The organism is Ekhidna sp., assembly GCF_039960695.1.
Classification (GTDB): Bacteria; Bacteroidota; Bacteroidia; order Cytophagales; family Cyclobacteriaceae; genus Ekhidna.
On sequence record NZ_JBDVKP010000010.1, the window covers coordinates 57,672 to 173,014 of the forward strand.

The window sequence follows — 115,343 nt, forward strand, 5'->3', positions numbered from 1 at the left end:
CCTGCCTACTTCGCCTTTCGCATTTGTGTGATGGTGAATCGGACAATGACACAAGAAGAGTGGAACGAGTTTGTTGGATCAGATATTCCTTATGAGGTAATATGTGAGTAGTATACATCTGAGAAATTTATAGCCTTATCGAAGTTTAGTTTAAAGTTTCATCAGAAGGGGCTTTCTTGGTAGTTCAAAACCTAATCATTAGAACTCATGCTAAAGCAATTTTCACACTCACTACTCACTTCAGAAGAATTAGTTGTCATCGCTGAAAGACTCATACAGGCTGTAAATGCAACTTCACTGAAGGATACCTTGGAAAATAGGATCAAAAAAACCACAGATGCATCTAACGTTTTATCTGAATCGCTCAATGAAAGCCTCTCAAACGTATATGCCTCTCGTGTACAACAAGCAGATTTGGTAAGAGATGATGCCTTTCAAGCATTTAAATATGGAGTTTTATCAGCATCCTATCGGACCGAACCATCCATCAAAAAGGCAGGCGAGAAGTTAGTAGAAATAGTTAGGAAAAGAGGGTTTAGCCTCTATAATCTGGGATACATCGCCCAAAGTGAAGCCATGAGAAGTTTGGTTGAAGATCTAGATAGATGTGCACCTGAAATATCCCGTGCTGGTGTGGCAGACCTATTGGAAGAGATGCTGAATGCTCATGAACAATTCAACCAGGTATATCACGAGAAAATCAATGACGGAACTACTAGTGAGACTCCTCAAGTGGTTGTTTGGAAAACTGAGCTATCGAAGCAAATCACTTTATTTCTAAATCATGTTGAGCTACTCGAAGAGGACAAAGAAGAAGGAATAGAGAAATTAGTAGGCAACCTAAACAATATCATCACGGACATGATGGAAGAGGCTAGAGAAAGACAAAAAGCTGCCTAATTGTATAATTGCAGTCTCAGAGACAAATCCTTTCCATGTGTCTTACGTATGGAAATGAAATGAAAAAATTCATCGTACTTATTTTATTCGCCTGGTCGTGCAAGAGTTCCGTGCCAACTGTCCAGGAAGTGGTTGATGAAGCCATTGTTATTTCTGGCACTCAGAAAATGAGTAATGCCTCTGCATCATTTACTTTCCGAAAGATAAAATATGAATATGCAGCTGAGAATGGCCGATATGCTTACACCCGGATCCAAACAGATAGCGCCAAAAATGAAATCAAAGACGTGCTTACCAATGATGGGTTGGAGCGCTATATTAACAATGAAAAAATTCAAATTACTGACGAAAAAAGAACAGCTTATACCAGCTCAGTAAACTCCGTCATTTATTTTGCATTTCTACCCTCCTCACTCAACGATCCAGCCGTAAATAAAACACTGCTAGGAACCGTTGAGATAGATGGCAAAAGCTACTTCAAAATCATGGTCACGTTTGATGTTGAAGGTGGTGGAGAAGATTATGAAGATGTATTCTACTATTGGTTTGATACCGAAGACTATAGTATGGATTACCTCGCCTATAGCTACAACGAAGACGATGGGCAAGGCATCCGCTTCAGGGTGGCTTACAACGCGAGAAAAGTCAACGGTGTAGTCATGCAAGATTATCGTAATTTGAAGCCAACATTAAAAAATAGCGTTCCACTCGAAGAAATTGATCAAGCTTACCAAGATGGCAAGCTTGAAGAACTATCGCTCATTGAGTTGGAAGATGTTGTTATTTCATTTTAGCAGAGACACGATTCAATTCGAAGGAGAACATCTACTCATCAGTCTTCTATAGACACTATTCGTATCTCAGTGAATCCACCGGATTGGAATAGGTAATTTTCATCACGGCAGAAAAGACACTTACCAGCGAAACTCCAAATAATATAAGGATGGCAAACACAAAAGGCACAATACCAAATGGAGCCTGGTAAGAAAACTCCTGTATCCAGCTTTGCATCAAAAGGTAGGAAATTGGCAAGCCTATGATCAAAGCTACAAGTATCAGTCTAGCAAACTGTCCAAGGATCATGCGCATAATTTGTCCTGATGAAGCGCCGAGTATTTTACGCATCCCCACCTCTTTTATGCGTTGATTGAGCATTGCAATGGCCATTCCCAATAATCCAAGACTTGCAAGAACCATCGCTATAACCGAAAAAATGGAGAAAATAGAGAGGGTTCGTTCCTCTTGCGCATACAAATCAGCAAGATCCTGATCCAAAAAATGGTATTCAAATGGGAGTTCACTTTCAATATTAGCGTTATAGATTTCTTCAATTCTAGCGATTGTTTCAGCAAACTGCTGTCCTTCTAGTTTCACCAACATATTTCCTGCTCCCAACGGCTGAACAGCCATCATCAGAGGCTGAATTTCCTGATGCAGGGATTGGAAGTGAAAATCCTTAATGATCCCTATGATCTGCATTTCATATTCTCGTCCACTCGCATCTTGCACCAGGGTCATACCAATTGGATTTTCGACAGTCAATTGTCGTGCAAATGTTTCATTTATAATGACCCCTCCTACCGAATCCTTGGTGAAGGATCTATCAAACATCCGTCCTTTAACTAATTGAAGCCCTAGCACCTTTTCAATTCCATAATCAACCATAATCTGAGATACATCCACCCGATTATCGGGTGCATCTCTTAGAAAATATGGATGTTGATTGAATTGACCACCAGGAACACTTGAAGATAACGCAGAAGCTTTAATACCACTGATGGTAGCTAATTGCGCTTGTGTGCTTCTAAGCGCGGTAAGATCTACATTTCCCTTTGCAATACTAATGGGAACATTCAGCGAGATTATTGCCTCCTGATCGAATCCAAGATCTTTATCCTTCATGTATAGAATCTGATTGTAGATAATTAAACTTCCACTAATCAAAATAGCAGAAATAGTGAATTGAACAATTACTAACACACTTCTTAATCTTACACCTTTTGCAGATGTCGTAAGTTTCCCTTTAAGAACATCTGTTGGCTTAAAGGATGATAATGCCAACGCAGGGTAAAAACCTGCCAATAAGCCTACACCAATGCCAATCAAGAGCGCTTTCATGATGAATGAAATGTTGAATAGGTTATTAATTTGGAATTGCTTTCCACTGATGTCATTAAACCCATCTAGGAGAAGAGAAACTATGAAAAAGGAAAGACATAGAGCAAAAAGTGAAAATATGATTGACTCAAGATAGAACTGACCGGAAAGGTTTTTTGAAATAGCGCCTAATGTTTTTCGTACCCCAATTTCCTTTGCCCGCTCAATTGATTTTGCAGTGGTAAGGTTCGTATAATTGATAGCTGCAATCATTAACAAAAAACCAAGTACTACTAGTAGAATATAGACATACAGGACATTGCCGTTGTTCTCCAATTCCCATCTAAGATGAGAGTTTAAGTGAATGCTTGCAATTGGTTGAAGTTCAAATTTTTCATCTGCGGCAAGAAGGGTTTCTTTTCTACTTTCATCTATATCTAGATAACCCAAAACCCATTCGGGAATCTTGGATTCAAGTTCCTGATAAGATGCCCCTTCCTTCAATCTAATGTAATTGAAGTGGCCAAAATCTGCCCATGTCATCCAATTGCTACCTGGATTGATTTGTTTGAGCGTCACATAAGATATCAGTCCATTAAAATGAAAATGGGAGTGCTCCGGCATATCTTCGACTACTGCAGACACCGCATTGGGCATATCGTTAATTTCAAGTTCTTGTCCAATTGCACTGGAATCACCAAAGTATTTATTGGCCATCGATTCGGAAATCACAAAGGAGAATGGCTTTTTCAGCGCATCTTTATCCCCCTCCAGTACTTTCAATTGAAAGACCTCTAAAAATGTGGAATCAACAAAAAAGAAGTCGGGTTCTTCGAAGATGATGTTGGATTTCACATTCTTTACCCGAATCTCATCTCTGCTCAACCCTGGCCCATACCATGGAGAAATACTCACAGCTTGTTCTACTTCAGGAAAATCGGCTACCATCGCTTGTGCCATTGGATGTGGTGTCCGTGTTTGCGGATTGTCAGACATCCATGCAATCCGGTATATTCGGTCTGAATCAGGAAGCGATTTATCATAAGATAATTCATCTTGAATGTACAGATATATCAATATCCCACACGTAAACCCTACGGTCAACCCAAGTATATTCAGAAAGGAAAAAAGTCCATTCCGCTTGATATTCCTACTAAATACTTTGAAGAAATGCTGAATCATGTCGTTTGTTATTTTGAGGTTAAAAACATGATTCAAACTAAGCGTGCCCTGACCTGATGATGGTACGTTCCGTTCGGATAGACGTTCTTCCCCATAAGTCCGTACGTCCTTTGCTTCCCTATAATCAGACGGTGTTAGGCCCGTGCGTTTCTTAAAAGCGGTATTAAACGCTGATTTAGAATTGTAACCTACCATCGTAGCGATGTTCTCAATTTTAACCTGTGCATACTTCTCCTGACGCAGCATACCGCAGGCTTCACGTACCCGATAGCGGGCCAATAGATCCTGAAAACTGAGCTTTAGTGATTCATTCAGTACTTGAGAAAGGTGATGTGTGGTGGCGCCTAGTTCTTCCGCAAGCTTAGTCAATGATGCATCGTCACGTTGATAAAACTTCTGATCAACCATGATAGACTCCAGCTTATCCACAATGGCCGACTTAATTACAGGAGTCAGCGTTGACTTCTTGTATTTATTGCCCACCGGCATTGGAGTCAAAAAAGAAGATTCTTTCACTATCTGATTCAGAATCTGAGCAATGAAAATCAAAAATAGTACACCAAATACCATCTCGCTGAAAGTTGAGATCGAACCGATAATTAGCATCAAATTGAATGCGACAAAGTTTCTAAACCAGGCAATCCGTGATCCCGGATTTCGGAAATAGGAAAAGCCTCTCGATTGGCTTTCGAAATACATAAGGCGCAAGGAAAACAAAACATATACTACGCTTAGTATACTGCTAATCATCCAGACAAATCGTTCTTGAAGAAAGATCGTTGACGCTAACAAAATCAAGGCAGGTATTAGATGCGCCCAACTACCTCTTTGTTTTTGGTAGAAAAAAGCTCTGACATAAAGTAAGAAAATGATGGAGGTAATTCCATGAACCAATGGAATGATCTGTGCTTCAAACTGTTTAGCGACAAAAACGCTGAGATAGGCAAGCACCAACAAACCAAGCCATCGTCCCGCTGGATATTTACCCAATAGAAGCAAGATTCCCGATAGCCCTCCTATCAGAAGAATGCTCATCATGAAAGTTTCCATCCACGGAAATGATAGCCATTGATCCATTAACCAAAAATGGTGAAATATTTGGATTTGATCTTCTTTTTCTAATAGCTCCGATTAATCAAATCCCGTTACCCTTTCGGATTTACTTATGGTTAATCCAACACGAAAGAGCAAGGGAACCTCTCCAATGAGGCACTCGCTTTTAAGTGAGTGGGACAACATTACAATGGAACACATTTTTTAAATATCAACAGCAATAGATGAATACTCCAATCAAGGGTAACTACCTACGGGCAGGTCATGAAGGACTCAACAAACGAGATAACATCAAACTTATGAGCTCAGAGTAGATTGTGAAAGTAGATTCATCCAGTTTGATAGACATTATACACCAAGAGTACACCTGTTACACGAATGCAACATCAAGAAATTCTCGCAATTTCGCTCCAGAATAAAAACTAAAATGAAACACCAAAGAAAAACACCCATTGAAATAAGCAAAGATGAATTTAAAAAGATCGGAACCCAATTAGTGGATAACATAGCTGGTTTTATGGAAGAAATTGGGAATAGACCCGTCACAACAAACAAATCAAACGAGGAGCTAAAAAACCTCGTAGGCACTACATCTTTACCAGAACATGGTACCCCAGCTGGTCGGTTGCTTTCGCAGACAGCCAATATTTTAATTGACAACTCTTTACACAATGGTCATCCCAAGTTTATGGGATATATCACTTCGTCCGCAGCACCGATTGGTATGCTTGCAGATCTTCTTGCCGCTGCTGTGAATCCCAATGTCGGTGCAAACATTCTGAGTCCGGTTGCTACTGAGATCGAAAAACAAACCATTCAATGGCTTGCAGAAATGATAGGAGTATCTTCCACTTATAGTGGCATCTTAGTAAGCGGAGGAAATATGGCAAATTTCACTGCATTCCTTGCTGCTCGCACTGCAAAGTCTACTAAAAACTTTAAAGAAGATGGCTTTTCAAATCATGTAGAAAAGATGACAATTTATTGCTCACAATCTACGCACACATGGATAGATAAAGCAGCCGTTCTCTTCGGGTTGGGAACTAAATCTATCAAGTGGATATCCATCAATGATCACAACCAAATGGATATCAAAGAATTGGAAACCAGCATATTGACAGACATAGAAAATGGATACAAACCAATGATGGTGATCGGAACTGCTGGCGATGTGAGCATGGGTGTAGTAGATAATCTAAAACAAATAGCAGTGATCTGTAAAGCGTACAACATGTGGTTTCATATTGACGGTGCATATGGTGCGCCAGCAGCGGTAGTCCCCCGATTCAAAAAAATGTTTGAAGGTATAGAAGAAGCAGATTCCATTGCACTTGACCCACATAAATGGCTATATAGTCCGCTCGAAGCTGGCTGTACTCTTGTGAAAGATGCCAAGCACCTTATAGATGCGTACAGTGCTCATCCAGAGTATTACAATTTTCACAGTGAGTCCTCACACAATTATTACGAATATGGTCTGCAAAACTCCAGAGGTTTTAGAGCTTTGAAAGTTTGGCTAGCCTTGAAGCAGGTCGGCAAAAAAGGGTATCAGAAAATGATAAATGAGGATATTGAACTATCAGAATACATGTTTGAGCAAGCCAATGCTCATAAGGAATTAGAAGCGGGCACTCAAAGTTTGAGTATAGCAACTTTAAGATACATTCCTGTAAATGGAGCTGAAGAACATTTAAAACCGGAATACCTCAACAAACTCAATGAAGAAATTCTAAATGAAATACAGTCTGGTGGAGAAGCATTTATCTCCAACGCAATGATGAATGAAAACTACTACCTTAGAGCATGTATAGTAAACTACCGGACAAGTAAGAAAGATATCGAAGAAGTAATAGACACCGTTGTTAAGATTGGAAGAGAGGTCCATGGAAAATTAAAATAAAAACTGCACGGCCAGCATTGACTCTTTTTTTGTGCCTATAGCCATCAAAATCATTGGGCGTTTACAAAAGTATAACTGTGCATTAGCTACACCAATTTTTATTCAGCTTTACTTTATAACAAACGTACCAGACTAAATTTTAGATACACCAGCAATAACTTCTTTAATCAAAAAAGTGCCTATCTGAAAATGTTTCACACTATAAATATAAGCGTCACGTTCAGAGCCAAATGAATCTGCTACCTGCTCGTTATGAATGACAATAAATTGTCCTTTGTACTTTTCGAGCAACGCTTGCTCATTGTGAAGATAGAATTTGTGTTGCTTGTTCAAAAGCTCGCCCATATACCATCGATTATCTCATTGTCCCATTATCATATACGTAAAGTAGCTTGGATTAGGCACGTTCTTTTGTGGAAAAGAATAATTGTATCTGGTTAAGTAACAATAGACATCAACTTTTTTTGATGAAATCGACTATCAGGCAAGCTGAACTACCCAAATCCCGTCAAAAAAATGACAATAAAATTGACTTCATCTGGACTATCCGATCAATGAATGCCAGGCTCGCTTGGATTGCTTTTGCTTTTTAAAAACAATAACTTAACAGTAAAATCCTCTTACCGTGAACCGACTACTTTTTACCTCTGTGATATTGCTCATTACGCACAATCTTTCCGCTCAATACGCCATTAAAAATATCGAAGGCTACACCCCACAAATGGGTGCGCTCATTAGTATGCTGGATGATCTTAAAGCTAGAGTCACCTACCATGCCAAGGGGTTAGATCAAGCAGGTACGGACTTTTTACTAGACGCCGAGGCAAACCGTATCGGTGCTTTAATTCTTCACTTAGCAGCTACCGAAGTGTATTACCAAAAAACTACCTTTTACGATGAAAAGCTTGACGAAGAGACAGATGCTGAATGGCTGACTGCCTTAAATTTGGGTGACAAAGCACGAGAAGAGCTACGGGGTAAACCTATCTCCTATTACCTCGACAAATGGGACGAAGTACGAGCCAAAACCAAGGAGGTATTGAAAACAAAGGATGATTCATGGCTTACTGAGATTAGAGAAATTCCAAATTTTGATGCCGAATACAATTACTATTGGGCGTGGTATCATGTGATGGAGCATCAAGCCAATCACATGGGACAAATAGTTTTGATTAAAAAACGGATGGAAAAAGATTGAGATATGAATCCCAAAGTCAACTGGTTTTTTGAAAAGGATACAAAGTGGAAGAAAGAATATGCCCAACTTCGTCAAATCGTGCTTGATTGCGAGCTAATCGAAGAGTTGAAATGGGGATGTCCCTGCTATACCTACAAAGGAGCCAATATAATCCTCATACATGGGTTTAAGGACTATTGTGCTTTTCTCTTTCACAAAGGGGCCTTGCTGAATGATTCGGAAAACATCCTTATCCAACAAACCGAAAATGTGCAGTCTGCCCGACAAGCACGGTTTGCTAACGACGCGGAAATTATTGCTTTGGAAGCTACGCTCAAAGCTTATATCTACGAGGCAATTGAAGTAGAAAAAGCGGGACTAAAGGTGGAGATGAAAGAGACCAAAGAATTTCATTTTCCCAAAGAGTTGGAGGCTAAATTTGAAGAAGACCCTGATTTTAAATCAGCTTTTGAAGCGCTGACACCCGGAAGGCAAAGAGGCTATCTCCTCCACTTCTCTGATGCCAAACAAGCCAAGACACGGATAGCAAGAATAGAAAAATCTCAGCCAAAAATCCTTGAAGGCAAAGGCTGGAATGAACGGTAGCTAACGCTAAACATCAATTTTTCAGATTATATTTAGTTTCATGAAAAAAGTCATATTATCTATCTCTGCGCTGATTATATGCACACAGTTATTCGCTCAGAACACGTTTCGAGACTCAACCAAATACTACTCATTTCAGGTCAACTATTGGTTTAACCTCCACCACTTTCTGCATCTGGAAGCATTTATAAATGTAAATGAAGACAGTACGATCATCGCAAGAAAGCTTCCTTCAAATGCGCAATCAAAGCTAGATGTCGCCATCTCCTATTATAAAGAAAATCTTGCTGATCAGGATTTACGAACCAGCGATTACCTAACAGAATTCAAGCAGTGGATCACCAAACAAGAAAAGACTCTGGACGATATACCAAGCCAATTTCAATCGCACATTGAAGTGCTGCAAGCAGTGAGTGATGTTTACCAAAAAGAATTCTGGCCTGTGCATGAAAAGGCCTGCAAAAAGGTTCTTGAGGAGAATATTGAGCTGATCAGGAAAACAGAAGAAAAATTTGTAGATAGAATTACCACTTTGACCAGGCAATTTTGGCAAAGGGAAAAACTTAATGTAGATATCTCTTACGTGGGTAAAGTGACCAAGTGGAATCTACGAAATCGACCTTATACATCCATTTTTCCCACACATGTAGTGATGAATGCCATTGGAGAAAATGAAATCAAAGGGAATTGGATTGAACTACTCTATCATGAGTCAGCGCATCACCTGATTTTATCTAACTCATACTTTATTGGCGGTACCATTAAAGATCTCACTGAAACAATGAATGTGAAATCACCCAGACAGCTTGGGCATTCGTACCTTTTCTACTTTACCGGGCAGCTCACTAAGCAACTGCTAGCGGAATTGGGGGTTTTCTATGAGAGCATTTACATGGAGCGCAACGGGGTTTTTTCCAGCTACTATCCGTTTCTGGATATCCATTTGAGAGATTACATGGATCGAAAGATTACACTAGTGGAGGCCACGCAAAGAATGATTAAAGAGCTGCAATAAATGAGAGCACTTGTTTATGAAAAATTTCAAGGCCCACTTTCCATTCAACAAGTGGCTGACCCTGCTCCTAAAAATCATGGAGTAATTGTAAAAGTTACAGCTACAGGACTTTGCCGCAGCGATTGGCACGGGTGGATGGGGCATGATTCGGGCATTGAGCTTCCCCACATCCCCGGACATGAACTTGCAGGTATCATTGAAGAAGTAGGTAAAGACGTGAGGAATTTTAAGGCAGGAGATCGTGTCACGGTTCCCTTTGTATGTGGATGCGGTACTTGTTCTGAATGCGATTCAGGGAATCATCAAGTCTGCGATTATCAAACTCAACCTGGTTTTACCCATTGGGGCTCCTTTGCAGAATATGTCGCTTTAGAACATGCAGATATCAATCTGGTCAAGATCCCGGAAAAAATCAAAGATGAAACGGCAGCCATACTTGGCTGTCGATTTATAACCTCTTTTCGAGCGGTTGTACACCAGGGAAAGGTAACTGCGGGACAGTATGTAGCCGTTCACGGTTGTGGTGGTGTTGGCCTGTCAGCTATCATGATTGCTCGTGCAATGGGCGCCCACGTCATTGCTGTAGATATCGATGAAGAAACCTTAAATCTTTCAAGATCACTAGGTGCAACACAAACGATCAACGCCTCTAAAGCTGGTCATGTTGCTGATCATATTAAATCCATAACCAATGGAGGTGCACACGTTTCAATAGACGCACTCGGCAGCCAGGTTACTTGTTTCAACTCTATTGCAAATCTCAGAAAAAGAGGGAAACACATTCAGATAGGATTGATGACTGGCGATCATCAGCACCCCAAAGTACCAATGGATATGGTATTGGCCAACGAGTTGGAAGTTATCGGAAGTCATGGAATGCAAGCACATCGATACCCGCAAATGCTTGACATGATCAAAAAAGGCAGCCTCCAGCCTGAAAAACTGATAGAACGTACCATTTCGCTAGATGAAGCCGCCTCAGCCTTGCCCATTATGAATAAGTTTGAAAACAAAGGTGTGCTGGTTATCAATTCATTTCAATAGCCAATCAGTAACCTGTCCAAATTCACTCATTGCATTCGATCATAGTATATGAATCATTACACAACATCATTGGAAATTAATCGATCAGCGGCAGATGTATTCAAAGCAATAAGCTCACAATTGGACGGTTGGTGGGGACATCAGGATCATCCTGTGACGGAATTGGGAACAGTTTTTAAAGTATCATGGGGAGAGCCGTGGTATCAATTTAAGGCTGTCAAGTACTTGCCAAACGAAGAAATGATCTGGGAATGCATTGATGCCAATCAGATTATAAATGGACTGGAAGGTGTTCAAAAAGAATGGGTAGGTACAAATGTTCACTGGAGATTGAAGTCATTGGGAGATGCACGAACACAATTAAATTTTAAACATGAAGGACTCGTTCCAACATTCATCTGTTTCAATGTTTGCTCGCGCGCCTGGACTGACTTTCTTCAACAACACCTGGTATCATATTTAGAGGGTCATCCTTAATCATACAGTTTCTATATTTAGAACCTGGAGCTTCCAAAAGCGTATCTTCAGTGAAAACAAATTGTCACTTTCATGAAAAGAAAACCTAGCCTTTTGATTATAATAATTGCGCTTGCAATTTGCTCCTGTCAGCAACCCAAAGAAGCAACACCTCCTCTTGTAGACGGAAACATTGATGATTTCCTGCAATTGGGTATTGAGCCAATTGCTCTTGCAGAAGGGACCAAACTGTATTTCTATCAAAATGATCACTACGTTTGGATCGCCTATGACTATCCAGAAGGAAGTTATGGCACCTTAGACCTGAAACTTCTCACGCCCAATCTCACAGACACCATCAATTTGCATGTATCTGCGCAGCTTGGTGAATGGCTCTTAAAAGAGGGGGCGCCAAAACCTGATAATTCAGTAAGCGAATTGTGGTGGAACCACGAAGGCTGGTATGCCAATGAAGTTTGGATGAATGGCCTGGACCGATCAGAAGATGAAGTAAATCCAAATTGGCGGAATGGAAAAGCACGTGAAATACAAATTAGCAAAGTACGATTTGGGAAAGGTGAATGGAAACTTCAATTGAATATTCGTGCCATTCAAACGCCCGATGGGTTTACAGGTATTACCTTTCCCGAGGAAGGCATGCACTTACTAAATGCCTTTTGATTCAAATGGCATTCTCAAATAGCATCTCGAAGCTCAGCGCAAAGCGACTTTTCCTCATTGATGGAATAGGTGCGACTGCATCCGCCATCTTTCTTGGAATAATCCTTGTTAGATTCAATGAATGGATTGGCATGCCCGTGAATGTGCTTTACATCCTCGCCGCTTTAGCAGTAGTTTTTGGATGTTATTCACTCAGCTGCCACTTTCTTTCTATTTTAAATTGGCGCTCATGGCTCAGGCTTATTGCCATAGTTAACCTTCTTTATTGTCTTACTACCTTGATCTTACTCATTTGGTATATCGACCTTCTTACTCCATTGGGCATCAGCTATTTTACACTTGAAATTGCCATTATCATTATTTTGGTGTCACTAGAGTTCAAATGCATCGCTAATGCGGATTAGATTCAGCAAATCCAAATTACCTCAAAACCTTACGCCAGATGTTTGGTTAACCTTACATGGCAAAAAATTATATCATTGTTGGAGGTAGTTCCGGTATCGGCTTTGAAATAACTAAGCAACTTTCAGAAGCGGGAAACAACGTCACAGTTTTAGCGAGGAGCAAAGGCGCACTTGGTTCACTTTCCAATGTGGAGCATATCGAGTATGATGCAACTTCAGATTCAAAACCCGAAATAAATCTCGATTCAATAGATGGATACGCCTATTGTCCTGGAACGATAAATTTAAAACCGTTTCATGGTTTGAAATCACAAGATTTTAAGGAAGATTTCGAGATCAATGTAATGGGTGCAATAAAATCACTTCAACCTATTGTCAAGCAGCTCAAGAAGAATAATAATGCATCCATCGTTTTCTTTAGTACTGTTGCAGTACATCAGGGAATGCCTTTCCATTCTTCAGTTGCGGCAAGCAAAGGAGCACTGGAAGGCATCACACGATCATTGGCAGCCGAGCTTGCTCCGGCAGTACGTGTCAATTGCATTGCTCCATCGATAACAGACACGCCACTAGCTAGCAGAATTCTTTCCTCTGCTGAGAAAAAAGAACAATCAGGCAAACGGCATCCACTGAATCGTGTAGGAACAGCAGAAGAGGTTGCCAAATTGGCTACCTTTCTTTTATCGAGTGAATCCAGCTGGATAACAGGTCAAATAATTGGGATAGATGGCGGCATGTCAGCAATTAGACCGTTATAAAATGAAAATATTACTTACAGGATCCACAGGTTACATAGGTAGGAGGTTATTGCCAGAACTTGTAAAGTCTGGCCATGAAGTTGTATGTCCAGTTCGCGATAAGAGAAGGTTTGATTTCGAAGACTTTGATGATGAATTTTTGCAGTCAGTTCAAGTTATTGAATGTGACTTTCTAGATAGTAAAAGTCTCGAAAGGCTGCCAAAAGACATTGATACGGCCTATTATCTTATTCACTCATTGACCTCCAATAGCAAAGAATTCAGTAAGCTTGAGGCAACCACTGCAAAGAATTTCGTCACATATATAGCTGAGACAAGGGTGGACCAAATAATCTATCTTGGAGGAATCGCCAATGACCAGGAACTGTCAGATCACCTTTCTTCCAGACAAAATGTAGAAGAAATACTCAAGCAATCGAAGGCCAAGCTAACCGTACTAAGATCCGCAATTATCATTGGTTCAGGTGGCGCTTCCTTCGAAATCATTCGTGATCTGGTAGAAAAACTACCCGTCATGCTAGCACCCAAGTGGCTCAATAGTAGGTGCCAACCCATTGGAATTTATAATGTGATTGAATATCTAATGGGTGTACTCGCGCACGATCAATCGTATGATCGAACCTTTGATATCGGTGGTAAAGACATCCTCACATACAAGCAAATGCTTTTGCAGTTTGCTGAAGTTCGAGGTTTAAAACGGTACATCATCACAGTGCCAGTATTAACGATAAAGCTATCTTCATTGTGGCTGTATTTAGTCACTTCCACTTCCTATAGACTCGCTCGCAATCTGGTTGACAGCATGAAAAATGAGGTAATCGTAGGTGATGACAGTATTGATGCTATTGTTCCCATTGAAAAATTGAGTTACAAACAATCACTGGAACGCACATTTATGCGCATCAATCAAAAGCAAGTGGTGTCTAGCTGGAAAGACTCATTTTCAAATCCTGACTTCAGTTATACATTTCTTCAGCAATTAGAAGCACCAAAACATGGATGCTTTATAGATGTACGAACCTATCCTTTCGATCGAACGCCGGATGAAGTGATAGAAAATATTTGGGCTATTGGTGGAGAGAGAGGTTGGTACTATGGAAACGTTCTTTGGAGAATAAGGGGCTTTCTCGATAAGCTGGTTGGAGGTGTGGGCTTGCGACGGGGAAGAAGAAGCCCAAATGACCTGAAAGGAGGCGATGCACTCGACTTTTGGCGGGTGCTTTATGCAAGCAAGGAAGAATATAGACTTTTGTTGTTTGCAGAAATGAAATTACCAGGAGATGCCTGGCTCGAATTCAGGATAAAGCCTCAGGCAGGAAAAAACTGCTTAATCCAAACAGCAACGTTCCGACCGCTGGGACTGTGGGGTAGGCTCTATTGGTTTCTTGTGCTCCCACTGCACGGGCCAATCTTCAGAAATATGGCAAGGAATCTAATCTCGTATCAAGCTAAATAATTCAATGAGCAAACCACAAGTCACCCTTTTTTGGTTTAGAAGAGACTTCCGCTTGGAAGACAACAGAGGCCTCTATCATGCGCATCAAGAAGAGTCTCCTGTGCGACCTGTCTTCATTTTTGATAGCAATATTTTGGAAGAGCTGCCAAAGAAAGATGCGCGAGTTCAATTTATTCATCAAGAGCTTACTCGCCTGGAAAATGAGATTAATCAACACGGCGGCTCCATAGACATCCGAGTAGGAAAGCCTCTTGAAGTATGGAAAAAATTAATAGAAGATTACGAAATAAAATCGGTTTGGACCAATCGTGACTATGAGCCTTATGCCAGAGAACGTGACAAAGAAATTTATGATTTTTTAGAGGACAAGGGCATTAATTTCAAAGCCAAAAAAGATCATGTCATTTTTGAAAAGGATGAAGTCGTTAAAGACAATGGTGACCCATATGTAGTTTATACACCCTACAGTAAACTTTGGAAAAAGACATTGACCGGAGGTCATTTAAGTTCTTTCAAATCGGAAGAAGAAACCCACTGGCACAAGACTGAAAAAAATAAAATTCCTTCGCTGAAAGCGCTTGGTTTTGAGTCGTCCGATATTGAATTTCCCGCACGTGAATTGGATGAAAATGTGGTGTCCAATTATGATGAAACTCGAGACATTCCTGGCATAAAAGGAACCAGCAGAATGAGCCTTCATTTACGGTTCGGAACTGTCAGTATCCGCGAGCTTGTCAAACATGCAAAAACCTTAAATGAGAAGTATCTAAATGAGTTGATTTGGAGAGATTTTTATCAAGCTATTTTATGGCACTTTCCTCAGGTAGTAGACACCAATTTCAATCGCAAATATGACGAAGTGCAATGGCGAAATAATGATGAGGAATTTGAAAAATGGACGAAGGGTAAAACCGGATATCCCATCGTAGATGCAGGCATGAGAGAGCTCAACAAAACAGGCTTCATGCACAACCGCGTTCGCATGATTGTGGCCAGCTTTCTGACCAAGCATCTACTCATTGATTGGCGCTGGGGCGAAGCATATTTTGCGGAAAAATTATTGGATTATGAGTTGGCGAGTAACAACGGTGGATGGCAATGGGCGGCAGGAACAGGCGTTGATGCTCAACCGTATTTTCGCATTTTCAATCCTTATTCACAAACTGAAAAGTTTGACAAAGATCGGAAGTACATCAATAAATGGATTCCAGAATTGAATACCCAAGAATATCCTGACCCAATCATAGAACATAAAGCTGCTAGAGAGAGATGCCTGGCGACGTATAAGCGCGCATTAAGTTAAAATACTAAATATATTAGTACTCAGGATTTTAAATGTATAAAAGCTTATTTATCAGATAGTTACATATTTTTAATAAACTAGATACTTATATCTGATTTCTTTAATTAAACACTTTAATTACCAAATTTACGTTCACAGTTTACAGTCATCGAAATATGCTCCTTTAGTTAGAATTAATTAGCTTCACTTACAAATAATCCACCATGTCAAAGCAAAGTCTCACCTCCTCCATTGCTCTCTCCATTGCCATCATTGTTTCTGGTTACTTCATTGGACAAACCTATGTAGCAGGTAAAAAACTTGATCGCACAGTCACTGTAAAAGGTTTGGCAGAGCGAGAGGTTGAAGCCGACATTGCGACCTGGCCATTGGAGTTGACCATCTCGGGGAATGAACTCGGACAACTGCAACGTACACTGGAGAGGCAAACTAAAATCCTACAAGACTTCTTTTCTAAGTTAGAATTTACCGACGAAGAATTGACTGTTGGAGCTCCGACGATTCAGGACAATCGCGCGCTACTTTACGGCGGCCAAAATGCAAACAATCAAGATCGCTACATAGCTAAAGTTGACTTCAATTTGCGAACAACAAAACTTGATAAAATGAGTCAGGCAATGTTCCAAATTCCAAGCATCATAGGACAAGGCCTGGTCATCGGTTCTAAGAACACCTGGCAGCCGGTTCAATACCTCTACACCAAGCTTAACGACATCAAGCCTGAGATGATAGAAGAGGCCACTAAAAATGCCCGTGAAGCAGCCGAAAAATTTGCTCGGGATTCAGGCTCAAAAGTTGGAAAAATCAAGTCCGCCAATCAAGGCCTGTTTTCAATCAGTGACCTGGATCCAAATTCAGGTGTGATGAAGAAAGTAAGAATTGTTTCTACCCTCCAATTTTACATTGAAGACTAACCTCCAGGACTTGACCCAAGTCAGTTTCTGAACTGTCATTCATCATTCAAAATGCAACATTAAACGCCAATCTTTATCCGATTAAAATATCGGAATATGGGAGATCTTCTAGTTAAATCTGCATCAGAGGATTTGATGAAAACACAGTTTATTCGTCACTTACTAAATGATGTGAAATGCCTCGAGTTGATGCTCGAACGAAACCTTATTGAGTCAGGCATCAGTCGGATTGGTGCCGAGCAAGAATTCTGTCTCATTTCGAAAAACTGGCGGCCAGAAAAAAATGCAGATGAAATTCTGAAAGCTATTAATGACCCTCACTTTACCAACGAACTTGCCAGGTTTAATCTGGAAATAAATCTTGACCCAGTGGAGCTTGGTCCCGATAGTTTGGATCAAATGGAACGGCAGCTTCGAGCGCTTTTGAAAAAAGCTGAGATTCATGCAAGTGAAAGGGATACCCAAATTCTACTGACTGGCATACTTCCTACCATAAGCAAAACAGAACTCTCGCTGGAATACATGACACCCAAGCCACGCTATTGGTCTTTGAATGAAATGGTAAAAGGAATAAGAGGTGCTGATTTCCAACTGCACATAAAAGGAGTGGATGAATTATTTATCACTCATGACTCTGTTTTGATGGAAGCCTGCAATACTAGCTTTCAGCTCCATTTGCAGGTAGATCCCAATGACTTTGTCTCTAGCTATAATTGGGCGCAGGCCATTTCCGGACCTGTCTTGGGTATCTGCGCCAATTCACCTCTCCTACTTGGACGCGAGCTTTGGAGTGAAACAAGAATTGCTCTGTTTCAACAAAGTATAGACACCAGGCATTCCACTTATGCATTGAAAGACCAAATCTCAAGAGTGAGCTTTGGCGAAGACTGGGAATACGGAACGGCAGCAGATATTTACAAAAACGACATTGCACAACATAAAATTATCCTTTCCAAATCCATCAAACGTGATTCACTTGAGGATCTTGAAAATGGTAAAATTCCAAAGCTGGAAGCCTTAAACACACACAATGGCACCATTTATAGATGGAATCGTGCGTGCTACGGCGCAACCGACACAGCAGCACATCTTAGGATAGAAAACAGATACATCCCATCTGGACCCACAATCCTTGATCAGATGGCCAACTTTGCCTTTTGGATAGGCCTAATGAAAGGTAGGTCTCCATTATACAGCGACATCACGAATCATATGGACTTTCAGGATGTGAAAGCCAACTTTATTAAAGCGGCCAGAACCGGCAAACAGTCAGTACTCAAGTGGAAGGATCGTTTTGTGTCAGTGAAAGATCTTATTACAAGAGAATTACTCCCGCTGGCTTATGAAGGATTAGCTAAATCCAACGTGGACTCCGAAACCGCCACAAGACTACTTGAAGTAATTGACCAGCGATCAATTAAGCAAACAGGAGCTCAATGGAGCATCTCCAACTATAGGCGACTCAAAAGAATTACACGCAAGGATGACGCATTGCTGGCGCTCACCAAAAATATGTACGAAAACCAGCAAAAAGATCTTCCCATCCATGAATGGCCGGACGTTCCAGATGTCTCCAATACGCATGAGCACGCCTATCAAGTTGGTCACATCATGTCTACAAAGCTCTTCACTGTCAAAACAGATGATATAGCAGCTCTTGCTACGCAACTGATGCAATGGAAAAACATTCACCACATTCCCGTAGAATGTGACAATGGGAAAATATGTGGAATCCTTACCTGGACACACATGCAACGTTTTCAGGAAAAAACCCCGTATGACGATAGCCTGACTGTTGGAGATATCATGAAAGAGGATGTCATACTTGCACATTCAGAAATGCAAATACCTGAAGCAATAAAAATAATGAAGCAAAATGAAATTGGGTGTTTGCCAGTAGTTCATAACCAACATTTAATCGGTATTGTCACCATCAAAGACATCAAACCTTATGATAAAAGTGAAGGTGCACAGTAAGGCACTCGATAGCACCGTGGAGATTAGCCGAGTCATTGGTCATGTCAAAGGATCCAAAAATGGCCCCACACTCATCTTCATGGGCGGAATTCATGGAAATGAACCCGCCGGTGTTTTTGCGTTAAAGCGCGTTTTTGAGCAGATAGGATCTGGAAAAGTACGTGGGTCAGTCTACGGAATTGCTGGCAACCTTTGGGCGCTGAAGTACGGAGAACGCTATCATAAAGAAGACCTTAATCGATTGTGGACAGTAAACAACATGGCCAACCTGCCAGAAAAAGGCCAACCTACCATTCATCAAGACCAAACGGAACAGGTTGAAATCAATGCGTTAATTCAGCAAATTATTGACCAGGAAGAAGGTCCCTTCTACTTCTTCGATATGCATACTACTTCAAGCGAAACACTCCCCTTTCTGACTGTAAATGACAGTTTACTAAACAGAAATTTCACGATACAATATCCATTACCCATTATTCTTGGCATTGAAGAGTACCTGAACGGACCTATACTGAGCTATATCAATGAACTAGGCTATGTAGCCTTCGGATTTGAAGCTGGCCAGCACGACGATATGGCTTCCATAGAAAACTGTATTTCTTTCATTTATCTGTCAATGGTTTATAGTGGCTGTATAAATAAAGATCATTGTGAATACCAACATCATCATGACATACTTGCAAAAACGACAGGAGATGTAAGACACATCTATGAGATATACTTCCGCTACGCAATCCAGGAAGGCGAAGATTTCCACATGATTCCGGGTTTTTACAACTTTCAACGATTAAAGCGTCACCAACATGTTGCTGAAAGCAATGGAAATCCTATTAGAGCTGAGAATGATGGTCGCATTTTCATGCCACTCTATCAGCCAAAAGGTGAGGATGGTTTTTTCACAATCAAAAAAATTTGGAGCCCGTTCTTGAAAATATCAGAGGTCATCCGAAAATATCGGCTCGATCGACTACTCGTATATCTTCCCGGCGTAAAATGGATAGATCATAACAAATCCGGACTGCTTGTAAACAAGCAAATTGCCCGATTTATGGCAAAAGACTTTTTTCATCTATTTGGCTATCGCTACGCTTATGTAGACCAAAATCACTTCAAAATGTTTAACCGTGAAGCATTTGCTCGCCATGAAGAGTATCAAAATGAACCTTGGTTTAGCTAACCATACGTGAAGCCTATTTTTTGGGTAAATCAATTTACTTGCCTATCTTAAGAGTGCATGCACAGCATGTATTTCACTCACCACCAATGTTTTAACCAACTCAACAACCTCAATGAGTGAGCAGGGCCGCCTGAAAGAGCTTCTATCCTACCAAATTCTGGATACATCACCAGAGAAGCAGCTGGATGAAATAGCAGAGATTGCTTCCATCGCATTTGATGTCCCGATGGTGCTGATATCCTTCTTAGACGATTCACGGCAATGGTTTAAAGCCAAAGTCGGTGTAGTGTCAGATTCCTTCCCAACAGAGGCGTCACTTTGCAAATTGACTATCCAAAAACCTGACAATGTTTTCATTATCGAAGATGCAACCAAAGACGAAAGGACAAGGAATCATTTTCTGGTTGTAGAAGGTCCAAAACTCAGGTTCTATGCCGGCATACCATTAATTACACCTCGTGGGCATGCCATCGGTACGCTCTGCCTGATGGACGTCAAAGCACGGAAGTTCACTGATAAGCAAATTAGACTCCTGCATATCTTAGCCGAAGGAATCATGAGCTATCTGAATGGGCGGAAGACCATTTTAAAACAAAAAAGGAACATTGAATTAAACGCTGAAAAACTTAAGCAGCTAACAGATCAGGCACCGGGCATCATTTTTCAGCTAGAGGTATCTCCTAAAGGCAAAGTTTCCTTTCCATTTCTAAGTAAAGGAGTGCACACTATAGATCCAGGCATGAATGTCAGAATACTTAAAAAAGACATTGGTGGTTTGAAAAAATTAATCTATAAAAAAGACTTTCCACTATTGGTAAATAGCCTCAAAGAATCTGCGGAGAACATGCAGGATCTTAATATTGAATTCAGAATTAATGTAAAAGGCAAAATAACCTGGCATCTATGTATGGCCAAACCCGAAAAAAAAGAGGATGGCACCATTACCTGGTTTGGTACATTTCAGGATATTACCAGCCGTGTGGAGTATGAAAATACCATCGAACAAATATCATTTGATATCTCTCACATGCTTAGGCGGCCAGTTACCACACTTCTGGGTTTATCATCCATAATCGAAAACGACGAAAATCTGGATGCTAAGAAGCTGAAAGAATACAGTGGCTATATTCATTCTGTTTCCGACGAACTGGACAAATTCACCAGAAAGCTCAATGAAACTTACATCAAAAAATCAGAGATGATTAAGAAAATCAAAGGTTAATAATCAGCTGACCAGCTCAATCCTCAGACCTACACCAAGCATTTTCTCTCCATTCACCCATTTGGCAGTCACATGAATTTCAGCTTCATTTTTCAAGGCAGGCAAAATAGTCTCCGCCATTTCCTTATTCAAATACCCAATTTGATTTCCCTCTTTTGAGAGAACTTTGATCGCATTGGCATCATAGGGATTGTCCGGTTCGGCTTCCAGGCTCAATTTATCATCCTCTCTTACCTCTTGTTTAATAATCTCCTGTCTGGATGAACCATCTTGGTTATCTTTAGACACACCTACCACTTTGGTGTCATATACAAAAACGGAAGGTATTCTAATGATTTTAGCCACTTCTCAAATTTAAAACCCATGCGCATCATTTTTGCACTTTTCAGCCTGCTATCTTTCACTGTCTTCTCACAAGACATCAACCAGCTTGCAGAAAAACACATTCAGGAAAACAGCATCCAAATTCTTCAGGATTTCAAAACGCTGCTATCCATTCCCAACGTAGCCTTTGACCTACCAAACATTAATAAAAATGCGGACCACATCATTGCTGAGCTAAACAAGCGTGGAGTAGAAACCAAACTACTCCGAATGGTGGGGACACCTCCAATTATTTATGGCTATTATCCTGTGAAGGGTGCCAAAAGAACATTGGCCTTTTATGTACACTATGATGGTCAACCGGCCGACAAGACGAATTGGACACACGATCCCTGGGAGCCTACCTATTATTCGAAAGCCATGTCTCAAGGGGGTGAACCTATAGACTTCCCAACCAACCACAGCCAAATAGCAGAAGAACATCGCATCTATGCGCGCTCAGCCGGCGATGACAAAGCGCCCGTTATCACCATTCTCACGGCATTGGATTTGATTCAAGCCAATAAGATGAAAGCCACCTCTAACTTAGTTTTCTTCTTTGAAGGACAAGAAGAAGCGGGCTCCCGGCAGTTGCAGCAATATTTGAATGATAATCGCGCCTTAGTGGATGAAATTGATCTTTGGCTCTTCTGTGACGGACCCGTCCATCAATCCCGAAAGCCTCAATTGGTTTTTGGCGTGCGCGGCGTTACCGGCATGGAAATCACCACGTATGGCCCTAACCGACCGCTGCACAGCGGGCACTATGGAAACTGGGCACCTGTTCCGGGTCAGCTACTTTCCGAGCTCATTGCCAGCATGAAAGATGATGAAGGCAATGTCATCATTGAAGGCTACTACGATGATGTAGAACCCTTGAGTGACCTGGAGAAAAGAGCCATGTCAAGTATCCCGTTAATTGATGAAGGCTTGAAGAAAGAACTTGCCATCAATGATCCTGAGGGAACGGAATCATACAATGAGCGCCTCCTTCTGCCATCGCTAACCATCAAAGGTTTGAGCAGCGGAAACACGGGCAAACTAGCCAGAAACGTAGTTCCTGCCACAGCAACTGGCTCTATAGGCATGCGTTTGGTAAAAGGATGCGATCCCGAAAAGCAAAAAGACCTGGTGGAAGCACACATTCGCAAACAAGGCTTTCACATTGTGAGAGAAGATCCGGATCAGGAAACCCGAATGAAATACCCTAAGATTGCCAAAGTAACACGTGAAAGCGGTTATCCAGCTGCACGTACATCCATGGACCTTCCCATCACCCAGGATGTAATCGCCAGAACCAAGGATATCGCAGGTGAAGAGTTGATACTACTCCCAACACTGGGTGGCTCACTCCCACTTTATCTATTTACGGACGAACTGAAAAAACCAGCCATCATCCTGCCCATTGCCAATCACGACAACAACCAGCATGCTGCAGATGAAAACCTGCGCATTGAGAACTTGTGGTATGGAATCAAGCTGATGAGCGCCTTGATGACAATGGATAAATAAAATTGCGAGGTAATGAGTAGACCCGATTGATTCTCTGAATTAAAAATTCCTGAAATCACACTGTGTGCTCCCGTATCAATAATAGACAGGCTATCAGGCATGATGTTTTATATAATAATGTAGAATCGTCATTCCGGTTTTCGAAGGATGAGAAATACCGGAATCTCCAAGAGAAGTGTCGCGGATAGTTCAAATTGATTAAGATCGTGAAATAAATTCCGTATGACCAATAGCTCAGTGGTCGCTGTCTTATCAACTCCGATTATATTTGACAAAAATTTCTCACCATGCACAATTTCCTACTTCAATTACACTCAGGCCTAAGATGGCTCATACTCGCTGCTGTCATTATCGCAGTGCTCAAATCCCTCATTGGACTCTTTGCCGGTAGCAGTTACTCCAAGTTTGATAAAATCGTGGCTGTCGCCTTTGTAGGAATGATGCACCTTCAGCTACTAACGGGCTTGATTTTGTACTTCTTCTACAGCCCATTTGTCACGTACAACATGAGCGATCCGGTGCAGCGATTCTGGTCGGTAGAACATTTGGCTTTGATGCTTTTTGCGGTAGTTGCAGCCCAAGTTGGACGATCCATCAGCAAGAAGACACAAGATGCACAAGTGAAATTCCGCTTCCAATCCATCTTCTTCGGTATGTCGCTGATTTTGATGCTGCTAGGTATTCCTTGGGATCGGATTTAGTGACTGGTAGATGAGTGATTAGTGGAGAAGTGATTAGTGGAGAAGTGATTAGTAGAGGAGTGACTAGTGGATGAGTGATTAGTGCCTTAGAATCAGACCCTACTGCTCGATAAGAAATTCATAAATCTCCCTCCAACTCGTTGGTTTCAACTCCGCCTCCGTTTCATTATCTGAATACGCAGACGTAAGGTATATGGCCTTGCAGCCAAGATTCCGAGCAAGCTGAACGTCTGTGGCACGATCACCGAGTACGTAGGAATTCTCCATGTCATAATCTCCCTTCATGTAATGACTAAGCATGCCTGTTCCGGGCTTGCGATTGGGATGATTGTCCTTCTCGAAATGCTCATCGATGTGTACTGCATCAAAGTGGATGCCTTCGGTCTCGAGCAGACGCATGATGAAGTTGTGCACCGGCCAAAATTCATGATCCGGGAAAGCATCTGTACCCAATCCATCCTGGTTGGTGACCATCACAAAGAGGTAGTTCGTTTCCTCTTTGAGCTTCTTCAGATAATAGAGAGCTTCAGGCAGAAAGTCCAGCTTTTCGATGGTCTCGATCTTCTCATTCTCCGTCTCCTGGATGATAGTGCCGTCACGGTCAATGAATAGAATGGGTCGCATAGCTGCGAAGATAAGTGGTGAGGAGCTTTTTAGACAAAGAGGTATATTTGAATTAGTAATCTCGTGTATTTACAGTATTGTTTTATATTCGATTAGTAAACATCTACAAACGTTTAGCAATTGGATTTGACATTGAAAATCAGCGAGTTACAAAACATAAGTATTAAAAATACATAAGAGAAATAAACAACATTATGTTGTTTATACAAATGTTGGGCTCCATTAGAGAATATTATCGATGTACATAGAATTATTGGATAGGTTTAAAAGTAGCATTGAGGGATTAAGAGATTTTGTTGACTTAATCCAGCCAATGCTAAATGAATATCATAAAAAAGAACTTAAGAAGCATACTAAAGCCTTCGAACCACTAGCCCTTGCTGAACAAATCCAAAGAGAAGATGACGAATTGAAGAAAACTCAACTTCAAGAGAAACTAAAGGAAATTTTTGAAGGAGAAATAGAAGTAGTAACCCATGAAGAGGGCATTGAAGAAAACAACAAAACTGCTGACGGTGAATTGGATAAAAAATTTGCCTTTAGAGTCAAAGGCGATACTTCCAAAATTGATGCTGCGTTCGAGTTTAATGTAACGTCAAGCGACCAAAAGAATCTTCTTTATGTAAATTCCTTAATTAGTTTATTGAGTTCAGCAGAATGGTTTTATTCACAACTTCTTCATTTTTTTTATGACAAAAATCCGCATGCGGCGGGGATAAAGAAAAAGACTCTTACTCTTGAAGAGTTGAAATCTTTTGGCTCAATTGATGACGCTGAAAAGTATCTAATTGATTCCAAAATAGAGGGGCTTTTGAGATCTAGTTTTTCAGATTGGATTGAGACCCTAAAGTCAGAGCTTGGCCTTGGTCTTGGATATTTGACGGACTTTAAAAACGAACTTATTGAAATTTACCAAAGGCGAAATCTATTTATTCATAATGGTGGGATGGTAAATTCAATATACCTGTCAAAAGTGTCAGGTAGTGATCAAGCCATCGGTGATAAACTCACGGCTGATGAAGAGTACCTTGATCATGCCATTGATAAAATACATGTATTGTTTAGTCTAATTGCTTGCGAATTGTGGAAAAATGATCTTCCTGAGGATGAAGCAAGAGCAGATTTTTTGATGGATTTAAATTATGGCTACCTAAAACAAGGAAAGTGGGCAGTTGCGAAACTACCAAACATATTTCTAGCTAAAGATGCCAAACAGCCCATCATTCCTAAGACATATTCTCAGCTAAATTGTTGGTTATGTGATAAAAGGGAGAAAGGTTTAGATCAAATTAAGGCTGAATTAGAGAACCAAGATTTTTCAGATAAATCTATTGTAATTCAACTTGCCTTAGCAGCTTTGATCGAAAACGAAAAAGAATTTTTTGATTTACTTCCTCGTGCAATTAATTCGGAAGAACTACCGGTCAAATATCTTTTCGACTTTCCTATCTTAGAAGAAATGAGAGCAACTAGTTCTTTTGAAGAGTTTGTTAAAAACAATGAAAAGGTCAAGGAATACAAGGAACAAACAGAGCCCAACAAACACTAAATTGAATATGCGAACTGAGCTATTTGATATGACAATGCAAACAGGAATCCTTGGTTCTTCAAGCATCTGGAGTCCATACTCACCCACCTAGGCGTAGGTTGCACCTACGCCCCCATATAAATCAATTTCCAATTGACTGCCGCTAAGCTGTAACTTAACACTCCTCCCATCCAATTTTTTTCCGCAAACCAGCTCAACCAAAAGTGCGGCAGCTATCTTTAAGCAAACGATAGCTAGAACCACACGAATCATGTCTTCAGACAAAAACCCACCAATAAAAACACGGCTGCATGCGCGCAACAAAAACCGTGAAAGATATGATCTAGGTGCTTTGATCACAGCTGTCCCCGAGCTGAAAAATCACCTGGCACCGAATAAGCTTGGGGAAGAGTCCGTCGACTTTTCCAACCCGCAAGCGGTTAAACTGCTCAACAAAGCATTACTCAATCACTACTACGGAATAAAACACTGGGAATTCCCGGATGAAAACCTATGCCCGCCCATACCCGGCCGAGCGGACTACCTTCATTACATGGCTGATTTATTGGGCGAAAGCAATTTCGGCACACTCCCATCCGAAGATAAGATCACTTGTCTGGATGTTGGTGTTGGAGCCAGCTGCATTTACCCAATTATTGGAGTGACAGAATACGGCTGGAATTTTATAGGATCTGATATCAATCCAAAATCGATTGAATCAGCACAGCATATCGTCAGTTCCAATCCATCATTAGCAGATAAGATTGAATGTCGATTGCAGAACAATCCAACAGACATGTTTCATGGGATCATTGGTCCGGAAGATCGAATTGATCTAACGATATGCAATCCTCCTTTTCATGCTTCGATTGAAGGTGCGCAAAAAGGCACGCGAAGGAAAATCAAGAATCTCTCAGGCAAAAGAGTGATAACGCCTACGCTCAATTTTGCAGGAATCAGCAATGAGCTCGTATGTGAAGGCGGAGAAAATAAATTCATTCAGCACATGATCAGAGATAGCGAAAGGTTCTCTACCAACTGCTATTGGTTTTCAACCTTGGTATCGAAGCAATCCAACCTGAAAGGAATTTACAATGCTTTGCAGGCAATCAATGCTCAGAAGGTCAAAACCATTCCCATGGGCACAGGGAATAAATCCAGCCGTATTGTGGCCTGGACATTCCTTTCCAGAGCCGATCAACGAGCGTGGAGAGAAACCAGATGGAAGACATCTGCTAGTGCAAGCTCGTAGCTCGTACCAATTTGGAATTAATATGTACTTGATGTGATTTTTGATCGGATTTACCCCTCTCTTTAGTTTCTTCGCCCCATGAAGTTGATCACACAATCAAAAGCTTCCAAAGTCATCCAAATCCTGACCCAATCTTTCCAGACCAATCCAAGCGCGCTCTGGGTAATCAAGCAGGATGAGAAAGTACAGAAACGATTACAGGTGCTCATTGAATATGCAGTAGCAACCGGATTGGAAAATGAAGGCCTCTTCCTTTCGGATGATGAATCTGCTGCTGCTATTTGTTTTGAAGAACCAGCGAAATCCAGTTTGAGCAGCTATTGGCATCAACTTCAGCTGATCCGCAAAGCAATCGGAATTACCAGACTCCCTCAGGTACTCAAACGAGAAGGCTATCTTAAAAAGCATCGGCCGGATGAACCACATCTTAACTTCTGGTTCTTGGGTGTAGATCCTCATCGCAAAGGAAGTGGTGGTGTTCTTGACATTAAGCATAGGATCTTTGAGCTGTCAAAGGAAAAGCAACTTCCCATCCTGCTGGAAACTTCCGTGGAGCGAAACAAAAACGTATATGAACGTTATGGATTCCATACTTACCATACCTGGAAGGAGTCCGACGATTACACACTTTGGTTTATGCGGAGGGGTTAGGTAAGATCAACAACTCTAAAGATTTACATCTACATCGATAAAACCCTAAAAACTTGATGTTGCGGCGATTGGGTAGTTTCACTAGCTTAGTAAGCTTAACAACAAGTGGACTTCTACGTGTTAGTTGAACTAAAGATGGCGAGTAAACTCATAGAAAATATTCGAGAACTTGTTCCTCTTTCTGAGAAAGAAGTGGAGGTGGTTTGCGATGCGTTTAAACGCCGACATCTCAAGAAGAAAGAGCTCCTATTTCAAAAGGGTGATCCATCCAGCCATATGCGATTTATTTCAGATGGATGCATGAAACTGTACTCAGTTGACGGTGACGGACAAGAGCATATTCTTCAATTTGGTATCTCAGGATGGTGGATCAATGACTTGTACGCTTTTCTTACTGAAACGCCTGCCACGCTTTTTATGCAAGCCATCACAGAAAGTACCGTTTTTCAGGTACATAGGGATCGACTCAACCAACTCTATGATGAGGTACCCATGATGGATCGCTTCTTTCGAATCAAAACCCAGAACGGGTACGTTGCCCTTCAGGAACGTACCATTCGTACCATGAGTGATCCTGCGGAACAACGCTACCGGGAGTTTGTCAATCGCTACCGCGAAATGGAACAGCAAATTCCCCAATATATGATCGCATCTTACCTGGGAATCACCCCAGAGCACCTAAGTACCATTCGCAAAAAGATGAGTACCTCAAACCTTTCTTAAGATACCTTAAGGCAATCGCCTCCGCTGGCTTGAAACTTTGTAAAAAAAAAAGTTAAAAGCTATGAAAGCAACATTCTTTTCTATGTTATTGATCCTCATCGTAGCTGTCCAGGCACAGCACAAAGAGGAAGTTGGTGTAAGTCCGTGGGGACCTGATGATGAAATCGGTCGCCTAAACTTAATGACTGAAGCCTCGCGGCTTCAGGTACTTTCACAGATCAATTCGGGCAAAACTTACGATCTCAGCGTCGATTACTTTGTAGGCATGCCTAGCTTCCATGCATTGGGAGATCCCGGCTATCAGTATTGGCTAACACATACTCCTCACGGGACGATCGTTGACAATCCTAATGGAATGGGTGATGCCATGAACCGCAAGGTTAGCTACACCGGAGATGCCATCTCCATGTACACGCACATGGGCACACACATCGATGCACTCAACCATTTTGGTTTGAATGGCAAAATCTGGAATGGTTTTACTCCGGAAGAGCATTTGGGAGACAAGGGCTGGAAAAAGACCGGAGCGGAGACCATCCCTCCCATCATCGCTCGGGGGGTAATGATTGACGTGAAATCAGCGAAAGGAACACTACCCGATAACTATCGGATTACCGCTATCGATCTTCAGGATGCGCTTAAAAAACAGCAAGTTGGGCTGGAGCCAGGCGATGTTGTGCTCATCCGCACGGGTCAGGCTGAGTTTTATCAGGATGCCGATCACTATCTCGACAACTATCCGGGCATCAGCCTTGATGCCGTAAAATGGCTCGTTGAAGACCAGGGCATCATGTTCCTTGGTGCTGACAATCTCAGCTTTGAAGCATTCCCTCCGGAACAGGAAGATAATTGGGTGCCGGTGCACACCTACCTGCTGGCGGAAAAAGGGGTAATGTTCATCGAGCAGATGTACCTGGAAGAACTGGCTCAGGATCAGATCTATGAATTTGCCTTCGTGGCAGCCTCTCTGAAGCTAAAAGGAGCCAGTGGCTCTCCCATGCGACCATTGGCCATCCCTATCAAAAACAAATAACAGACGATGAACAATTCAACATTGCTTCTTCTATCCTTTTCAGTGGGGATTATGGTGGTGATCCAGGGCGGTATAAATTCCCGGCTCGGCATTCTGCTAAACAACTCCTTATTAGCCACTTCCACGGCATTGACCATGGGTGCAAGTTTCACGCTGATTGCTGTGCTGATTACGGTGAAACAATTCCCAAGCATGCATCAGTTGAGGGAGATCCCCATCTACATGTGGGTGACGGGCGGACTGCTAAGTTTTTTGGCAGTGACGCTTTTCTACTACATCATTCCAAAAATAGGCATCTCTACGGCTGTCACCTTTGGATTGGCCGGACAGCTCATTTTCGCTGCAATTGCCGGGCATTTTGGATGGTTCAACATGCCGCTGGAGCCCATCACAATGAAGAAGGTGGCCGGGTTGTTCGTGATGATCGCTGGTGTCATATTAATCAAAGCATAAAATGGACTTAATCAAAGCAAACACAAATAACCTGACTGCTCTCTGGAAGACCGGAGGTCAGCTTGCAGGACAATACATTGAAGAATCAGGCTATCACCTCAGCATTGCTGAAAGTGGTGAATGGCCAAATAAACTGTGGTTTACTCAGCAAATGGACATGCAAACCCTTGTGGATATTCAGCTCAAATGGAACATGGACCAACTATCACTTCCTATTTGGGGCAAGGACATTGAACAACAGGCATTGATGCTTAAAGCCAGTGGGTTTGAAGAAAAGCTCATGCAAGTAGCCATGTCAATGCACCTGGAAGATGTGCCTCATTATGTGGAGCGGGTAGTCATTGAGAAAGTGACGAGTACATCAATGGCCGAAACCTGGTCACAACTCTTTCAAGAAGCATTTGGCTATAAAATAAGTGCCAACGCAGTGTCCGGCACGATGGATTTTATTGAGTATTTCATAGGAAAACATAACGGAACTCCTATAGGTACCGCTGTGCTATTTATGGATAACCCGACGGTTGCCGGCATTCACTCCATGGGGGTTATTCCTTCACAGCGTAGAAAGGGCTATGCAGAGGAATTACTGATTCACGTGCTGAATATTGCACGAATGAAAGGTGCAGCACATGCCACCCTACAAGCTTCCGACATGGGAAAAGGGCTCTATCTCAAAACCGGATTTCAGCAAGATTTTATTATCAAAACATTCACTAAACACAAAAAATAAAGAACAAATGAACTTACTAGACAAACTCAATTGGCGCTATGCCACCAAAGTCTTTGATCCTTCCAGGAGGGTATCGACGAATGATTTAAACTTTCTAAAGGAGGCCATCCGGCTTTCAGTGTCTTCTTACGGACTACAGATGTATAAAGTGTTGATCATCGAAAATCCGGAGATACGAAAAGAGCTGCGAAAAGCTGCATGGGATCAGGCGCAAATTACTGATGCCTCGCACCTGTTTATCTTTTGCAACTATACGGTAAACCACGATCAGCATGTGGATGATTACATCCAATTGATCATCAATACCCAAGGGACCGCCGACACCAATGGGCTGAAAAAATACGGTGAGTTTATCAAATCGGATATAGCCAATAAGACATCTGCAGAACGAAAAAGTTGGGCGGAAAAGCAAACCTACCTTGCGCTAAACAGTCTGATCATTGCATGCGCAGACCGACAGATAGATGCCTGCCCGATGGAAGGATTTGACAAGCATGCGTACAATCGTATCCTGGGTCTGGACGAGCTTGGAATGAACGCTTCTGTGATTGCACCCATTGGCTATCGTTCAGCGAATGATGAGACCCAGCGTCGCAAGAAAGTACGTAAACCGATGGATCAGCTTTTTGAATTGGCATAAGTCAATTGTTGTGTAAATTTCTTATTAAGCGTAGGCGATACCTGCGCTTAGTAAGGGTTCGGTACAATTTTGATCTCTATGTCCTTAATTGCTTAAAAATGGAAAATGTTAAAATTTTTGTGTTCTTATTTGATGGCTTTTCCGATTGGGAAATAGCCTATCTGACACCCGAAATTAATCGAAGTGAATTGGGAGATTTAATCTACTTTTCAAAAGATGGTGAACTTGTTAAAAGCATTGGCGGACTTACGGTGGTTCCCGATGAGACAATCAGTGGTATAAATCCCGAAGATGTTGACCTAATGGTTCTTCCTGGGGGAACATACTGGGAAAATGGAGGGGATAAACAAATAGCATTCCTGATAAAAGAACTAGTCGCATTGAATAAACCGGTTGCCGCTATTTGTGCCGCTACCACATTCCTGGGTCAGCTGGGACTATTAAACGAAGTTGCCCATACAAGTAATGACCTGAATTATTTGAAAAGCATAGCTCCCAGTTATACTGGTGAAACACACTATAGGGATGCACTGGCAATCTCAGATAATAACGTAGTGACTGCCAATGGAATCGCACCCATAGAATTTGCACAAGAAGTTTTCAAAATGATGGGATTTTTCAATGAGGAAGATCTGCACAAGTGGTATCAATTGTATAAAGATGGCATTTGGACGGATTAGATGCCATTAACACCGGTACTAATTCGGAAGTTACTTCCGTTTCTAATCAATACTACATAACCAGTTACGTTTTATGGGAGGATTGGAGGTATACAATGGGTTTACAATGAAAGGCTTTAAAAAGGTTTTCTATTCCTACTTTTTTCATTGCCGGGCCGACGTTTCGGTAAAAAAGTAGCAAAAACTCAAGGCTGGAATCTGTTCGCCAAAAATGAAAAGCCCAGCGGCTTGAGCGCCCCACCCCCCCCATTAATAGCCCTCATCTCTACATTATTTTCACAGACCTTCAAACTTTTTTTCATCCATCTGTAACAATCCTCGCCAAACCGGAACAAAGGGGAAACTTTAAACAAAACAGATCATGAAAAAGATATTATTCATACTTAGCACTTTATTGCTCGTACAACCAATCCTCAGCCAATCGCCCATTCAGGTGATTAAAAGTGGTGAAGGAAATCCAATTGTCTTCCTCCCGGGTTTTACCACTCCCGGATCCGTTTGGGATGAAACCATTGAAAACCTAAATGGAACATTTGAAACCCATGTGGTCTCTTATGCAGGCTTCAACGGGCTGGAATCCATCGGCACGCCCTGGTATGCGCCAATCAAACAAGCACTTATTGATTATATCAAAGAAGAAAAGTTGACAAACCTGACATTGATCGGTCACAGCATGGGTGGCAACCTGGCCACAGAAATAGCGGCTGAGCTGGATGTGCAAGGGCTCATTATTGTTGATGCTCTTTCATGTATGCGTGAGCTGATGATGCCAGGAGTGCCTGCTAGTTCCTTGCAATACGACAGCCCCTACAATAACCAGATGCTAAACATGCCGGCAGATGGTTTCAAAAACACAGCCTTGATGATGGCTCGCAACTTGACCAACAAAGAAGATAAGGTTGAATTAATTGCCAGCTGGTCAATAGCAGCTGATCGTAAGACGTATGTCTATGGATACACCGACCTGCTCAAGTTGGACTTGCGTCCTCAGCTTGAAAACATTACCACCGATGTATTGATCTTAGGTGCCGCCTTTCCAAGCAAGGAAATGGTCCTTCCTAACTTTGAAAAGCAATATGCTAACTTGAAAAACAAAACCATTAACATCGCGGATGATAGCAAACATTTCATCATGTATGATCAGCCAGAGTGGCTTTACAATCAGATTAATAGCTACTTAACAAAAAATGCCCAATAACACCCAGCTATTTGAATCCCTGCACGCTGATTACTACTCAATGGTACATCAGATGTGTATGGGATTTATGAAAGGTGATGTTGACCTGGCCAATGACCTAACACAAGAGTCATTTATCAACACCTGGCGTTCGTTGGAGAAATTCAAGGGAGCATCGAGCTACAAAACCTGGATCTATCGAATCACTGTAAATACCTGTTTGAAGTACATCCGCGACAACAAACAAAAAAAAGCAGTCTCAATAGACCCCGAAACAGACCTCTCTTCAGCGACAGATTTCAACCCATCAAATGAAGAACCACATCAGGAACTTTATCGAGCCATCGGTCAACTCAATGAGTTGGACAGACTGATTATTATGATGGTATTAGATGAGCTTGAATATGAGGAAATCGCCAATGTAATGGGAATAAACGAAGGAAACCTCCGGGTAAAAATTCACAGAATTAAAAAGAACCTTAAAAAGATATTAGAAAATGAGTGATCCACTAGACAGCCTAAAAGACAAATGGCAAGAGGCGAAAGATGAAACAAAAAAGCCACTTCCAGACTCGAAGGAGCTAATTCAATTAGCTCGCAATAAGATGAAAAGTGCAGTCAATATGCACCTTGGCAACATTGCCGTTTTAGCATTGACCTTAATCGGTCTCAGTGCTTTTTTCCTGTTTGTAGCTCCGTTGCAGAATGCCCTGAGTCAATTAGGTATTTTTCTAATGCTTGGTGGACTGGCCCTTCGAATTATCATTGAATTATATAGTATAAATCAATCCAAACGCATCGATTTCAGCGAGTCCGCAGCAACCACGCAAGAAGCATCCGTGAAATTTTATCAATATCGTAAGCGAATTCATGGACCAGTTACCATAAGCATTCTGATTGCTTACACGGTTGGATTCTACCTACTCACTCCGGAGTTCAGCAATTACTTCACGACCAATCAGGTCATACTTTTGGATATATCTTACTTAGGAGCGGCAGCTATCTTCATTTATTCCATTCGCACTGCGATTAAGAAAGAAATGCGGCTACTGAATGAGCTTAATGAACTTAGCGATCAGTTTGGGTAACTAAAAAAGCGGCTTGCGCCGCTTTTATCACTTATTCTCCTTTTCCTTTCTCGCACAATTGCTTGATGGTCCGTTCGGTTGTATTTTTTCCCCAATTAGGAGCAAACGGATTTTCGGATTTTTCCACTTCATCAAACATCACAAGCGCTTTGAATAGGCTTCCACATGCTTCATCTGTACCTCCACCCATAAACTGAGCGGTACCATATTGCATACGTCCCATCAAAAAATGTGCGCGTGGATTGTCTGGATTCAATGCGATCGCTTTTTGAAAAGAGGCGAAAGCAAGCCCACTGTATGTCATACCTCTGGAGGCTGGATCTACTGTCAACTTGATCATATTCACATAGCCACGCATAGACTCCAATTCAGAATCGTTTGGCTTTATGGTAGCTCCCTGATCTACGGCTTTCATCGCCAGATCCAAATACTTGTCTTTGTCTTCTACTTTTTCGTACATCTCGCTCATTCGTATGTAACCAAAAGCCACATAGTAATAAGGCTCCCATCGATCACCTTCTGCCTCGCCTACTCGGTTGAGGTTGTTGATCACTGCCTGTAGATCCTCCGGATTTTCTGCAGAAAACATTGCCGGTATATTTTTTCCCATGGCTTTTTCAAACTGTCCGTTGGCGAATGTGAGGGAGGCACAAAGTACACTTAGTAATAGTATTAGATTCTTTTTCATAATTGATAATTGTATTTGATTTTAAAGATTTGGTAACTGATTAATTCCTTTATTTTTCGAGAGCGTGATAAACACTCCCAGGAAAATGAATCGCTTAGCTGGAGGTGTAATCGCCCGACTGGCATAAAACCCTTCATTATTGGGTTGGTCCGCGAATTCATATCCGTAGATATTATTGAAGCCGAATACATTATTCACCATTGCATGTATTATTATTTGATTGCTGTAGAGGTAGCTGACATTAAAGCTCAAGTCATGGTAAGCAGGCGTCCTTCCTCCTAAAAATTGCTCGCTATTTAAATCATTGTAGGGTCGGCCACTACCGAATGAATATGTAGCTCCAATTTGAGTTCTTATCTCCTCTATGAATTTCTTCATCACAAAAGAAAAGTTGTGAGCCGACGCAAAGGCTGGAGTAAATGAGCCCGGAAAGTCTTTATGTTCACGTTCTGTTTGTAGAAATGAATAGCTCACCCAGTAATCCATATTTTTGAAAGTCTTGCTGTCTCTCCAAAACAGATCTATTCCCCTGGCGTATCCATTTCCATCAAATTGGAAAGTACTGGGGTCATAGACATTGGCATATTTGACTAAATCATCGTAGCGTTTTTCATAGGCTTCAATTCTAAAGCTGTGACCACCTTTAATCCATTGATAATTGGCTATGTAATGCTGCGCCTGCTCTGGTTTTGCCACTGGATTAGTGAGGATGATTTGATTTTGAGGTGCTTGATAAAACCGGCCGTAAGCCAATGAAATCTGACTGCTTGTTCCTGTTTTATAAGCTGCAGACAAGCGCGGCGCCAATGTCACTTCATCATTCAGGCTGTTATGTTCCATTCTCATCCCGCCTTTAAAAGCAAGTGCGGATGAAGTGAAGACTTCAGTCTCAATAAAAGAGGCCGACAGCGTTTCTTCAAAGTCCTGAGCAAATGGCTCGATCCCATCATTCAATGTTTGATCAAGTTTTCGCTTGAGTACCTCGCTTCCAAAAAGTATAGCCAAACGATCTGAATGCTGATAATCTGCAACTACCTTCAAATGTCCACCTTGCAATTCCTGATTTCTGCTAATATCAGATATAGATGCAAAGTCTTTGCTTTGCGTCATAGAAACGCCTCCTCTAATTCCCCATTTCTCACTTAGCAACTCGCGGTAAGAGGCATTGAAGTGTCCATAGTCATTAGCCACATTAACCGGGAGCTCAACTTCCGGATTTCCAATTTCCGATTCAAACAGCTCCATTCTAGAAGTGCTGAGGTTGGTATAAAACTTAAGAAGTCCGGTCTTGCTGGTCTTAAGTCGATAAGCAAAGTTTCCATCCAGACCAGTTGGAGCTTTGTCCCAATTCAGGTTTTGTGGAGCAAGTTCAAAATAAGGGGTCAGATTGGTATACTGTACTTTCCCTGCAATGGAGCTATTGGAAAAGGCTCTGGTAACTGAGATATCTGCACCTACCGACATCAATGAGATATCTGTCCGGTTATTATCGGCTACATCTTTTGATTGCAGAATTAAAGCTGATGAAAGCGCTTGGCCATACTCTGCCGAGTATCCACCTGTGGAGAAACTCATGCCTTTAAACATGAATGGTGAAAACCTACTTCTACTTGGCGTATTTGGTGCAGAAGGTCCATATTCACTGTGTACCAGCATTCCGTCTATGAATGTCTTGGTTTCCCGACCATCGCCGCCACGAACAAAAAGTCGCCCCGTCTCTCCAACGGTCTGTGTCCCAGGGAGTGTATTTAAGGCACCCGGAATATCGGCCGTTGCACCAGCAGTCGTCACAATATCGAGCGGCTTCATCACCTCACGTTTGTTCTCATCCGAAGCGTTGAATGAGCCAGCAGTAATAACTACTGCATTCAGTACACTCACCTCTTCTTTTAGTTCGATCTTGAGTTTTTGACTTATGGATTCAAGTGGAAGTACCGCCTCATGAAAGCCAATGAATGAGGCAATGAGCACAAGGCTATCTGTTTCGGAAGTAGAAAATGAAAACGACCCTTCTATATCGGTAGTGGCTCCATCATAGGTGCCTTTTAGATAAACATTCACGCCGAGCAAAGGGTCACCCGATTTCTCTGTGATAGTACCAGAAATGGTAACCTGTCCACTAGCGCTGAATATTGTAAGCCCAAGGATTAGGATAAAAAGTGTCTTCATGTGTCTGACTTTTAGCATAGGCCAAAAGTGAACCGGATGACACTCGTCAACTAATATGCTTTACCGAACTGTAGAAATAAAAGGATGAGTTGTAACTTATGGTTTTAAAACCAAAGATATCATGAAGAAAACCTATCTAACCTTATGTTCAATGCTGATTACTTCAGTCTTATTCGCTCAAAAGTTTGATAAGCAAATCGAGAAGATGGTTGCTCAAACAGAGAAAGATGTAATAGAATGGCGGCATTGGTTTCACCAAAACGCTGAACTCAGCAATCGTGAGTTTGAAACAGCGAAACGAATCACAGAAATATTAACAGAAATAGGATATGAACCACAAACAGGAGTAGCCAAAACTGGAGTTGTTGCTATTCTCAAAGGCGGAAAGCCGGGTCCAGTTGTTGGCTTACGTGCCGATATTGATGGACTGCCAGTAAAAGAGCGGGTAGAACTTCCATGGGCTTCCAAGCAAATGGCCGAATACAATGGTGACCAAGTGCCCGTGATGCATGCCTGCGGACACGATACACATATCGGTATCCTTTTGGGTGTAGCCAAGATGCTGTGGGAAATGAAAGATCAGGTTCCAGGTACTGTGAAGTTTATCTTTCAGCCTGCAGAAGAAGGAGCACCGAAAGGTGAAGAAGGTGGAGCTCAGTTGATGGTAAAGGAAGGTGTGCTTAAAAATCCCGATGTAGACGCCATTTTTGGTTTGCACATTAATGCGCAAACACCTGTAGGAACATTGAAAGTAAGACCAGAAGGAATTATGGCCGCAGTTAATTCCATGCGTATAGATATCAAAGGAAAGCAAGCACACGGTTCAGCGCCGTGGGACGGTATCGATCCGGTGGTAACAGCCGCTCAGATTATCAATAACCTGCAAACGATTATTAGCAGAAACATGCAGCTGACAGAAGCGCCTGCAGTCATTACAATTGGCGCCATTCATGGTGGAGTGAGGTATAACATCATTCCAGAAGATCTGTATATGCTTGGCACTATACGCACATTGGATGCAGAAATGCGAACTCAGATTTTACAGCGTATTCGTGAAGTAGCTACCAAAACTGCTGAATCCAATAATGCGGAGATCGAAGTATGGATAGATGAAGGATATCCCGTGACTTACAATGAAGTTTCTTTATATGAGAAGATGTTACCTACATTGAAACGTGCAGCTGGTACAGATAATGTAGAGATCATTAAGCCAATTACTGGAGCTGAAGACTTTTCATTTTTCCAGGAGCAAATTCCAGGACTGTACTTCTTTGTAGGCGGCTGTCCACCAGACAGAAATCCTAAGAAAGTATCGGGACACCATACTCCGGATTTCTACGTAGATGATAGTGGAATGAAACTTGGCATGAAAGCGATGATGGGCTTAACGCTTGATTACCTAAGCAAAAAGTAGATTAATCTAAGTATAATTCAATTTCATAGTTAAATAATCACAATTCGTAGTAAAAATGCTTACTATTATATATGGTACAATACCAATATATAATAGTAGTATTTAAATACACCTTTGAGTTGAAATTATAAAACATTTAAAAAGCTATGGGATATCTATTCAATCTATTTGCAAAGAAAGATGCGTTGAAACTTGCCAAAACAAACTCGGGCGAGTGGGTGGTCAAAAAGAATTTGAAAATCCTTTATATCGGACCGAAAGAAAAGTGTCAAATCTATATGAACCAGCTAAATGTGGCTTAGCGGTGAGCCACGTGTGTTCTAATATGATTAGGTGTGTGAACCCTGCTGAAAGGCAGGGTTTATTTTTTTAATCTCGATCTGCCCAGAAGCCAAAAAGCCAATTGCCTGGTGATTTTTCGTCGCTCGACCTGAAGAACTCATCTACAGCATGCATCAATTCTTTTTTAGTGATGAAATCATCGCCATCACGATCTAGTTTCACGAAGGCCTTTGCAGAGTGCTTAATAGGAATGTGATAGCACATGAACATATCAGAGTATTCATTCACTGATATCACTCCATCATTATTAACATCAAATGCGTCGAAGATTGAGCTGATCATGTGAACCACCCAACTTTTGTAGATATGCTCATTTCCTTTGCTTAGCATGTTATCAAAAAATTCAATGAAATGCTCTTCGTTGGCCACTCCACCCTGGAGTTCAAAGTATTTCTGAAACATCTTCCAGCTCTTCACGCTTCGTTCAATCACCTTCGTATAATCGACGGTATCAGGTTTGTACATCCAAAGAAGACACAACGATTCACCAATCTCCATAAAGTCATTGGCTTCCAGGACTCCATTTCTGTCCTGATCCAGAACCACATGAAAATAATGAGTTATTTTTTGTTTCTGCAGTGGTGTAAGCATTCTATCAGCGTTTAATTTTTAAAAAGATAATTGATATATCTTAATACACAAGGATATGTAAAGGTGACCAATGTGGAAAAATTGATCGAATCAGTTCACACGCTGTATACCTTGAAAGGTGTCGACTTTTAATTTAGTCAGGTTTCTTACTAAACCTTACCCCTAATTTAAACACCAACGGACGAGCGTTTAAGTCATTACTTTGATAATTGAAATCGTACAGGATAAGAGACATCATTTGCACGATTCCAATTTTAAACTCCCTCCCCACTCCTACCAAATAGGCAGATTGCCACTTCGGGTTTACGGGGCTTTCCGAACTAAAGAAAGATTTATTGATCTGTCTTTCTACTTCTGCCCAGGCAAAAAAGCCTTTAGGTATCTCATAACGTGTGAAAAAACTGTACCCATAGCCATCTCCTGTCAGCGCACTTGTAGAGTCATTCGCAAATTGTTCTCTCAGAATTATGCCTACTCCTCCCAGCCACTTCTTATTGATCCAATATCCAAGTTGGAGGTTTGTATTGATAATCACAGGATCCGTAGATTGAAGACTAAGGTTGCCACCAAAATAAATCCTTTTTTTGAAGGGAATATCTTCCAATGAGTTGCGCTTGGTACCTTCTTCCGGATACCGGGTATCTGGCAACTTGCTATACTTTTTTTTCAGTTTCTGAATATCAGCCTGTGCTTCCTGAAATTGCTCAGGATCTATCTTTTCAAACAGTTTTCTGGCTTGATCAGGCTTTACCAAATTTGGATTTGGTTTGGATGGTTTCTGAAGTGTTGCCAACGAACCGGCCGGGTTGGTGAATTGGCTCAGGGGATCTTCCTGAGCTCCTAAGTCATCAGGTAAAAACTTGCGGGCTTCTGCTTCCAGCACTTTCGTAGCTTCTAACAATGCCAGGCTGTCTGCATCGGCTGGATCTATGACTGGTTCCAGTACAATTGGATTTCGAATGAGTTCGCTGTATTCAGGTGGAAAACCGGCGCTCTCTAAAATTTCCCTTGAAACCTCCAATGAATCTTCTTTTGAAAATTCTTCCATTTGTATGGAATCCAACTGAACCGCTTTAAGGCTGTCGAATTTCTGGGAATAGAGCTCTCGTGCTTTCACCTGCTGTTCGAGCTTTTCTAATTGCTCTTTGCGTTGCTTCGCTGTTTGTTTAGTTTGTTTAGCTCGGTTAATTGCATTGGCATGCTTACCCGTAGCCTTCCCATCTACTTTGACTTGCGAATAAGCCATGGAAGAAATTCCTATAAACACAAGTATGAAAACAAGACGCTGCATGAGTGTGCAAAAATATTCAATTCAGCGATAGAATCTAAGTCAACACCAAGTTCGTAGGCAAATGTTTTATTTTAATGAATTCAAAATAAAAAAGCGTAGCTGATGCGTACGCCTAGTGTCTACTGCTTGTTGTGAAAAGTGACATTCCGATACGTGACCCTTAGCTTACCTAAGCTGGCGAAAGTTCACAACTTGTGGTAAGCTCCAATTTAGTTTTAAGAGTGTCTGAACAAGTGCTATTGATCCGGGGGCGTTATTTGATATCCAACAGCTTGCCAGATTGGAACTCTGTCATAGTAGGAGTACATCCTGCTTATCTTTCCGTTAGTTAATTGGAGGTTTAAGAAATAAGGAATAACCAATGAAGTATCCGCGTCTACCAAGGTAGCACTATAGTTACCCCAATATTGTACCCAGTCACCGATGTAATCTCCTTCATTTACTTTCAAAGATGAAGCTGCTAATCGGTCATTTTGCTGGTTGCTCCGTGAAGTCTGGAAAGAAATCCAATCCTTGATAAAGTCCTCCCTACTGGCTGTATCCATTGGATTGGTTACATAGATACTAAGGAAGTCATCAGTGGTCAAATCAATTAATGCGGTGCTGTCGCCATATAGCATCGCGTCTACCAACTGCTGAACAGACTCTATGTAAGAAGTAGAGTTAGGGTTGTAAATAACAGGCCCTTCAGCAGCGTCATCATCTGCGCCTTCGGAAGTGTTTTGGCATCCTTGAATCATCACAAAGACCGATAAAAGGATTGATAAAATTGCTAGATTTTTCATAATAGGTTGGTTTTCAGTGAGTTTAAACTATATAAGATAGCCAGTATTTCAAACAAAATCAACCATCTACCCACTTCTCTTAAACCAAAAACCTCTACGATGAAGCAGGATGGGATTTGATACAATACCTATTCTAATTATAATAGATTGGAATCAATATATAGTCCCCAATATTCATTTATGGGTTCATAATATATATCCCTACTTTCAAATAAATCTCCAGCTCCACATCTCTCATATAAGTAGTATATAACTGGATACTCTCCAGCTTTTGTCATTTGAAAATAGACTTCAGAAAAATTATTTTGATTGCATTTCTTCCTCTCAAATGCGATATCCACAATTGACAATTCTTCCATCAATGATGAAATTTCAAAATCATCACAAACAAAATCACCATTAGATTTTTCGAATTCTTGACAGTTTTTGAAAACTATTCTTGGTCTTCCAGAATTAGCTATTCGATCTGAATATTTATTCTCAATTAAAACTCTGAGTTCGTCAAACTTGTCAACATTGTTTCTTAAAAAAGAAGCTTCTTCCTTCCTATCAACACCACATCCTAAAAGAAGGAAAACCAATATTAAGTAACTAAAAAATATTCTCATGGAAGTATGTCTAATACTCTTTTGCTCCTGTTCGAAATTGAATTCTTTGAAAAAGTACTTGTCTTTTAAAGTTATTATCTCTTTTCAACAATTCTAATGCATAATTTCTTCCAGAACTAGAGTACTCATTACATCATGTTCTTCTATAGAATCAATGCTTATGGTATCAGTTTTGAATTCAAGCAAGTAATCCTTTTCAAACTCATCTATGTAGGCAACGACCCTCAAAATCCCGTTATTAAAACTATAGGACTTGATATTTGAGTCTCCCGTGTAATCCACAAATTGTCTGAAGTTCATCACCACAATTTAACCCCACCCCCTAAAACCAAAAAACCCACCACCTAATCTATCATTTTAATCCTTGTTGTAATTTTCTGACTCACTCCAGAAGCGTTAATATTCTTTACTACTGATACATAAAAGAGCTTGTTACTGGCTGTATCATACTTCATTTCTGTAGTAGATTCCATAGTGAACTCTGGTATTTCTCTCTCATCAAATCCCTGACGATTTGATTCAGCTAATTTCCTGAATGTTGATTTCAATACTCTATTCAAATCATCTGGTCTGATTGTTTCCTTACCCCTAATCACAGCAATCATGCCATCCATTTCCTCAAGCTCTAATTTAGATTGTATTGGAAAAGGCTCTCCACCAAATGGATTGGTTGTTTCATATTCATATTGCTGAACTTCCCCAATTGTATAGGTATTCCCAAAAGCATTAAAGTAGATTGAAAGTTCTGGAAAGTAAGTATCAATCAACTTTTCTTCAGTCTCGTAAGTAGTGGCTAGCTGGCGTTTTATCTTATTAATTGTTGCCTCATCAAAACTTCTTCCAGTATAAATTTTCATCATCGCTTTTTCAAGCTGATCCTTTGCGCTACTGTAGTTTTCCAATTCATAAAAAATTCCTTCACTATCTACAATCAGCGATAATTCAATTCCATAATATACATCCTGACTTTTGAATTGCTCAAGGACATCTGGAGGCATTTCTATTCCAACCATTCTTGTTTCTCCGTACTGAAACTTCACAATTCTATTGCCATCAATACCGTTTTCCACTGTGGCTGAAGCACTTGTGATTGAGAATGCATCTTTACTACTTGGATTTCTTGAGTCCTCATTACCTCTTATTATTTCAAATCTATATGTCTCTCCAATATTAAATCTTTGAGTTAGAACTACGTTATCTTGAGCAAGGGTTGTGACAATCCAAATAGTCAGTATCGATGATAGGTAATATTTCATATGAAATCTAATTATCGTTTAAAGAAACAGGTGCTTCTTTCTGAACTCTATCATAAGCTAACTTATTAGTTGGTGAGAAGGCTGAATAAAAGCCACCTTCTTTCAACATATCATAAATTGATAACTCAATATTCTCTTCACTTAATTCTTCTATTATTATCAAATCACTAGACCAGAAATAAAGTCCATTTACATTTTCTCTTGACAAATTTTTCTGCTTCATCAGCTCTTGGATATTATTCAATGTAAAAAATGATCCAACAAATTCTTCTCCATTATCAAATCTTACAAAAACATCAATATTATCATTATCAGGATGGAATATCTCTCCAATTAACTCTATCTCAAATTTCCTAGCTGTCATAATAGCTCACAATTTAACCCCACCCCCTAAAACCAAAAAACCCACCAACGATGAAGAAGGTGGGTTTGGTGTGTGTGTATTGCTATCAATTCATTTTGCTCTTCAAAAACGAAATTAGATTGAAGTAATCTTCTTTGCTAAACTCCTTACCACTGGTGGCAATCTTATCTGCTTCTTTCATTGCTGAATCCAAATCATTATCACTGAGCATTTTCATCTTCTTAAGAACACTTCCAGTACTCATTCTAACTTCCGCATTACCAGTTAATGCAAGGTTTATAAAATACTTGACCTCATTTGAAAAATCGAAACCACTACATGCATAAACCAAAGTCCCAAAATTGTCTGAATCGTCATGTTTTTTCAGAATATTGAACAATGATTTTTTTATCTCATCTTGCTTAGAGGTAGCCGTCATTAAGGCAAGTGCTCCTGAATTCCTTACCCTAGCATCATTAGTTGAAGAGATCAAATCTACAATTTGATTGATTGCTTCAACATTATCACCCAATTGTGTATTAGTCAGGTAATCTACTTTTTCATCAATATCTAGGTTGTCCAATTCCAACATCACCACAATTTACCCCCACCCCCTAAAACCAAAAAACCACCAACGATGAAGAAGGTGGGTTTGTATTTCTTAGCCACAAGTCATGCCATCACACATCCCTAGCTGGAAGACTTGCGGTAGCTGAGAAGTATAAAGTACCATAGCTACTAGGAGGTAACTCTAGCTCTTCAAAATCTATGTCTTCGAACTTAAACTCCATTTCACTACCAAGATATCATATTCTTCTTAACGTATTAATATTTGAACTTCTTCTAGTAAAGCGCCCCACCACCTAAAACCAAAAAAACCACCAACGGTGAAGAAGGTGGGTTTATATTTCTTACTTCTTCTTAATTCTAGATTTACGCTGGAAGAACTTTTTGAAAGTACTAAATGGTGATATTGAGTTATACCACAGTATTAGGAATACGAGACTTAAAAAGATCACTAAACCACCTCCATATACAGTGGGCTTTTCAAATAAATGATCTACCGCCAGAACTGATTTATTAGATGCAATTAGATAAATCCCAATTATCATTAAGACAATAGAGACAAGTAAATCAAATAGGTCACCGAACTTTTTATCACTCACCGGTCTGCAAATATTTCATACTTTTCATAAATGATTTCTTAACATCACTGTTCAAGAAATTGATCCAACTAGGCATGTGTTCTCCCCGCAACACTGAGTGTTTAGCTAAACAAAAGGCCCAAACTCTATAATGTAAATATCCTTCACCTCCAGATACCTTCCAGCCGCTTCCAGCTCCTGTAGTCCAAGTATTCATTGAGGTAATTGAAGAGTTAGCACCGAATATTCCCAGACCATAGAAAATAGTTAGAATATCCGTTAAATACTCATCATTTTCAACTAGATTTTTTTCATAGAGTAGCTTGTAATGACTAAGCTCATGTGCTATTGTTGCTATTACAGAAATAGGATTAACAATACTATTTTCTTCTATCCAGATTTCAACATTACCATCCTCATCTTGGATATATCTACCAGTTGTTAATGACGACTCATCAGAAAGTTCTGTAAATATTCCATCACCAAGTTCAACTATTCTTTTTTCTTCAAAACATATTCAGGATCAAACATAAAATCGCTTGATTCCCACTTATCCCGCTTAATCCTATCAAAGGATATATATCTAAGTGAACCTTCTGAAATTATTGCTCTAGTATGTTTTCCTACTGATCTTCTATCATTTGGTATTTCATGAGTCACTACCAGATTTAAAGTATCATTGGATATGAAATAAACTCCCAACTGGGTTCTTCCACTTTCAGCACTATAAGATTCAAATTTATTCTCAGAAGAGAATTTTATATAGTCATTTTGATCTGAACTGAATGAGTACTCCCACACAGTTCCAACTAATGCTTTTTCATCCTGTCCTATACAACTGGTAGCTATCAACAGTACTATTAGAAATGGTAATATCTTCATCTTATTTTGTTTTTGGAACTATTCTTAGTTTGCCATCTATTCTTGTAAACTTATGTGTCCTAGTTGTAGCTTGAGATTTCTGAGTCGACTGAGATGGTTTACCCCTCAAATATAGTTTACCATTGAAGTCTTTAGCGGAATCCATAAATGAATTAAAGGTTGCTTTACTTCCTGAACAACTAGGTCCTGTCAAACACCCTGCCGAAATTGCATCACCACCAAAAGTGGAAAGACTTTTTCTAGCACTATTTCCTGAATGCAGCCAAATGGCATTCATTATGTGTTCTGATTCAGGCTTACCATCATTTGCTGGGTTATTAGGATTTCCACTTGTCGTAGGTAGATCACCTCCCTCATTTACAAGAATTGCATCTTCACCATTACCTCTAGTAGCTGCCTTTGCGTCATAAACTCCTTCAGCTAATGTCCCATATTCAGAAATATCTGCTGAAACTGTACTTCCATCCATTGTTGCTGAAGGTCCTGTCTTATCACTTTCTAAGTATAAATCATATTGGGCTGAGTTTATTTCTTCTGATCCATTGGACTCACGATTATGAGTGGCAACAATTACATTTTTACCAAGATACTTTTCACCTTCCTTTGTCGTCTCTTGAGAAGTAGCATTCTCATCCCAGTAAATCTTACCATCTTTATTTTCAACCCAATCTATCATTCCTGTTGGGTCTACTCTAAGCATAGGGTTATTTTGGACATAGTTATATGGATTAACCCAACTCCTTTTATCGGAAAGTGGATCAACATTATAAAACCTGCCTATTGTAGCATCATATGTTCTAGCATTGAAATCAAAGACTCCTACTCCCCAATCTTCTTGTTTCTCATTACCACTCAATAGGAACTTCTGAGGCTTAGATGCAGTCCTACTACTTTCATTAAACGTCAGCCCAAACGGATAGTAGTCCTGCGTGCTCACCACATTCGTCTTGCCGTGATACACACTAAAATCATCAAAATGAACCGTGAAAGCTTCTTGATTTTCGTTGCTCAAATACGCCAAAATATACCCCTCCTGATCCGCTATGATGTCATCGATGCTGAGCGTTTCAGACGTATTAGGTCCGGTACTTTTTGCCGCTGAACTTATCTGTTGGAAGCCTGCGGTGACGTAGGACATTTCTTTGTCAAAGATGATGTAATTCAAAAATGCACGTGGAGCATTCTCATTGCTTTTCTGTGACATAGCTGAGCTACTGAGTGCATCATCAAATACCGTTGAAGTACTAGACACTCCTCCTTCTTGCCCGCTTCCAAAATTGGTATCGAATGTATTGAACAACGTATTATATACTGTAGATAAGAAATTATTTGCTGATGGGTAGGTAACAAAATTGGCATTGACTGTGAGATCAATAGTATCTCCTTTGTTTAATCCAATAAAAATCATCGCACCTGTCTGTCCACTCGTTAATAATTCAACTTTATTACTGCTTCCATACGGTTGCGTAGTATTCATTTGAGTTTTGGTCTCTATATGCAAATCTTGGAACCCATTTCCTCCGCCTGTCTCGAAGGTTTCCACCATCGTATAGTTCTCGGGTGTGGTTGAGAACGTCAATCGTACATTGCCCAGGTGATCTTTGAGGTGGTATTGGTAGTCGTAGTTCTCTACAACAGAATTACCAGTCACCATCACCTCATCAATCTTAAATGAGCCGGGATAATATTCAGCAGGAATAATCCTTATTTCCTTAATTATTCCGGTCCAATCACTGTACTGATTCCCATCATTATTTAAGCTTGCCATATCTACCACGTATTCATGGTACCCATTACCTGTTTCTATGGAAAAAGATTTTGATCTATTAGAATTCCAACTTTCTCCTGCTCTATTGAAATATACTTTAGCATTTGTAGCTGAGGAATTTACTTCCATTCGAATACGTATTTGATTGTATTCTGAAGCATCAAAATCTAAATTCGTTGTAGAATTAACACCATTGGCAGCTCCACCTACATCTATGGTGCCTTCTATCGATCCATTATTTTGTTGGAATCCGCTTATAGAACCAGTTGCAGTAAATCCCTCTGTATCTGAATCAAATGTCCAAACAATGTCTTCAGCTATCTTTTCAACTTCAGGAACTATCCTTCCCTCCTCATGCTGAATCAGCTGAATCTCCCCATCTTCATAGATAAACTCTCCTATATAATCAGTCACCTTCACTTGAATTCCACTGTCGTAGACAGTTTGCTGGAGCTTGATTCCTGCAGCATCATAGAGATAAACAATGCTATCTCCCGGGTTTTCAAAGTCCACGATAATCGGTAGGTTCAGGTGGTTGTAATAGATCGAGTCAATGCCTTTGTTGCGGTCTTTGACCATGTTGCCATTGGCATCATAGGCATAGTCTATACTTCCGGTATAACCATCGTAAAATCCTGTGGTGTCCGATGCTGCATCGCTCACCTTTTGCAGTTGATTCCCTGTGTAGGTGTAGCTCAGATCATCCATGAAGGCTGATGTGCTCTGCGCCCTGCGTTGCAGGCTTTCGATGTTACCGTTCAGGTCATAGTTTAATCCTTGAACGCCGTATTTATTGGTTGAAGCATTGTCTTGAAAATGATTCGCTGCTTCCAGACGGTTGAGCTTGTCATAACCAAATGCATAGGCTCGTTCATCAATGCTTTCTCCTTGTGGATCGTAATTGGACCACTTCATCGCGGAGATGTTGCCATTGTATTGTTGCGTATTGCTCAGCGAGCCGTCCTGGGTGTCATACAACAGCTCCATCCCAAACAAGTCTCCATCCGGTGAGGCAGAAAGGTCACTGCTATTCATGCTGGTCAGCCAGCCACGTATGTTGTAGCTGTAGTCCAGTGATTGCTCTCCCCCATGCAAGTCTTTTTCTATCAGTTCGCCCAGTTCGTTGTAGTGATTTTCTGCTAAAGAAATCTTTTCATAAGTGATTTTGCCACCAACGATTTTGTCGTTGATACCATTTAGCGCGACATCAGCTATTAACGATCCGATTGAAGGGTTGCTGGACGTGAAGAGTACGGTTCCATTCTTCTTGTAATTAACGACTCCTGCCACTCGTTCAATGGTTATCACATCACCAGCCGTGTAAGTACCAACAATACCCAGATTGTTTCCGTTTTCAAAAATGGCTAGATTCCAATCTCCTTTCACATACACCGCATAATCTATGGTGCTGAAATTCGCATTGGCATTGGTCTCAGAAAATCCAAGGAACACTGCATAGTTGCTTTCGATATCAAATTCCAGCTTGCCATCTTTTCCATTTCCAATCATCTGGGTGCTCGCTGCTCCACCATTGCCCCATCCGCTTGTATTTGTTTTTTCCAACTCATTGCCATCTGCAACTGTGCCTTCCAAATCTGTCCAAGCTACATCTTCTGACAATTCATGATGAGTATTTAGGAGTCTACCGGCATGATCATAGTCAAATGTCCTTGCAATCTCAGTCGTCTTTGCCCCATCGTTGTGCGAACTGATGGTCCTTGTCACTTGGCCGATGAAGTCGTAGTGGTTGGTCACTACGTCGGTACCTCCCAGGTGGTTGGTGCTTTGCGATTGAATCAGGCGGTAGCGGTCGTCGTAGTAGCTGACACTCTTGATCCATCCCTCGGGGAGGGAGCCAATACCGCTGCCAGTCTTCGTCAGCGTACCTGTCGCCTGTCCTTTGACTGCCGCATTCATTGTTAAACCAATAGGGTTGGTAAAGGAAAGTCCTGTAGTGTCCCAGTCGTAGTTATCGTAATAGGTAACCGTCAGGTATTCATCGATGCCTGTGGTTGGATACGACTGATTGCTGTACTCATTGGTCAATGAGGTATTGAGTGTGTCGAATCGTACAGTGGAAGCTGCCACTGCGGTTCGTTCAGCTGCTTCGCTTCCGCCTGTCATCTGTCCGGTGATGATCGGCCGGTTCAGCTGATCATACTTGGTGAACAGCCATTCGCTGTTTTGGCGTTGCACCCCATCCTGCGTAAGCACCAGTCTGTCCCAGGTATCGTACACCATGAAGACACTGTCTGCCCCAGGCACTTTCTTCATGATCATCCGGTTGCGTCCATCGTAATCGTACAGGAACGCCCAGGTATTGAGGAAATCCTTTCTGGTTTGTTCGCTCTGCCCAAAGAATCCGGTGCTCAGCTGTGCGACCGCCTCCGGTGGCAACACTGCTGACAGCTGGCCATAGATGTCATAGATGTAGTGGGTTTCTGCCCAGGTGCTACCATCAACTTGTGATTTCTTTACGATGGTCTGGCCTTGCTTGTTGGTATATTCTATGGTCTGGTTGCCATCTTCATCGGTGGTGGTGTTTTTGTAAATTTCATCTGGTCCATACACCGCGGACGAACTACCAAGCAACACCTCATGATCAAGTTTAAGTACTTCTGCTGAGTCTGCAATGTCATACTGAAACTTCACTGTGTTTTGTCCCAACTGCCAGGCCGAACCAGGAGCTCCTTGTTCCAGCGGTCTATTTAATGGAGATGGCTCAAAAAAGGTTTCAGAATAGGCTTTATCCGTTCCTTTGAGGCCGGCATAGAAGCTTGTTTGATTGGTTAAGGCGTCAGTTTTAAAAATGGCATTTACACCATCAACATAAGACAAATGGTTTTTTGTGCTTCTTCCGTATTCATCATATTCGAAAGGGACTACCACATCTTTTTCTAAAGGTGACGCATTGAGTGAAACTTGCTGCAACGGTCTGCCGATTCCATCTAAAATCTGTACTGAAATGGATTGCTCATATAAGTTGTAAGTAAATGGATCGTCAACGGAGGTTGTTGGCGTTTTATAGAAGTAAGTAAGAACTGCATTTAGATTAAACGCTAATTGGCTACTTATTACAGCGTCTCCAGTGGTGGAGGTATCTCCTCCAGTGGCGGTTACTGTTACTTTATATGTCCCCGGCTTATCGACCACCAATTGATTGCTGCTTCCGTTCTGGATTTCGATGCTATCTCTAAACCAGCGATAATTTGAATGACCACCAGTTGTTTCCAGCGTGGTGCTACCTGCAGGCCTCAATGACTGAGAAACTCCCAGGTCTAATTCAGGAACATTCAAGATATCAATTAATACAGCATTACTAGGTAGTTCGTCGCAAACATTGTTTTTTACCATAACTCGAAATTGAGTTGGTTGCTGGATATTCACATAATTCAATGATGTAGTTGTCACTAACGTATCTATCCAGGCTCCAGTAGTCTTGTATTGCCATTTGGTAACATCACCTATGATTGTACCTCCAAGAGTTACAGTTCCAGACGCAACTCCAAATTTTTCCGTAGCTCCAGATAGAGTCCCTGGATTAGTGCCTTCAGATATAATGGCATCTACACTCAGTCTATCTGCATCTTCACAACCCGTGACGTTACTATAGGAAGCCGCATGATAGGTTGTTGTGGTCGTTAAAGAAGGTGTTGTATAAGTAGTTCCAGTATGAAGAAGAGTTCCTCCTGTTGCTGAATCATACCATCTAATGGTATTACCCCCACTCCCTGGAAGTCCGCTCAACGTTACTGTACCAGTTCCACATCTTGTCTGATCGCCGGCACCTGCAAATGAAGGGACTTGATTAATTACAGCAGTGATAGCTATTCGTTGGGTATCCTCACATAGCGTCGCAGAATTAAACGACGTGGCATAATATGTAGTGTTTGAACTCAAAGATGGTGTTGTAAATGAAGTACCTGTATGAAGTGCTGTCCCTCCTCCTACGGTCGAGTACCACTTTATGGTATTACCATTATTTCCAGGTGTGGCAGTGAGTGTTACTACACCAGAACCACACCGATCATTGTCGTTTCCACTAGCCAATGATGGCACAGGATTTATGGTTGCGGTGAGAGCTTTTCTGTCTGTATCAGTACATCCGGTTGTAGAGTTATAACTGGCCGCATAGTAGGTTGTTGATGAACTGATAGCTGGCGTTGTTAAACTTGTGCCAGTATGGAGTAATGAACCTCCAGAAGCAGCACTGTACCAGCGAATAGAGTTTCCATTGCTACCTGGTGCGGCACTTAAGGTCACAGTTCCGGTTCCACATCTGTCATTACCAATACCGCTAGCCAGAGATGGAATCAGATTTATAATTACTGTAATTGCTTTACGATCACTGTCCTGACAGCCAGTTGATGAATTGTAACTGGCTGCATAGTAAGTTTTGTTTGAGCTCAGGCTTGGAGTAGTGAAACTTGATCCAGTGTGTAATACACTTCCACCTGAAGAAGCACTGTACCACCTAATTGTATTTCCATTACTTCCTGAACTAGCTGTAAGCGTTACGCTTCCCGTACCACATCTTGATTGATTTGAACCACTTGCTAATGAAGGAATAGGGTTAATAATCGCTTTAATGAGTTTTCGATCTGAATCGATACACTTAGTAGTGGAGTTATAAGTCGCTGCGTAATAATTTTTAGTTACACTTAAACTTGGTGTAGTAAATGAAGTTCCTGTGTGTACGAGCGAACCACCTGATGAAGCCGTATACCACCGAATGGTATTACCATTGCTTCCTGGACTAGCTGTTAGCGTTACGCTTCCTGTACCACATCTTGATTGATTTGAACCACTTGCTAATGACGGAATGATACTACTATAAGGGTAGGAAATGTTTTGCGAAAAATCACTCCATGCATAGGGGCCAGAGGCAGTTCTTGCACGAAGATAAATAGGCCCCGAATTGTCACGTGTGATGTTAGAACCATATCCTAACAATGTGGACGTACCAGAAGCTGTGGTCTGCCAGTACCATCTTACACCTGCTGGCGGGCCGTTGGTTCTGGTGATGGTAGTGGAGCCGCACCATGGATGACTAGTCGTAGTTGTGGCGCTGGGTTGTGCAGGAGGAGGAGGCGATACTGTAACACTTAAAGTGGCAATTGTGGAGTTCCCATCTTTAAACGTAATGGTCTTGTATCCTGAAGAAGTGAAGTCTATTGTTGCACAGTAATCTCCGCCAATACAAAAACTAGACTGGCTATCAATGGAAGCCCCTGAAGTCACTGTCCAATTAGGTAAATTCGCATCTACACCAGAAATTGAATAGTATTCTGTGTCTCCAGATCCTACAGCAGTAGGACCACTGATGCTCTGTGCCGCAGCATGGATACTTCCAGTAAAAAACATGAATTGTAGGAAGATTTTCAACTTATTTGAGGGCATCTTAGTATTGTTTACGTAGTGAATTGATTATTGGGAGATGTATTGGTATTGATATCTGGCAACGATGTTATCATCATCATCCCTCACTTCGATAAGTCGTCCAAACGGGTCATAGGAATAAGATTTTGCATATCCATTTGGATCTATTTCTTTTTCAATGCCATAGCCATATCTCCATAGAAAGGTTCGAACCTGTGCGTCCGACAGGTTGCTCCTCAATCCACCAACGATGCTTTCGATATTGACGCCATTCTGGAGGTTGGTGAAGTCCGTTGTTGTAAGCTTCTGATCAATCTCTGCTCGCGTAGCATTTGTGATCACTGCCACGACTGAACTATTGTCAAACGCCCAGAGGTAATTCTCTTCTATCTCCAAACCAGCACTCGAAGAATTTCCCGAAAAAATCTTCTTTGTAATTACTCGGTTGCCGTCATAGGTATACTCTGCTTCTAAATTGTACGAATCGTCCTCACTATCCCATTTTTTTACCGTCAATGGTAGCTTTCCATGATAGGTGAGTTTCGTTCCCGACAATTGCCTAGCAGAAACCCCCGGTTTCAATAAAGACTTGGAATAGGTACTGACCAACGCTGGATAGCTGCTATGCCTGACCATTAGATCCTTATGAGAGTAACTCCCAAAAGATTGGGTTTGCGCTGTGGGGAAGGTATGATCAAGGCTATCACCGTAATGGTATGTCAGGGTAGTGGATAATTGACCAGAAGTTTCAAAGCTTGTCTCTTCTACACTGGATAGTGCATACCATTTTCTCTGGTAATCATAAAGGTTGAGTTTGAAATCATCGTTGATCGTTGTAGAACATCTATAGCAAAAGCGTGTAGCTACCTTTCCAACTTTAAATGCTCTAATACTCTGACTGTTGAGCGTATACTCATTATAACTATATTGTATTGATTTTATCTTGGTATTAGCAATTGAATCTGTAGTAGTAGGCAAGCCAAGGATAGTAGTATCTTTTTGATAGACATACGTTTTGTAAATGGACTTTTCTTTGATTTTTCCATTCTTGTAACTAAGGTCTGTAGAGGGAACAAATGGATAATCGTTGTTTAAGGGTGGGTTATCGTTGATGAATTCATAAACAGTCATTCCATTCCTTGCACTGGAGAACGGATCTCGCGCTATTTCCCTAACCATTGAGTAACCAATATGTGAGCCTTGGTAAGTAATACCTGGCAATTGAGATTTATCACTTAGTGTGAGCCATGAAACAGGAGGATAATCTCCATCATTGTCTTCACAAATAAGCCCAGGCATTGATCCCGGATAATTAGTATGAACAACTCCAGTAAAACTGGGAGGTGAAAACAATATGCCACTTGGGTTTCCATCATTTCCAGTGTAAGAATAGGTTTTTTCGATTCCAGCTGAGTTGGATATTTTCTTTATCCTCAACCCTCCTATTTCCTCTATTCCAGGCTCAACCTGCTCATACTCAATGGATATTTGAGCCGTTTCATTATCCTCCTCATCATACGCGTGCAGTCGGTAGGTTCCAGAAGGAAGTATCAGCCTGTTTCCTTCGACAACCTGATTTAAATTAATGATATTTCCTAAACTGTCTTCCAAGTAAGCATATATACTTTCTCCATTTTGCACAACATTATCTTCTAATGTTGCGCTACAATTTTGACCTACAATAAAAATTGGGCTATATTTTTCATCACCGGCACCATTGGTCCCATCAGCCTCTATTGATTGCCTATATGTAGTTCTTTTTGAGCTGTCATATCTTGAGTTTAGTTCATAGTCAAACTGAGTGTAGCCGCCAGTTGGAAAATTGATTTTATGTAATGTTCCTGTCCTGGTATTTGTTAAGCTTGGATCTCGATTGACTCCATTGGGATTAAAGTGAAATGTATTGTCTTTAAACTCTGGAATTAAGCTACCGGTGGCTGAGCTTCCATTGTAAAATCCCCAATAGTCCTGACCTCTAGAATCTGACGCAGGCACAGTTCCCTCACTGTAGTAGTCAAAACTATAGCCATTTTCAATGTTTCCATTTTCATTGATAGGTGTAACCGAGTTCAATTTAAGCTTGCTATTGGACCCAAAATAGCTATCAGTGTCAATTAAGAAACCCTTAATGTATTGACTACCACGTTTTATATTAATACGGGTGAGGCGCTTGCTGCCATTCAAATCCGTCCTACTTCCAGATTCTTGTGCCAGAAAATCTACAGTAACACCATTAGATGCAGTGATTTTGCTTAATCGATAAGATGTTACAGAAGTTGTATTGTAACAATGGCTTCCAGAAGGAGGATTACCTGATCCACCGGGAATTTTTTCATTTTGCGTACTACTTAAACGTTGGTCATAAGTGAGGTTTTCGACTTCATAGTCAAATACAATAGAGTCTCCATTGAGAGACATCTTTGTCAAAAGCCATGCACTTTGATAATAATCAAGACCTCCCGGCCCATCGTAAGGTGAGTCGGCAGATCCACAGTCTGAAGTTACCGTTGTGCGTTCGGGTGTATCAAAAGTGTACTTAATACCATCAGGTCCAAAAATCACCCATGAATAATCAGATTCGTTTGGATAATTGGGTAGTGTGCTGGATTGGAATGGATGATTGTTAATGCTGAAATTGTCCGTATCAAGTTTGTAAATTGCTCTATCCCTTGTGAAAATAAATTTACCTCCACCGGATGGCAGTGAATAATGATATACATCTGGTTCAGAATCGATCCAACCTTTAGCAAGTGTATCGGCCCTAATGACGGCTGCACCTCCCCATGTTGATCCCAATTCTGAATATTGCGAATAACAGCTAAATATTGAATCAGCTAACACTCCCCCGGATGAATTAAACATTCGCTCAGTATGATCTGTAAACCATCCCCACTTTGCAAAGCTGTCAGATTCATCAGGTATTCCTCGCAAGGTTCTGCTTACACTTCCACCCGCGCTTAATGACCAACCTGCTCCTATCCAGCTTGCATGCTCTTCTACCCTCAATCCACCAGCATGATAATTCATTGAAATTGGTAGCTGCAGCTGTGGTAAATCAACTGTATAAATTGGAATATTTATGCTAGGAATACCTGTATAGTGACTGACAGGAACATCAATGAATTTATTGAGAGAAGCAACATTTGGTGATGGCGGGACAACATTTATTTCAGAATATTGAATCGCTTCCTGAGCCGATAATTTAAATAGTAATGCGAGCAGAATTACTAGCTTACTGAGCAGTCTAATTTTCATGGAATTTGGTTATTGATGAACTATGCAAAGTCGAATTAATGCAATGAAAAAGAAGATTAGAATCATTGTATTGTAAAAAAACCCAAAATATTACACTCAACTAGTAGAAGTATACAGGATGTATACCTTAATTGAATGGGGGTTGATCTTTTACGTATTCTCAAATACCTCGAGATTTAGTAAGGATGCACAGGGACTCGACACGTCCGCCCGTCCGAACCCGCTCCTTCGGACAGCACTGTCTTCCTTCAATCCTTAAAAACGAAAAAACCCGCCAGAAGCGGGTTTTGATCGTGATTGCACAGGGACTCGAACCCCGAACCTGCTGCTTAGAAGGCAGCTGCTCTATCCAGTTGAGCTATGCAACCATATTTGTTGTGGAGAGAGGGGGATTATTTCATGATCCCACATTGGGGAGAATGAAACAAAATGATGATACTTCGTATCAAACCAACCTCCTCAATCCCATCTTCAAGTAAACTTGAGCCGGGATTCTCCGGTTGTTGCTTTCGCAACATTTTGTTTGCGGAGAGAGGGGGATTCGAACCCCCGGTACGATTTCTCGCACGCATGTTTAGCAAACATGTGGTTTCAGCCACTCACCCACCTCTCCGGGGCATTAACTAACGCTCATTTTTAGTCAACTTTGCGACCAAAACTCCTCCTCAAATCATGGCTTGAAACCAAGACATCTCTGAAAAGGAGTGCAAATATAAAAGTTACCTTCAAAAATCCATTTCCTTCATTCAATTCTTTATTAATTTCCTTTCAAATAATTCTCTGCATGAATAAAACGCAAATTCTAATTGCTCTTGTAATCGTAAGCATCTTCGGTGTTTTTAATACATATTTTGATGTTCTGGAGGTATTTAAGGCAAATTCTCCTGAAGCCATTTCAGAAAAGAAGGTCCGAGATGGTGAGATTAGACAATACACAAGGGACAAGAGACTCAAGACAATCGTAAACTACGATAAAGGAATTAAGCATGGTACCTCCTATTTATATCACGATGATGGTGAAACAGTAATGCTAGCCATACCCTACAATCAAGGTAAGCGAGAGGGTACTTCCAAAAAGTACTATAAAAATGGAAAACTATATGCTGAAACAGCATACCAAAACGATCTTCTACACGGTCCGCGTAAACTCTATTATACCACAGGTCAATTGAAAGCAATCATAAACTATGGTAATGGAAACCCTGGACTTGGCACCATTGAATACTTACTTGACGGATCGAAAAAGAATGACAACAAGATTCTGGCTACCAAAGCAGGAAACAGGATCAAGCTATCAACATCCAAAGCATGTAAAGAGTCAAAATTCTACATTGGAAAATTAATTGATGAAACCTTCTTCAATGTGATGCATCCTGATTTGAAATCACTTCCCAAATCAGACGGATCATATTTTATAGATACCAATATGTATACTCCAAGCTATTTGAAATATCAGGATATCATATGTCACTGCGAGAGTAAACAAGGCAATCCTATTATTCTTAAAACCAGACTTTATTAACTAGTTTATCCTAATAAAAAAAGATTCGGTATTTCCTACCGCATTTACTTTAAGCACATACATGCCTGATGGCAAGTTTGAAACAGGAATCTTTATCCGATCTCCTAAAACGAATGTGTCTATTGGGTATGTTTTACCTGAAAGATCGATTAAGCTAACCGAAAATCCTTCCGTAAAGGTTTGAGAATTATTTCCTTGAACATTTATAAAATCCGAAGTGGGATTAGGGTAAAGTCTCCATTTTATCAAATCTGAATTCGTATGAATAGATATAATCCCGGAGTGGGTAGACTGACCATCGTAATCTACCTGAGTAAGTCGATAGTAATTTACCTCGTCTAGTGGTGAATTATCAATATATTGATAGTCAATCCGTTCGGAAGAATTTCCGGCACCATCTCGTTCACTTAACACTTTAAATGTTACTCCATCCGTACTTCTTTCTACCATAAATTTATCGTTGTTCACTTCGGTTAATGTTTGCCAAGTAAGCAGCACAGACTCATTATCTAATTCCCCATTGAAGAAACTCAATTCAACTGGCAAGGCCACATTGTCATTGCCAGGGCTATAATGTGGAACAAATGAAGAAAAAGATGAAATTCCAAACGTAAAAGACTTCCCAAGGCTTCCTACATCAGCTACCATCGGCTGATGCGAACTTCTAATTCCACCAGAGACAAACGGATCTAAATCATCTACGCCTGAAATCTTAGTAAAATGAATACTATCTGCCTGGAATTCGTCAAGCACATTTGGGTCATATCCATCAGAGACAACCGCATCTCTTAAGTCGACTGGTTCAGCATCAAGTGAGTAAAACCTCAAATAAACATCTGTACTTGGCTGAGTGGTAGGTGAAATCCACCAATTTCGATTCATAACATATTCATCCTGAGTACCTCCCACCGTCTGCATCCGAACATTTGCCTGGCCATTTAAAACCCGTACGGCCCAACACGTAGATCCAAGGTCATTGCCAACAGGATTGATGGAATAAACCAAATTCCCATTTTGATCAGTGACATGTATCCATTGGTATCCGCTAAAATCCTGGCAGTTTCCTCCACTTGCTTCATAATCTGCCTGTAGCGCTCGAATACTTACGATTGCAGATGGAAGTCCAGGGCTCTCCTCATCAAATGGATCCGTATTTGTGAGTGCTTCAATATAGTCTGGAATACCATCGTCATCTATATCTGATACAAGGTTGATAGGCGCATCAGCTCCACCAGATACTAAAATCGCTTCCAAAGCATCAGTAATGCCGTCGAAATCTGAATCCGATCCACCCAAAGCAACAGGGTCATTGGCATCACCCGGATTCGTATTATTTAATGCTTCATAATAATCCGGTATTCCATCACTGTCTGTATCGGTCGCTAAATCAGGATCAACAGCTCCTCCACTGTTTCCAATATAGGTTTCAAAAGCGTCTGGTATGCCATCGTTATCTGTATCTGCATCGCCTGAAGCGATTGGTTGATCTCCATTGAACGGATTAGTGCCGTCGGCCACTTCCAGCCAATCAGGAATACCATCCCCATCGGTATCCGTTATTCTGGAAATTGGGCCGACAGCTCCGTTATCAATTAATATCTGTTCAAGTGCATCGGTGATACCATCACCGTTGATGCCTGTATCGTTTATCCCTTTATTGGCAGTTGCGTTGAGGTTGTCGTCATTTCCTCCCCCAATCACCGGACTGTCACCATCGGCTTCATCCGTCCCATAGGCTATTTCGAAGTAATCAGGTATACCGTCCGAGTCTGTATCAGTTGTCAAATCTCTACTAGTGCCAATGGCCAGGTTCACTGCACCTGTAGGATTGATGCCTTCAAAAACAAGTGTAGTACCATCAAAGCTTGCGGCGGTAGTTATGCTTAATGTGCCATTTGTAAAATCATCATCCGAATCAAGAATTAAAGAAAAATCCGTAATAGAATAGGCCCCGTAACCTCCACCTGTGAGATCAAATGCTAGGCTTACAGTACCTACATCTCCGGTTTCAGTTAAACCCCATATCCGTGTAACCCGCTCTGTCACTGTGCCAGGAAGATTTGATGTGGTAGATGTAATTACACCTCCATCGTCGCCCCAAAACAAATAGTCTTCATTATTAAGACTGGAAGCGGCACTTACAGTTAGAATACCTGATGCATTGAAACTGGAGTTGCTATTTATAAATAATCCTTGGGAAGAGTTTATGCCAATAGCTGAGATGTCATTAGCATAGGCTGTGAGATTATAAAGGTTGGTTCCATCATTATATGTATAGCCAGTAGTGCTTATATCGAGCTCAATGCCATACTTTATCGCAAGATATGAAGTAATATCCCTCCTTTCATTGTCAGTTAATCGCGAATCGAAACTGATAACCTCACTAATGGTACCGTCATATGCTCCAATCCCAGAAAAGACATCTCCCAACTGATAGGCTTGATTTGATAGATTGGTAAATGATCCGGCATTGGCCTCTCCATTGTCAATTTGAATTCCGTCTGCATATATATCCTGACCGTCGTTGGTTGAATTGACAGAAGAATTGAAGATAACCGCGTCCGTGTAGCTGACACTGGTTCCAGTTTGTGCAGACCTGTACGATCCTGACGCCTGATATAGATGTGTAACCACTTCATCTGGAACGCCAGCATCAGAGGTTACCGGTCCCAGACCAAAGCCTGTAAATTCGCCCGATTCAAATCCTATAACACCTGCGCCAGCCGAATTGTATGAGTAGGTGATATCCGGATCAAGAACGATAAAGTAATCTTGAGAATAAAATCCTCCGGAACCTCCAATGATATCGTTGGTGCCATCAAAAGATATCGCCGGCTGATTTCCCATTGCATTTGCCACATAAAGTGGTCTTGTTCCACCAGCACCTGAAGCATCATTGGATCCGGCCTGATCTGCCCAAGTAGTAACCGCAACTCCATCTGTAGTCGTACTTGTGCCGGCATCAGCTCTCAACCATAAGGCTATATCGGCATTTAAGGATGGGGCAGCTGGTATGCTTAGTGTGAAAAAATCGTTATCGGCAAATGACACGTCTTCAAAAACAATGGTGTCGCCAGAAAAATAGCTACCTTCATAGGCATTCGTTATAGTAGAGAAATCATTGGATGTGTTCACTAATAATGAGTAGAGACCTTCTGCTTTCACACGGCTGGCAAAGTTTGCGATTGCGCCTACATAAACTTTTACAGTAACATTTCCTGGTGAGCCTGTGACATCTACTTGCCACTCTGTTTGCGTTCGCTCCTCATAGGCACCTGGCAATTCAGTACTTTGTGCCAATGTTTTATCAGTGGCGTCACTACCCCACAAGATGTAATCTCCAGAGCCAAGGTTATTGCCGCCTTCAATCTGAACTATTGCATCTGCATTACCGCTGATGGAAACAGTCTGACTCAACCCATGATCCAAATTGATACCTATGCCAGCAATATCGTTGGCATAGCTCGCATTATTATAAATGGATGCTCCGTCAACCGTATAGGCCTCACTGGAAATATCGAGTGTTACACCATACTTTAATCCTAAGTAGGAAACGACATCTCTCCTATCAGTATCACCTAGTCTTGTATTGTAGCTAATTACTTCTGCAATTTTTCCATCGTAAGATTCTGTTTGCAGGAAATTATTCCCCAGCCTGAAAAAGGAATTTGTTCTGTTTCCAAAAGAGCCTGCATTTTGCTCAGTATCATCGATCTGAACATCATCTGCAAATAGTTCCTGACCATCTGCTGTTGCATTGTTTCTGGAGTTTAAAATAGTAACTGGCCCGCTGATGGTTCCGGAAGCGTCTGCAGAACGATAAATATCATACGCATGCCCTACTACTGCATTGGTTACATCGCCCTGATCTCCAAGGTATAACCCATCAAAAGAACCGTTCCTGAATCCTAGCAGGAAACCAATGTCATTCGAAGTTTGAATGGTAAGGTCTGGTTTCACCACGAGAAAGTAATCATGCGTATTAAAACCGGCTATGCCATCTAAAAAATCATCTGTAAAGTCAATCGCATCATTGAAATTGATTTCATTTTCAAGTAAAGTAGGTTTTTCATTGTCATCACCCTGATCGGCATCATTTCCATTTCCGCTTACGTCAGCCCAGCTGGTAACCAAATTTGAAGCAGTTGTAGAAACACCATCATCTGGCCTCAACCAAAGTGTGAGTCCCGCAGATACACCGCCTGGAGCTATCGTTTGCACATCACCACCTAAGGTAAAAAAATCTCCATCAGCTAAATCAACATTTTCAAAGGATAAGATATCTTTTCCTCCAACTGTTGTAACATTCCCTCCTAAGACCAAAGTTGCTATGGCTTCATCTCCTAAATCCGTCGGCATTGTAGCTGTTCCGGGTGCTACAATGAGATTCAAGGTTGTATTGTCTTTGTCAACGGAAAGATTGGTGATGTCAAAATTGAGCGTGACAGTACCAACGTCCCCGGTCTGTTTTACTTTCCATATTCGCTCCAGTCGTTGGGTTATTCCTGAAATTATATCAGCAGTTGTGAAAGTGTTGGTGCCATCATCATTCCCCCATACCAAATATTCACTATCGTCAAGGTCTGAAGGATTACGCATGCTTACTATAGTAGCATCGTTTATGCTTTGGCTGCTCGGCTGATTTAGCCCTTGAGTGTTCGTATTCTTACCTATTCCAGCTACATCGTGGTGATAGGTTTGATATCCTGCATCAGAACTTCCAGGCCATATAATAGTGGATCCATCTACTTGATAATCGAAGTTGGTTGTCGTACTGGAAAGGTCTTCATCCAATGTAATACCATATTTAATGGCTAGATATGTTTCTACATCAGCCTTATCACTGTCACTGAGTTTGGAACTGTAGGATATGACTTCTGCAATACCTCCTTGAAAATCATCAGTAAAATCAAAGCCATACCCTATTACATAAGCACCATCCGAAAAGTCTACATAATCACCATCAGGGTCATCTTCTATATTGTCGACACGTTCACCATTTAAATAAATGTATTGTCCATTATTTGTGGCATTCCATCTGTCATTTATAATAATTGGGTTCGCTAGCACATACTCTCCTGCTGGATCCTGAAATGCCGATCGATAACCATCTGCAGGAAAAATAGTGTGTGATATTAGTTCGTCAGCAAATTGAACTGTCGATGACCCCAACTCCAAGCTCCCAACATCTCCAGGTTGATAACCTATTACATCACCGGTTTCTTCTGAACTGCTGCTAATAAAGTCAGGGTCTATAACTACGAAGAACTCACGTGTGTAAAATCCAGCAGTACCTTGTAAATCAGAATCATCAAATTGCAGAACTGGGTTGAAATTAATAGCTGAATCTAAATAATTTGGTCTTGAAGAAAAGGTATTTTGACGCGCGTGATTTTGTCCAGAGCTAAGATCAGCCCATGTGTTGACAGTAGTTCCTTCAGTAACAACAGGCCCATCTGCTTTGAGCCAAAGTGACAAGCCAGTAGAAACGTTACCCGGAGCAGCGTCGCTTACATCATATCCTGTAATTATAAAATTATCAAAGCCAATGCCCGCATTAAACGATGCATTGACATCTGACGCAAACCTGACTCTGAAACGTACCGTTGAATTATTATCCAGTACGTCAGGTAAGACGATTGAAGCCGTTATCCACCCACTGCTATTTCCGGACCATCCTTCCTCTGCCAAGGCGAAGACATTTGTGGTATTAAACCAATTATTACCTTCTGTGGTGGATCCCAATAGATTCCATGAGCTTCCATCATCATCCGAATATTCAATATTAAATCCATCTTCTATACTAAAAGTATTATCGGTTTCGTAGCTAATGTCCATTTCCAGCACTAACCCATAATGGCCTGATAAATCTATGGTGCCACTTGTAGTAGTTACATCGACAAGAATGCCATAATCATCAAAACTTGTGGGATGCAGATAATTGCCATCCGAGGTTCCAAGTGCATTATCCGAATCTCGGCTCCAACCTGTGGTAGACCAGCCTTCAAAGCCTGACTCAAAGCCATCAGCATAAATTTGGGACTGTCCAAAGATTGGGTGATCTATCAGAATTAGTAATGGGATGAAAAATAATATACAAAGCTTACTAATTGAACTTTCTGTGAGCGAATTCATAACGGTGGTTTTTGGTTTCAATCATCAAAAAAAAATTCGATTTTGATTGAATAAAACACGCCTAAAAAGTTCAAAAAGAAGGTCTAATATTTGGTCAGGTATTGCTTTTTGTACACCATCTTTTTCAGCACTTTAAATTCACGTCTTTTTTCAAAATTCAAAAAAGAATTCTTCACTACATAAAGCCTCTCAAGTTCAACAACTCTTCTTGATATAATTAACAAAAACAGCGTATATGATGGTTAAATAAAGTATTTATCAGATTTAAGAAACAATCATCACAATGAAAATATCTACTATCTAATAAGATCTAATGGCAATTCACTCACAAAGCCATTAGATGCTACTTCTAAATAAATCTATATAAATTCTTTATTAAAAACAATTTTCTTATAAAACGTAATTAAGTATTGACGATTATACTCATTATAAATACCTCAATAGTGTTTATGCAAAAAAACATGAATCTTAAATGAAGGAATAAGCGACTAGATGCAGTTGAGAATCAGATAAATCAATCAGAGTGTGCCGTTCTTCCTAAAAAATGTTAATCCATAAAATTCTAGCTCTTTTGATTGACTTGTTCTGTTAGATTTGCCGACGATGAAATGGGTCAACTCAATAGGCACTTTTGAACTAATAATAGCAGGAGCTTTCATTATTCTTTATATGTCATTCATATGGCGTGTCATCACCACTACCAAAAGATTAGACCTTCCTGCAAGAAGGGTGATCATAAAAACGATCTTACGTACACTCTACTTTAGCTTAATTGTAACTGCTCTACTTGGTCCCAGCTTTGGTGATGCATCCAGAGAGGTGAAAACGGTTGGGAAAGATATTTTCATTTGTATTGACCTCAGCCAATCCATGAATGCAGTGGACGTACAACCTTCCCGACTGGAAAAGGTGAAGTTCGAGCTAAAGAATATTGTAGAAGCCTTCAATTCAGATCGAATTGGACTTATCATGTTTAGCAGCGAAGCTTACATGCAATGCCCACTTACCTATGACAATAATGCACTTAATCTTTTCATCCAGACATTAAACACCAACATGGTTCCTAACTTTGGAACAGACTTTGGACCACCTCTGGAAATGGCAACGGAAAAGTTGATTGCTGATGATACGGTAATTACACGATCCAAAGCCAAGATTACCATTCTCATAAGCGATGGTGAGGATTTCGGAGATAATACAAGTGAAATAGCTGAAGAATTGGAATCGGAAGGGATTACATTATTTACGCTAGGCGTCGGAACAAAACAGGGAAGCAAAATCCCAACCCGTAATGGATTCAAGACGGACAGCGACGGCAAAGATGTCGTATCCCAACTGAATTCTTCATCCTTAGAAAATTTAGCAGAGAATACTGGAGGGGAATATTTTGAAATAAATGAATCAAGAAACGATGTGTCGCGTTTGATTAATGCGATCAACACTGTTGAAGGAGAAATGCGAGACTCAAAGCAAGTAGACGCCACCCAAAATAGGTACTATTATTTTCTAAGTCTAGCATTGTTTTTGATGGTAATCGATGTGTTGTTCAGTGTGAAATTGATAAAGCTATGAGGACGTTTTTAGTAATCGTATTAGCCCTAATAATTAACGACCCAAAAGAGATCGCAAAGATCAATGCATTGAAGAAAGAAGCAGAGAAAGCTTATCACGAGAAAGATTATGAATTGGCTCTATCTAAGTACACGCTTTTGCATGATTCACTAGGCGTAGATGATCCTGCTATCAAACTAAACCTGGCACATGCCCACTATCATTTGGGGGATACTGCGGGTGCCAAAATGAACTACGGTAAGCTCATCAGCTCAGAAAGTAAAAAGATGAAATCTATAGCTCTGCAACAACTTGGAGTGATGAGCAAAAATGCAGGCAAGCTTGAAGAAGCACTTCAGCAATTAAAAGCTGCAATCAAAGCAGATCCTACCAATAAGGAAGCAATCTATAATTATGAAGTAGTGAAGAAACTACTCGAAGAGCAGAAAAAGCAAGAGCAAGAGCAAAAACAAGATCAGGAAAATAAGGACGGAGAGGACGAACAAGAGCAACAAAATCAAGATCAGAAGAAAGACGGGGAAAAGGAAAATCAAGAAAACAAAGACGGAGAGAACCAGGAAAAGTCTGATGAAGAAAATCAGGAGAAAAAAGAGCAAGAGAAAAAGGACGGTGAAGAACAGGAAAGCGAAGAAGAAAAATCTCAGGAACAGATGACCAAAGAAAAGTTAGAAGAAATGGGAATCTCTGAAGAAAAGGCCAGGCAATTGCTAGAAGCAATGAGACAGAGCGAAATCAAATACCTGCAGCATCAGCGAAGGAAACCCACCAAGCGACCGCCTAGTGGTAAACCAGACTGGTAATTGGTCATTCAAAATGTCATTACTTTTTCCCATTTGATTTTACGATCTTTGCGTCCCGATTTGAACCATCGGGATTTTTTATTGATTATAAACACATATATATTTTAACCAATCAATTCATATGAAAGAAGTTTATATAGCATCAGCAGTACGTACACCAATTGGAAGCTTCGGAGGTCAGCTAGCTGGATTTTCAGCAGTTCAGCTTGGCACAGTCGCCATAAAAGGAGCATTGGAAAAGTCTGGCGTTTCTGCAGATCATGTCAATGAAGTATACATGGGAAATGTACTTTCAGCAAGTCTTGGTCAAGCGCCAGCCCGACAGGCAGCAATTGGTGCTGGTATTGGTCACAATGTACCGTGTACCACAGTAAACAAAGTATGCTCTTCCGGTATGAAGTCTGTAATGCTAGGCGCACAGTCTATCATGTTAGGCATCAATGATGTAGTAGTAGCTGGTGGTATGGAAAGCATGTCAAATGTTCCATTTTATGTACCTAAAGCACGATTTGGCTATAAATACGGACATGGACAGCTCATTGATGGATTGATGCACGATGGGTTATGGGAAGCTTATAATCAATTTCCAATGGGGAGTTGTGCTGATAACACAGCAAAAGAAATGAACATCTCCAGAGAAGCTCAAGATGAATTTGCCATTAACTCTTATAAGAAAGTAGCTGCTTCTACCGAAGCTGGTGAATTCAAGGATGAAATTGTCCCTGTAGAAATTCCGCAACGAAAAGGAGATCCAGTGGTAATGGATGAAGACGAGGAATTCAGAAATGTGAATTATGACAAAATACCAGCGCTTCGTCCGGTCTTCAATAAAGATGGAACCGTAACCGCAGCTAATGCCTCAACCATCAATGATGGCGCTTCGGCACTAGTTCTTGTCAGCAAAGAGAAGGCAGAGGAACTTGGACTAACAGTAATTGCTAAGATCAGAGGTTTTGCAGACGCGGCACAAGACCCCATGTGGTTTACAACAGCACCTTCATTGGCAGTTCCTAAGGCATTAGCTCACGCCGGTGTGGATAAATCCGATGTAGATTTCTGGGAAGTAAATGAAGCTTTCTCAGCTGTAGCTTTAGCAAACCAGCAAAAGTTAGAGTTAGATGGAGAAAAACTCAATGTCTTTGGTGGCGCAGTAGCTATGGGTCACCCGCTTGGAACGTCTGGCGCAAGAATCATTACGACACTCATCAATGTGTTAAATAAAAAAGATGGAAAGATTGGATGTGCTGGAATCTGCAACGGTGGAGGAGGAGCTTCCGCAATTGTCATAGAGAGGGTATAATCTAAGATTAACAATTTATAAATTAGCCCGGCGTTCTTTCGTTGGGCTTTTTTATTTCGATATGACCAAATCACTAACCAATCTCATCTTCTTAATTGCCTCTGTAGCAGTATATGCACAGACGCCTGTTAAAACTTATTACGATCAGGGCCAACTCAAAGAAGAGTACCAAATACTCAACAATGATAGCGCAATGGTTGATGGACCGTACAAAATGTACGATCTGAATGGAAATATTATAGTCAGCGGGAAATTCCGGTCTGGTGCCAAAGACGGTATTTTCTATAACTACTATCCAGATGGCAGCATCCAACGACAAACAATCTACCACGATGATCTTAGAGAAGGACTTACTCAGGTTTTCACTTCTTCAGGCAAGGTAATTCAAGAATCTACTTTCCATAACGATACTCTTGTAGGAGCTATTCGTCTGTATGATGAGGCCGGGAACCTAAAAGGAACTACTTCATTTGTGAATGGGAAGCCAAACGGTCTGGTTCTTTCCTATTATAAAAATGGAAAAGTGAAAGAGGAAGTCAATTATGCTGAAGGAAAGCCCAATGGGAAGACACGTCAATACTATGAAAATGGAAACTTAAAACTGGAAGCTACCTACCGTTCGGGATTATTGGATGGTACGTATAAGACCTATTACCCCTCCGGTGACCTGGAGATGGAAGTTGTAAACAAACAAGGAGATAGATCTGGATCCGTGCAGATGTATTATGAAAACGGTCAGTTAAAAGCTATTGGTAACTATGCGAAAGGAGCACTACAAGGAGACTATCTTGTCTACTTTGATGATGGTGATGCAAAAAGCGAATACAAATACAAGGATGGATATCGAATCGGAAAAAGTATTGACTATCACGAAAATGGAGAAGTCCGATTGGCGTCCACTTTTACCAATGGTGGGCTCAATGCTTCGATTAAAGAATACAGTCAAAAAGGCCAACTTATAGCAGAAAAAGAGCTGCTCAATGAGCTCCCTCATGGCACATGGAAATCCTGGGATACCAAAGGAAATCCTCTCAACATCCATCGTTATGAAAAAGGCAAAATGCATGGACTACAAGAAGTCTTTGTAAAAGGAGCGAAGCAATCTGTGACTGAATACCGTTTCGGAAACAAGTATGGAATCTTTAAGGAATTCTATCCGACGGGAGATATTAAAGTAGAGGCCAATTATGAATTAAATAAACTTCACGGCGACTATGTCTCCTACCATAAAAATGGTCAGGTAGAATACTTCGGTAAGTATGCAAGAAACCGACGCCACAGTGTGTGGATGTACTACGATAAAAAGGGTAATCTAATTGAAGAGATAACCTATAAGCACGGAGAGAAAATAGAAAATAACTAACACCTCGACAGATTTTCCGTACATGTGGTATGTCATCAAAGTTTCTTGCCACAATCCTTGGAGCACTTACGCTATTTAGTTGCACAGAAGAAGTCGTTCCTGAAAGGTTTTATCCCCGAAATGATCACGAAGCATATTGGTATTCGCTCAAGCAAGCCAACTTGCTCAATACAGCGTTAGGTAAAGAATGGGTAGCAGCCGCTGACAAGCCATTCCAGGAGCAAATCAAAATCCAACTACCCTACCAAGAAGCCTTTGAAATAGCTGACTTAAAGCCAGATGCTCATGGTTATCGATTCGATGTAAAAAGAGGACAGAAAGTTTTGGTGAGTATCAACCTCGTAACCACAGACACCACACACCTCTTCATTGATCTCTTCCGTGTAGAAAACGATTCGTTAAATCAATTCCGACATGTCGCTTCTGCAGACAGTGTGTTGGAGTTGGGCTTTGCTCCGCGCAGAGACGCTTCCTACTTACTCAGACTTCAACCTGAGCTGCTACGAGGTGGTCAATATACCATTACCATTGAGAATGTGCCTACACTTGCTTTTCCAGTAGCTGGTAAAGACGTAAGAGCCATTCGAAGTTTTTTTGGAGATCCCAGAGATGGCGGACGCAGGGATCATCACGGTGTAGATATATTCGCAAGGCGACATACTCCAATACTTGCTCCTATAGTCGCAGATGTACGATTTGTGGGGACACGTGGGCTTGGTGGCAAGGTTGTTTGGCTATACGATCGCAAAACAGGAAATCACCTATACTTTGCGCACTTACAAGACCAAAAAGTAAAACGATACGATAAGGTAAACCCTGGAGACACTATTGGTACCGTAGGCAATACAGGCAATGCGAGGTATACGCCTCCACATTTGCATTTTGGCATATATAATAACGGCCCAATTAATCCATATTCGTTTATTGTAAAAGAATATCAGAGACCTTCAGAATTTACAGCTGATACCGCTCTTCTCGGAAAAGAAATAAAAGTGGCTAAAATGCTTCTTATAAAAAATGAAATGAAGCTTTCAGCTCAAATAGCCGATACATTGCGAGTTGGAGAGCTTCTTAAAATTGCGGCTGTCAATCATAAGTATGTTCGAGTAATAGCACCATCAGGCAAAAAAGGTTTTTTAACAAAATCCGATATTCGTAAACTTTGAAAAGGAATCAGTAATTTAATTGCATGATTTTCTTCCGTACCATTAAAGCATTCCTTGAGGATAAGGAATATCGCGACCTGTTGCTTACGAGTGTCACCATTTTAATTACCGGAACATTCATGTATCACGAACTGGAAGGATGGAGCTACCTAGATGCATTTTATTTTTCCTTCATAACCCTTACTACAATTGGATTCGGAGATTTTGCTCCTCAGACAGATGCAGGGAAAGTATTTACAATCATTTACATCTTAATAGGTGTCGGCATAATCCTCTCTTTCATCAATACTTTATACCTGCATTACAATCAAAGCCGAAAGCGTAGTAAAAAGAAAAAAGATTAAATTGATTGAATTCATTAACCAAAACCACCATGAAAAACTTATCATACCTTCTACTTATTGTAATGTCTTTTTTCCTTGTAAACTGCAGTAGCGATGATTCTGCACCAGATGCAGATATTGACAATCTGGACCCTGCGCTACTCGCACCACTTATAGGCGATTGGACCGCCACATCGGTTACTGCATCAGGATGCACAAACGCAAGTGATAATGGCGAAAATACATGCGGCGACTTTACCTTTTGTTTGTTTGTTCAAATCTCTGATGAAGGTTTATATGGCATAAGCGACAATACAGATCCTGATTTGAGTGAATCAACTTTTGGGATTTTGAAATCATTAACTGCTTCCACTTTTCTTTTATGTGAACCAGGGATCTTTGGAGAAGAAGAGGTATGCAGTAATACTGTGACATATAGCTTCACAAATTCTACAACCTTGAACATCACATTTACCGACGAAGATGCCCCAGGTTGCACGTTTACAGCAACCTTCACAAAAGATTCCTAGGTAAGCCTATTGTATCAATTGGTATAGGTAATTCGAAAGATGGTTCCAGCCAGGTCATCAGATACGAGCATGGATCCATCTTTTGCAAAGATTAGGTCTACAGGTCTTGCCCAAGCTGTGTTGGTGGTCTTATTTAGGAAGCCTACTGCAAAGTCTTCATAGGCTACACCTTGACCATTCTCCTCCGTGACCATGGTTATTTTATGACCCGTGTGACCCACGTCAGCATCTCTGTTCCACGAACCGTGTTCTGCTATGAAAATTTTATTCTTATATTCAGAAGGAAATGCCTCACTTGTGCAAAATTTCACACCAAGGGGAGCCACATGTGGTTCCAGATTTTGAGCTGGTGGCTCAAAGTCTGAACACGGGTACTTTCCTCCAAACTCAGGATCTTTAACATCGCCGGCATGGCAGTATGGGTATCCAAAGTGCTGTCCTTGCTCACTTACACGATTTAGCTCGCACGACGGACTGTCATTTCCCAACCAATCGCGACCATTATCGGTAAACCACATTTCGCCCGTTTCCGGATGCCAGGTAAAACCGACCGTGTTTCTTACACCATGCACATAAACTTCTCTTTCTGATCCGTCAGGATTCATTCGCGTGATGCTCGCATACATTTCATTTTTACTTTCACAGATATTGCATGGCGCGCCTACTGGTACGTAGAGTTTTCCGTCAGGTCCGAACGCAATGTATTTCCATCCATGATGTCCGTCTGTGGGATAGTCAGCATAGATTTTAACCGGATTTGGTGGGTTATCAAGGCTAGATTCTATATTATCGAATCGCCAAAGCTTGGATACTTCAGCTACGTACAGTGAGCCATCTTTAAAGGCAACACCATTTGGCATTCGCATACCGCTTGCTATTACATATCGTTCATCTGCCTTCCAATCTCCGTCCGTATCCTTTAAGGCATAGACCTTATCTCCTCCCCGATTACTCACAAACAAGGTTCCATTTTCTGTAAGAGCCATTGCTCTAGCATTATTAACTCTGGCAAAGACCTCAATTTTAAAACCGTCTGGTAGCTGGATCTGATCCAGGTTTAATCCCTCAAGCGAAGCGAGCGAAATTTCATCTACAGCCTCCTCGTCACTTATGTCCGAATCTGCCTGTTTTGAAGAACAAGCAAAAAGGATAAATGCAAATAACAGTACCAACAGCCGATTCATAATTCACTTATTTTTTTTGATATTCTAATTTACATATTATCAAAACAAACTCATTTCCTCCTTCGAAGTTTTACTTTTGCGCGCATGATCGATATCACAAATCTTTCTTATTATCTAGGAGATCGGGCATTGTATGATGAAGCCTCTCTTTTTATTGGACCAAAGGACAAAATTGGCCTAATTGGGCTCAATGGTACTGGCAAATCCACCTTGTTGAAAATGATGGTGAATGACATTCAACCATCCGGTGGAAAGATCTCCATGAGCAAGGACACTACTATTGGTTTCCTCAATCAGGATTTGCTATCCTTTCAAACACAAGATTCCATTCTAGCTGTTGCCATGACAGCTTTTGCTTCCACTATAGCTATCCAAAAAGAGATAGATAAGGTGATTAAAGAGATGGAAGAAAATTATCGCGATGAGCTGGTAGATAAGTTGGCTAAACTTCAGGAACGATTCGAAGCACAAGAAGGCTACACACTTCAATCACGAGCAGAAGAAATTCTAGAAGGAATTGGATTCAAGACTTCAGACCTGTCAAGACCACTGAGCGAGTTTTCCGGAGGCTGGCGGATGCGTGTTATGCTAGCGAAGTTGCTGCTGGAAAAACCAAGTCTGCTTATGCTTGATGAACCAACCAACCACCTCGATCTGCCTTCTATCCAATGGATTGAAAATTACCTTCAATCCTACGAAGGAGCATACATTATTGTATCTCACGATAGAGAATTTTTAAATCGATCAGTGAATAAGGTGGTGGAAGTAACACAAGCTGACCTGCATGTATACTCGGGCAACTATGATTTCTATGAGGAGGAAAAATCACTACGGAATGAGCTCCAGCAAAATGCCTTTGAGAATCAACAAAAAAAGATAAAAGAAGCCGAGCGATTCATCGAACGATTCAAGGCCAAGGCCACTAAAGCCAGCCAGGCACAATCCAAAATGAAGATGCTGGAGAAAATGGATCGTGTAGAAGAAGTAATTGACGAAAATATGAAAGTCAATTTCCGCTTCAACTTCAAAACTCAATCGGGAAGGCACGTAAAACGATTGGAAAACATCTCAAAGTCTTACGGGGATTTGAGCATTTTAAATAATGCTACTATAGGTATCGAGCGAGGAGACAAAATCGCGCTGATTGGCGCCAATGGGAAAGGTAAGTCCACGTTGCTAAGAATAGTCGCAGGCACTGAACCTCATGAGGGTAAAGTACAAACCGGTCACAACGTGATCAATTCATTTTACGCTCAACATCAGCTGGAATCGCTTGGTGTTCAAAATGATCTTCTGGAAGAACTGAAGCAAGCAGGAACGGGAAAAACAGAGCAAGAGCTAAGAAGTGTGCTGGGGTGTTTTCTTTTCTCCAATGACGAAGTATTTAAGAAAATCAAAGTGCTATCAGGTGGTGAAAAATCACGTGTAGCTCTAGCTAAGACACTTATTTCGGAAGCAAACTTTCTTTTACTCGATGAGCCAACAAACCATTTGGACATGATGTCTGTGAGCATACTGGTACAAGCACTCCAGCAATACGAAGGCACGCTCCTACTCGTTTCTCACGATAGGCATTTCATCACTCAGGTAGCAAATAAAATCTGGTGGATCGAAGATCAGGAGGTAAAAGAATATCCAGGCACCTTTCAGGAATTTTCCTGGTGGTGGGAGAAAAATAATAAAGGAGATGAAACTTCAGCCAAGGAAGTAAGGCCAGCAAAAAAGAAAGAGAACACCAAACCGCGAAACAACGAAGAAGATCAAAAGGCTGCCAAAGAGCTTAAAAAAGTGGAGCAGTTAATAGAAGCTTTAGAAACGGAAATTAGCAAACTTGAAATTCAAATGGGGGACCCTGAAATTTATGATGATCCGGCTGAATACGAAAAAGTGAATATTAAATACAATCAAAAAAAATCGGAACTTGAGAAGTTGATGGAAAAGTGGGAAAAGTTGGCTTAATTATTCTTCTCTTAGGTATTCCTCCAGTTTGCCTTTAACTATTTCAGCACGCTCTTTTACACTTACGTAGAAATTGTCTTTTGCGATAAATAAGTATCGATAGCCAAATATCATATTCCGAAATTCATTTTTCTTTAGAAAATCCGGACTTATCGACTGACCTGATGAAAAACGAACGTTTTCAATGTTAAAAGGCCGAATGAAGTCTCTGATGTGCTCATTGAGTGAAGCATCGAATTCGTTTGTACCTCGATAGAATTGTTCATATAAATCCACGACATCATTTCTTAGTTCAAATGAGCCAATCAAATCCATCTTTCCCGATGCTTTTAAAGACTCGTACGTCGTGCGCTGAGGTGAAAATGGCGGATTGTACTGAATTCTAAACATATAATTCATCAATGCTGTATCACTTCCATACGACCTTCCTAGGCTGGCATTCGAAAGAGTAACAAGTGCCTCAGATATGCTCTCATTAATGGAATGAAGCGTATCCAAGGCCTGAATGTCCGTATCTAAATCCTTGATCAGACTTGCAATATATTTCCGTTCTTGAGTCCTATTACTTTCCTCTTCTTTATAACTCTCCAGATAGAAAGCAATGCTAATACCTAGTATGACTACCAGCAAGTTGGCAATATGATCCAGCCAGTTAATCTTCTTCATAAATTAAAAATACAATTTTTGGTTGAAGTGAAGTCAAATGAAATGCCTCATTTCACGTTAAACTGATAGCAATTAAAGCCTAGTACTTCATATCTTTGAACAAAGGAATACCATTTAAAGTATTATTTAAAAAAGACCCAAACATATGCATAAGCTCATATCATTTTCTCTCATTTTAGTTGCTTTGTTTTTGGCTCAGTGCTCCAGCGTACCGCTAAGTGGTAGATCTCAGCTTGCGCTCATTGACAATGACAAAATCTTCCCGATGAGCTATGAGCAATACGAGCAAGTGAAAAAGGAGAGTAAAATCATAAATGGGACCGATCAATCTCGTATGATAAAGAGAGTTGGGACACGAATCCAACGGGCCGTAGAGCAATACTTTGCAGATCAAGGTGAAGCTGGATATCTCTCCGACTACAATTGGGAATTTAACCTGATTGATAATGACAGCACCGTAAACGCATGGTGTATGCCTGGTGGAAAAGTGGCTTTTTACACTGGCATTATGCCTATTTGTAAAGATGAACTTGGTGTAGCGGTAGTTATGGGTCACGAGATTGCACATGCTATCGCCAATCATGGTCGCGAGCGAATAAGCCAAGGGTATGCTGCACAATTTGGCTTGTCAGCGGTGAGTATTTTGCTAACTGGTGGCGGTAGCGGACCATCAGTTCCAGCCGAATTAATCATGCAGGGAGCGGGTGCTGCTACCTCTCTTGGAATTCTGGCATTTTCTCGAAAACACGAATCCGAGGCTGACAAATTGGGACTCTATTTCATGGCAATGGCAGGATACAATCCGCAAGAAGCACCTAAGTTTTGGGAGCGAATGGCAGCAAACAGTGGTGGTGAGGCACCACCTGAGTTCGTTTCAACCCACCCGTCACACGATACACGGATTGCTGACCTAAATGCCAATATGCCCAAGGCGATGGAATACTATAGTAACAGCCAGTAGTGAATAAGTCCAGGCCTTTTTTTAAATTCTTCAAATCTCTTAAGGGTTTATTAGGCAGTCGTGGCGAAAGTATCAGCGACATCACGCTTGCACGTCAATCCATCGAGGTTAAGGACAGGGTAAGTCGCTGGATCAAAGAACTGATCTTCCTGATTTTAGGTATACTATCGGCCGGATTTGGCTTAAAAGGATTTCTTCTTCCAAATGATTTTATTGATGGTGGTGTAACCGGGATATCACTTCTCACAAGAGCCGTTACTGGCTATCCGCTTCCCATTCTAATTGTACTTATCAATATTCCATTCATCGTGCTTGGGTATTTCCAAATTGGAAAATCATTTGTTTTCAAGAGCATTCTGGCAATTATAGGGTTAGCTCTGGCGCTTACGTTCATAGAATATCCCATTATTACATCGGATAAGTTACTTGTTGCTGTTTTTGGTGGATTTTTTCTTGGTGCTGGAATTGGCTTGTCAGTTAGAGGTGGCGGAGTATTGGATGGTACCGAAGTGCTTGCAATCTACCTTGGCCGTTTATCCGGATTAACCATCGGCGATTTAATCCTTGTTTTCAACATTCTCATTTTCTCTACTGCAGCCTATCTGCTGTCCATTGAAATTGCCCTGTATTCTATTCTTACTTACCTCGCCGCATCGAAAACCATTGATTTTGTAATCGAGGGTGTAGAGGAATACATTGGTGTGATCATTATTTCACACCGTAGTGAAGCTATGCGTGTGATGATCACCGAACAGATGGGTCGTGGCGTAACCATTTACAACGGAACCAGTGGGTACGGACCAAGAGAAGATCTAAAGGATACTGAAATTCTTTATTCCGTCATCACAAGACTAGAAATTGCCAGTCTTCAGAACAAAATCCGAAACATCGACCCTAAGGCGTTCATTGTCATGAACAGTGTAAAAGATCTCAAGGGAGGAATGATCAAAAAGCGGCAGTTTAAAGAGCATTAATACTACTCAAACTGACTCACTTCCAGGCCTGGAATAATTTTACAAGCATTCTTATAATATACCTTTTTCAACACCTCATCAGACAACCCCAATCCGTACATTCTCCAATAGGCATGGTATTTCTTGTAGTATGGAAAGTACTCATCTTCGGTCTCTAGTACTCTGAAATAGGTATAAAACTCTTCGGGATTGTAAGCATCTTTTCCAAACAAGATGCGATCCTGATATTTCTCAAAAAATGCCTCTGCCCTTCTCGGTTGTCGACCAAACTCTGCAATAACAGCGCCTATTCCAAAATAGACATTGGGATACGTATCCAGGTGTTTTTCTGCTTTATCCAGATTATTGGCCATCCAGCCCATGTGTGCATTTACAAAAATTGTATTTGGGTGTTTCTTGAAAATATTGTGTTGTTCCGCTATAATCTGTTCGAAAGGTGCAGGATCATTTTCTCCTCGTTTTCTGCCAGGTCTCAGCTTTAACTCTAGCCATCGTTCATTATCACCATCCATTGGATCCCAGAAAGATGCTGGATCTGCCGCATGTATCAACACAGGAATTCCCAGCTCACCACATTTTGCCCAAACCGGATCTATCCGAGGATCATCAATTGCCACTCTGTTTCCATCCTTATCCTGATAACTTAACCCAAGGCTCTTGTAAATCTTCAGTCCTCTGGCTCCTGCTGCTACATCTTCTTCAAGTGCCTTCACAGCATTTTCTGTCCACCCTTCATCTCCAATGTCTTTAAAACTTACATTCGTAAATACGATGATTCGATTTGGAGCCTCTCCTTCTACTCTCCTCACCATGCCGGCAAGATATTCTTGAGATCCAATGTCCCTTGTTTCTCTATTAAATCCTCTTCCACTTAGATTAATCATTGCTCCCATGTTCAGTTCATCCATCTCTGCTACCAAGCTCGCAATTCGCTCCTTGGTCAGGTTCCATTGGTGGCTATGAATATCCACAAATGGGAACTTTGCCTTTGTCAGGGGGTTTTCAGGAACCACCAGGGTTGAACTTGGATTGTAATCTTCAAAACTCATGGTTTGCTCATCCGCGGGCTCTTGAGCAAAAAGAATTGTACAAATGATGGATAATAGGAAGGTTAGTTTTCTACGCATTTTTTAGGTTTTTTCTAAGACAATTATACAACGGTACTCCCGCATCGAACGAGACAATTATTTATTTAGTTTTATTTAGACATAGGCTGGTTAATTTCGCATCATGGAGCGACCGGAGTTTGATGACATTTTCATGGAGCTGGCAGTAAACCTGGCCAAGCGATCTCACTGCATTAAACGACATGTGGGTGCAGTACTCACAAAAGACACGCGGATCATTTCCATTGGGTATAATGGACCACCGTCAGGCACTCACAACTGTGATTTGGAATGGCCGGAAAAAGGATGCCCGAGAGATTCCAAAGGAAGCTGCTCACTTGCGTTGCATGCTGAACAAAATGCAATACTCTATGCGGTGAAGAATAAAACCGACGTAGAGGGTGCAACACTTTACGTAACTCTCTCACCTTGCATTGCCTGCGCAAGAATCATTTATACAATGAAAATTCAAAAAGTGATTTATCTCAAATCGTACGCCGAGTATAAAGGCATACCAAGCGATGAGGGCGTAGATTTTTTGCGCAAGTTTGGCGTCGAAGCGGAAAAGTACGAAGGCTCATTGGACAATGTAAGTGAGCTGGTTTAAGCCATTTCATTTACCTGCTTTATATAGCCTCTGGTATTATACACTACGAAGAATGCGTTTCCCAAGATTATACCATAGCTGTGAATCAACGTTGCTGAGATAGCAATCCACATGAGGTTCGCTAGTATAAAGACAATAAAACCATCTTTATTTTTGTTTCCAAGCATCCATACTGCTACTACACTTAGGCACATTGCCAGCCAATCTAGTCCATAGAAATTTAATATGTTCAACATGCAATTAGGGTTTGAAGAAAGGAAAAAGGGACCGCCAACTGCCGGTCCCAGCATCATCTACTCCACTATTAAGGTGTATTGCGGTGTAGGATTCAAAGGACAGAAATACACGTATTCTCCTTTTTCTAATGTCAACTCATTGGATCTTGAGATCTCACCATCTGCTATGGTGCTGTAGAGATAAGCGTCCTTAATGTGGTACTGCTTATCTGTTTTTCCTTTCGGAGCAATGACAAATCCAACCAATCGATCCACGCCGTTATTTTCAACTTCGAAGTAGTAAGATTTACCGGCTTCAAGCTTAAGTTCTTTCTGCTGAAATTCACCAGGAGTTTGAACCAGATTTACTTTAGCAGCTTCTTGTGCATTCAATGCCAGGCTACCCAGCACAGTTAATACCAATATGAATATTCTTTTCATGTAACTAGAAACTTTGAATGACTTAAACTGCTGCCTCTTCTAATTCAGGAGCAGTTGGGAAATCAACAGGTATTTGTGTGCTGCCGTGGATGAAGTTGCTTACGATTTTATCACCAATCACCACGTTGATGTCTATTAAACTTTCTTTGGTATAGCCGGCACTAAAAAGTCCCTCGAGAGCCGCTGGACTAGGTTTGCTCCTGTTGATGGTAATATCTTTAACAAACTTTGCAAGAGCGTCTATTTTATCGTCAAAACTTGATTCTCCAGATCGTATCTCTAAAATTTGTTCGTCTGAAAAACCATTCATTTTTCCTATTGCTGTATGAGCTGCAAGGCAATAAGCACAACCATTAACCTGACTTACTACCAGGTTAATCACTTCTCTTTCTCTGGATTTTAATGATGTCTTTCTGTTTTGAAAAACCAAATAATCTTCAAGTGCTGTTTCACTAAATGCATATGTAGCATACAGATTAGGCACGAAACCCAAGTTGGCTTCAAGGTTGTCGAAGATCGCCTGATTCTTTTCTGAGACTTCTTCTCGAGTTGGTACTTTGAACGTTTCCATAATAATAGTTTTTGAAATTTTCTAAAATGTTATGGTTCAAAGAACGCGAGAAGGATGACTGAAGGTAGTAGCTATTCTTCCCTAAGAGTTGTCAATTTTTCCCTTTCAGTCTATTTCGTTGATCTTCTCTGTATTTGGAAGGTGCCATGTTGGTATTTTTTTTAAAAAAACGACTAAATCCAGGTATGTCTTGAAAGCCCAATTCATATGAGATTTCTTTAGTGGTCTTATCCGTGTAAATAAGAAGTCGTTTCGCTTCCATAAGAATTCGCTCATGGATGGTTTGCAGCGGGGACTTATCACTATACTTTGAAAACAAGTTGGAGATAGTTTTTGGGGATTTGTGTATTAAATCTGCGTAATCCTGCACTTGATGATGCTTCTTGAAGTGCTGTTCCACTAGCACGTTGAATCGTCTGATTACATCCATTTCTGAATCATCAATACTGTCAAGGTTTATTTGTGACTTATAAGTTCTAGTTAACTTCACGATCAGTCGCTTTAACACAATCCGAAGCATCTCGGTCTTTAGATTATCATCTTCTTCATGAAATTCATCAAGGAATACTTGAAATAGCAACTCGTGCTTTTGTTGTTGTTCATCACTCAAGCAGAGAATGGGATTTTCTCGCTTTCCATAAAAAAGCAATCCAGCACATGACACTTCATGATCATGATCTAAAATGCAATAGAAATCCCTATTAAACTGTATAGCTATAATATCTCTTGGCTGTCCAAATTGAAACGATTGGCTTAGGCTAAGAATTATGACGTGGTTTGATTTAAGAGTAACTTCCTCTGCATCTACAATTACCTCCTGATCAGCACCTTTATTCCAGGCGATGGTGAGTAAACGCTCTTCACTATCTATGAATGGATGACAACTAAAGGTATCCTCATCGTAAGTAAGTCGCATGATGCCATCTATATTGTCATCTGTGTGGTTTAAAATCATTAATTCTAATTTAAAATTCTACGACCTAACAATAAAATACACATTTTGATAACAGTTATCTTTATAAATATTTCTAAATGTCTATTAGCTTTCATTTCATGAAAACAATTCTTTCGCTGTTAACGATTCTTCCCATTCTACTTTCTGCTCAAAAGTCAGATGTCACCTTAAATAAAGAAATCACACGCATTGCTTTTGGCTCGTGTAGTGTTCAAGATCAGCCAGAGAATCAGCTTTGGGCTGAAGTTTCTGCCACAAACCCCAATTTATGGATTTGGTTGGGGGACAATATCTATGGAGATTCAGAGGACATGTCTATCTTGAAGAAGAAATATGACCTTCAGAAGTCACATCCCGACTATCAAAAACTTCTTAACAATACCGAAGTAATTGGTATTTGGGATGATCATGATTACGGAGTAAATGATGGCGGCAAAGAATATGTAGCCAAGGATGAAAGCAAAGAACAACTCTTTGAATTCCTGGATGTCGATAAAAATCATCCCGCGCGTACTCGGAAAGGCGCGTATCAATCCTATACATACAAGAGTAGTGCTGGGAATGTCAAGATCATACTATTAGATACGCGATATTTTAGAGATTCACTCAAATGGATAAATCCTGGCACTCGCGAAAAATCATCTATTATAAATCAAAATGGAGATATTTTAGGTGAACAACAATGGAAGTGGTTACAATCTCAGCTTTCAGAATCCGACATTGATTTATTCATACTCGCATCAGGCATCCAGGTAATTCCCAGCCAGCATCGTTGGGAAAAATGGGCAAACTTTCCAAAATCGAGAGCGAGGCTACTCAAAACAATCTCTACGATAAATTCACCCCTGATTTTATTATCGGGTGATCGGCATCTTTCGGAAGTTTCTAAAATAGATGTTTCAGGATATGATTATCCTTTATATGAATTTACCTCCAGTAGCTTAACGAGCCCTGCTGGTGTGGAAAAAGAGGATAATCAGTACATCATAAAGGATAAAATCTATGATCCCAATTTTGCCAGCATGTCTATTATGTGGGTAGCTAGAAATCCGATTTTCACTATACGCTACTTTGGTAAAGGTGGTGAGGAACTAGCTAGCCACAAGATTCAATACTAATAAGAAACCCTCCCGCTAAAAAACAGCAAAGGAGGGTTATCACCAACTTACTCAAAAAGTTGTCTTGAAATGCCTAAAATTCAGCGCCACCATCTCCGTAATCTTCTCCTCTCTCATTATTTTTCTCTCGCTGCTTTTTCTGATTAAGCCTATAGGTAAAGGATAATGTTGCAGTTGTAGATCTCCACTGAAACTCGCTATACTGGAAAGAGTTTTCATTGAACGTTTCACTTCTCCATTTTCTGGAATTGAATAAATCTCTCACATTGAAAGCAACCGTGCCTTTATTCTTCAAAACATCTCTGGACAATCCTATATCCACGGAAGTCACTGTCAGCGATTTTCCTTGCACGGTGTTTCTTGGCGCCCTGTAATTGACATTGAGCTGTGCATCAAATAACTTTTTAAACTTGAAATTATTACTTACTCTGGAAGACAGTGAGGTAGCATTTGCCTCATTATAAGTGACTACCTCATCTCCGAAGGTAACCGATCCACCAGGGACATAAGAACGGAAAAAGTTAACATTTCCACTCACTCGATACCAATCTGAAAAATCTTGAGAAACATTAAACTCAATACCGTATGATCGCTCTATAGATACATTGTATGGTCGTGTAAATGTGATTCCATTTTCATCAGTAGATCTGAGCCGCTGCTCTACACCTTCTGTATATCGGTAATATAAACCACTGTAAATGGAAGATTTTTCAAAATTTAAAAGATAGCCTAACTCATAAGAATCTGTGAATTCAGGTTGAAGGTTAGGGTTTCCGACATAGTAGTTTCTGTTATCAGAAATTGAGCTAAATGGATTGAGCCTTCTTCCTCTCGGTCGGCTAATTCTTCGACTATAGCTCGCCTGCAATGCTTGAGTCTCCGTCAGCTGATAGGTTAAAAACATACTAGGAAAGAAGTTAGAATAGTTCTGATCGTTTCGGATGTCGTTGGTTTTTTGATACGTGATAAGCTTGGTCAGCTCATACCGCAAGCCCAATTGCCAGGAAAGTTTGCCTAATTTATTGCCAACGATTCCATAAATTGCCAACACATCTTCCTCGTATTCAAATTCATTAGAAAACGCAGAGTCAACTTCGTAAATTCCATTTTCATTTTGCTCCGTCACTACGTAATCATTACCAACCAGCCGATCAGTGTAGCGTGTTCCGAACTCAAGCTTTCCATCTTTTGAAAAAGGATGAATATAATCTGACTGGATCATGAAGCGCTCTTCAATCTCATCAGTGTTTGCTCGTTGAAAAAGAAATGGTAGTTGATTATTGTTGTTGGTGCCTATGCTCTGAATAAGGTCGCTACTTTCCTGTTCATTATTATTTTGATATTGAAAATCTGCCGTTAGCTTCTGACCAGATCTTTTAAAATTACGAGTGTAGTTCAATGCATATTCAATATTTTCATCACCCTCGCCTTCGTTATCGTTTCGCAGCGTTAGCGAATCCGCTCCTGATGCATATGAATCATTATAGATCAATTGTGTTTCATTATTCTCATCAGAAAATCTATAAAGAAATGATAGTGTCAGAGTAGTCTGATCATTTAAATAGATATCTGAACCAAATCTTGTTGAATAGCTAAGACCTCCTCGATCATGGGAGCGATCTCTTATGGTAAATGATGGTGAGGTTGGACTTGCATTGAAGAAACTCTGCTCTGAAAATCCACTGCCTTTATTTCGTCTGTAGTTTACACCTATGTTGGTAAAAAAGTTGATCCAATCTTTTCTAAAATTTAGATTGACTGAGCCTCCATGGTTGTCTGGCACGCCAGTATTCACCTGAAAGCTTCCATTTAAACCTGCCTTTTGGTCTTTTCTGAGGACAATGTTGATAATTCCAGCCAATCCTTCAGCATCGTATCGAGCTGATGGGTTTGTAATAATTTCCACACTTTCCACGAGGTTGCCATTCAGTTGTCTGAGTGCATCATTGCTACTCAAACCGACCAGTCCCGATGGTTTACCATTGATTAAAATACGTACATTTTCACTCCCTCGAAGGCTCACATTGCCTTCTACATCTACCTGAACGGATGGCAGATTGTCTAATATATCAGTGGCACTACCGCCTAGATTACTGAGGTCTTTGCCAATATTAAAAACCTTTTTATCCAACGTCATTTCCATCTGCGTACGTTCACCTTGTATCACCACTTCGTCAAGCAACGTTTCACTTTCTTTAATCTGAATCCGGCCGGTATTATATACAGGATTGTCTCTGGATATTTCAACATTCGCAATTATCAGATCCTTGAATCCCATAAATTGAAACCTCAGATAATAGTGTCCCGGCTTTACTGGAATGTTAAAAATGCCTGCTTCATCGGTCAATCCTCCAGTTATCAAAAGTGAATCGACTTCATTAAAAACACTTACTGTAGCAAACTCAACAGGTGCGTTGCTAATTGAGTTGATAAGCGTTCCCTTGACAGCAAAAGTTGGTGCTGCCTGATCTTTTGGAGCTTGGCTGTATCCAAATGAAATCAAGCATAAGAGGCCAATGAATAAATGACTCTTTATTTTCATAATACAACATTAACACCGATCTCTGAAGCATGTTTGAGGGAATTCTGAAGCAAATCTGAAGATTTCAAAAACTTTCTATTTGCGGTCAAAACCGAATATGAATGGTATGAAAATCGTCCTTGTTTTTGTATTGAATTTCATAATTATAGAAATCGCATATCTTCTTGACGATAGCTAAGCCGAGCCCCATGGATTTTGCACTTTGGTTTGATTTCTTAAACCGGTGGAACAGCTCCTCTTCAGGTATCTCAAGTTTGGGACCAGTATTAGTAATTTCAATGTGATTCGATGCCAAAGAGATGCTGAGTTCTCCTCCTTCCCAGTTGTGTCTTATTGCATTATTGATAAGATTGGTAAGCATCAGTTCTATTAAGACACGATCTGCTTGCACAGTAATACTGGCAAGAATATTAATGTTTTTGTTAATACTCTTTAAGTCTATCAGCTCTTTGAATTCCTCCAGCATTTGCTCAAGCGTCATGGAGAGATCGATGTTCGCAACATCCACAAATTCCCGGTTATCAATCTTCGTTATGAGTGAAAGCGCGTTACTCAGATGACTAAGTCGCTTCATCGTGTTTTGCGCGAAGCTGAGCTGCTGTATTTGTTCCTCGGAGAGGTTATCTCCATCCATTAAAACCTCCAGTTTGCTTTGAACGATGGCTATTGGAGTTTGAATCTCATGTGAAGCGTTTTCGGAAAATTCCTTTAATGACTGATAGTCTGACTTCACTTTGTCAGTCATGTCTTTAAGAAAAGCATTAAGCCGCTTAAATTCTATGACATTGGATGATGGAAACTGAACTTTTGCATCGGGCTTAGTCAGTGAGAAACTCTTAATGATGTCTAAGGTATTGTTGAATGGACGAAGAATGTAGTAGGAAGCCAGAAAGCCTATGACCAATACTGCTCCAAGTAAAATAAGGTACATGGTCACCAATGACTCTGTCAATCCTTCTTTGATATCGTCAGCTTCAACAATGATATCATATAATATGATTTGGTAGCTTGTCCCATTTATGTTGCGTATTGCATCCAGCTTTAGGTGTGGTTCAAGACGATCAAGTTGACTATGTACTACGAGCGTATCAGAAAATGTAACCCGTTCTACTTGATATTCCGCCAGCGGAATCACCATTAACTTTGTCCATTTCAAAGTATCTTTTTGAGGTCTTTTTTCAATTCTGGTATGCATACGATCCAGGCGTTCTATCAAAAAACGTTCTTGCTCACTGTTAACCTCATCCATCATCACATTAAAGCTGATTACCCCACCAATCAAGAAGACTATTAAAGATACCAGCACAAATAATATCGTTATCCTTACAATCAAATTCATCACTCATCCTTCATTTTATAGCCTGCACCATAAACCGTTTTCAAGTAGTCATTTCCTCCGGCCTTCATTATTTTCTTTCTTAAGTTTTTTATGTGCTGATAGACAAAATCAAAAGAATCCATGGTGTCCATGTAGTCACCCCAAAGGTGTTCCGCAATTGCCTGTTTAGTTAGCAATCGATTCTGATTCACGATAAAATAATGAAGTAGCTCGTACTCTTTGCGAGTAAGATCGAGCATTGTTCCGTGAACCAATGCCTCATGATTGTCTAAAGTGAGTTCAATTTCTTTAAAACTGAGAGTCCGTCTGCCCTCCTGCTTTCTACGTCTGTATACGGCATTTGCACGAGCATTTAGCTCTGCTAAATGAAATGGTTTCGATAGATAATCATCCGCTCCGAGCTCCAATCCATGCAGTTTGTCATTTAGTGCATTCTTGGCTGAGATTATCACGACGCCCATATCGGACCAATTGTCTTTCACTACTTTCAATAGTGATAAGCCATCTCCATCTGGCAACATCAAATCAAGCAATAAAACATCGTAAGAAAATGCATACAGCTTTTCAGTTGCCTTAGAAAAACTTGTTGCTACCTCACAAATGTCTCCCTCCTTCGAAAAGTAATTCCGAATACTAACGGCTAACTCGTCCTGATCTTCAACAAGAAGCAATTTCATGCTGCAAACATAATAGCCCATTTTGAAGCAATTCTGAAATTTATGCATTTATACAATTGAACTCGCCGGGGCATTACTCTTACACAAACGGTTGATATTCCACTTCATTATTCTTTAAATTAAAGTTCAAAATCATTTTATATAAACAGCTTGGACTATGAAAAGAATCATAAACTACACCCTCTTATTTCTACTCTCACTTGGCTTATTTGCGCAAGGTGGGTTAGGATATCAAGAGCCACCAAAAGAAATTAGGGCTCTAGTAGATGCACCTCTTGCACCCTCTGTCAGAATAGACAACAAAGGTGAAAATGTGGTATTGCTTTATCGTAATGCTTACAAAACCATCGCGGAACTTTCAGAAGAAGAATTACGTCTGGGTGGATTAAGGATTAATCCGGTAACCAACATTGGTAGTCGCACCACTTTCTACAATAACATCAAAGTAAAAAAAGCCTTTGATCAAGACGTAAAGCAAGTATCGGGGCTTCCAGAAAATCCAAGATTTTCATACTTCAGTTGGTCGCCCGACGAACGCATGATGGCGTTCACTCATACTACTTCGACTGGTGTGGAAATATGGGTACTTGATGTCAACAAGGGTACAGCTAAAAAGCTCACCAACGCTGGTGCAAATGCTAACCTTGGCTGGCCTATGACTTGGTATTCAGATGGCAAGTCCATGCTCGTAAAAATGCTCCCGAGTGATCGTCAACCATTAATAAATACGCAGACAGCTGTTCCAACTGGACCAACTGTGAGTGTAAGTTCTGGAGAGAAAGCTCAAAATAGGACCTATCAAGATTTGCTTAAAAACCCAGTTGATGAGAAGAACTTCGAGCAGTTAGCCAGATCAGAAATCTATAAGGTAAACTTGGATGGAAACTCCTCTAAATGGATGAATGTTGGTATGTATCGTGGTTTAGATTTCTCACCAGATGGAAGATATGTGTTGATAACCAAAGTGAAACGACCATTTTCTTATCTTGTACCCTACTACAGATTTGCTTCAGAGACTGCTATTTACGATCTAAGTGGTAATCAAGTGAAAATGCTACTGGATAGGTCTGTAGATGAAGTACGACCAAAAGGCTTCATGTCCACAACAGATCAGCCGAGAGGTTTCAATTGGCGGGCTGATAAACCCGCAACCATGGTTTGGACGCTAGCACTAGATCAGGGAGATCCGGCTAAAGAGATGGAATATCGCGACGAGGTATATGAACTAAGTTCTCCATTTACTGGAAAAGAACGATCTGTGATAAAAACGAAAAATCGTTTCTCAGGTATCACCTGGGGATCGGACAATTTGGCTATTGCATATGACTATTGGTTTGACAATCGAAATACTAAAACATACACTTTCAATCCTTCTGATAATTCAAAAGAGCCAAAGGTTATCTCTGATCGAAACTATCAAGATGCATATAGTGATCCTGGCAATTTCGTGACTTCCAAAAACAAACTGAATCAATATGTTCTATCAATGGACAATGGGAATGCGTATCTGATGGGCGATGGATTCACCAAGGACGGTCAGTTTCCATTTGTAGATCAGATGAATTTCGAGAGTGGAAAGAAATCCAGATTGTATCAATCTACTTATACAGATAAAGTAGAAGACTTGGTTGATGCAATGGATATGAGCAAAGGGGAAATTTTGGTTCGTATAGAATCACCAACTGAGTATCCGAATTATTATTTGAGAAACATCAAAAAGAAAGTAGCACTCAAACCGATCACTCAATTCGAGAATCCCTTCAAAGCAATGCAGGATGTAGAAAAAGAAGTGATCAGTTATAAGCGTGATGACGGTGTGGAGCTAACTGGAACACTTTATCTCCCAGTTGGATATGACAAGTCAGAAAAGCAAAAAATGCCGATGATTATGTGGGCGTACCCGGTAGAGTACAAAGACAAAGCGAGTGCTGGACAAAATACAACGAATCCGAATGAGTTTATCTATCCATGGTATGGATCTCCTGTCTTTTGGGTAACCAGAGGCTATGTAGTGTTGGATGATGCGGCATTTCCAATCATTGGAGAGGGTGATGAGCAACCAAATGATACCTTCAGAAAGCAGCTCGTAGCGAATGCTAAGGCCGGTATTGATGCTGTGGATGCAATGGGCTACATCGATCGTAATCGTGTGGCTGTAGGTGGCCATTCTTACGGGGCATTTATGGTAGCAAATCTGCTCAGCCATTCCAACCTATTTGCTGCGGGTATTGCAAGGAGTGGGGCATATAATCGTACACTTACACCCTTCGGTTTTCAACGAGAAGAGCGATCCTACTGGGAGGCTCCGGAGGTGTACAACACCATGTCTCCTTTCATGCATGCAGATAAGATGAAAACACCCCTACTGCTTGTACATGGAGAAGCTGACAACAATTCTGGAACATATCCGATGCAAAGTGAGCGGTACTTCAACGCACTGAAAGGCTTAGGAGGACCTGCACGTCTGGTTATGCTTCCTAAAGAGAGCCACGGATATCGAGCAAAAGAAAGTATCCTGCATTTGTTGTGGGAGCAAGATCAATGGCTGGAAGAACACGTGAAAAATCGTGACCCTATGGAAACAACAGTTCAGATGGACAAATAACGTCTGATTACCAACCTGAAGAAAGCCGAGCCGAGAGGTTCGGCTTTTTATTCATCTATTTTTCCAATTGTTAGCTTGCTCTTTCCATCATCGGCGATTGATTCGGAATACGGATAAAAAAAGTACTCCCTTTTCCTTCTTCAGATTCCAATGAAGCCTCCCCTCCAAGATCCAGCACATATTTTTTTACAATCGAAAGGCCCAATCCTATAGAGTGCTCGCCACCTGTTGGCTTAGCACTTAATCTTTGAAATCGATTAAAAATAAGCTGTTTATCATCTTTGGTGAATCCTGGGCCTTGGTCAGCAACCTTAAAGAGGACATCTTCATTGGATACCTCTGCAGATACCTTTATGGAAGTCCCAGTCTTAGAAAATTTAATCGCATTAGATATCAAATTTTCAATAATAAGTGCAATTAGCAGACTATCGCTAGTTATGATACAATTTTCCGTGGCAAGATAGGTCTCTAATCGAATTCCCTTTTTAATGGCAATTGGGTTGTATCGTTGAGATGCATCTGCTAATATCTGATTTATATCAACTTCTCCTACAGCAGCCAACTTTTTATTGTTCTCAAGGACATCAATATCTAAGATTCTTCTGATCATTTCGTCAGCCTTTTTTGCATTTCTCTCTACAGCTTCCATCAACATTTGCTTTTGATTACTTTCCAATTCTGGAGGTGGATCGTTTAGCAGGTTCACTGATCCAATGATTTGCCCCAAAGGAGCTCGCATATCATGAGCAAGTATTCTGACTAGATTATTTTTCTCTTCATTCAATGAAACCAGCTGTTCATTTTGAATTGTCAGTTGTTCATTTTGCTTTCGAATACTCTCTTGCTGACGTTCAATTTGATTCTTTTTTAAAATGAGAAGTTTTGTGTTTTTAGCATTATTGAAGAATAGAATTCCTATGATAAGTAATAGTAAAGTCGTAACTATTACTCCAGAGGTCAGTAGCTTTCGAATAGTTTCTTCTTTATCAAGTTTCAGGTTTGCGTTCTCTATTAATGCAAGTTGCAGTTCCTTTTCTTCTGTTAATATTGTAGTTCCTAATTCACCACCAGAATACAACTTTCCTATAAAATCAAGGTATTCTTTCCCGAAGTATTTAGAGATAATATTTGCAAGTTCTCTTTTGTATTGTTGGTCAGTAAGAAACTCATCAAATGGAATTTTCCAATTGCTATTGAGAGGCATTATATATCCATACCCTGTCCCTTGATCTGTAAATAAATTTTGCCTGGTAACTGAGTTTCCATCACCATTTCTTACCAAATTTAAATAAATAGGGAGGTCAATGAATCCAAAACAATCTCTGTGAGAGCCAATATACCCTATGACACTTTCATCACTCCCAATGAATTTGATATCAAAGTTTATATCTAATCGATTTCTTAGATCGTATAATAAATCTTCATAAATAGTGGCCTTAATGCAGATGGCAGTTTTTCCAGTTATTAATCCATCAATTTCGGCAGGTGTTGTTACTATGGGTGAACCTTTGCTAGAAACAAATACTACAATATCGGATAAATAGCTATTTGTGAACTTAAGTATTTGTTTCCTTTCAGGGGTTATTGAGAATGCGGATACACCAAATTGGCTTTGTATTTTCGAGTTTTTAATAGTATCCAATACTGTATTAAAAGACTTTATTTCAATCCAATTTAATGTAAGATCAATCGAATACTTATGGCGAAGGAATTTCTTAAACAGAAGTATATTTTCATATTCCACTCCAGATAACTCACCTTTCGAATCATAGAATATAAATGGTGCAGATGTGTTCCAAAATAAATCCAGGGTGGCTTTTTTTGAATGAACTGTCTCCTCCCAACTTTGGCCATCGCTAAGAAACGAAATTGAAAATAGAATGACACTTAGAACTAATATGCGATTCATAATTTAATACGCTTACTATTAAATTACTCCTACGGTGCACTTTGGTGGTAACCTGATCAAATGACGATCAAGATTGGTATTAATAAGTGATCAACTAAATCACATTATCAATTGCAAATATCCGTTTAGGTGACTTAAGATAAAAATTGTTTAGTCAAAATTTGGATCAAAAAAAGAATGCACCTCCATCACTTCGTTTAATGTTGACTCCAATCAAGAAGCAAAATTTTATCTTAAAACCATTTTGCATCTTAATAAATACATTTTAGTACGTCCTTCCCAAATTTTCTATGTTCATGTTTCGTCAATGGCTTGTACACATTATGTACACTATCAATAGATGAGAATTCCTGCAATCATTCAGAAATTGGCATAAAATAAAGTGGACGCATGCTATTAATCAATAAATTATTAACCATTACTGATACAAATCTCTCGCTTTATGATCAAAAGAAGGCTAACCAGCTCAATGTAATTTGTGCGTATTGTTCCGTGTTAGCTATCCTTCTAGCGATACTAAATGCATATCTCCAACGCTACGGTCATCTCCTCCTAGACATTGGCCTGATAGGTATCGTATTTTTCCCTGTCATTATTATACAGAAGCAAAAACTATACATGCTTGCTCGCTTCTACTTTACCTTTCAATTGCTAATAATTATTACTGGTAATTGTATTTATAATATTAGCAGCGGCGAATTTCTTCAAACAGAGAACGCATTTCTTATGCTTGCACCTACTGTTGTCATTTTGTATGAGAAAACTCGCAGAGTAATCATCTACATGCTTACAGTAGTAATATTTTTTATCATACATACCTATGACTTCACGGCGAGAGATCTTTCGCTAGGAAGCGAATTCTATTCCAATTCAATGATATATCTGGCAGTCTTCTTAGCCATTTATTTATTTGTTGGATCGTATAAAGATGCATTTCATAAAATATATTTTCAACAGTTAAAACTCATAAAACAGCTTAGAGAACAAAAGGATGAGCTAGAAAGAACCAACGAAACTAAAAACAAGCTATTCTCAATTGTAGCTCATGATCTTAAAAGACCTGTGCATATGTTGACCGGACTTCTGGAAATGGAAGGGTTGATTCCAGAGGCCGAATTAAAAAGTTATCGTAAGCAGGTCAAAGAAAACGTGGAGAGTATAAACTCCTTAATAGAAAACGTTTTGACTTGGGCAAGATCTCAACTCGAAGGTTTTAGCATTAATTTAAAAAAGACGGAGTTAAGTGAATTATTTTCAAACGAAATTGGTGTGTATAAAGAACAAGCCGAAATAAAGGGAATAGAATTTACCGCTGACATACCAAAAAATCTTCAGATTTTATCAGACCCCAATCATGTTTCATTAGTAGTCCGAAATATTGTCAACAATAGCATAAAATTCACACCGGCACATGGTAAAATCTCATTATGCGCGGAAGCCAGAAATAATCAAGTAATCATCATTATTAAGGATTCCGGTATTGGCATGGATGACGAAATGATAGACAATATTCAGAGCCAAAAGTTTGTGTCATCAACACAAGGTACTCATGGAGAAAAAGGCTCAGGACTGGGTTTGGTATTGTGCACTGAAACACTTGGAAAACTTGGTGGCCAGCTAATGATAAAATCCAAAAAAGATTATGGAAGCAAATTCATTATTCAGTTACCCTTGAACTAGAAAGCACCATATGATTCAGGCTATTAACAACTTCTTAGATATAAAAGACAGCTCCATATCGTTATATGACCTGCGTAAAGCCAATCTATTAAATAAGATTTCCGGATTGGGAATTATTCTATCGCTTTTGATGGCCACTTCAAATTTAATATTACACCGCTTTCCTCAGCTGTTGATTATTCTAATTTTTATATCTATCGTCTTCTTCCCTACTATTCTTATTCAAAGAAAAAAACATTATGTTTTTGCTCGCAAATATTTCTGTCTTATACAGTTGCCTTTAATGGCCGCAGCCTGCATTTACAATATCGTAAATGAGGAATTTGTAAATACTGAAAACATATTCCTTATACTGGCTGCAGTATTTATTATCGTCTTCGATAAAAATCGAAAATTTTTATTTTACTTATTAATTATAGCATCCTTTTTCTCCATACGAATTTATGAATATCATGTAAGAAGCGTCTCTCTGGATAACACGTTTCTAATTTCTTCTGTGATCTATTTAATTGTGTTTATGGCCATCTACTATTTCATTAGCTCATACATGAACGCTTTTCTTGGGATTTGTCAGTACCAAAAATTACTTATTGATCAAATTGAGGTACAGAAGAACAGACTTGAAAAAACCAATGGGACGAAGAACAAACTATTCTCAATAGTTTCCCATGACCTCAGACAACCTATACAGATGCTTACCAGTCTTTTAAAGTTAGAGGATGAACTGCCCGAACAAGCATTAATAAAACATCGAAAGACGGTAAAAGAAAACGTTTTAAGGATTAATATATTGATAGAAACAATTCTTACATGGGCTAAATCACAATTGGAAGGGTATGAAATCGAGATGCAAGAAGTTTCTATTAATCACCTTGTTGAATCAGAAGTAGAGGTTTTTAAAAAGGAAGCACTTCAAAAAAACATTCGCCTGAACATCGAATTGCCTACCATGTTAAACATCCAATCAGATCCAAATCACTTAACAATGGCCCTAAGAAATATTCTCACAAAATGTATTAATAAAACGCCGACCAATGGGGAAATAACCATAAGAGTTTTTGAGCGTCCAGATCATCATGGAATTGAAGTGAAAAATTCAGGCATTGGTTTAGACAAAAATAAAGTTGGTGATATTTTGAGAAGTAAGAATACGTTAAACTCTGTCAGAATGAAGGAGAGTGATACTGAACTCGGTTTGACTCTTTGTATTGAGGCTCTTGAAAAAATAGGAGGCACACTTTCAATCGGTTCTGGATTAGATCAAATAAGTCAATTCACCATACTATTAGCAAAGAATCATTCAAGCTCCCAAATATCTGGCAACCAGGAAACCCAAATAAGTGCCCATTCCAGATCCTAGTGAACCCGCAAGAATTGCAGGCAATATGAGGTCATTTCTTTTTAAGCTTTTAGCCAAAGCTAGTGCTGTACTTGCACCTCCAATATTTGCTTGAGAAGCAATCGCAACAATAGACCAATCTGCCTTGATCACTAATGAAATACCTATCAGGAAAGCTGAGTGAATTAAAACAATTAATGTAGTGAACAGTAAGATGTCAAAGGCGTGTGCTCCAACTTCTACCAGGGCGCCTATTTCGCAATATGCACCAACAACAACTAAGAATAAATAAACAGAAAACATCCCCAAAAGCTTTGCTCCGGACCATAGTTGCACTTGCTTAAATTGAGCCAAAATAAGCGCGATCGTTGTTAAAATTAAAATGGATGGTACGTTCCATCCCCACTCAACGGTGATTTCAGCAAATAGATCAGCTAAAAAAATAACCAATGTGGCAAGACCGAGCATTAACGCCACTCCTTTAGGTTCGATAGCTTCCTTTTCCCTCTTAGATTCATCAGCAAGACTATCAGACAGAACAGTGGCATGAGGTCGGAATTTTTGCATAAAAACCGGAATACTCAACGTTACTATCATCCAAATAGCTGTTATAATGTTATCAGCTACAACAACGCCAGTGAAAATAGCCCCCTCTCTAAAAACCTCATAGTGCAATGCAATCGCATTGAAATTTGCACTACCTCCAGTGTAAGTTCCAGTCATCATTCCCGCAATAGCCGCGAATCGTATGCCAAAAACTGTTTCATAATCTATTGCTTGTAGTGCAATAACGACACCAAGCATTGTCCCTATCGAACCTAGTAGAAATGAAACTAGCATAGGAATTCCAGCTCTTCTTAATTGTTTCAGATTTACACCAAGCAAAAGGAAAAAAATGCTGGCAGGTGCTACATATTTAAAGATCGAATCATAAACAGAACTTGAAGCTGATGCTGACGGTATTATACCCAAATTTGCAACTAAAGCTCCCAGGATAATAACAAGTAACGAACTGCTTATATGTTTTAAAAATGTATGCTTGCACAACCATTCACTCGTAAATATCAAAAAGAAAAGGACTGTGAGGATATAGATAGGTTGATGAATCATCTTGCGAAAATACCATTACAATAATTGACTAAATAGAATGATAATTAATTTCACCTATCAATCAAATTGATATGACTTCAGCAGTAATATTAAAAAAAATTGATAAACGAGCTCTGGCTGATGCCTATGACTTTCTTGAATCAGTTTTTAGCAGAGAACAGCACATTCCAAAAGAACTAATTCCGCTCAAGAGCAAGGACCAACATTGGTGGTGCGCAAAAAAAAATGACGTGATAGTAGGTACTGTAGCTGCATGGAATGAACAAGGAGATTGGCATTGGGGCAGGCTGGCAGTAGATCCAAATCAAAGAGGCTTGGGGCTTGGTAAAATGCTAGCTCTTCATTCGTTTAAGGACCTATTTGCTTTAGGAATTCAAGAAATTATGATTGATGCAAGAGATATTACAGTCGGGTTACTTGAATCTTTAGGGGGAAAAGTGACTGGTTCGACAGTAGAATTTTACGGCTTTCCAATTACGCCAATGAAACTGAAAAAAGATGATTTTATAAAATCAATATCAGGCTAAACCACATTTACTTCTCGCTCAAGTTCGATTCCAAACTTTCCTTGTATAGATTTCTTAATTTCATTGGAAAGCTTAAAGATGTCCTTGCCTCTACCCATTCCATAATTGACTAGCACAAGCGCTTGTTTATGGTGAACTCCAATATCTCCGTCGCGGTAACCTTTCCAACCAGCGTTTTCAATAAGCCATCCTGCTGGCACTTTAACCTTCTCATCGTCAATAGGATAGCACTTAATATCTTCAAATTGAGCTTCGAGGGCTTCAAAGTGCAATTTTTCAACGATTGGATTCTTAAAAAAACTACCTGCATTTCCAATATCAATGGGATCTGGCAACTTTGATTGTCTAATATTAATGACTGCCTGACTTACGTTTTTCAACGTCAACTCTGTTACTCCCATTTTTTCCAGAGTTTCCTGTATAGCACCATAAGTGATATTAAAAGTTGGCTTTTTTGAAAGCTTAAAAAAAACTTTCGTAATAATAAAGTCATCTCTTAACTCGCCTTTAAAGATGCTGAACCGATAGTCAAACTTGCAGTCTTCCTTAAAGAAAGAAACGGTCTTTCCACTTTTTATCTCATAAGCTTCCAATGAATGAAAAACTTCCTTAAGCTCTACCCCATATGCACCAATGTTCTGCATTGGTGCAGCACCGACTGTGCCTGGTATCAAAGATAAATTTTCCACTCCACCATAACCTCTTTCTACACACCACAGTACAAATTGATGCCAGTTCTCCCCGGAACCAACTGAAACCAATACATCTTCTTCTGTCTCGTTTTGAACTTGAATTCCTCGAATCTCATTTTTGGCTACTACACCGGTAAATCCACGAGTAAATAACAAATTAGAACCGCCACCAAGAATCATTTTCTTCTGAGCTCTAAACCTGCCAGTTTGATAAATTTCATCCAGATCCTCAAGAGAATCTACAACTGCTAAATAGCCAGCATTTACATCCAGCCGGAATGTATTGTATGCTTTTAGAGAAACGTTTTGTTGTACAATCACACTAATTCCATTTATAAATATCTAGTGCTTTGGTAAGCCTTTACGAAAGTTATTAATTTCATTTTTCTGCCTAAAGAAAAACTACCTTTTATAAACGATTTCTCCACCAATAACAGTCATATCTACTTCTGTTTGAAGAATTTCTTCTTCTGGAATGGTCATGATGTCTTTATCTAATATGGTAAGATCTGCCCATTTCCCTACTTCAATACTTCCTTTTCTATCCTCTCGGAAAGCAGCATAAGCAGCATCCAAAGTATAAGAACGGAGTGCTTGCTCACGGGTCATCTTTTCTCCAGGCTCGTATCCTCCTTCTGGATTTCCACTCAAGGTCCTTCGGCTAACAGAAGCATAAAAACTTGCTAATGGTGTAATAGGCTCTACAGGCGCATCTGTGCCATTTACAATGTGAGCGCCGGATTGAAGTAGCGTTTGCCACATATAGGCTCCCCATTCAATGCGCTGCTGTCCCAATCTATCTATAGCCCAGGGACGATCTGATGACATATGAATCGCCTGCATGGCAGGTATCACGCCCATTTCAGCAAATCTTGGAATATCATCTGGGTGAAAGTGTTGTGCATGTTCGATTCTAAATCGCGGTTCTTTTGGAGCACTTTCAGGATATAAATTGAACGTTCGCTCATAAATATCTAAGACCTCTCTATTGGCTCTGTCACCAATGGCGTGAACGCATACTTGGAATCCAGCCTTGTATGCATCTGCAGTAATAGATTCTATTTCCTTCATTGGCATTACATTATGTCCGTGAACTCCTGGTGCATCAGCGTACTCTTCCAATAACCAGGCACCGCGTGAACCAAGCGCACCGTCTGCATATAGCTTGACAGACCGAACTGTCAACTGATTATTAAATAGATCTTCTTCAATGCCATTTTTAAAATAAGTATCCAACAAATCTTCATCACGCCCATTAAGCATCACAAACAATCGGAGTTTCAAATCTCCCCTCTCTGCAAACTCCTTAAACAAATTGATATCTTTCATTCCAGAGCCTGCCTGGTGAAACCCGGTAATTCCATATTTAAAACATTGCTGCAAAGCAAGTTTCAGAGCCTGTTCATCACTTTCTTTTGTTTGGCTGGGAATGACTTGAGTTATAAGACCTTGAGCAGTCTCATTAAAAATTCCCGTTGGCTGTCCACTTAAACCCATAAAAATTTCTCCTCCATCTGGCTGAACTGATCCACCATCAATTCCTGCAACCTCCATTGCCATTGCATTACCAAGCGCAGCATGACCACTGGCGTGTTTTAACCATACAGGATGATTCGGAATAGCCTCACTCAAAAGATCATGAGTTGGAAATCCCTTAGTCATTTCCGGCTTCTCCGTCCATTTATCCTGGTGCCACCCTCTACCTAGAATCCAGGTCCCATTTGGTGTATTTGCAGCTCGCTCTGCGACCATTTCTACCATCTCCTGATAGCTTTTAGCTTCTCGTAAATCAACATTCAATAAATTATAGCCTACCCCCATAATGTGTGCATGCCCTTCAGTCAAACCAGGTATCATTGTTTTACCATTCAGATCTACCATTTTTGTTGAAGTTCCCTTAAAGGCTTCAGCTTCAGCTTTCGATCCTACATATAAGAATGTATCAGCGCGGATAGCAATTGCCTCCGCCTTGGAATTGCTAGCATCCATTGTATATATAGGACCATTAAAAAATATGCTATCTGCCACAATCTCCGGCTCTGTTTTCTGAGTACATCCTGCAAGGAGACTTAAAAGGATTATGTAAACGGTAGTATATCTCATCATATCAATTTTATATTCGCGACTTAACTATTTCGTCAAAAGTAAATTATCAAAAATGAAGAGCACCCTTATTTGTTTTTTTTCCTTTCTAATTGTCGCTGCTGCAATAGCGCAAACAGAGACGGATACACCAAATTCTCCTGGAGAGGATGTAGCATTGGTTTCAAGTTCAACAGGATCAATTACTGTGGATGACTATAGAGCACTTAAAATTCAAGTAGAAAAAAGAGCTGAAACTGTAGAATCAAAGTACTTTGTAGAAAAAGAAGTATTTAATTCTTATAACTCAACATACTCAACAACCACAGTAGCTGTCAAGAGTAAAATTTATAAAGCTGGCCAGATACTTATCGATGATCAACAAAGTAAACTAGTCGCTTTTCCAGAAGCTGATTTCAAATCAAGGTACTCTGCCTTAAAGAAAATCGATAGTATATATGACCGCCTGATGTTCTATAGCCGTCAGGACAATACACGACCTGTTGAGAAGAAACTAAAAAAGCTAAAAGAGGCTGCTGAAATTTCCCCGGTATTTTTTGGAGAAGAATAGGCATACTTTTAAAATTTTTCTAATAAATCATCTAAATTTGCGCTCCGTTCCAAAACGGAGCGTTTTGGTTTATACCAAAAGATGTTTAACAAAAATGCTGGTCAGTGAAGACTCCAACTGACACAGTGTACCAAATGGAGTCATTTTATTATGGCAAAGAAAGAAGAAACGCCTAAAGCTGAAGAGAAATCAACTGAAAAGGCAACAGCTGCAAAAAAGACTACTGCAAAAAAAGCGGCGACAAAAAAAGCAGATGACAAAGAAGTGAAAGAAGAAAAGAAAGCTTCAAAAACAACTGCTAAAAAAGAAACAAAGGAAAAAGCTGAGAAGAAGGAAACTACCAAAGCTGAACCTAAGAAAGCTGAAACCAAGAAGGTGGAGAAAAAAGAGGAGAAGGTAGAAGCCAAAGCTGAAGAACCAAAAGCTGAGAAAAAGGAAGTTAAGAAAGAAGCAAAAGCTGAAAAGCCTGCCAAAGTAGCGGTGCCAGACATTGAGCCAGCAGGATCTTTTGATTTTGATGATGATGGTTTTGATGATGAATACTCAGAAGCTGATCGTCAAGCAATGGAGAAGCTTTATGAAGACACGCTTACTGAAATCACTGAAAAAGAACTAATTAGTGGAACTGTTGTAGGTATTACTGACAGGGAAGTAATTGTAAACATTGGCTTTAAATCAGATGGCCTTGTATCTCTTTCAGAATTTAGAGATATGCCAGACCTAAAAGCTGGTGATGAAGTACAGGTTTATATAGAGGAGCAGGAAAACGCAAATGGACAACTTGTTCTTTCAAGAAGAAAAGCAAAAATCGTTAAGGCTTGGGAATCAATTCAAGGCGCCCTTGACAACGATGAAGTAATAGAAGGTTTCGTGAAGAGGAGAACCAAAGGTGGTTTGATTGTAGATGTATATGGAGTAGAAGCCTTCCTTCCAGGTTCACAAATCGATGTGAAGCCTATCAGAGACTTTGACGTATTCGTAGGTAAGTCTATGGAAGTGAAAGTGGTTAAAATCAACTATACAAATGATAATGTAGTTGTATCACATAAAGTACTCATTGAGAAAGACCTAGAAGAGCAAAAAGCTGAAATCCTGAACAACCTTGAGAAAGGTCAGGTACTAGAAGGAGTAATAAAGAACATGACCAACTTCGGTGTATTCATTGATCTTGGAGGTGTTGATGGTCTGCTTCACATTACGGATATCAGTTGGGGTCGAATCAACCATCCTGAAGAAGTACTATCTCTAGACGAGAAAGTAAATGTGGTTGTGTTAGATTTTGATGATAATAAGCAAAGAATTTCACTAGGGATGAAGCAGCTTACTGATCATCCTTGGGATTCCCTTGATAAGAATATCGATTTAGGATCTAAAGTGAAAGGTAAAATTGTGAATGTAGCTGATTATGGTGCATTCCTTGAAATCATACCTGGAGTTGAAGGTCTTATCCACGTTTCAGAAATGTCATGGTCACAGCACTTAAGAAACCCTTCGGATTTCATTAACGTTGGCGATGAAATTGAAGCCGTAGTATTGACTATCGACAGGGAAGAAAGAAAAATGTCTGTTGGTATTAAGCAGCTTACTGAAGATCCTTGGACTAAACAAGATGTTCTTACCAACTACGCAATTGGCACAGAGCATAAAGGAACTGTTAGAAACCTTACCAACTTTGGCTTATTCATTGAACTAGAAGAAGGGATTGACGGTTTGGTTCACGTTTCGGATTTGTCTTGGACGAAGAAAATCAAACATCCATCAGAATTTGTAAAGGTTAGTGATGAGCTTGAGGTAAAAGTGATGGAACTTGATATCGAAAATAGAAGGTTAGCACTTAGCCACAAGCATCTTGAAGAAAACCCATGGGATACTTTTGAAACGGTATTCACAAAAGGTTCCACTCACAAGTGTACTGTAACAAATGTTTCTGAAAAGTCTGCTACTGTTGAGCTTCCATACGGCCTTGAAGGTCAGGTTCTACCTAAAAACTTGAAGAAAGAAGATGGAACTACAGCATCTGAGGGAGAAACTTTGGAATTTAAAGTGCTTGAATTTGCTAAAGATGACAAACGAATTGTTCTTTCTCATACTTCTGTTTGGGACAAAGATGCAGAGCAGCCAAAAGCCGCTTCTACTACTAAGAAGCCAAGTGGAGGCAAGAAAGGCAACACTCTTGATAAGATTAACAAAGAAGTTGAAAAATCAACACTTGGTGATCTAGATGCACTTTCTGCATTGAAAGACAAAATGGAAGATGCCGGAAAAGAGTCTACTAAAAAGACCCCTAAGGCAAAAGCTAAGAAAGAAGAGAAAGAAGAGAAGTAATTTCTTATAATTAACGAGTCACTAGCATTAGCTAGGTGACTCGTTTTTTCTAGTTTTGTACACATATATTGGCGCTATGGCCGAGCGGCTAGGCAGAGGTCTGCAAAACCTTTTACAGCGGTTCGAATCCGCTTAGCGCCTCTAAATAACCCTGAAGTAATTCAGGGTTTTTTTATGCCATAATGCGGATGAGAAACGGTTCGAAACCGAAGCGAAGCAAGGTTCACGAAAGGATTTAGTGCATGGGGTGGCGCGTATGAACCTTACACAAAATGGAACACATGAATGTACGGCATGACTGGAAATAGAAGATAAATTCGATTTAGAATGTTCGCTACTACTGAGCAAAATCAACAACTAAGTATTTTACTTAATTGTATTTAGGATTTTACCACAGCCTTTCAAGGTACTCAACAGCCGTATCATTGTATTGTATAACAATTAGTTATGGCGACATTAATTTTCTCATTGATTTTAGTAGGCGTGTTTGTAGCAACAGAACAAGCATGGTTTACACGTAAAAACAAACGATTAGGGTGATTATTTGTAGAAATTGTTTTCCGATCTATAATGGTCGGAAACTTTTCTGCAATATTTTTGAATCCTAATGAGAAAACTCCTCACAGTATCATTTCTTCTATTTAGTTTAATTGCCTCTTCGCAAAATTTTCTCTCCTGGCAATTTAATGATCGATATTTTTCGTTTTCAATTGGGACCGGCGCATCAACCTATTTCGGCGAGTTAAATAGCAGAAATAGTATTGGTAACGATATATCACAATTCAACCTGGGAATTGAAGCCAGATTGCTAAATAGAGTTGGTGCTAGAATTGATGCCGGTGTTTTTACTCTTTCAGGAGCTGATCGCAATGCTCCCGACAGCTCATTTCAACGTCAAAGAAATCTTTCCTTTAGCTCAAGAAATCTTCATTTTCAATTACATACTATTTATTATCTAAAACCCTATCAGGGCGATTATTATAAAAGATGGGCCTTCGATCCTTTTATCTTTACCGGTGCAGGATATATGAAATTTAATCCAACAGCAGATCTTGGCGGTGAAACATATTCATTGAGAGAGGCACAAACAGAAGGTGTTGAGTATAAAAAATGGATAACAACTATACCTGTTGGAATCGGAGCCAAATTCAAAGCTAACGAGTTCTTGAATGTTAATCTGGAGATTTCATATCACTTCACCTTCACAGATTATTTGGATGATGTTTCTAATACATATGCGTCGGAATTTGCAAATTCAACTGCAGAATTATTAAGTGATCGTAAAGAAGAAGTTGGTGTTGTGAATCCAGAATTTTATGATCAAATTCAGCCAGGTGCGAGTAGAGGGAATCCAGACAATAATGACAGCTTTTTACAAATCAGTATCAAGGCTGAAATCTTCTTACCGCCCGATCTTTTCAGTAGAAAAAATAAAGCTATTATTAAGAAGCCATCGGCTTACTAAGCAAACCAATTTTTTATCTTCTCTATGATAAACTCCTGTTGGGAGGTTGTTAAACCTGTCCCTGAAGGTAAGCAGAAGCCTTTTGTGAAGATTTGCTCACTTGTTCCTTTTCCAAAAAATGGTGCCTGAGAATACGCTTCATGCATGTGTAGCGGCTTCCATAGCTGTCTCGACTCGATATTATTACTATCAAGATATTGAATCAATTTATTTATCGATTTTTCTTCATCTTTCAACAAAGCGGTCGTCAACCATCTATTTGAAAATCGATTATTAGGCTCATCTAGAAAATCGAAATACGTGCCCAGATGATTTTTGTATTCCTCGTAAAGGAATCTCTTTCTTTCAATAAAAAACTTCAATTTAGTTAATTGAGCCAAGCCTATGCCAGCAAGAACGTTACTCATTCGGTAGTTGTACCCAGCCTCCTTGTGATTATAGCCAAAGGAATCTGAGTTGGCCTGAGTTGCTAAATATTTTGCTCTGCCCCAATCTTCTTTATTGCAAATAAGTGCGCCTCCCCCACTAGTAGTAATAACTTTATTGCCATTAAAGGAAATGATACCATAATCGCCAAATCCACCAACATGTACATTATCAAATTTGGCACCGAGTGACTCTGCTGCATCTTCAATCACTTTAACTCCAAAGCGATTGGCAATTGAAACTATGCGCTGGATGTCCGCCGGCATTCCATAAAGGTGAGTAACAATGAGTGCTTTTGGACGCTTGATAGAATCTGTTAAATACTCTTCTAAAATTTCTGGATCAAGGTTCCAACTTTTCTCTTCGCTATCTATAAAAACTGGAATAGCTCTTTCATACAAGATTGCGTTCGCACAGGCTGCGAATGTAAAACTGCTGACTAACACCTCATCACCAGCTTCAACACCAGCCAGGATTATTGCGAGATGTAGAGCAGATGTTCCTGAATTAAGAGCCAAAACAGTTTTATCCTTATAATTATCCGCAAGCCTTTGTTCAAATTCATCAATAGCCGGACCTACAGGTGCAATCCAACCACTATTAAAAACCTTTTTAACCTCAGTCAACTCAACTGTAGAAAAATTTGGTGGAGATAAATATATGCGCTGTTTGTTCACCTTTTAGATGCGTAATCGGAAAATTTAATAGTACCGCCCTTTTTATATGCCGTTTTGTCCCGCCTCATTATCAAAAATGTGGTAAGTGCCAAAATCTTGAGATCAAGTGCCAATGAAATTTGATTGGTATAAAATACATCCATTTCCATTCGCTTACCCCAATCAATTTCATTTCTTCCATTTACTTGAGCCCATCCAGTAATTCCGGGCTTCACTTCGTGCCTCCTTTTCTCCACCTTATTATAATAAGGCAAATACTCAGTTAGCAATGGTCGAGGACCCACCAAGGACATTTCTCCCTTAATAACATTGATCAATTGCGGTAGTTCATCGATGGAAACTGAACGCAAAAATTTCCCAAACTGTGTTGTCGTTTGCTCAGCGTTATCTAAACTCATAGTTCTAAATTTATATAAGTTGAAAGTTTGCTCATTCTTCCCAACTCGCATTTGAGTGAAAATAGGAAACCTTCGCGTGTCAAAGAAAACAATAAGTGCTACTACAACTAATACTGGTAGCAAAACAATGACACCAATTAGTGCAACTATTATATCACAAAAGGGCTTGATCCACCTTACATAAAATTTACCTCTAACCATCCTTCTAAAAATAGGCATTACCCCATTTATTTGATATTTTTCAACTTGAAATTAGTTCTTTAAATCAATCAGCATTTGAAATTGCCGAAAAGGCTGTACTCATCTTATGAAAACTTTTCGCTTCGTTCTTTCTTTAAGCATTTCGCTGGCTCTTGGCATTGCATTAAATACTAAAATTGGTTCGATTCCACCACTAGGTAAGTTTCTTAGCCCATTCCATGGTTTTTGGCAAAATGCTGAAAATAATAAGATTGACATAGAGTCGATTTCAATTGATGAAAATTTGAAAGATAGTGTCAATGTCTATTTTGATGAATTATTAATTCCTCACGTATTTGCTAATAATGAGCAAGATCTATTTTTCACACAGGGTTATATTACTGCTTATCACCGTTTATGGCAAATGGAATTTCAACTATACTCAGCAGCTGGGAGACTGGCTGAAATTCTGGGGCCTAAAATTGGCAATACAAGTATTATAGATGTGGACAGACAAATGCGACGTATTGGCTTAATGTATGGTGCTCAAAAATCTGAAGAACTATTTAAAAAAGAAGAGCCTGAGGTTTACGCTTTGATAGAAGCGTACACTGCTGGTGTCAATACATATATTGAAGATATTTCCTATGCAGACCTCCCTATAGAGTACAAACTATTGAACTATGAACCGGAGCCTTGGACACCTTTGAAGTGCTTTCTACTCATTTCCAATATGAACAATATGCTATCCAGAGATGAGCGAGATTTGGAACATACAAACGCATTGAAAAAATGGGGAAGAGAGGTTTTTGATATCCTTTATCCCGAAAGACCTGACATTGTCGATCCTGTAATACCAATAGGAACAGCGTTTAATTTTGATCCCATAGTGGTAGAAAAGCCTGATGTCAAATTTCCAATTGAATTCACTGATCCGTTTATTAGTAAGCCGAATCCAGATAATGGCAGTAATAGCTTTGTGGTAAATGGAAACAAAACTGCCAATGGTAGAGTCATATTGGCAAACGAACCCGATCTAGGCTTAAACCTTCCAAGTATATGGTATATCATGCAATTGCATGCACCATCAATCAATACGATGGGCGCAACACTTCCAGGTGGACCTGGGGTTATTATTGGGTTCAATGATTCCATTGCGTGGGGGAATACAAATGCAAAACGGGACCTTGTTGATTGGTATTACATACAATTTAAAGATGAGAATCGTGAAGAGTATCTCTATAATGGGAATTGGGTACCAACCAAAAAAGTGATAGAAGAGATTAAGGCAAGCGGCTCATTTAGTTATTACGATACAATTATTTATACACATCACGGTCCAGTCGTCTACGATCGTAACTTCACTAGCAGTAAAAGCGAAATAACAAACCTTGCAATGAAATGGACTGCCCATGAAGGTAGCAAAGAGATTAAGGCATTGTACTTGGGAAATAAAGCGCAAAACTATGAAGAGTTTGTCGAGGCGTTTAGTTATTTCAGTGGTCCTCCTCAAAATTATTCCTTTGCTTCTGTTAGCGGCGACATAGCAATATGGGTCAATGGAAAATTCCCGGTAAAGTGGGAAGAACAAGGAAAATTTCTAATGGATGGTAGTAACATAGATCATGAATGGAAAGCATATGTGCCCTATTCTCATAATTTGCATGTGAAAAATCCCTCACAAAATTTTGTGAGTTCAGCTAATCAGCACCCTGCGGATACACTCTATCCATATTATCAATATGATTATTACTATGAACATTATCGAGGTAGAAGGATCAATGACCGTCTTAGAGTTTTAGACAATATTGGAGTTGACGATATAATGAACCTGCAGCATGACAACTTTAACTACAATGCATTCGAAGCTTTACCAATGATGTTGGATAGCCTTGACTCAGCGTCCTTCACAGATTTAGAATGGAGCTACTACAACAAACTTCGTAACTGGGATTACTTTAATAACCCTGATTTGCAAGCACCATCCATCTACGAAGAATGGTGGAAAAAATTAAACTCCAAACTTTGGGATGAAATTGATAGTAGTGAAGTGCGGGTTTACCGACCAAACTGGTACACTACTGTTAATATACTTAAAACAAATCCTGATTTCTTTATGATAGACAACCAGCAAACAACTATCAAGGAATCAGCTGGAGATTTATTCAGATTGACATTCAAAGAATCGATTAGTTCTTTAGAAGAATATCTTACTACAGAAGGTAATTCTATTCAATGGTATGAATATAAAAATACAACTATCCGGCATTTGCTAAGAATCAATGCCTTCAGTAAAGGGAATGTTAAGATAGGAGGCAATAGGTCAATTGTAAATGCTGCTTCTAGCTCACATGGACCTTCATGGCGGATGGTAGTAGAGCTTGGTGATGGAGAAGTAAATGCATGGGGTGTATATCCTGGAAGTCAAACTGGCAATCCAGGAAATCCAATGTATGGCCACATGATTAATGACTGGGCAAGTGGTGAATATTATAAATTACTTTTTAAGAAATCTTTTGCTCCATCAGATGATGAAGTTGTCCATAACATCACCTTAAAATCGGATCAATGAAATTAATAGTTAGACTTATCGTAATAGGTGCATTAACCTATCTTATTTCTCCATTTGCCACTTGGTGGGCAGCAATGGCTATCGCGTTTATAGTGTGCTATACTTCTCCCTCTTCCGGGCTAAATGCATTTGTGGCAGGCTTCCTTGGTGTCGGACTTGTTTGGATGGGACACGCGTGGAATATCGATGTTCAAAATGAATCGGTATTCAGTGGAACCGTTGCGGAAATCATGCAAATTAGCGATCCTATTCTACTTGTTTTTGCTACTGGATTGATTGGTGGACTTGCTGGCGGATTCGCATCTCTATCCGGAACCACCTTCAGGCAGCTATTTATTAAGCCAAAAAAAAGAAGCCTATATAGCTAGCTAATCAGCCTTCCTTAACAAGAACTCCCCTTGCCACAAATGTGATTGTATTCCGCATAGACTCATCATACTCTTTGCCACCATCCTCAGCATAATGGCGAGCTACATCTTCCTCCAATACTTCTTCATTTGCGATACCTTCAATGATAACTTCGCTTCCACTAATATCTTTTGGCACAAAGAATCCATAGTCCTTAAATGTAATACGAACGTTTGCTCCATCCTCATTTTTCAGTGTCATCCAGCATCCCTTCATTTGACAAACCTCTTCAATTACCCCTCTTACCTTGAAAGTTTTTTCTTCCTCATTAACCTGAGTTAAAAATTGGTTCATTGAAATCGCATTTTCAGGAGTGATTTCATCACCGTGAACACCAAATTTTTCAGCAGGTGTACTGCATCCAAAAGCGATCAATACTAATACTAAGTACTTCATAGAGTAGTCTTTTTTTGCTAAGATAAATGAGCAATTTTTAGGATAATAATTTTTAATTAAATAAAATTATTTCTTACACATAACTGTCTTATGCTCAATGTTTTATTGCTACAAAAGTAAAAGAATAAAAAAACATAGTAGTTATGTGTAAAATAAAATTTTTTATCATATATTTGATACACATTAAAAACCAAATTGAGTTATGAAAAGAAAACTATTTACAGCGTTTGTGATTTTAGGATCACTTGCATTCACCGCATGTCAAGAAGACGCAGCTATGGAAGAACTATTACAGGATACTGAACTAAATGCCATTGAAGGCGAAAGCACGACCGATGATGGTGATGATGGTGATGATGACATTCCACCTGAAACAAACTAAACTTTGTGTAGTTTAAGCCGACTTTGAACGAAAGATTCCTAAAAACGCTGAAATTACTCAGCGTTTTTTTTTATACTTGTTGAGCGAACAGTTATTAGGAATGACAAAGCACCTACTGCTTTTTTTCTTTATTTTCAACATATTCTTAGCCAATTCTTCTCCAATTCAGAAAGAAGAATTAGATCAAGTTTATGCTCTCTTCAAAACAGACCTTGATTCTGCTTATAAAGTTTCCTATGAACTTCTCGATGAATGTAGTTTAAATGATGACTACTATGGGTTGGTCAAGCTTAATTATATCCTAGCGTTTTATCATAAAAAAAATGATGACGTAGGCAAATCAGTTCTTCATTATCTTGAAGCAATTCGCTATTCAGAAAAAGCTAATTATGAAGATCACAGGAAGGATGCAATTGCCTTGAGACACAATCTGGGTAATTTATATCGTATTTATAAAGCAAATGATTTGGCAATTACCTATTACAAAGAAGCCATAGAAATTGCTGATTGGACAGATGAAAGAAAAAATATTTTAAAACTTAAGTTTAATCTAGCACTTACCTATATCCAAGCGGACCAAATAGAAGAATCAATTGCATTGTTCAAAGAATTGATTGATGTTTCATCTGAAAGTAGAAAAAACAGAATCTTAAATGAGTTGGGATTGATCTATAAAAACAACGGTGACTATGAGAGTGCAAAGATTTATTTCAACCAACTGCTTGAACTTGACGGTGATCATATTATTTATTCGGCTAAAGCCTTACATAATCTTGGAAAGATTGAATATGAACTTGGTAACCTTAAAAGAGCAGTAGCTTTAACAAGAGAAGCAATAGAACTTAAAGAAGGGATTGATGGTGTAGATCAAAGGAGTTTGCTGATTTCTTACAAATCTTTAGGTGATTATTTATTTATAGAAAAAGATTTTCACAATGCACTTACAGCGTATAAAACTGCTGAAGCATTAATTGAAGCTGTTCAGCATGAATCTTTATCCTTTGAATTATACGGATCATTATCTCAGCTGAATTATGAAATGGGCAATCAAAAAAATGCTCGAGCGTATAGTCATCTATATTCAAAAACTGTAGATAATTATTTGACATCTCAACAAAGTCTCCAAGAAACCGATCGTCAGTTTAACATGGACCTGATCACAAAAAGATATTTGGATGAAGTTGCTAAACAAGAGCAAATTGCGAGCATATTGCTTTATTCCAAAGTAATATCCGGATCATTACTCGCACTTCTCCTATTCACAGTCGGACTCAACTGGTATCAAAAGGTGCAACTACGAAAAAGTATTGTACAAGATTTGATCAAATTGAAAGTTATTGACTAAACTTTCAACTTTAGCTTCTCTTTAAGAACATTCAGCATACCTTCCTGGCGCTCATGCAATAAAATCAATTTGTTCTTTTGTTCTGAAGTCTCTTCCATCATATAATTCACCAGCTCTTCAAGCTCAAGAACTTCGTGCGAATCTGGACGATCTACTCTCATTTTAACAAAAAGTTCTCTAATACGGGCTTGTAGGTTTACATGTGATGGTGCAATCTCCGAAGAAGTGACAATGTCATCATTCCACATTGAACCTTCTCCCTTGATGAGCCATTCTGCATTAAGCTTATCGTATGTCTGTAGAATATTGAGGATTAGATCGAAGCTTGGTTTGCTTCTGCGTCCTTTAATAATATTAAAAATGACCGTAACACTTACATCCAAACTGTCAGAGAAAGACGTAGGGTTCATATCTAAAACCCTAATTAGTTTATAAATACGATCATTTATCATGTGATAAATTTAATAAAAAGTTTGAAAGAGAAAAAAAGAAGGGCCACTTGTTAGTAACCCTTCATCATTAAGAACCAGCTATGGAAAATAGATACTCACTATCTATACTCGAATTTATAAGCTTTTAGCTATCTATCAAAGGATTTTGAATTTTTTTTTATCATTTGATAATATCAAAGAGGTATTGGAGATAATAGGGATAAAATTTAAATATTATAGCTTGATTACAATTTTTCCAACGGAATCTCGCGATTCCATGTAAGTATGCGCATCCGGTAAGTCTGAAAAATCGAAAACTTTTCCAACCACAGGTTTCAGATTATTATCCTTTGTGAAAGCATGCAATTCATCCCAGATACCGGATGTGAGATTTTCGTTTTCCGTTAGATAACCAATATGTGAAGCAAAAACACCTTTGCTTTCAATTGCCATATTCATCATATTAACTTTCGGAGCGTCAATATATGTTTTCACCCAAGAAAAAGGATTCCATATTTTAAAATTCATGCTGGCAAATCCAATAACTACCAAGCGTCCGAACGAGTCTAGGAGTTTCATGCTTTTCTTAAAGACATCTCCTCCTACCGTTTCTAACACGCAATGGACTTTTCCCCCATCTTTTATGATTTCAGAATAAAAATCATTGGTTCTATAATTAATAGGCGTACCGCCAAGCTTTTTTATCAATTCTAGCTTTTCGTCTTTACTGGCTGTACCGTATACCTTGCATTTTAGTGCACTGCCAATCTGAACAGCCGCTGTACCTACACCACCAGCAGCAGCCTGAATAAGTACCCGCTCACCAGCCTCTACTCTACATAATTTTTTTAATGCTACCCAAGCTGTCATAAAGTTGACGAGATATGCCGCATTTTCCTCAGCTGTAAACTCTTTAAATGCAGGAAAGCAAAGGTGTTCAGGTGCACATACGTATTCTGCATATGAACCATACTGCTGACCGACAATTACATGATCACCGACTTTGTATTTTACAGCATCATTGCCCATCTCTATCACTTCACCATAGCATTCCATGCCCATCACATAAGGCTTTTTTGGTGCCCAACTATACTGTCCTTTACGCGAGAGAATCTCTGCGTAATTAATCCCGATAGTTATCACTTTGATTTTCAACTCCTTGCTTTTGGGAGTTGGCTCATGTATATCTTCAACTTTGAGCACCCTGGTTTTACCAGTTTTCCTCAGGCGATATGCTTTCATAGTATTTCTTAAGACGTTTTTAATTCAATTCATTTATCAGACAGCAATTTAATGTCTTAACTTCACCTCATATAATCTTAGCAATCATACATGAGACGTATTCGAATCGGCGGAGTACCAGAGCACTTTAATCTTCCCATTCACCTTGCCGTAGAAAATGGCTGGTTCAATGAAACGGATATTGAGCTAGACTGGACAGATTTTCCTGGTGGATCCGGAGACATGAAAGAAGCACTAAGAAACAATGATGTTGATATGTGTATTCTGCTGACCGAAGGCATTGTAACTGATATCATTAAAGGAAACCCTTCTCGTATTGTAAGTGGTTTTGTGAAAACATCGCTGACCTGGGGGATTCACACTAGCATTGACTACCAAGAAGATCACTCGCAGGTGTTCGATAAAAAAATTGCAATAAGTCGATTTGGTTCTGGCTCACACCTTATGCCAATTGTAAACGCTATGCTGCAGGAGCAATCTATTAGTAAAGATCAGTTTGTAGAGGTTAAAGACATTATTGGTGGCATCAATTCATTAAACACCAATCAAGCCGATATTTTCTACTGGGAAAAGTTTACCACAAAGCCATATCTCGAAGAAGGAAAACTTAAAAAAATTGACGAGTTCATATCTCCTTGGCCGTGCTTTATGATAGCTGCTACTAACCGGTTGATTGATTCCAATCCATTACTTATTAGTGAGACTTTGAAGATCATTCACAAGGCGAACCAAAGTTTCATGGATTTGAACAATGCCCCTGCTTTGGTGTCTGAGAGATTTAATCTAAATATAAAAGATGCTGAACGATGGTATCATTCAACTGAGTGGGTAGTAAATGGATGGGTAAGTAATAAAATGCTGGAAGGCGTTTTGTACTCTCTCAAGGAGGCAAACATTGTAAATAGCACGTCGTCCATTGATGGAATCATCTGGAAGCGTAATGAAAGGAAATAAAAAGCCTCAATCAATTAAATTGAAAGAGGCTTAGTAAAGTCACGAGTTGGTATCGTGTATATATGAAGAGAGATTAATTTCGAGATTCAATTAAGTAGTTGGTGAAGCTTCGTCCGTTGATCTTGGTATATTTCGCATCGATATCATCTTTCACATCTAATCCTGCTATATCAAAATCACCCCTGGCTTTCATGTATTTTATATTCCATGATTCTTCAAAAATGGCATTCCTAAAACTAGCTCCTTCATCGAATTGAGCGTATTTGAATGTGGCGTCATCGTCGAAGTATGTATCCGAAAAATCAGCAGATTCGTCAAATTCGGCATACTTAAAAGTTGATTTTCGCTGGAACTTGGTGCCAGAAAAATTTACTTCCCCATCAAAATCGGAATATTTAAACATTGCGTTTCTTTTAAACTCACAATTTTGAAAGACTACATCTTTATCAAAATCCGCAGTAAACGTATAGCCTGAAGGATCGTCATGGATGTATGCAAGAACATCGTCTTCGAAAGTGCAGTTGACAAATGATACACTCACATCGATGGACTCCTCTACGGTATTACCTCCGCCATTATTCCACCATTTTGCTTTTTTTGGAAGGTCTGGCATCTTCTCAGCCATGTAGGTGAAATCAAGTTCCCCAACGATGGTAGCATTTTCATAAGAGATGTTTTTACCATCTCGAACATCTTCCATGACCTTAGCTGCTGAAACTGTGGTTTGTGCAAAGGCTCTTAGGATAAAGATGCTAAAGAATAGTAGCATCGCGATTCTTAGTTTTGTCGAAAGTGATTCTGAAATTTCCATGTTCGATTTTAATGGGTGTCTGTATTATAGATGCGAGTTTTCTGAAAAAGTTGCATCACACTATAAATACCTCTTAAAAATACAATGGTTACAAGTGATTGGAGATCGGTAGAATTAGTAGCTAAATGGTTGCTATAAAAATCCAAAAGGCGAGGGTTACTCGCCTTTGGGTTGGTGTGGCCTAAATAGCATAAACTATCAGGTCCAATCTAACCTCCTGATGGACTTAGTATGAACTACTAAACCCACTATTAAATTACTATATTTTAATTTGTATTCAAAAAAAATCAAAGACTATTCTTTCTCAGCTAGTGATTTACCCACCTCCTTAATAACGTCATCCAAGTTGGATGCTGAAACCATCAATAACTCCATGAGTTCTTTTGATTTCTTTCTATCATTCTCATCCTGCAAATGCTGAACTGCTCCTAGAATATTTGCCAGCGGTGCTCTAACCAGATGGGAGTTCATAAAAGCATATCGCTTTAATCGTTCATTTCGTTCTTCAATGTCTTGTGTCCGCTCCTTCACAATACTTTCCAGTGAGCCATTCATTGTTTTTAGCTGGCTTATGAGTTCGATCACTTCACGATTTTTGGAACGTAACCTGCTATAAGACCTTCCTAATAGATTGTATAGCAATAAAAAACATACAACCAATGTAAGGGTGAAAAAAGAGGCTGCAAATGAATAAGGAATATATGGAATCGTAGCGGAGTATTCTTTTCCATTTTGTTGGATTCCATAGCTTGAATCTATCCACAGTGTAATCAAAATTATTGCCAGCCAGATGTGAGAAGATCGTACATTTCCAAATATTAGTGCGAGCAACGGTATTGAAGGCATCCAATACATGAAAACATGAAAAGTATTTGGCAGCATGAAAAAACTCACCTGAAACATGATGTAAAGGATTAATAGCTGCGCATGCCCTATAATCTTTGATTTTCCAAAATACTTAACCCAGATAAGTAAAATCAAATTGCATCCGAGAAGCGAAAGTATTAGTGGTAATGATGTGGCTTTTAGGTCGACCAGAATTTCTCCTACGGCCAGGCAACTTATTAAGATAGTGAGCACTAATATTGTAATCAACTGTATTCCCTCTGATTTAGGAACGTTATAATCCCTGAGAATCCAATCTCGTAGTTTCAAATCCATAATCATAGCTGATGGTCTTGTCCAAGATAGAAATAATAGTAGCAAGTGACCAAACAACAATGGTGTTGTATAAAAAATCCCCACTTAAAAGCGGGGATTTAGTGTAGTAAGTATGAAGAGGATTCTTTCTCAAGCATTCAACTTGAGGTTATATCATTATTCAATCTTATAGAAGAACTTCTGCATATGCACGAAATACAAATATGCCGATCATAAGCAGCATCCCTAGTCGGATTTTAATTGAAGAAGATTTCGATATTTCCATGGCGGCTGAATTGTCTTTTTTAGTGTGTTTACAATATAAGGATGTGGATGGCTTACCAAAAGTTGCAGGTTGGTTTAATTAATTCATTTTACCTGGTTTATTATCGTGAAAAAAAGCCTCATCATATTCTGATGAGGCTAAACCACTCTACTAATAAGACTACCTAATTCAACTAACTAAAATTGGTCATCTTAACCATTGCTTTTATCATTCTTTAATGATCATCAATAGATCAAGAAAAATGCCAGTATTTCTTAAAAAATGTTAAAGATTGAGGAAGGGGGAAAAGGTCTCTTGGGCAGAATCCTGAAATTGCCAATTATCGCTCGCAAATTCCCTTAAAATCACAGAAGCTGCACTTTCTAAGATCTTCTGTCTGATTGAAGGGTTCCTCAGCACTAAAAATCTGTTCAAGTAGTTCCTTCATCTTTAGCTCAAACTGCGGCAAAAAGCCTCTCGAATCTGCAATGGGGTTGCCATTTGTCTTTAAACGATAATCAAAATCTGGCTGAAAGAATTGTTTAATATTAAAGAGGCCAGGTACTATGGCATTTTCCTGTCCATGTTTTGACGCATACAACCATGCATAAAAAAAGGTTTGATATCCTGCTTTTCGACCAGCTTGATATTTATAAAAGACTTCTGGATTAAAAATGTTATCAAACTGTCCTATTTCAGTCTCATCCCTACCTGTTTTAAAGTCGAGCACACGAACCACTCCATCCTTCTTATCTACCCGATCAATGTCTGCACCTAGCTTCACTTTAGTGGTTTTTCCATTTGGAAGGATTTCGAAGAACCTCTCGTATTTATCTTCAGCCTCCAGGCTGACTACTTCGAAAGGAACGTATTGCTTATCCATTTCGATCACCTGTTTTACAAACTTTCGAATAATCTCAGCCATGACCACATTGCGATCTTTAAACTCAAAGCGTTTCTTCCCTTTCATCCCAAATTCTTCCTTGAACGCT

100 protein-coding genes and 3 tRNA genes (2 of these 103 cut by a window edge) are annotated in these 115,343 nt (G+C 39.9%); 60 read left to right on the forward strand and 43 right to left on the reverse strand.

Features of this window, described 5'->3' with window-relative positions; translation table 11 throughout:
- The 3 genes from ABJG98_RS05675 to ABJG98_RS05685 all read left to right on the forward strand — a co-directional run.
- Nucleotides 1–111: the end of a hypothetical protein gene (locus tag ABJG98_RS05675; RefSeq protein WP_348278518.1), read on the forward strand. 1,203 nt of this gene lie to the left of the window's left edge; 111 of the gene's 1,314 nt are visible here — the last part of the coding sequence; its start codon lies beyond the left edge, outside the window; its stop codon occupies nt 109–111.
- A gap of 96 nt (nt 112–207) precedes the next feature.
- Complete coding sequence (locus tag ABJG98_RS05680; protein ID WP_348278519.1) at nt 208–900, forward strand: DUF6261 family protein; 693 nt, start codon at nt 208–210, stop codon at nt 898–900.
- A gap of 59 nt (nt 901–959) precedes the next feature.
- Nucleotides 960–1,694, forward strand: coding sequence for a DUF6503 family protein (locus ABJG98_RS05685; protein WP_348278520.1), 735 nt, complete (start codon nt 960–962; stop codon nt 1,692–1,694).
- A 55-nt stretch (nt 1,695–1,749) separates the two neighbouring features.
- Here ABJG98_RS05685 and ABJG98_RS05690 read toward each other — a convergent pair whose 3' ends face one another.
- Nucleotides 1,750–5,256 carry an ABC transporter permease gene (locus ABJG98_RS05690; protein ID WP_348278521.1) on the reverse strand — a complete coding sequence of 1,169 codons (3,507 nt, stop codon included), beginning with the start codon at nt 5,254–5,256 and terminating at the stop codon, nt 1,750–1,752.
- A 403-nt stretch (nt 5,257–5,659) separates the two neighbouring features.
- On the opposite strand from ABJG98_RS05690, the gene ABJG98_RS05695 reads away from it, so the two are divergent.
- Nucleotides 5,660–7,132, forward strand: a complete 1,473-nt coding sequence (locus tag ABJG98_RS05695) for an aminotransferase class V-fold PLP-dependent enzyme (RefSeq protein ID WP_348278522.1) — start codon at nt 5,660–5,662, stop codon at nt 7,130–7,132.
- 132 nt (nt 7,133–7,264) lie between these two features.
- On the opposite strand, the gene ABJG98_RS05700 is transcribed toward ABJG98_RS05695, so the two are convergent.
- The gene (locus ABJG98_RS05700) at nt 7,265–7,477 is read right to left on the reverse strand and encodes a hypothetical protein (RefSeq protein WP_348278523.1); all 213 of its coding nucleotides are present in this window, start codon (nt 7,475–7,477) and stop codon (nt 7,265–7,267) included.
- A 280-nt stretch (nt 7,478–7,757) separates the two neighbouring features.
- On the opposite strand from ABJG98_RS05700, the gene ABJG98_RS05705 reads away from it, so the two are divergent.
- From ABJG98_RS05705 to ABJG98_RS05770, 14 genes are all read left to right on the forward strand, one after another.
- On the forward strand, nt 7,758–8,330 hold the full coding sequence (locus ABJG98_RS05705; protein ID WP_348278524.1) for a DinB family protein: 573 nt from the start codon (nt 7,758–7,760) through the stop codon (nt 8,328–8,330).
- 3 nt (nt 8,331–8,333) lie between these two features.
- Complete coding sequence (locus ABJG98_RS05710; protein WP_348278525.1) at nt 8,334–8,915, forward strand: DUF1801 domain-containing protein; 582 nt, start codon at nt 8,334–8,336, stop codon at nt 8,913–8,915.
- Between the two features lie 40 nt (nt 8,916–8,955).
- On the forward strand, nt 8,956–9,930 hold the full coding sequence (locus tag ABJG98_RS05715) for a hypothetical protein (RefSeq protein ID WP_348278526.1): 975 nt from the start codon (nt 8,956–8,958) through the stop codon (nt 9,928–9,930).
- Nucleotides 9,931–10,974 carry a zinc-dependent alcohol dehydrogenase family protein gene (locus tag ABJG98_RS05720; protein WP_348278527.1) on the forward strand — a complete coding sequence of 348 codons (1,044 nt, stop codon included), beginning with the start codon at nt 9,931–9,933 and terminating at the stop codon, nt 10,972–10,974.
- Between the two features lie 48 nt (nt 10,975–11,022).
- Nucleotides 11,023–11,451 carry a hypothetical protein gene (locus ABJG98_RS05725; protein ID WP_348278528.1) on the forward strand — a complete coding sequence of 143 codons (429 nt, stop codon included), beginning with the start codon at nt 11,023–11,025 and terminating at the stop codon, nt 11,449–11,451.
- Between the two features lie 72 nt (nt 11,452–11,523).
- Nucleotides 11,524–12,111 carry a hypothetical protein gene (locus ABJG98_RS05730; protein ID WP_348278529.1) on the forward strand — a complete coding sequence of 196 codons (588 nt, stop codon included), beginning with the start codon at nt 11,524–11,526 and terminating at the stop codon, nt 12,109–12,111.
- Nucleotides 12,112–12,116: 5 nt separating this feature from the next.
- Nucleotides 12,117–12,515 (forward strand): hypothetical protein, encoded by a 399-nt coding sequence (locus tag ABJG98_RS05735; RefSeq protein ID WP_348278530.1) that lies wholly within the window; start codon nt 12,117–12,119, stop codon nt 12,513–12,515.
- 56 nt (nt 12,516–12,571) lie between these two features.
- Nucleotides 12,572–13,273, forward strand: a complete 702-nt coding sequence (locus tag ABJG98_RS05740) for an SDR family oxidoreductase (protein ID WP_348278531.1) — start codon at nt 12,572–12,574, stop codon at nt 13,271–13,273.
- Nucleotide 13,274: 1 nt separating this feature from the next.
- Nucleotides 13,275–14,729, forward strand: coding sequence for an SDR family oxidoreductase (locus tag ABJG98_RS05745; RefSeq protein ID WP_348278532.1), 1,455 nt, complete (start codon nt 13,275–13,277; stop codon nt 14,727–14,729).
- Nucleotides 14,730–14,733: 4 nt separating this feature from the next.
- Nucleotides 14,734–16,032, forward strand: coding sequence for a deoxyribodipyrimidine photo-lyase (locus ABJG98_RS05750; RefSeq protein WP_348278533.1), 1,299 nt, complete (start codon nt 14,734–14,736; stop codon nt 16,030–16,032).
- Between the two features lie 203 nt (nt 16,033–16,235).
- On the forward strand, nt 16,236–16,946 hold the full coding sequence (locus ABJG98_RS05755) for an SIMPL domain-containing protein (RefSeq protein ID WP_348278534.1): 711 nt from the start codon (nt 16,236–16,238) through the stop codon (nt 16,944–16,946).
- Between the two features lie 96 nt (nt 16,947–17,042).
- Nucleotides 17,043–18,923: a CBS domain-containing protein gene (locus ABJG98_RS05760; protein ID WP_348278535.1), complete on the forward strand. Its 1,881-nt coding sequence runs from the start codon at nt 17,043–17,045 to the stop codon at nt 18,921–18,923.
- On the forward strand, nt 18,898–20,100 hold the full coding sequence (locus ABJG98_RS05765) for a succinylglutamate desuccinylase/aspartoacylase family protein (RefSeq protein ID WP_348278536.1): 1,203 nt from the start codon (nt 18,898–18,900) through the stop codon (nt 20,098–20,100). Before ABJG98_RS05760 ends, ABJG98_RS05765 begins: the two co-directional genes overlap by 26 nt.
- A 112-nt stretch (nt 20,101–20,212) precedes the next feature.
- Complete coding sequence (locus ABJG98_RS05770) at nt 20,213–21,322, forward strand: GAF domain-containing protein (protein ID WP_348278537.1); 1,110 nt, start codon at nt 20,213–20,215, stop codon at nt 21,320–21,322.
- A gap of 3 nt (nt 21,323–21,325) precedes the next feature.
- On the opposite strand, the gene ABJG98_RS05775 is transcribed toward ABJG98_RS05770, so the two are convergent.
- Entirely contained in the window at nt 21,326–21,667 is a 342-nt protein-coding gene (locus tag ABJG98_RS05775) for an HIRAN domain-containing protein (RefSeq protein WP_348278538.1), read from the reverse strand.
- Nucleotides 21,668–21,685: 18 nt separating this feature from the next.
- On the opposite strand from ABJG98_RS05775, the gene ABJG98_RS05780 reads away from it, so the two are divergent.
- Complete coding sequence (locus ABJG98_RS05780; RefSeq protein WP_348278539.1) at nt 21,686–23,197, forward strand: M20/M25/M40 family metallo-hydrolase; 1,512 nt, start codon at nt 21,686–21,688, stop codon at nt 23,195–23,197.
- A gap of 287 nt (nt 23,198–23,484) precedes the next feature.
- Nucleotides 23,485–23,898 (forward strand): hypothetical protein, encoded by a 414-nt coding sequence (locus ABJG98_RS05785; RefSeq protein WP_348278540.1) that lies wholly within the window; start codon nt 23,485–23,487, stop codon nt 23,896–23,898.
- A 99-nt stretch (nt 23,899–23,997) separates the two neighbouring features.
- Here the strand turns inward: ABJG98_RS05785 and hisB are convergent, their stop codons facing one another.
- Nucleotides 23,998–24,522 (reverse strand): histidinol-phosphatase, encoded by a 525-nt coding sequence (gene hisB / locus ABJG98_RS05790; protein ID WP_348278541.1) that lies wholly within the window; start codon nt 24,520–24,522, stop codon nt 23,998–24,000.
- Nucleotides 24,523–24,760: 238 nt separating this feature from the next.
- Between hisB and ABJG98_RS05795 the strand changes: the two genes are divergently transcribed.
- The 12 genes from ABJG98_RS05795 (at nt 24,761) to ABJG98_RS05850 (ending at nt 34,477) form a co-directional block, all read left to right on the forward strand.
- On the forward strand, nt 24,761–26,071 hold the full coding sequence (locus ABJG98_RS05795) for a hypothetical protein (RefSeq protein WP_348278542.1): 1,311 nt from the start codon (nt 24,761–24,763) through the stop codon (nt 26,069–26,071).
- A gap of 250 nt (nt 26,072–26,321) precedes the next feature.
- Nucleotides 26,322–27,302: a 23S rRNA (adenine(1618)-N(6))-methyltransferase RlmF gene (rlmF, locus tag ABJG98_RS05800; protein ID WP_348278543.1), complete on the forward strand. Its 981-nt coding sequence runs from the start codon at nt 26,322–26,324 to the stop codon at nt 27,300–27,302.
- 78 nt (nt 27,303–27,380) lie between these two features.
- Nucleotides 27,381–27,953 (forward strand): hypothetical protein, encoded by a 573-nt coding sequence (locus ABJG98_RS05805; protein ID WP_348278544.1) that lies wholly within the window; start codon nt 27,381–27,383, stop codon nt 27,951–27,953.
- Nucleotides 27,954–28,088: 135 nt separating this feature from the next.
- Nucleotides 28,089–28,676 carry a Crp/Fnr family transcriptional regulator gene (locus ABJG98_RS05810; protein ID WP_348278545.1) on the forward strand — a complete coding sequence of 196 codons (588 nt, stop codon included), beginning with the start codon at nt 28,089–28,091 and terminating at the stop codon, nt 28,674–28,676.
- Nucleotides 28,677–28,737: 61 nt separating this feature from the next.
- Entirely contained in the window at nt 28,738–29,709 is a 972-nt protein-coding gene (locus tag ABJG98_RS05815; RefSeq protein ID WP_348278546.1) for a cyclase family protein, read from the forward strand.
- A gap of 6 nt (nt 29,710–29,715) precedes the next feature.
- The gene (locus tag ABJG98_RS05820; protein ID WP_348278547.1) at nt 29,716–30,162 is read left to right on the forward strand and encodes a DMT family transporter; all 447 of its coding nucleotides are present in this window, start codon (nt 29,716–29,718) and stop codon (nt 30,160–30,162) included.
- Between the two features lies 1 nt (nt 30,163).
- On the forward strand, nt 30,164–30,892 hold the full coding sequence (locus ABJG98_RS05825; protein ID WP_348278548.1) for a GNAT family N-acetyltransferase: 729 nt from the start codon (nt 30,164–30,166) through the stop codon (nt 30,890–30,892).
- 7 nt (nt 30,893–30,899) lie between these two features.
- Nucleotides 30,900–31,532: an NAD(P)H-dependent oxidoreductase gene (locus ABJG98_RS05830; protein ID WP_348278549.1), complete on the forward strand. Its 633-nt coding sequence runs from the start codon at nt 30,900–30,902 to the stop codon at nt 31,530–31,532.
- 98 nt (nt 31,533–31,630) lie between these two features.
- A complete protein-coding gene (locus ABJG98_RS05835; protein ID WP_348278550.1) occupies nt 31,631–32,212 on the forward strand; it encodes a type 1 glutamine amidotransferase family protein in 582 nt (193 codons plus the stop codon).
- Nucleotides 32,213–32,573: 361 nt separating this feature from the next.
- A complete protein-coding gene (locus ABJG98_RS05840) occupies nt 32,574–33,410 on the forward strand; it encodes an alpha/beta hydrolase (RefSeq protein ID WP_348278551.1) in 837 nt (278 codons plus the stop codon).
- Nucleotides 33,400–33,894 (forward strand): RNA polymerase sigma factor, encoded by a 495-nt coding sequence (locus ABJG98_RS05845; RefSeq protein ID WP_348278552.1) that lies wholly within the window; start codon nt 33,400–33,402, stop codon nt 33,892–33,894. Before ABJG98_RS05840 ends, ABJG98_RS05845 begins: the two co-directional genes overlap by 11 nt.
- Entirely contained in the window at nt 33,887–34,477 is a 591-nt protein-coding gene (locus ABJG98_RS05850) for a hypothetical protein (RefSeq protein ID WP_348278553.1), read from the forward strand. The genes ABJG98_RS05845 and ABJG98_RS05850 overlap by 8 nt, the downstream gene beginning before the upstream one ends.
- A gap of 31 nt (nt 34,478–34,508) precedes the next feature.
- On the opposite strand, the gene ABJG98_RS05855 is transcribed toward ABJG98_RS05850, so the two are convergent.
- Both ABJG98_RS05855 and ABJG98_RS05860 read right to left on the reverse strand, forming a co-directional pair.
- Entirely contained in the window at nt 34,509–35,165 is a 657-nt protein-coding gene (locus tag ABJG98_RS05855; RefSeq protein WP_348278554.1) for a hypothetical protein, read from the reverse strand.
- Between the two features lie 21 nt (nt 35,166–35,186).
- A complete protein-coding gene (locus ABJG98_RS05860; RefSeq protein ID WP_348278555.1) occupies nt 35,187–37,334 on the reverse strand; it encodes a TonB-dependent receptor in 2,148 nt (715 codons plus the stop codon).
- Nucleotides 37,335–37,455: 121 nt separating this feature from the next.
- On the opposite strand from ABJG98_RS05860, the gene ABJG98_RS05865 reads away from it, so the two are divergent.
- Nucleotides 37,456–38,748: an amidohydrolase gene (locus tag ABJG98_RS05865; RefSeq protein WP_348278556.1), complete on the forward strand. Its 1,293-nt coding sequence runs from the start codon at nt 37,456–37,458 to the stop codon at nt 38,746–38,748.
- 146 nt (nt 38,749–38,894) lie between these two features.
- Entirely contained in the window at nt 38,895–39,050 is a 156-nt protein-coding gene (locus tag ABJG98_RS05870; protein ID WP_348278557.1) for a hypothetical protein, read from the forward strand.
- Between the two features lie 67 nt (nt 39,051–39,117).
- Here the strand turns inward: ABJG98_RS05870 and ABJG98_RS05875 are convergent, their stop codons facing one another.
- The 14 genes from ABJG98_RS05875 to ABJG98_RS05940 form a co-directional block, all read right to left on the reverse strand.
- Nucleotides 39,118–39,681: a hypothetical protein gene (locus tag ABJG98_RS05875; RefSeq protein WP_348278558.1), complete on the reverse strand. Its 564-nt coding sequence runs from the start codon at nt 39,679–39,681 to the stop codon at nt 39,118–39,120.
- Nucleotides 39,682–39,814: 133 nt separating this feature from the next.
- On the reverse strand, nt 39,815–40,972 hold the full coding sequence (locus tag ABJG98_RS05880; protein ID WP_348278559.1) for a hypothetical protein: 1,158 nt from the start codon (nt 40,970–40,972) through the stop codon (nt 39,815–39,817).
- A 236-nt stretch (nt 40,973–41,208) separates the two neighbouring features.
- On the reverse strand, nt 41,209–41,757 hold the full coding sequence (locus ABJG98_RS05885) for a hypothetical protein (RefSeq protein ID WP_348278560.1): 549 nt from the start codon (nt 41,755–41,757) through the stop codon (nt 41,209–41,211).
- A 137-nt stretch (nt 41,758–41,894) separates the two neighbouring features.
- Nucleotides 41,895–42,365: a hypothetical protein gene (locus ABJG98_RS05890; RefSeq protein ID WP_348278561.1), complete on the reverse strand. Its 471-nt coding sequence runs from the start codon at nt 42,363–42,365 to the stop codon at nt 41,895–41,897.
- A gap of 93 nt (nt 42,366–42,458) precedes the next feature.
- Nucleotides 42,459–42,665, reverse strand: a complete 207-nt coding sequence (locus tag ABJG98_RS05895; protein WP_348278562.1) for a hypothetical protein — start codon at nt 42,663–42,665, stop codon at nt 42,459–42,461.
- Between the two features lie 44 nt (nt 42,666–42,709).
- Nucleotides 42,710–43,621, reverse strand: a complete 912-nt coding sequence (locus ABJG98_RS05900; RefSeq protein ID WP_348278563.1) for a hypothetical protein — start codon at nt 43,619–43,621, stop codon at nt 42,710–42,712.
- A 7-nt stretch (nt 43,622–43,628) separates the two neighbouring features.
- The gene (locus ABJG98_RS05905) at nt 43,629–43,985 is read right to left on the reverse strand and encodes a hypothetical protein (RefSeq protein ID WP_348278564.1); all 357 of its coding nucleotides are present in this window, start codon (nt 43,983–43,985) and stop codon (nt 43,629–43,631) included.
- Between the two features lie 85 nt (nt 43,986–44,070).
- Entirely contained in the window at nt 44,071–44,556 is a 486-nt protein-coding gene (locus tag ABJG98_RS05910; protein WP_348278565.1) for a hypothetical protein, read from the reverse strand.
- A 566-nt stretch (nt 44,557–45,122) separates the two neighbouring features.
- Complete coding sequence (locus tag ABJG98_RS05915; protein WP_348278566.1) at nt 45,123–45,326, reverse strand: hypothetical protein; 204 nt, start codon at nt 45,324–45,326, stop codon at nt 45,123–45,125.
- Between the two features lie 275 nt (nt 45,327–45,601).
- Nucleotides 45,602–45,991 (reverse strand): hypothetical protein, encoded by a 390-nt coding sequence (locus ABJG98_RS05920; RefSeq protein ID WP_348278567.1) that lies wholly within the window; start codon nt 45,989–45,991, stop codon nt 45,602–45,604.
- A 1-nt stretch (nt 45,992) separates the two neighbouring features.
- Nucleotides 45,993–53,159, reverse strand: coding sequence for a DUF6443 domain-containing protein (locus ABJG98_RS05925; RefSeq protein WP_348278568.1), 7,167 nt, complete (start codon nt 53,157–53,159; stop codon nt 45,993–45,995).
- Nucleotides 53,160–53,186: 27 nt separating this feature from the next.
- Nucleotides 53,187–56,393, reverse strand: coding sequence for a hypothetical protein (locus ABJG98_RS05930; RefSeq protein WP_348278569.1), 3,207 nt, complete (start codon nt 56,391–56,393; stop codon nt 53,187–53,189).
- A gap of 294 nt (nt 56,394–56,687) precedes the next feature.
- Nucleotides 56,688–56,761: transfer RNA gene (locus ABJG98_RS05935), tRNA-Arg, on the reverse strand.
- Between the two features lie 158 nt (nt 56,762–56,919).
- A tRNA-Ser gene (locus ABJG98_RS05940) sits at nt 56,920–57,006 on the reverse strand.
- 171 nt (nt 57,007–57,177) lie between these two features.
- Here ABJG98_RS05940 and ABJG98_RS05945 point away from each other — a divergent pair.
- On the forward strand, nt 57,178–57,915 hold the full coding sequence (locus ABJG98_RS05945; RefSeq protein WP_348278570.1) for a hypothetical protein: 738 nt from the start codon (nt 57,178–57,180) through the stop codon (nt 57,913–57,915).
- Here the strand turns inward: ABJG98_RS05945 and ABJG98_RS05950 are convergent, their stop codons facing one another.
- A complete protein-coding gene (locus ABJG98_RS05950) occupies nt 57,916–64,050 on the reverse strand; it encodes a T9SS type A sorting domain-containing protein (RefSeq protein WP_348278571.1) in 6,135 nt (2,044 codons plus the stop codon).
- Between the two features lie 603 nt (nt 64,051–64,653).
- On the opposite strand from ABJG98_RS05950, the gene ABJG98_RS05955 reads away from it, so the two are divergent.
- The 7 genes from ABJG98_RS05955 (at nt 64,654) to ABJG98_RS05985 (ending at nt 71,104) form a co-directional block, all read left to right on the forward strand.
- The gene (locus ABJG98_RS05955) at nt 64,654–65,622 is read left to right on the forward strand and encodes a VWA domain-containing protein (RefSeq protein ID WP_348278572.1); all 969 of its coding nucleotides are present in this window, start codon (nt 64,654–64,656) and stop codon (nt 65,620–65,622) included.
- A complete protein-coding gene (locus tag ABJG98_RS05960; RefSeq protein WP_348278573.1) occupies nt 65,619–66,422 on the forward strand; it encodes a hypothetical protein in 804 nt (267 codons plus the stop codon). The genes ABJG98_RS05955 and ABJG98_RS05960 overlap by 4 nt, the downstream gene beginning before the upstream one ends.
- Nucleotides 66,423–66,543: 121 nt before the next feature.
- Nucleotides 66,544–67,722, forward strand: coding sequence for an acetyl-CoA C-acyltransferase (locus ABJG98_RS05965; protein WP_348278574.1), 1,179 nt, complete (start codon nt 66,544–66,546; stop codon nt 67,720–67,722).
- 61 nt (nt 67,723–67,783) lie between these two features.
- Entirely contained in the window at nt 67,784–69,085 is a 1,302-nt protein-coding gene (locus tag ABJG98_RS05970; protein ID WP_348278575.1) for a hypothetical protein, read from the forward strand.
- Between the two features lie 29 nt (nt 69,086–69,114).
- Nucleotides 69,115–70,251 (forward strand): M23 family metallopeptidase, encoded by a 1,137-nt coding sequence (locus tag ABJG98_RS05975; RefSeq protein WP_348278576.1) that lies wholly within the window; start codon nt 69,115–69,117, stop codon nt 70,249–70,251.
- 23 nt (nt 70,252–70,274) lie between these two features.
- Nucleotides 70,275–70,595, forward strand: a complete 321-nt coding sequence (locus ABJG98_RS05980) for a potassium channel family protein (protein WP_348278577.1) — start codon at nt 70,275–70,277, stop codon at nt 70,593–70,595.
- Between the two features lie 29 nt (nt 70,596–70,624).
- Nucleotides 70,625–71,104: a hypothetical protein gene (locus ABJG98_RS05985; protein ID WP_348278578.1), complete on the forward strand. Its 480-nt coding sequence runs from the start codon at nt 70,625–70,627 to the stop codon at nt 71,102–71,104.
- Between the two features lie 14 nt (nt 71,105–71,118).
- Here the strand turns inward: ABJG98_RS05985 and ABJG98_RS05990 are convergent, their stop codons facing one another.
- Nucleotides 71,119–72,288: a sorbosone dehydrogenase family protein gene (locus ABJG98_RS05990; protein ID WP_348278579.1), complete on the reverse strand. Its 1,170-nt coding sequence runs from the start codon at nt 72,286–72,288 to the stop codon at nt 71,119–71,121.
- 84 nt (nt 72,289–72,372) lie between these two features.
- On the opposite strand from ABJG98_RS05990, the gene ABJG98_RS05995 reads away from it, so the two are divergent.
- Nucleotides 72,373–74,247 (forward strand): ABC-F family ATP-binding cassette domain-containing protein, encoded by a 1,875-nt coding sequence (locus ABJG98_RS05995; RefSeq protein ID WP_348278580.1) that lies wholly within the window; start codon nt 72,373–72,375, stop codon nt 74,245–74,247.
- Here ABJG98_RS05995 and ABJG98_RS06000 read toward each other — a convergent pair whose 3' ends face one another.
- Nucleotides 74,248–74,913, reverse strand: coding sequence for a DUF6090 family protein (locus tag ABJG98_RS06000; RefSeq protein WP_348278581.1), 666 nt, complete (start codon nt 74,911–74,913; stop codon nt 74,248–74,250). It lies immediately after the preceding gene.
- Between the two features lie 145 nt (nt 74,914–75,058).
- Between ABJG98_RS06000 and ABJG98_RS06005 the strand changes: the two genes are divergently transcribed.
- Both ABJG98_RS06005 and ABJG98_RS06010 read left to right on the forward strand, forming a co-directional pair.
- Nucleotides 75,059–75,874, forward strand: a complete 816-nt coding sequence (locus ABJG98_RS06005) for a M48 family metallopeptidase (RefSeq protein ID WP_348278582.1) — start codon at nt 75,059–75,061, stop codon at nt 75,872–75,874.
- Entirely contained in the window at nt 75,874–76,848 is a 975-nt protein-coding gene (locus ABJG98_RS06010) for a YitT family protein (RefSeq protein WP_348278583.1), read from the forward strand. The genes ABJG98_RS06005 and ABJG98_RS06010 overlap by 1 nt, the downstream gene beginning before the upstream one ends.
- Nucleotides 76,849–76,850: 2 nt before the next feature.
- Here ABJG98_RS06010 and ABJG98_RS06015 read toward each other — a convergent pair whose 3' ends face one another.
- Nucleotides 76,851–77,975, reverse strand: a complete 1,125-nt coding sequence (locus tag ABJG98_RS06015; RefSeq protein ID WP_348278584.1) for an amidohydrolase family protein — start codon at nt 77,973–77,975, stop codon at nt 76,851–76,853.
- Between the two features lie 103 nt (nt 77,976–78,078).
- Between ABJG98_RS06015 and ABJG98_RS06020 the strand changes: the two genes are divergently transcribed.
- A complete protein-coding gene (locus ABJG98_RS06020) occupies nt 78,079–78,561 on the forward strand; it encodes a dCMP deaminase family protein (RefSeq protein ID WP_348278585.1) in 483 nt (160 codons plus the stop codon).
- Here the strand turns inward: ABJG98_RS06020 and ABJG98_RS06025 are convergent.
- The 4 genes from ABJG98_RS06025 to ABJG98_RS06040 form a co-directional block, all read right to left on the reverse strand.
- Entirely contained in the window at nt 78,558–78,797 is a 240-nt protein-coding gene (locus ABJG98_RS06025; RefSeq protein ID WP_348278586.1) for a hypothetical protein, read from the reverse strand. The genes ABJG98_RS06020 and ABJG98_RS06025 overlap by 4 nt on opposite strands.
- A gap of 57 nt (nt 78,798–78,854) precedes the next feature.
- Complete coding sequence (locus tag ABJG98_RS06030) at nt 78,855–79,217, reverse strand: cupredoxin domain-containing protein (protein WP_348278587.1); 363 nt, start codon at nt 79,215–79,217, stop codon at nt 78,855–78,857.
- Between the two features lie 22 nt (nt 79,218–79,239).
- Complete coding sequence (locus tag ABJG98_RS06035; protein WP_348278588.1) at nt 79,240–79,788, reverse strand: carboxymuconolactone decarboxylase family protein; 549 nt, start codon at nt 79,786–79,788, stop codon at nt 79,240–79,242.
- A 91-nt stretch (nt 79,789–79,879) separates the two neighbouring features.
- Nucleotides 79,880–80,743 carry a helix-turn-helix domain-containing protein gene (locus ABJG98_RS06040; RefSeq protein ID WP_348278589.1) on the reverse strand — a complete coding sequence of 288 codons (864 nt, stop codon included), beginning with the start codon at nt 80,741–80,743 and terminating at the stop codon, nt 79,880–79,882.
- A 98-nt stretch (nt 80,744–80,841) separates the two neighbouring features.
- Here ABJG98_RS06040 and ABJG98_RS06045 point away from each other — a divergent pair, with 98 nt between their 5' ends.
- Nucleotides 80,842–81,861, forward strand: coding sequence for an alkaline phosphatase D family protein (locus ABJG98_RS06045; RefSeq protein WP_348278590.1), 1,020 nt, complete (start codon nt 80,842–80,844; stop codon nt 81,859–81,861).
- A gap of 73 nt (nt 81,862–81,934) precedes the next feature.
- Here the strand turns inward: ABJG98_RS06045 and ABJG98_RS06050 are convergent, their stop codons facing one another.
- The 3 genes from ABJG98_RS06050 to ABJG98_RS06060 form a co-directional block, all read right to left on the reverse strand.
- Nucleotides 81,935–84,403 carry an outer membrane beta-barrel family protein gene (locus ABJG98_RS06050; RefSeq protein ID WP_348278591.1) on the reverse strand — a complete coding sequence of 823 codons (2,469 nt, stop codon included), beginning with the start codon at nt 84,401–84,403 and terminating at the stop codon, nt 81,935–81,937.
- 85 nt (nt 84,404–84,488) lie between these two features.
- Nucleotides 84,489–85,742: a HAMP domain-containing sensor histidine kinase gene (locus ABJG98_RS06055; protein ID WP_348278592.1), complete on the reverse strand. Its 1,254-nt coding sequence runs from the start codon at nt 85,740–85,742 to the stop codon at nt 84,489–84,491.
- Nucleotides 85,742–86,419, reverse strand: coding sequence for a response regulator transcription factor (locus ABJG98_RS06060; protein WP_348278593.1), 678 nt, complete (start codon nt 86,417–86,419; stop codon nt 85,742–85,744). The genes ABJG98_RS06055 and ABJG98_RS06060 overlap by 1 nt, the downstream gene beginning before the upstream one ends.
- A gap of 157 nt (nt 86,420–86,576) precedes the next feature.
- Between ABJG98_RS06060 and ABJG98_RS06065 the strand changes: the two genes are divergently transcribed.
- The gene (locus ABJG98_RS06065) at nt 86,577–89,024 is read left to right on the forward strand and encodes a prolyl oligopeptidase family serine peptidase (RefSeq protein WP_348278594.1); all 2,448 of its coding nucleotides are present in this window, start codon (nt 86,577–86,579) and stop codon (nt 89,022–89,024) included.
- Between the two features lie 70 nt (nt 89,025–89,094).
- Here ABJG98_RS06065 and ABJG98_RS06070 read toward each other — a convergent pair whose 3' ends face one another.
- Nucleotides 89,095–90,933 (reverse strand): ATP-binding protein, encoded by a 1,839-nt coding sequence (locus tag ABJG98_RS06070; protein ID WP_348278595.1) that lies wholly within the window; start codon nt 90,931–90,933, stop codon nt 89,095–89,097.
- Nucleotides 90,934–91,323: 390 nt separating this feature from the next.
- Between ABJG98_RS06070 and ABJG98_RS06075 the strand changes: the two genes are divergently transcribed.
- Nucleotides 91,324–92,613: a HAMP domain-containing sensor histidine kinase gene (locus tag ABJG98_RS06075; protein ID WP_348278596.1), complete on the forward strand. Its 1,290-nt coding sequence runs from the start codon at nt 91,324–91,326 to the stop codon at nt 92,611–92,613.
- A 10-nt stretch (nt 92,614–92,623) separates the two neighbouring features.
- Nucleotides 92,624–93,973: a HAMP domain-containing sensor histidine kinase gene (locus ABJG98_RS06080; RefSeq protein WP_348278597.1), complete on the forward strand. Its 1,350-nt coding sequence runs from the start codon at nt 92,624–92,626 to the stop codon at nt 93,971–93,973.
- Here the strand turns inward: ABJG98_RS06080 and ABJG98_RS06085 are convergent.
- A complete protein-coding gene (locus ABJG98_RS06085; protein ID WP_348278598.1) occupies nt 93,914–95,062 on the reverse strand; it encodes a DUF819 family protein in 1,149 nt (382 codons plus the stop codon). The two genes, ABJG98_RS06080 and ABJG98_RS06085, sit on opposite strands and share 60 nt — an antisense overlap.
- A 71-nt stretch (nt 95,063–95,133) precedes the next feature.
- On the opposite strand from ABJG98_RS06085, the gene ABJG98_RS06090 reads away from it, so the two are divergent.
- Nucleotides 95,134–95,589 (forward strand): GNAT family N-acetyltransferase, encoded by a 456-nt coding sequence (locus tag ABJG98_RS06090; RefSeq protein WP_348278599.1) that lies wholly within the window; start codon nt 95,134–95,136, stop codon nt 95,587–95,589.
- Here the strand turns inward: ABJG98_RS06090 and murB are convergent.
- Nucleotides 95,586–96,602: a UDP-N-acetylmuramate dehydrogenase gene (gene murB / locus ABJG98_RS06095; protein WP_348278600.1), complete on the reverse strand. Its 1,017-nt coding sequence runs from the start codon at nt 96,600–96,602 to the stop codon at nt 95,586–95,588. The genes ABJG98_RS06090 and murB overlap by 4 nt on opposite strands.
- An 81-nt stretch (nt 96,603–96,683) precedes the next feature.
- Nucleotides 96,684–98,384 carry an amidohydrolase gene (locus ABJG98_RS06100; protein WP_348278601.1) on the reverse strand — a complete coding sequence of 567 codons (1,701 nt, stop codon included), beginning with the start codon at nt 98,382–98,384 and terminating at the stop codon, nt 96,684–96,686.
- 55 nt (nt 98,385–98,439) lie between these two features.
- On the opposite strand from ABJG98_RS06100, the gene ABJG98_RS06105 reads away from it, so the two are divergent.
- From ABJG98_RS06105 to ABJG98_RS06120, 4 genes are all read left to right on the forward strand, one after another.
- Entirely contained in the window at nt 98,440–98,934 is a 495-nt protein-coding gene (locus tag ABJG98_RS06105) for a hypothetical protein (protein ID WP_348278602.1), read from the forward strand.
- Nucleotides 98,935–99,084: 150 nt separating this feature from the next.
- Nucleotides 99,085–101,259 carry a 30S ribosomal protein S1 gene (rpsA, locus tag ABJG98_RS06110; RefSeq protein WP_348278603.1) on the forward strand — a complete coding sequence of 725 codons (2,175 nt, stop codon included), beginning with the start codon at nt 99,085–99,087 and terminating at the stop codon, nt 101,257–101,259.
- 70 nt (nt 101,260–101,329) lie between these two features.
- Nucleotides 101,330–101,400, forward strand: a tRNA-Cys gene (locus ABJG98_RS06115).
- A gap of 466 nt (nt 101,401–101,866) precedes the next feature.
- Nucleotides 101,867–102,724, forward strand: coding sequence for a DUF6089 family protein (locus tag ABJG98_RS06120; RefSeq protein ID WP_348278604.1), 858 nt, complete (start codon nt 101,867–101,869; stop codon nt 102,722–102,724).
- On the opposite strand, the gene ABJG98_RS06125 is transcribed toward ABJG98_RS06120, so the two are convergent.
- Together ABJG98_RS06125 and ABJG98_RS06130 are read right to left on the reverse strand one after the other, a co-directional pair.
- A complete protein-coding gene (locus tag ABJG98_RS06125) occupies nt 102,721–103,827 on the reverse strand; it encodes an aminotransferase class I/II-fold pyridoxal phosphate-dependent enzyme (RefSeq protein WP_348278605.1) in 1,107 nt (368 codons plus the stop codon). The two genes, ABJG98_RS06120 and ABJG98_RS06125, sit on opposite strands and share 4 nt — an antisense overlap.
- A complete protein-coding gene (locus tag ABJG98_RS06130; protein WP_348278606.1) occupies nt 103,824–104,444 on the reverse strand; it encodes a sugar transferase in 621 nt (206 codons plus the stop codon). Before ABJG98_RS06130 ends, ABJG98_RS06125 begins: the two co-directional genes overlap by 4 nt.
- Nucleotides 104,445–104,532: 88 nt before the next feature.
- Between ABJG98_RS06130 and ABJG98_RS06135 the strand changes: the two genes are divergently transcribed.
- Complete coding sequence (locus ABJG98_RS06135) at nt 104,533–106,977, forward strand: penicillin acylase family protein (protein ID WP_348278607.1); 2,445 nt, start codon at nt 104,533–104,535, stop codon at nt 106,975–106,977.
- Nucleotides 106,974–107,345: a hypothetical protein gene (locus ABJG98_RS06140; RefSeq protein WP_348278608.1), complete on the forward strand. Its 372-nt coding sequence runs from the start codon at nt 106,974–106,976 to the stop codon at nt 107,343–107,345. Before ABJG98_RS06135 ends, ABJG98_RS06140 begins: the two co-directional genes overlap by 4 nt.
- A gap of 4 nt (nt 107,346–107,349) precedes the next feature.
- On the opposite strand, the gene ABJG98_RS06145 is transcribed toward ABJG98_RS06140, so the two are convergent.
- Nucleotides 107,350–107,781 carry a DUF4920 domain-containing protein gene (locus ABJG98_RS06145; RefSeq protein ID WP_348278609.1) on the reverse strand — a complete coding sequence of 144 codons (432 nt, stop codon included), beginning with the start codon at nt 107,779–107,781 and terminating at the stop codon, nt 107,350–107,352.
- Nucleotides 107,782–107,983: 202 nt separating this feature from the next.
- On the opposite strand from ABJG98_RS06145, the gene ABJG98_RS06150 reads away from it, so the two are divergent.
- Both ABJG98_RS06150 and ABJG98_RS06155 read left to right on the forward strand, forming a co-directional pair.
- Nucleotides 107,984–108,163, forward strand: coding sequence for a hypothetical protein (locus tag ABJG98_RS06150; protein WP_348278610.1), 180 nt, complete (start codon nt 107,984–107,986; stop codon nt 108,161–108,163).
- A 100-nt stretch (nt 108,164–108,263) separates the two neighbouring features.
- Nucleotides 108,264–109,508 carry a tetratricopeptide repeat protein gene (locus tag ABJG98_RS06155; protein WP_348278611.1) on the forward strand — a complete coding sequence of 415 codons (1,245 nt, stop codon included), beginning with the start codon at nt 108,264–108,266 and terminating at the stop codon, nt 109,506–109,508.
- On the opposite strand, the gene ABJG98_RS06160 is transcribed toward ABJG98_RS06155, so the two are convergent.
- Nucleotides 109,505–109,918: a hypothetical protein gene (locus ABJG98_RS06160; RefSeq protein WP_348278612.1), complete on the reverse strand. Its 414-nt coding sequence runs from the start codon at nt 109,916–109,918 to the stop codon at nt 109,505–109,507. The genes ABJG98_RS06155 and ABJG98_RS06160 overlap by 4 nt on opposite strands.
- A gap of 255 nt (nt 109,919–110,173) precedes the next feature.
- A complete protein-coding gene (locus ABJG98_RS06165) occupies nt 110,174–111,181 on the reverse strand; it encodes a zinc-binding dehydrogenase (protein ID WP_348278613.1) in 1,008 nt (335 codons plus the stop codon).
- A 90-nt stretch (nt 111,182–111,271) separates the two neighbouring features.
- On the opposite strand from ABJG98_RS06165, the gene ABJG98_RS06170 reads away from it, so the two are divergent.
- Nucleotides 111,272–112,135 (forward strand): ABC transporter substrate-binding protein, encoded by an 864-nt coding sequence (locus tag ABJG98_RS06170; protein WP_348278614.1) that lies wholly within the window; start codon nt 111,272–111,274, stop codon nt 112,133–112,135.
- A gap of 73 nt (nt 112,136–112,208) precedes the next feature.
- On the opposite strand, the gene ABJG98_RS06175 is transcribed toward ABJG98_RS06170, so the two are convergent.
- From ABJG98_RS06175 to ABJG98_RS06185, 3 genes are all read right to left on the reverse strand, one after another.
- Complete coding sequence (locus ABJG98_RS06175) at nt 112,209–112,946, reverse strand: pentapeptide repeat-containing protein (protein ID WP_348278615.1); 738 nt, start codon at nt 112,944–112,946, stop codon at nt 112,209–112,211.
- A 294-nt stretch (nt 112,947–113,240) separates the two neighbouring features.
- Nucleotides 113,241–114,107 carry a hypothetical protein gene (locus ABJG98_RS06180; RefSeq protein ID WP_348278616.1) on the reverse strand — a complete coding sequence of 289 codons (867 nt, stop codon included), beginning with the start codon at nt 114,105–114,107 and terminating at the stop codon, nt 113,241–113,243.
- Nucleotides 114,108–114,691: 584 nt separating this feature from the next.
- Nucleotides 114,692–115,343, reverse strand: partial view of a PD-(D/E)XK nuclease family protein gene (locus ABJG98_RS06185; RefSeq protein ID WP_348278617.1) — the final stretch only. Its footprint extends 2,219 nt past the window's final position; only the last 652 of its 2,871 coding nucleotides appear in the window; the start codon falls outside the window, past its right edge — the gene reads right to left on this strand; it ends in the stop codon at nt 114,692–114,694.

Excerpts from the sequence above, each read along its gene's own strand:
- ABJG98_RS05990 (WP_348278579.1), bottom strand. The coding sequence starts at position 72,288 with ATGAATCGGCTGTTGGTACTGTTATTTGCATTTATCCTTTTTGCTTGT.
- ABJG98_RS05895 (WP_348278562.1), bottom strand. The coding sequence starts at position 42,665 with ATGAACTTCAGACAATTTGTGGATTACACGGGAGACTCAAATATCAAG.
- ABJG98_RS06135 (WP_348278607.1), top strand. The coding sequence starts at position 104,533 with ATGAAAACTTTTCGCTTCGTTCTTTCTTTAAGCATTTCGCTGGCTCTT.
- ABJG98_RS05885 (WP_348278560.1), bottom strand. The coding sequence starts at position 41,757 with ATGAAAAATCTAGCAATTTTATCAATCCTTTTATCGGTCTTTGTGATG.
- ABJG98_RS06165 (WP_348278613.1), bottom strand. The coding sequence starts at position 111,181 with ATGAAAGCATATCGCCTGAGGAAAACTGGTAAAACCAGGGTGCTCAAA.
- ABJG98_RS06070 (WP_348278595.1), bottom strand. The coding sequence starts at position 90,933 with ATGAATCGCATATTAGTTCTAAGTGTCATTCTATTTTCAATTTCGTTT.
- ABJG98_RS05740 (WP_348278531.1), top strand. The coding sequence starts at position 12,572 with ATGGCAAAAAATTATATCATTGTTGGAGGTAGTTCCGGTATCGGCTTT.
- ABJG98_RS05965 (WP_348278574.1), top strand. The coding sequence starts at position 66,544 with ATGAAAGAAGTTTATATAGCATCAGCAGTACGTACACCAATTGGAAGC.
- ABJG98_RS06025 (WP_348278586.1), bottom strand. The coding sequence starts at position 78,797 with ATGTTGAACATATTAAATTTCTATGGACTAGATTGGCTGGCAATGTGC.
- ABJG98_RS05865 (WP_348278556.1), top strand. The coding sequence starts at position 37,456 with ATGAAGAAAACCTATCTAACCTTATGTTCAATGCTGATTACTTCAGTC.
- ABJG98_RS06080 (WP_348278597.1), top strand. The coding sequence starts at position 92,624 with ATGATTCAGGCTATTAACAACTTCTTAGATATAAAAGACAGCTCCATA.
- ABJG98_RS05945 (WP_348278570.1), top strand. The coding sequence starts at position 57,178 with ATGAATAAAACGCAAATTCTAATTGCTCTTGTAATCGTAAGCATCTTC.
- ABJG98_RS05870 (WP_348278557.1), top strand. The coding sequence starts at position 38,895 with ATGGGATATCTATTCAATCTATTTGCAAAGAAAGATGCGTTGAAACTT.
- ABJG98_RS06090 (WP_348278599.1), top strand. The coding sequence starts at position 95,134 with ATGACTTCAGCAGTAATATTAAAAAAAATTGATAAACGAGCTCTGGCT.
- ABJG98_RS05835 (WP_348278550.1), top strand. The coding sequence starts at position 31,631 with ATGGAAAATGTTAAAATTTTTGTGTTCTTATTTGATGGCTTTTCCGAT.
- ABJG98_RS05875 (WP_348278558.1), bottom strand. The coding sequence starts at position 39,681 with ATGCTTACACCACTGCAGAAACAAAAAATAACTCATTATTTTCATGTG.
- ABJG98_RS05820 (WP_348278547.1), top strand. The coding sequence starts at position 29,716 with ATGAACAATTCAACATTGCTTCTTCTATCCTTTTCAGTGGGGATTATG.
- ABJG98_RS05960 (WP_348278573.1), top strand. The coding sequence starts at position 65,619 with ATGAGGACGTTTTTAGTAATCGTATTAGCCCTAATAATTAACGACCCA.
- ABJG98_RS06015 (WP_348278584.1), bottom strand. The coding sequence starts at position 77,975 with ATGCGTAGAAAACTAACCTTCCTATTATCCATCATTTGTACAATTCTT.
- ABJG98_RS06005 (WP_348278582.1), top strand. The coding sequence starts at position 75,059 with ATGCATAAGCTCATATCATTTTCTCTCATTTTAGTTGCTTTGTTTTTG.
- ABJG98_RS05690 (WP_348278521.1), bottom strand. The coding sequence starts at position 5,256 with ATGGATCAATGGCTATCATTTCCGTGGATGGAAACTTTCATGATGAGC.
- ABJG98_RS06130 (WP_348278606.1), bottom strand. The coding sequence starts at position 104,444 with ATGCCTATTTTTAGAAGGATGGTTAGAGGTAAATTTTATGTAAGGTGG.
- ABJG98_RS05920 (WP_348278567.1), bottom strand. The coding sequence starts at position 45,991 with ATGAAGATATTACCATTTCTAATAGTACTGTTGATAGCTACCAGTTGT.
- ABJG98_RS05880 (WP_348278559.1), bottom strand. The coding sequence starts at position 40,972 with ATGCAGCGTCTTGTTTTCATACTTGTGTTTATAGGAATTTCTTCCATG.
- ABJG98_RS05950 (WP_348278571.1), bottom strand. The coding sequence starts at position 64,050 with ATGAATTCGCTCACAGAAAGTTCAATTAGTAAGCTTTGTATATTATTT.
- ABJG98_RS06105 (WP_348278602.1), top strand. The coding sequence starts at position 98,440 with ATGAAGAGCACCCTTATTTGTTTTTTTTCCTTTCTAATTGTCGCTGCT.
- ABJG98_RS05735 (WP_348278530.1), top strand. The coding sequence starts at position 12,117 with ATGGCATTCTCAAATAGCATCTCGAAGCTCAGCGCAAAGCGACTTTTC.
- ABJG98_RS06155 (WP_348278611.1), top strand. The coding sequence starts at position 108,264 with ATGACAAAGCACCTACTGCTTTTTTTCTTTATTTTCAACATATTCTTA.
- ABJG98_RS05795 (WP_348278542.1), top strand. The coding sequence starts at position 24,761 with ATGTACATAGAATTATTGGATAGGTTTAAAAGTAGCATTGAGGGATTA.
- ABJG98_RS05750 (WP_348278533.1), top strand. The coding sequence starts at position 14,734 with ATGAGCAAACCACAAGTCACCCTTTTTTGGTTTAGAAGAGACTTCCGC.
- ABJG98_RS06020 (WP_348278585.1), top strand. The coding sequence starts at position 78,079 with ATGGAGCGACCGGAGTTTGATGACATTTTCATGGAGCTGGCAGTAAAC.
- ABJG98_RS05925 (WP_348278568.1), bottom strand. The coding sequence starts at position 53,159 with ATGCCCTCAAATAAGTTGAAAATCTTCCTACAATTCATGTTTTTTACT.
- ABJG98_RS06045 (WP_348278590.1), top strand. The coding sequence starts at position 80,842 with ATGAAAACAATTCTTTCGCTGTTAACGATTCTTCCCATTCTACTTTCT.
- ABJG98_RS05685 (WP_348278520.1), top strand. The coding sequence starts at position 960 with ATGAAAAAATTCATCGTACTTATTTTATTCGCCTGGTCGTGCAAGAGT.
- ABJG98_RS05730 (WP_348278529.1), top strand. The coding sequence starts at position 11,524 with ATGAAAAGAAAACCTAGCCTTTTGATTATAATAATTGCGCTTGCAATT.
- rlmF (WP_348278543.1), top strand. The coding sequence starts at position 26,322 with ATGTCTTCAGACAAAAACCCACCAATAAAAACACGGCTGCATGCGCGC.
- ABJG98_RS05840 (WP_348278551.1), top strand. The coding sequence starts at position 32,574 with ATGAAAAAGATATTATTCATACTTAGCACTTTATTGCTCGTACAACCA.
- ABJG98_RS06170 (WP_348278614.1), top strand. The coding sequence starts at position 111,272 with ATGAGACGTATTCGAATCGGCGGAGTACCAGAGCACTTTAATCTTCCC.
- ABJG98_RS05915 (WP_348278566.1), bottom strand. The coding sequence starts at position 45,326 with ATGAATACTTGGACTACAGGAGCTGGAAGCGGCTGGAAGGTATCTGGA.
- ABJG98_RS05905 (WP_348278564.1), bottom strand. The coding sequence starts at position 43,985 with ATGACAGCTAGGAAATTTGAGATAGAGTTAATTGGAGAGATATTCCAT.
- ABJG98_RS05760 (WP_348278535.1), top strand. The coding sequence starts at position 17,043 with ATGGGAGATCTTCTAGTTAAATCTGCATCAGAGGATTTGATGAAAACA.
- ABJG98_RS06060 (WP_348278593.1), bottom strand. The coding sequence starts at position 86,419 with ATGAAATTGCTTCTTGTTGAAGATCAGGACGAGTTAGCCGTTAGTATT.
- ABJG98_RS06075 (WP_348278596.1), top strand. The coding sequence starts at position 91,324 with ATGCTATTAATCAATAAATTATTAACCATTACTGATACAAATCTCTCG.
- ABJG98_RS06040 (WP_348278589.1), bottom strand. The coding sequence starts at position 80,743 with ATGATTTTAAACCACACAGATGACAATATAGATGGCATCATGCGACTT.
- ABJG98_RS06175 (WP_348278615.1), bottom strand. The coding sequence starts at position 112,946 with ATGGAAATTTCAGAATCACTTTCGACAAAACTAAGAATCGCGATGCTA.
- ABJG98_RS06050 (WP_348278591.1), bottom strand. The coding sequence starts at position 84,403 with ATGAAAATAAAGAGTCATTTATTCATTGGCCTCTTATGCTTGATTTCA.
- ABJG98_RS05695 (WP_348278522.1), top strand. The coding sequence starts at position 5,660 with ATGAAACACCAAAGAAAAACACCCATTGAAATAAGCAAAGATGAATTT.
- ABJG98_RS06145 (WP_348278609.1), bottom strand. The coding sequence starts at position 107,781 with ATGAAGTACTTAGTATTAGTATTGATCGCTTTTGGATGCAGTACACCT.
- ABJG98_RS05725 (WP_348278528.1), top strand. The coding sequence starts at position 11,023 with ATGAATCATTACACAACATCATTGGAAATTAATCGATCAGCGGCAGAT.
- ABJG98_RS06065 (WP_348278594.1), top strand. The coding sequence starts at position 86,577 with ATGAAAAGAATCATAAACTACACCCTCTTATTTCTACTCTCACTTGGC.
- ABJG98_RS05680 (WP_348278519.1), top strand. The coding sequence starts at position 208 with ATGCTAAAGCAATTTTCACACTCACTACTCACTTCAGAAGAATTAGTT.
- ABJG98_RS05700 (WP_348278523.1), bottom strand. The coding sequence starts at position 7,477 with ATGGGCGAGCTTTTGAACAAGCAACACAAATTCTATCTTCACAATGAG.
- rpsA (WP_348278603.1), top strand. The coding sequence starts at position 99,085 with ATGGCAAAGAAAGAAGAAACGCCTAAAGCTGAAGAGAAATCAACTGAA.
- ABJG98_RS05845 (WP_348278552.1), top strand. The coding sequence starts at position 33,400 with ATGCCCAATAACACCCAGCTATTTGAATCCCTGCACGCTGATTACTAC.
- ABJG98_RS05720 (WP_348278527.1), top strand. The coding sequence starts at position 9,931 with ATGAGAGCACTTGTTTATGAAAAATTTCAAGGCCCACTTTCCATTCAA.
- ABJG98_RS05850 (WP_348278553.1), top strand. The coding sequence starts at position 33,887 with ATGAGTGATCCACTAGACAGCCTAAAAGACAAATGGCAAGAGGCGAAA.
- ABJG98_RS05890 (WP_348278561.1), bottom strand. The coding sequence starts at position 42,365 with ATGAGAATATTTTTTAGTTACTTAATATTGGTTTTCCTTCTTTTAGGA.
- ABJG98_RS05815 (WP_348278546.1), top strand. The coding sequence starts at position 28,738 with ATGAAAGCAACATTCTTTTCTATGTTATTGATCCTCATCGTAGCTGTC.
- ABJG98_RS06000 (WP_348278581.1), bottom strand. The coding sequence starts at position 74,913 with ATGAAGAAGATTAACTGGCTGGATCATATTGCCAACTTGCTGGTAGTC.
- ABJG98_RS06160 (WP_348278612.1), bottom strand. The coding sequence starts at position 109,918 with ATGAACCCTACGTCTTTCTCTGACAGTTTGGATGTAAGTGTTACGGTC.
- ABJG98_RS05805 (WP_348278544.1), top strand. The coding sequence starts at position 27,381 with ATGAAGTTGATCACACAATCAAAAGCTTCCAAAGTCATCCAAATCCTG.
- ABJG98_RS05755 (WP_348278534.1), top strand. The coding sequence starts at position 16,236 with ATGTCAAAGCAAAGTCTCACCTCCTCCATTGCTCTCTCCATTGCCATC.
- ABJG98_RS06150 (WP_348278610.1), top strand. The coding sequence starts at position 107,984 with ATGAAAAGAAAACTATTTACAGCGTTTGTGATTTTAGGATCACTTGCA.
- ABJG98_RS05980 (WP_348278577.1), top strand. The coding sequence starts at position 70,275 with ATGATTTTCTTCCGTACCATTAAAGCATTCCTTGAGGATAAGGAATAT.
- hisB (WP_348278541.1), bottom strand. The coding sequence starts at position 24,522 with ATGCGACCCATTCTATTCATTGACCGTGACGGCACTATCATCCAGGAG.
- ABJG98_RS05985 (WP_348278578.1), top strand. The coding sequence starts at position 70,625 with ATGAAAAACTTATCATACCTTCTACTTATTGTAATGTCTTTTTTCCTT.
- ABJG98_RS06035 (WP_348278588.1), bottom strand. The coding sequence starts at position 79,788 with ATGGAAACGTTCAAAGTACCAACTCGAGAAGAAGTCTCAGAAAAGAAT.
- ABJG98_RS05830 (WP_348278549.1), top strand. The coding sequence starts at position 30,900 with ATGAACTTACTAGACAAACTCAATTGGCGCTATGCCACCAAAGTCTTT.
- ABJG98_RS05855 (WP_348278554.1), bottom strand. The coding sequence starts at position 35,165 with ATGAAAAAGAATCTAATACTATTACTAAGTGTACTTTGTGCCTCCCTC.
- ABJG98_RS05930 (WP_348278569.1), bottom strand. The coding sequence starts at position 56,393 with ATGAAAATTAGACTGCTCAGTAAGCTAGTAATTCTGCTCGCATTACTA.
- ABJG98_RS06120 (WP_348278604.1), top strand. The coding sequence starts at position 101,867 with ATGAGAAAACTCCTCACAGTATCATTTCTTCTATTTAGTTTAATTGCC.
- ABJG98_RS05810 (WP_348278545.1), top strand. The coding sequence starts at position 28,089 with ATGGCGAGTAAACTCATAGAAAATATTCGAGAACTTGTTCCTCTTTCT.
- ABJG98_RS05745 (WP_348278532.1), top strand. The coding sequence starts at position 13,275 with ATGAAAATATTACTTACAGGATCCACAGGTTACATAGGTAGGAGGTTA.
- ABJG98_RS06180 (WP_348278616.1), bottom strand. The coding sequence starts at position 114,107 with ATGGATTTGAAACTACGAGATTGGATTCTCAGGGATTATAACGTTCCT.
- ABJG98_RS05970 (WP_348278575.1), top strand. The coding sequence starts at position 67,784 with ATGACCAAATCACTAACCAATCTCATCTTCTTAATTGCCTCTGTAGCA.
- ABJG98_RS05780 (WP_348278539.1), top strand. The coding sequence starts at position 21,686 with ATGCGCATCATTTTTGCACTTTTCAGCCTGCTATCTTTCACTGTCTTC.
- ABJG98_RS05770 (WP_348278537.1), top strand. The coding sequence starts at position 20,213 with ATGAGTGAGCAGGGCCGCCTGAAAGAGCTTCTATCCTACCAAATTCTG.
- ABJG98_RS06030 (WP_348278587.1), bottom strand. The coding sequence starts at position 79,217 with ATGAAAAGAATATTCATATTGGTATTAACTGTGCTGGGTAGCCTGGCA.
- ABJG98_RS05710 (WP_348278525.1), top strand. The coding sequence starts at position 8,334 with ATGAATCCCAAAGTCAACTGGTTTTTTGAAAAGGATACAAAGTGGAAG.
- ABJG98_RS06055 (WP_348278592.1), bottom strand. The coding sequence starts at position 85,742 with ATGAATTTGATTGTAAGGATAACGATATTATTTGTGCTGGTATCTTTA.
- ABJG98_RS05765 (WP_348278536.1), top strand. The coding sequence starts at position 18,898 with ATGATAAAAGTGAAGGTGCACAGTAAGGCACTCGATAGCACCGTGGAG.
- ABJG98_RS06085 (WP_348278598.1), bottom strand. The coding sequence starts at position 95,062 with ATGATTCATCAACCTATCTATATCCTCACAGTCCTTTTCTTTTTGATA.
- ABJG98_RS05975 (WP_348278576.1), top strand. The coding sequence starts at position 69,115 with ATGTCATCAAAGTTTCTTGCCACAATCCTTGGAGCACTTACGCTATTT.
- ABJG98_RS05715 (WP_348278526.1), top strand. The coding sequence starts at position 8,956 with ATGAAAAAAGTCATATTATCTATCTCTGCGCTGATTATATGCACACAG.
- ABJG98_RS05910 (WP_348278565.1), bottom strand. The coding sequence starts at position 44,556 with ATGTTGGAATTGGACAACCTAGATATTGATGAAAAAGTAGATTACCTG.
- ABJG98_RS05785 (WP_348278540.1), top strand. The coding sequence starts at position 23,485 with ATGCACAATTTCCTACTTCAATTACACTCAGGCCTAAGATGGCTCATA.
- ABJG98_RS05825 (WP_348278548.1), top strand. The coding sequence starts at position 30,164 with ATGGACTTAATCAAAGCAAACACAAATAACCTGACTGCTCTCTGGAAG.
- ABJG98_RS06140 (WP_348278608.1), top strand. The coding sequence starts at position 106,974 with ATGAAATTAATAGTTAGACTTATCGTAATAGGTGCATTAACCTATCTT.
- ABJG98_RS05955 (WP_348278572.1), top strand. The coding sequence starts at position 64,654 with ATGAAATGGGTCAACTCAATAGGCACTTTTGAACTAATAATAGCAGGA.
- ABJG98_RS05900 (WP_348278563.1), bottom strand. The coding sequence starts at position 43,621 with ATGAAATATTACCTATCATCGATACTGACTATTTGGATTGTCACAACC.
- ABJG98_RS05995 (WP_348278580.1), top strand. The coding sequence starts at position 72,373 with ATGATCGATATCACAAATCTTTCTTATTATCTAGGAGATCGGGCATTG.
- ABJG98_RS06100 (WP_348278601.1), bottom strand. The coding sequence starts at position 98,384 with ATGAGATATACTACCGTTTACATAATCCTTTTAAGTCTCCTTGCAGGA.
- ABJG98_RS05860 (WP_348278555.1), bottom strand. The coding sequence starts at position 37,334 with ATGAAGACACTTTTTATCCTAATCCTTGGGCTTACAATATTCAGCGCT.